The sequence below is a fragment of the Streptomyces erythrochromogenes genome (genome assembly GCF_040684695.1).
GTDB classification, from domain to species: Bacteria; Actinomycetota; Actinomycetes; order Streptomycetales; family Streptomycetaceae; genus Streptomyces; species Streptomyces erythrochromogenes_C.
The window spans coordinates 1-91920 of sequence record NZ_JBFBGM010000033.1 but is presented as its reverse complement, the minus strand read 5'-3'; the positions used below and the strand labels follow the sequence as shown (position 1 = coordinate 91920).

Genomic DNA, 91920 nt, shown 5'->3' with positions numbered 1-91920 from the left:
TGCAGGGGGGACCCTGTGGGAGAGTAGGACGCCGCCGAACAATCATTGTGGGAAAGCCCCGCACCGTCATGGTGCGGGGCTTTTCTGCGTTCAGGGGCTTTTCGCGGAGTGCTTTTGTCGCATGCCGAAGCGGGCCAGATAGTGCCAGACCCGCTTGAGGGCCTGTTCGTCGTGGCGGCCCGTGCGGGCCGCTTCGCCGAGGACGTAGGGGGTCAGCCGGCCTGCGACGGCGATTTCGGCGCCCAGGTCGACGTACTCCTGGCCGCGGTATGCGGGATGGCGGCGGAGTTCTTCGACCGTGAGCTCGAAGCCCGGGTGCCATTCGGTCGGGCAGGGGAGCCGGGCGGCCGCGGCCTCGACCGGCGTGCCGCGGTAGCTGGGGTCCAGTACGAGAGCGGCGACGTCGCGTTCCAGCAGGACCGGGGTGTGGACCTGGGCCTCGATGTAGTCGTCGAGGGCGTCCTGGTCGTCGGCCTCGGCCAGGGCGGTCAGGGACATGCGGTCCGCGACGCCGAAGGATTCCGGTTCGAGGTAGCTGTCCGGGTAGCAGAAGGTCGTCCGCGGCAGGGCTTCCGGTGTGAGGCGGAAGTGGGCCGAGCCGAAGCGGGGAGCGGCGCCGGCCGGGTTGTCGCGGAAGTTCAAGGCGCCGTACACCGGGCGGGCTTCGGGCGGGGCGTCGTCGTACGCCCCGCCGAATATGCGGCTCTCCCACTGCCAGCGGGCGCCGCCCGGGTGGGCGGTGAGGCCGCCGTTGCCCGTGCCCGTGACGAACTGCGAGCGGTACACGCCGTCCTCGGCCAGGGAGACGAGGATCGGGCGGTCGCCGGACCAGCGGTCGGGGTGGAAGTTCAAGGTCACCGCGACGGCCGGGTCCAAGGGGCTGCCGAAGGACCGGGCTGTCACGTGCTCGATGGCTCTGACGTGCGGAATCATGAGTGAAGTCTGGCGGACGGCTGGCTAGGATCTCCGCTCATGAACGAAGTCCAGTACGTGATACGTCCGGTGCGCGCCGAAGAGTGGGAGAAGGTCAAGGAGCTGCGGATCGCCGGTCTCAAGGACCCGGCCGCTCCGGTCGCGTTCCTGGAGACGGTGGAGCAGGCCGAGGGACACTCCGACGAGTTCTGGCAGGGGCGGGCCGAGGGCGCGTCGCACGGGCGGGCCGCCCGGCAGTTCGTCGCGGAAGGCGTCGACGGGCGCTGGGTCGGCACGGTGTCCGTGCTCGTCGAGGAGGGCGGGACCGTCGATTTCTTCGACCAGGACGTCGAGCGCACACAGGGGCATCTGGTCGGGGTGTTCGTACGGCCCGAGCAGCGCGGGACGGGGCTGACCGAGGCCCTGTTCGCTGCCGCGCTGGAGTGGGCCTGGGGACTGGAGCAGCCGGTGCTGGAACGCGTACGGCTCTTCGTGCACGAGGACAACGGGCGCGCCGGCGCCTTCTACCGGAAGTACGGGTTCGAGGCGACGGGCACCGTCGTGCCGGTGCCCGGGAACCCGGCCGCCAAGGAGCTGGAGTACGCGCTCCGGCGGCCCGGCACCGTCTAGAGGGCTCCGGGCCAGCGGGAGCGGGCCTGTTCGCGGCTGCGGCACAGGGTGAGGAGGGGAAGCGTGTCCCCGGTCAGCAGTTCCGGGAGCTGGGGGATCGGGGCCACGGCCGCCACATCGTCCAGGACCAGGGAGAGTGGTGGGTCGAGCCGACCGTGGGATGACCGTGCGGCCATGCGGCGGCCGTGCTCGACCACGTGAGAGGCGAGTGCGGTCAGCAACGGCATCGCACCCGGGTGGGTGCGAGGGTCCTCCAGTGCTTCACCCACCACATACAGGGTGCCCCCTTCGGACAGGAACGAAGCCAGGGTGAGCGAATCCGTTCGGTTCGTGTTGCAGGCCTCACGGATGTGGATCGAGGTCAGGCAGGAGAGGGCACGGGCCGTCAGGTTCTGGGCGAGCTCGCGGCGTTCGGGGTGTGCGGTGAGGGCGCTCTCCAGTTCGCCCGCCGCGCCCGCGGCGGCCCGGGGGTGGGTGCGCAGGATGCGTACCGGGTCCTGGGCGCTGTTGCCCTGGGCCCAGCGGTGGAGCTGCTTGAACGGGCCCTCGTCGAGGGCGGCCGCCTGGAGCCAGCTGCGCAGGAGCGTTTCGGCGGTGTCGGCCATCGCTTCGTCCATCCGGGCCTGCGGGCGTACGGGGGCCAGCAGGGCCGTGGCGCGGGCGGCGGCGGTGTCGCGGTCGGCGCAGCCCTCGGCGGGGTTCCAGTGCATGCGGGCCGGGGTGTCGCACAGGTGGGAGGGGTCGTAGAGGAGGACCGGGCCGAGTTTGGCGCGGGCGTCCTTGGTCTCGGCCCAGAGGACGGGGGAGGAGGTCACGACGAGGGCGGCTCCCTCCGTCTCCGCGATGCGCTGGGCTGCGGCGCGCAGGCGGTCGTCGGGGCCGGCGTACGTGATCCCCTGCGTGTTCCCGTGCGGGGCGGGGGCGGGGGTGACGGTGGTGGCTGCCGGGGCGGGGGCGTAGCCGAAGCCGTAGCGGTAGGCCTCGTCGTTCGGGCCGGTGGGGGTGGCGGGGGCGCTGCCCCCGGGCCCCCGCGTCTCGAACGCCGGCGGGGCCGGATCGGTCGCCGGCAGGACTGGACTCGCGGAGGCCGCCGCCGGGACCGCCGCCGCCGGTAGGACGGCGGGCACCGGTGCTGGTGCCTGGGCCGGAACGGGGGCGGGCTCGTGGGGTGCGGGGTCCGCGGCCGGGTGCTTCGCCAGGGCGCGGCGGGCCTTGGTGCGGGCCACGACGCCGATGACGAAGACCGTCAGGACGAAGAGGATCAGCAGCTGGCTGACGAACAGGCCCCAGAACAGGCCCCAGCCGGAGAGGGCCGCGGGGTCGGTGTCGGGCCAGGCGGCCGGGATGTCGTGCGGTTGCGCTATCAGGGCGCGGACGGCCGTCGGGGTCCGGGTGAAGGTGACGGTGTCGGGCCAGGATCCCTTGGCGAAGAGGGCGGCCAGGCCGGTGGCCGTCCAGACGAGGACGGCCAGGCCGAGGAGGAAGGCCAGCAGGGCGACCAGCAGGCCGTCCGGGATGCCGCCGCCGCGCGCGGGGGGCTCCGTACGTCGTGCGTCGTGCATGGTCAGGCCACCGTGGTCGCGGATCCGGGGCTGCCGCTGCCGCGGCTGCGTTCGATGGACAGGGCGCGTTCCTCCGCTTCCAGTTCGGCGGCGAGGAGGTCCGCGGGGAGGCGGGCCTGGGTGGAGGACTCGGTCATGGCGCGGTCGGTGAAGACCAGGGGGCGTTCGGCTTCGGTGATCAGGTGTTTGACGACCTGGACGTTGCCGTTGACGTCCCAGACGGCGATGCCGGGGGTGAGGGTCGGGATGATCTCGACGGCCCAGCGGGGCAGGCCCAGTACGCGGCCTGTGGCGCGGGCCTCGTCGGCTTTCTGGGCGTAGATGGTGCGGGTGGAGGCCATCTTGAGGATGGCCGCGGCTTCGCGGGCGGCGGCGCCGTCGACGACGTCGGAGAGGTGGTGGACGACGGCGACGAAGGACAGGCCGAGGCGGCGGCCGAACTTCAGGAGGCGCTGGAAGAGCTGGGCGACGAAGGGGCTGTTGATGATGTGCCAGGCCTCTTCGACGAGGAAGATGCGCTTCTTGCGGTCGGGCCGGATCCAGGTGTGCTCCAGCCACACGCCGACGATCGCCATGAGGATGGGCATGGCGATGGAGTTGCGGTCGATGTGGGAGAGGTCGAAGACGATCAGGGGCGCGTCGAGGTCGATGCCGACGGTCGTGGGGCCGTCGAACATGCCGCGCAGGTCGCCGTCGACGAGGCGGTCGAGGACGAGCGCCACGTCGAGGCCCCAGGCCCGGACGTCGTCTATGTCGACGTTCATCGCGAGCGCGGATTCGGCCTCGGGGTGGCGCAGTTGTTCCACGATGTCGGTGAGGACGGGCTGGCGGTCCCGGATGCTGTCGACGACGTAGGCGTGGGCGACCTTGAGGGCGAAGCCGGCGCGCTCGTCGAGGCCGTGGCCCATGGCCACCTCGATGATGGTCCGGAGCAGGGCGAGCTGGCCGGTCGTGGTGATGGCCGGGTCGAGGGGGTTGAGGCGGATCCCGGAGTCGTTGGCGGCGATCGGGTCCAGGCGGATGGGGGTTATCCCCAGCTGCTGGGCGATCAGGTTCCATTCGCCGACGCCGTCCTCGCCCTGGGCGTCGAGGACGACGACCTGGCGGTCCTTGAAGCGGAGCTGGCGCAGGACGTAGGTCTTCTCCAGGGCGGACTTGCCGTTGCCGGATTCGCCGAGGACCAGCCAGTGGGGGGCGGGGAGCTGCTGGCCGTACAGCTGGAAGGGGTCGTAGATGTAGCCCTTGCCGCTGTAGACCTCGCGGCCGATGATGACGCCGGAGTCGCCGAGGCCGGGGGCGGCGGTGGGCAGGTAGACGGCTTGCGCCTGCCCGGTGGAGGTGCGTACGGGCAGGCGCGTGGTTTCGACTTTGCCGAAGAGGAAGCTGGTGAAGGCGTCCGTCAGCGCTGTCATGGGATCTCGCATGGGCGGCTTTCCCTCCAGCTAGCGTCGGATGCCGGTGGCGAACGGCAGGGTGTTGACGAAGGCGCGGTGGTGCTCGCGGTCGCACCACTCCAGCTTCAGGTAGGACTTGCCGGCGGAGGCGCGGATGGTGCGCTTGTCGCGGGCGAGGGCCTCCGGTGAACGCGAGGACACCGTGATGTACCCGACCAGGTTGACTCCGGCAGCGCCGCTGGCGAGATCTTCACCTCTTTGGTCGAGCCGGCCGTGTGCGGCGATGTCGCGGGGGTCGACGGTGCGGTTCATCTTGGCGGCGCGGGAGGCGTCGGCCTCGTCGTTGGTCTTCTCGGTGAGCATGCGCTCGATGGCGACCTCGGTGGGCTCCAGGTCCATGGTGACGGCGACGGTGCGGATGACGTCGGGGGTGTGGACGAGGAGGGGGGCGAGGAAGTTCACGCCGACGGGGGTCATGGGCCATTCCTTGACCCAGGCGGTGGCGTGGCACCAGGGGGCGCGGGTGGAGGACTCGCGGGTCTTGGCCTGGAGGAAGGTCGGTTCGACGGCGTCGAGTTCGGCGGGCCAGGCGTTGCGCTTGGTCATGGCCTGGATGTGGTCGATGGGGTGGTCCGGGTCGTACATGGAGTGCACGAGGGAGGCGAGGCGGCCCTGGCCGAGGGGCTGGCGGACGCGGATGTCGGCTTCGGCGAGGCGGGCGCAGATGTCGGTGAGCTCGCGGGCCATGACGATGGCGAGGCCGGCGTCGCGGTCGAGCTTGCGGCCCTTGTGGGGGGTGGAGGCGCGGGCGATGGTGACGGCTTCGGCGGCCAGGTCGCGGGTGTAGTGCATGCAGGCGACGAGGTAGGCGCGGTGCTGCTCGGAGGAGGTGGACACCATCGACTGGAGCTGGTCGTAGGAGTCGCGCAGCCAGACGGGGGCCTGGGTGTCGCCGCGCTGGGCGACGTCCTTGGCGTGGGCGTCGGGGTCGGCGGGCAGGGTGCGGGCGAGCATCTGCAGGCGGGTGACGAAGCCGTCGCCGTTGGCGACGTGCTTGAGGAGGGTGCCGAAGCGGTCGACGAGGGCTTCCTGGTCCTCGCTGTCGCGCAGGCCGACGCCGGGGCCCTCGATCTCGATGGCGGCGGTGACGGTGCGGCGGTCGGCGTGGAGGAGTACGGCGATCTCGTCGGGGCCGAAGGGGGCGGCGAGCCAGTTGATGCGTCCGATGCCGGGGGGCGGGCCGACTTCGACCTCGCGGCCGTCGGCGGCGCGGATGCCGGCTTCCATGGCGCCGGAGCGGTAGGTGGTGCCGCGGCGCAGGGTGCGCTTGTAGCTGCGGTTGATCTCGAACCAGCGGTAGAAGGTGCGGCCCTTGTACGGGACGTAGACGGCGGCGAGCGCGAGCATGGGGAAGCCGACCAGGCTGACGATGCGCAGGGTGAGGTCGGGGACGAGCAGTCCGCTCATCATGCCGAAGAACGCCCCGGTGATGATGAGGGCGATCTCGCCGGTCTCGCGGTTCTTGCCGACGATCGCGTTCGGCCGGGCGCGGCCGATGAGATACGTGCGGCGGGGCGCGACCGGGTGCAGCTGGTGGGACTGGGTCGTCAACGCCCGTCACCTCCTGTGTTCCTCGTGCTCGAGCTCGTGCGGGGCGGGGGTGCGGCGGAGGGGACAGATCCGCCGCCGCCCCCGCCGCCGGAGGTGGGGCGGCTGCTGTGGGCGGCCACGCCTCCGGAGAGGGGGTTGGCGGGGCGGGGCGCTGCGCTGCCGCCGCCGTCGCCTCCGCGGTGGGCGCCGCGGCTGCTGTGGGTCTTGATGCCCTGGGAGACGAGGGAGGCCGGGGAGCTGATGACGGCGGCTGCCTGGGCTCCGTCGGTGGCCTTGCTGCGGCCGGCGCGGGCGGAGGCGATCTCGTCGCCGAAGCCGGGGACGAAGCGGTAGATCATCGCGGAGGCGAAGATCGCCAGGAGGATGATGGAGAGGCCGGTGACGACGGCGGAGAAGGCGTTGGGGCCTTGTTCGCCGGTGAGGGCGCCGGCGAGGCCGAGGACGATCACGATGACCGGCTTCACGAGGATGACGGCGATCATGATGCCGGCCCAGCGGCGGACGTGGCCCCAGAGGTTGCGGTCGACGAGCCCGGAGTAGACGACGACGCCGAGGAGGGCGCCGACGTAGAGGAGGGCGGCGCGGATGAAGAGTTCGAGGAAGAGGATGCCGGCGGCGAGGACGGTGACGAGGGAGACGACGATCAGCATGATCGGGCCGCCGCCGATGTCGTTGCCCTTCTTGAGGGCCTCTGAGAAGGAGCCGAAGAAGACGTCGGTCTGGCCGCCGGTGGCGGAGGCGATGACCTCGGTGACGCCGTCGGTCGCGGAGACGACGGTGTAGAGGATCAGGGGGGTGAAGGCGGAGGCCAGGACGGTGAGCCAGAGGAAGCCGATGGCTTCGGAGAGGGCGGTGGTGAGGGGGACGCCGCGGACGGCTCGCTTGGCGACGGCGAAGAGCCACAGGACGAGCGTGAGGATGGTGGAGGCGGCGAAGACGACGGCGTACTGCTTGAGGAAGGTGGCGTTGGTGAAGTCGACGTTGGCGCTGCCCTTGACCGCTTCGCTGAGCTTGGTGACGATCCAGGCGGCGGCGTCGGCGCAGCCCTTGGCGAGGGAGGCGAGGGGGTTGAGGGCGTCTCCGCCGTCGCTGGGGGCGAGACCGGTTCCGGGTGTGCCGCCGGATGCGCCCGTGCCGTTCTGGCAGTACTGCTTGGAGGGGCCGTCGAGGAGGGCGCAGGGGTCGTTGGTGGCCTGCGGTGTGGGGGCCGACGGGGAGGGTGTCGGTGTGGGAGCGGCGTGGGCGCGGGTTGCCAGGGCTGCGAGGGCCAGGTGGGCGGAGGCGATCACGCCCAGGCGGGCGGGAAGCCGGAGGCTAGCGGGCATAGGTGAATCCTCCGAATTCCTTGATGGCCTTGCTCATGTCGTCGGACGTCGACACGGGGACATCGCCGGGAACCGGGGCGGGCCCGTCCTGTTGGGTGTCGTCGACGACTTTCCAGTCCTCGCCGATCCAACTCAGCTCGAAGGTCCAGGTCTTCCAGAGGGTCCGGACCGGGTCGGTGGACTTGGTGCCGGACATGCCGATCAGGCCGGTGTACCAGACGGAGACCTTGGCGGCGGTCGGCGTGTAGCTCTCCACGCGGGTGCCGATCGGGACGGTGCGGGTGACGAAGGTGCTGCCCTGGGGGGCGTTTCCGTTCGGGTCGAGGCCGAGCTTGGCGAGGAAGGCCGCCGAGTACGCCTCGTCCTGCGGGCCCTTCATTCTGGACGCCACGTCGGGTGCGTAGATGCCGTCGACGAGGGCGTGGCGGGTGTTCTTGCGGAACATGCCGTCGGAGCCGAGGGCCACCGCGTAGTTGGCGGCCGCCGATTGGGCGCCCTGTTCGTCGTGGGCGAAGCCCTTCGGGATGCCGGCGGACGTGCCGGTGACCGGGTTCGTGCCCGTGGGGGTGGTGGAGGTGGCGGCCGGGGCGTCGTCCGAGGGGCGGTCGTCGGGGGTGTCCGGGGCCTGGTTGGCGAAGGCGATGGCGGCGATCAGGAGGACCACCACGCCGACCACGGTGACCAGGCTGCGGGGGGCGCGGGAGGTGCGGCGGGCGGGGCCGTACGGGTCGGCGGGGGCTTCGGGGAGGCGGGTGCGGGTCTGGCCCGTGCCGCCGACCTCGCCGTAGCCGGCGCCGCCGTACTGGTCGTCGTTGCTCATTCCGTTTCCGCCCCCTCCGCGTCGTACGACGGTAGCGCTGGTTCCCGCGTGGATGCGGTGTGGTGAGTCCTCATCAGGTCGGGGCCACCGGTGGTCGGTCGGGCTAGACGGCCATTCCGTAGACGATCGTGAAGAGCGTGCCGAGGGAGCCGATGATGAAGACGCCCGTGAGGCCGGCCACGATCAGGCCCTTGCCCTGTTCCGCGCTGAACGTGTCGCGCAGGGCGGTCGCGCCGATGCGCTGTTTGGCCGCGCCCCAGATGGCGATGCCGAGGCAGAGGAGGATCGCCACGGCCATGACCACCTCGATCATGACCTTCGCTTCGTTGCCGAGACTGCCGAACGGCCCCCAGTTCGGGGCGATTCCGCCGATGATGGTGGTGATGTCGCCCTTTTCGGCTGCCAGGATCATGTAACTCACCGCCCCTGTATGGGTAGTTCCGGATGCCCGCTGCCCGACGGCAGGGGTCACGCACTATCTTCGCTGATGAAACCGCCGCCGTCGTCGACTTGTCGGCTCTCTTTACCCGATCTCGCGGCCCGCGACCGGCTTCCGCGCTCTGACCTGGGCCGGGCTGCCGTCCGTGCGCAAGAACGTGCGGTCACTCTGTGTATCACGGGGGGTGACGCCGGGCAATGATTGTCCTCTCGGCGTACGGCGGGTGGGGTGAGGGGCCGCCGTTCGGAGCAGCGGGGTCGCGTGTCGTTGGGCCGACTCGCTGACATATGTCCGACATTCCGTCAGTCATCCATCCGTACGCGGGATCGCGGGTGAAGCTCCACGTCGTCAGGTAGGACGACGCAGGGAGTGAAGGATGGATTCCTTGATCAGGGCGGGTCGGCGCCTGTGGCCGGCCGCGGGGCTGGCCGTGCCGTTGGTGCTGGTGCTCGGCGGTGTTTCGGCGCCCGTGGCGGCCGCGGACGTCGCGGACGCCGTGGGTGTGCGGGAGTCGGCGGCGGCCGCCGAGGTGTGCGGGAAGAAGACCGGGGCCGCTGCGGCGAAGGGCAAGCCGAAGGGGGCGGCCGGTGCCCGCGGTACGGCCTGTCCGGCGCAGCGCGGGGGGACGAAGCCGAAGGCGGAGCGGGGTCCGGCGGGGCCTCCCGGGCCGCCGGGGCCGTGCGTGGACATCGACACGGTCGGGGTGCCGGGGTCGATGTCGGGTGCCGAGTACAGCGCGGCACTGACCCGGGGCAGGACGTACGTCGGCTACCGGAGCGCGCCGACCGGTGCGTACGCGTGGAAGGACCTGACCAACTACCGGCAGACGCCGGGGTATCCGCGGAACGCCTGCGGGGTGTCCGTCAAGGTCGCCGACCGGGTCTACGTGAAGGTGCTCACCACGGCCGGGGCGGTCTTCGAGACCTCGTGCACGCTGACGCTGACCTGCACCCTGGGCTGGGCCGCGGTCATCAATCCCTGAGCCTCGTGGCTGCCGCCGCGTTGTCAGTGGGGTGCGGCAGGCTGGAGGGATGACGACTACCTGGACTCTTGCGGATCTCGAGGCGGCCATTCGGGCGGGGTGGTCCGCGGACACCACCGAGCCGGCCGACATCAGCCGGATTCCCTGGACTCCGGAGAATCCGGCCTGGGGGCAATGTGACATCACAGCCCTGGTCGTGCAGGACCTCGTGGGCGGGGACCTGGTGCTGGGAGAGGTGTTCCACGAGGGCCGCCAGGAGGGCTACCACTGGTGGAACCTGATGCCCGGCGGCATCCGCATCGATCTGACGCGGGAGCAGTTCCGGCGGGGCGAGACGGTGACGCCCGGGCGCGTGGTGAAGCGGCCGGGCGGTCGGCTGAACCGGCGCTGGGAGGAGTACCAGCTGCTGCGGCAGCGGGTCATCGACAAGCTGGGGCCGCTGCCGGGGGTGATGGTGGCCGAGGGCGGACGGCGCCTGGCCTACACGGACTTCGGCGGGCCGGGCGCGCCGTTGCTGGCGCTGCACGGGCACTTCGGGTCGGGGGCCGCCTTCGAGCGGCTGGCCCGGGAGGTGGGTCCGGCGTGGCGGGTGATCGCCCTGGACCAGCGCGGGCACGGTGATTCCGACCGGGCGGGGGAGTACACGCGGGAGGGGTACGTCGCGGACGCGGCCGCCCTCCTGGAGCACGTGGGGCTGGGGCCGGCGGTGGTACTGGGGCATTCGCTGGGCGGGGTCACGGCGTACCAGCTGGCGGCCCGGCGGCCGGATCTCGTGCGGGCGGTGGTGGTCGAGGACATCGGGGCGGTGGTCGAGGACGACCTGTCGTTCGCGCGGGCCTGGCCGCGGCGGGCCGGGACCCGGGCCGGGTTCCTGGCGGGGGTGGGCAGCTCGGCGCCGTATCTGGAGGGGTCGGTACGGGAGCATCCGGACGGGTGGGGGGCCGCGTTCGAGGTGGAGGACATGGTGGCGTCCCAGCGGGAGCTCAACGGGGACCACTGGGGGGACTGGCTGCGGGTGCAGCGGCCGACGCTGCTGGTGCGGGGGGACCGGAGCGGGGTGCTGTCGGCGGAGCACGCGCGGGAGATGACGGTACGGAGGGCGGGGGTGCGGCTGGTGGAGCTGCCGGCGGGGCACGTGGTGCGGGAGGGGGACCCGGAGGGGTACTACGCCGCGGTGCGGGGCTTCCTGGCGCGGGCCGGCCGGGGGGACACAGCCTGATCGGCGGCCCGGGCGCTGACGGGCTGGCCCGGGCGGGCCGCCCTGCCTTCGGTGCGGCTGGGGCGCCGCGTGCCGGGGCGGCCGTGCGTCGTGAGCAGGTGATCTGCGGCGTCGGGGGGAGGCTGGGGTATGGGGCGGCTGCGCCGTCGGGACGACCGGGGGCCTGGCTGCCGATCGGCTGTGCGCCGGGCCGGCTGTTCGGCCGGGCGGCGGGGAGCTGAGCCGGCAGGTTTGCCGGGATGCCGGGCTCCTGGGCGTCGCGCTGGGTGTTCGGCCGGGGAGCTCGGGAGCTTGGGGGCTCGGGCTGGGTGGTGGGGTGCGGGCGGGGCCCGGCGGGGTTCGTAGGGTGTTTCCGGGGTGTGCGGTGGGTGTGACGGGGGTCACGGGAACTCCGTGGTGGGTGCCGGACAGCCGACAGGAGTGACCACAGAGATGCGAACTCGGGTGCGGTCCGGGGATCCGGACGCCTATGCGGAGCTGTTCGACAGCTACTCCCGCACCCTCTACAACCATGCCTTCCGGATGACCGGGGACTGGGCCGTCGCGGAGGACGTCATGTCGGCGGCCTTCATGGAGGCGTGGCGGCTGCGCGGCACGGTCGATCCCGAGGGTGGCTCCCTGCGGCCCTGGCTGCTGGGGATCACCACGAACCTGGCCCGCAACCACTGCCGCAGCAACCGCCGCTTCCGGGCGGCCGCGGCCGCCGCAGCGGCTGCGGCGGGGGTGGCGTCCGTGCCGGACCACGCCGAGGAGGTGGCCGGCCGGCTGGACGACCGGCAGCAGATCGCGGCCACGCTGAAGCAGTTGAGCGCGCTGCGCGGACCCGAGCGCGAGGTCCTCCTGCTGTGCCTGTGCGAGGGCCTGGAGTACGCCGAGGCCGCGCGGGTCCTCGGCATCCCCGTCGGAACCGTGCGCTCCCGGCTGTCCCGGGCCCGTACGAAGCTGCGCAAACTCGCCGACGCGGAACTGAGGAAGAACCGGCGGGAACTCGCGGCCCGGCCCCGACAGACATATGACGACCGCGCGAAGACGGTCCGGTCCGCACAGGAGGGAATCTGATGAACGCCGACCTTTCCCGGCGCCACCCGGCCGGCCGGGAGGAGAACCCCCTCCCCCTGCCGTTCGCCGAACGGGAACTGCCCGCGGGCCGCCACCGGTTCCACAAGGAGCGACTGATGGCCCAGATCCACGAAGACCTCCGAGCCGCCGACGCCGAGGCCGGCGCCACCACCGCCTCCCCCGTCAGCGGAGTGAGGCGCAACCCCTTCCTGCGGCGTGCGTTCCTGGTGCCCGCCGCTGCCTTCGCCCTGGCCGGAGTGCTGGCCGCGGGGTTCCTCACCTACGTGGACCGGGGCGCGGCGGACGGGAGCGGCTCCACGATCGCCACGGGTCCGGCGATGACCACCCGCATCGGCGCCGCCGACGCCAGGGGGACGGTGCAGCTCCTGGACCGGATCTCCCTGGCGGCCGCCTCGGTCGGCGCCGGGTCGAAGGTGCGCGCGGACCAGTTCGTCTACATCGGGAGCAAGACCGCCAACACGTACGTGAAGAGTTCCGGGAACAAGAACACCCTGGTCAGCGAAGAGCTGCACATGCGCCACCAGTGGAACTCCCCGGACGGCCTGGACGGCTGGCTGATCGAGCCCGGCAACACCGGGCCGAAGGGCATCACGCTGGCGGGGAAGAACGAGAAGGGCGAGACGCCGACCCCGTACCTCAACGCGCCGTCCTACTACTACCTCGCCGGGCTGCCCACCGATCCCGACGTGCTGCTGAAGAAGATCTACGACGAGACCCGGGGGATGGGCCGCGGGCCCGACCAGGAGGCCTTCACCACGATCGGTGACCTGCTGCGCTCCAGCTATCCGCCGGCCGAGCTCACGGTCGCGCTCTACAAGGCCGCGGCGAAGATCCCCGGTGTGGTGGTCGTGGACGACGCGGTCGACGCGGCGGGGCGCCAGGGGCTCGCGGTCGCGCGGCTCGACGAGGAGAGCGGGCAGCGGGAGGAGTGGATCTTCGACCGGCAGACGCTGACGTACCTCGGTGAGCGGACCGTGCAGGTGCGGGGTGAGGCGGGCGAGGGGGGACTGATCAAGCCGGGCACGGTCGTGTTCACCACTGCGGTGATGACCCGGGCCGTCGTGGACCGGATGAAGGAGATTCCGGCGTCGGCCGGCTGACCCTTCGCCTGCCGCGGGCTCGGCGGGTCCGGGGGCTTGGGGTCCGGGGGCCGTCTGCCGGTTGCCGGGTGCGGCGCCGTGGCGGGGGCGCTGCCCCCGGGCCCCCGCGCCTCAAACGCCGACGGGGCTGACTGACCGGGGCCCCCGCGCCTCAAACGCCGGCGGGGCTGGATGAGCGGGGCTCCGCGCTTTCCGTGCCGGGCGGGGCTGGAGGGGCGGTCGGGTCAGGTCCAGTGGGTGGGGCGGGTGAGGGTGGCGGGGATGTGGGTCTTGGGGTCGCCGTGGGCCGCGTTCAGCTGGGGCTGGGTGAGGAAGACGGCCCCGCGCAGGTCCGCGCCGCGCAGGTTCGCGTCGCGGAGGTCCGCGCCGATCAGGTCGGCCGTACGGAGGTCGGCGCGGGAGAGGTCGGCGGCGATCAGGTAGGCGCCGCGGAGGTTCGCCCCGCGCAGGTTCGCCCCGGAGAGGCGGGCGCCCATCAGGTCGGCGCCGCGGTGGTTCTTCTTGCGGCCCGGCACCTTGGCCCGGACGAGCTCGCTGGTTTTGAGCAGCAGGGTGTTGACCCGGCCGCGCAGGGCCGCGACGTCCAGGGCGGCGAGGGCCCCGGCGTCGGCGCGCGTCCACTCCTGCGTCTCGGCGAGCACACGGCGCAGGCCGGGGTGGGCCGGGGCCGCGTCGGGCAGGCCCAGGGCCTGGTCCACGTAGAAGAGCAGTTCGTGGAGCTGCCGCATCACCGGGAAGACGTCGAACATCTCCGCCCGGGTCTCGGGGTGGGTTCGCCAGTCGCGGCCTTCGAAGGTGACCTGGGAGACCTGCTGGCCCGCGCCGAAGCAGTCGAAGACGGTGCAGCCCTGGAAGCCCTGGTCGCGCAGCCGGGTGTGGATGCCGCAGCGGAAGTCCTGCCGGAGGTTCTTGCAGGGTGTTCCGGCGGGCTTGTTCACGGCGAAGTCGCTGGACTTGGCGAACGGCAGGGCGACGCAGCACAGCGCGAAGCAGTTCGCGCAGTCGGCCTGCAGGAGGGGCAGGGGCAGGGGCTGCGGGAGGGGCTGGGGCGGGAGAGGGCTCTGGGGCACGTCCTCATTGTCGCCGGTCGGAGGCGGTCAGGCGCATCCGGTGGACGCTCCAGGGCACGCCGTCGACCGTCTCGACCGCTTCGAGGGTCTCCGTCGTGCGGAAGCCGAGCTTCTCGTAGACGCGCAGTGCGGCCGTGTTGTGGGTCCAGACGCCCAGCTCGATCTCGGTGAGGGCCAGGTCGTCGAAGCCGAGGGAGACCGCGAGGGAGACGAGCCTGCGGCCCAGACCCCGGCCGCGGGCCCCGGGCGCAATCAGGACGCGGCCCAGGCGGCCGTCGGCGAGGGAGATGCGCCCGAGCGGGGTGCCGTCCGGGGCCACGGCGGTCCAGGTGCGGCGGCCGGGTTCGGCGGCGTACGCGGCGATCTGGGCGTCGTCCAGCGGCCAGGTGAAGCGGGGTCCGGCCCAGGTCATGAGGTCGAGGGGGCCGGGTACCCAGCTGCGCAGGACGGGGGTGTCGTCGGCCGGGCGGAAGGGGCGCAGGGTGAGTGGCTGCGGAAGCTTCATACGCCAAGTGTGCTCCGCAGGACAGGGGTTGATCGAGAGGGGAGGGGCGGCGAGCATCGCCGTATGACAGAAGTGATCGCAGTCGCCGTCATCACCCTGCTCGCCGTGATCAGTCCCGGCGCCGATTTCGCCATGGTGGTCCGCAACAGCTACCTCTACGGGCGGCCCACCGGGCTGTTCGCCGCCGCCGGTGTCGCGGCCGGCGTCCTGGTCCACGTCTCGTACACGATGCTGGGGGTCGGTCTGCTGATCGCTTCCTCCACCGCGCTGTTCACCGTGATCAAGCTGGCGGGCGCGGCCTACCTGGTGTGGATCGGGATACGGACCTTCCGGGCGCGGGCGGAGGTGACCGTGGACCTGGAGTCGAAGCCGCAGCTGACCCGGCTGGGGGCCATGCGGTCGGGGTTCCTGACGAACGTGCTCAACCCGAAGACGACGCTGTTCGTGGTGTCGACCTTCACGCAGGTGGTCGATCCGGGGACGCCGCTGTGGCAGCAGGCGGGCTACGGGCTGTTCATGTCGGCGGCGCACCTGGGCTGGTTCGGTGCGGTGGCGGTGTTCTTCTCCGTCTCCAGCCTGCGCGAGCGGATGCTGAAGGCGCAGAAGGCGCTCAACCGGGCCATCGGGTCGGTGCTGGTGGGGCTGGGGGTGGGCCTCGGGTTCGCCCGCTGAGGGGCGGAACGGGTCTGGTGCCGCTGGTTACCTGTCGGTAGCGTGCGGGGCATGAGCATGGGTACGGGCGAGCGCACGGGCACGGGCACGGGTACCGGCGAGGGGTTCTTCGAGCGGCGCGGGGCCGGGCGGTTCGCCGCCACCGAGTACACGCGCGGGCCGTGGGACGCCGGCTCGCAGCACGCCGGTCCGCCGGCCGCGCTGCTGGGGCGGGCCGTCGAGGAACGGCCGGGTGCGCGCACGGACATGCGGATCGCCCGGATCACGTACGAGATCCTGCGCCCGGTGCCGATCGGCGAGCTGGAGGTCACCACCAGCGTGCTGCGCTCGGGCCGCAGCACCGAGGTGGTCGAGGCCGCGATCGCGCCGGTGGGTGCCGCGCCCGTGATGCTGGCGCGGGCCCTGCGGATCCGGGTCGCCGAGGAGTCCGTACCGGCCGTGGTCAGCGGGCCGCAGCTGCCGGCGCCGGGAGAGGTGGAGGTGACGCCGTTCTTCCCGGTGCCGTGGGAGACCGGCTACCACTCGGCCATGGAGACCCGGTTCACCGAGGGTGCCTTCGTCGAACGGGGGCCCGGCACCTGCTGGATGCGGATGAAGGTGCCGCTGATCGCCGGGGAGGAGACCAGGCCGCTGGACCGGGTGCTGATCGCCGCGGACTCGGGCAACGGGATCAGCGCGGTGATGGACTTCGGGGCCTACGTCTTCATCAACAGCGACCTGACCGTCCACCTGCACCGCCATCCGGTGGGGGAGTGGGCGTGCGTGCAGGCCCGTACGAGCGTGGACGCGGCCGGGATCGGTCTGGCGGACGCGCGGCTCCACGACGAGAAGGGCCCGATCGGGCGGAGCGCGCAGAGTCTGTACGTCGCCCCGCGCTGAACCGGCCCCCGCCGCCCCCGCCGCCGACCACGCCGCCCCCGCCCCCGCCCCCGCCGCCCCCGCCATCGCCCCCGCCGCCAACCCCGCTGCGGCACACCGGAGTCGGTGTGGCAGCCTCGTGCGGATGGAGGCATTGAGGGGGACCGACCCGGCCCGCATCGGGGAGCACGCGCTGCTGGCCAGGCTCGGGGCCGGAGGCATGGGCCAGGTGTACCTCGGGCGCTCGCCCGGCGGGCGGCTGGTCGCGGTCAAGGTGATCCGGGACGAGATCACCGGGCACCCGGAGGCGCTGGCACGGTTCCGGCGGGAGGCCGAGACGGTGCGGGCGGTCAGGTCGGCCTACACGGCGAACCTGATCGACGCCTCGCTCGCGACGGCGCCGTACTGGCTGGCCACGGAGTACGTGGCCGGGCCCACGCTGGCCCGGGCGGTCTCGGCCCGCGGGGCCCTGCCGGCGGGCACCTGCCTGCGGCTGTTCGCGGCCCTGGCCGAGGGGCTGGCGAGCGTCCACGCGCACGGGGTGACGCACCGGGACCTGAAGCCGCAGAACGTCATCCTGGGCGCGCAGGGCCCGCAGCTGATCGACTTCGGCATCGCCAAGGGCGTCGGGGCCACCGCGCTCACCCAGGACGGGCAGGCCCCGGGCACCCCCGGGTTCACCGCGCCGGAGGTGCTCGTCGGCGGCGGGAGCGGGGACGGCGGCGCGGACGTGTTCGCCCTGGGCGCGACGATGGCGTACGCGGCGACCGGGCGCCCGCCGTTCGGGACGGGCGACGCGGCGACGGTGAGCTACCGGGCCGTGCACGAGCCGGTCGACCTGGCCGGGGTGGAGCCGGGCCTGGCGGCGCTGATCGGGGCCTGCGTGGCCAAGGACCCGGCGCGGCGCCCGGACCCGGCGGAGGTCGTGCGCCGCTGCGGGGTGCGGGACGCGCTGGTGGACGACCCGGTGTACCTCGGGTTCGGCACGCTGGGCGAGGCGGTACCGGTGCACGAGATGCGGACGCAGGGGCCGGGTCTTGCGTACGGCCACCCGCCGACCGACCACGACGCCTCCGCTTCCGCTCCGGCCTCCGCGGCCGCTGCCCGGCGCGGGCGGGCGGGCGTGTGGGTCGCGGCCGTGGCGGTGGCCGCGGCCCTGTCGCTGGCCGCCTGGAAACTGGTCCCGTTCGGCGGGGAGGGCGGCGGGGAGGACGGCGGGGCGGGCCGGGGCAAGGACGCCTCGGCGGGAGCCGCGGGAACGCCCGCCCGGACCCCGGGTGCGGGGGATGCCGGGGCCGAGCCGCCCGCGTCCGGGGGCGCCCCCGCCAAGCCGCCGGCCGAGTACATCGAGGGCAACCGGATCTCGCGCTACTTCTGGCTGCCTTCCACCGACCCGGAGCGTGCGGCGCACGGCACCGGCGCGTGCAACCTGGCGCCGGAGCAGAAGCCGCCGGGTGCGGATTTCCAGACGGGCGCCGAGGTCTCGGGCAAGTCCGTGAAGATCAGCATGCGCGTCAAGTACGCCGAGACCAGTCCGACCCGACCCGATCCGTACTACGTGTCGGTCGCGGTCAGGGCCCCGCACGACCTCGACCCGCAGACCGGGAAGCCGTTCCCGATGGACAACCGGGCCGTGGGCTTCACCAGCAAGCCCGTCGACGTCTACGGCAAGTGGCAGACGGGCGAGTTCCTGACGCTCACGTACCCGGACGACTTCGCGGAGCACGTGAACGGCAAGACGTACCCCGCCGTGCCCCTGTCCGCCGACCCCGGGGACTGGACGGTGGTCTTCTACCACGTCGAGGATGACCCTGCGGAGTACGCGAGCATCGCCTGCTCCGGCTTCCAAGTGGGGTAGTAGGACATGCGACACGGCGGAATCGCACGTTGAAGTGACCGCGATGGGGGAGGGTTGACGGGTGCGCAGATTCTGGATGGCCGGCGGGATCGGGATCGGGCTGTGTCTGACCTTCGTGGTGCTCCTCGTGGTGGGGACGTACTCGGCGGCGGCGGGGCTCGTGGGTTCGGTTGCCGGCGGCCGTGCCGTGGGCCTGACGAAGGGGGCCGTGCCCGCGAAGTACCAGGCGCTGGTGGAGAAGTGGGGCAACCTCTGCCCGGCCATCAGCCCGCCGCTGCTCGCCGCGCAGCTGTACTCCGAGAGCGGCTGGAACCCGAGCGCCGTCAGCCCGGCGGACGCGCGGGGCATCGCGCAGTTCATCCCGGGGACCTGGGCGGGGCACGGCATCGACGGGGACGGGGACGGGGACCGGGACATCTGGGACCCGAACGACGCGATCCCCTCGGCGGCTTCGTACGACTGCGAGCTGGCCAAGGACGTGCGGAGCGTGCCGGGTGACGCGACGTCGAACATGCTGGCCGCCTACAACGCCGGCGCCTACGCGGTCATCAAGTACGGGGGAGTGCCTCCGTACAAGGAGACCCAGGGGTACGTGAAGGCCATCACCACCCTGGCCAAGAGCTTCGCGCGGCCCGTGGGCCGGGTCGCGCCCTCGCAACAGGCCGCCGGGGCGATCTACTTCGCGCAGAAGCAGCTGGGCACGCCGTACCTGTGGGGCGGCAACGGTACGCCGGACCAGGACGGGCGGTTCGACTGCTCGGGGCTGACCAAGGCCGCGTACGAGACGGTGGGGATCCAGCTGCCGCGTGTGGCCAACGACCAGTACAACGCAGGGCCGCACCCCTCGCGGGACGAACTACTGCCCGGAGACCTGGTGTTCTTCTCCGATGATCTGACGAACTCTCGGGAGATTCGGCACGTCGGGCTCTACGTGGGCGGTGGATACATGATCAACGCCCCGTTCACCGGGGCGGTCATCCGCTTCGACAAGATCGACACGCCCGACTACTTCGGGGCGACCCGCGTGACGAAGGACGGGGCGGAGTCCCTCCCGGTGCGGGCCGGTACGGGCTGACCGTTTCGGCAACTCTCCGTGATGCAAAGGCCCTGAGCTGCGACGACCAGTCACTCTTCGATAACGTTGCCGTGATCATTCGGTGGAGAGTGGAACCCGGTCGCCAGAACGGGCGTTCCATGAACGCGGGGGTTGATCAAGTGGGTGTCGAAGGGGCGCACACCGGGGTGCGCCCGCAGGGGAACCACGGCAAGAGCAAGGGGCCGCGTCACCATGGCTGGACTCACAACAGGTGGGCCGAACGTGGACGTCGGCCTGCTGTACGAGGTCAACGGAGCGGCCCGGCGGGCCCCCGCGTGGCTGGACACCGCGGTGAGCCTGGCCGGTGAGTACGGGATCCTGCTGGCCCTGGTGCTGCTGGTCCTGTGGTGCTGGCGCGGCGCCCGCCGACAGGACGAGCCCGCCGCCACCGAATCCTTCACCGCGCTGGTGTGGGCCCCCCTCGCCGCCGGCCTGGCCCTGCTCGTGAACGTGCCGCTGCGCGAACTCGTCGGCCGGCAGCGTCCGTTCCGCCAGCACGAGGGGCTGCAGGTCCTCGACCCCGGCTGGGGCGCGGGACTGGGGAACACCGAGTTCTCGTTCGTCAGCGGCCACACCACCGTCGCGATGGCCCTGGGCGTCGGCCTGTTCGTGGCCCACCGCAAGCTCGGCGTCCTGGGCATCGGGCTGGCCCTCGCCGAGGGCCTCTGCCGCGTCTACATGGGGGTCAACTACCCGACCGACGTGATCGGCGGGCTCGCGCTCGGCACGGCCGTGGTCCTCGTGCTCGCGCCGCTGGCGCTGGCCCTGCTGAACCCGGTGGTCCGTTCGGCGGCCGGCTCCCGGCGCTTCGTGCGGCTCGTACGGGCCGGCGGCCGGGCGCGGCCCCTGCCGGTCGACCTCGCGCCGCCCCGGACCCCGCCCGCGGGCCGACGCCCGCAGGACAAGGACCTCGCCGCCTGACGAAGGCCCGGCCGGGCCGCGTCCACCGCCGGGCCGCGGCTGCGCAGCCCGGCTGGGTAGCCCCGTAGCCCCGTAGCCCCGTAGCCCCGTCAGCCCGTCCCGTACGAGTCCCATACGGCGAGCAGCGCGGCCGTCAGCAGGCACAGCGCGGCCACCCCGAAGCACACCAGGACCGCCCGCGGCCTGGGCCGGGGCATCACTGGTCACCCGCGTCGGTGTCGCCCTCGCGGCGGTAGCGGGAGCGCAGCCACAGGCCGGTGGCCAGGGCGGCCGCGGAGGTGAGGCCGATGGCCAGGGCCACGTCGGCCGGGCTGTCCGCCGAGCCCACGGGTCTGGCCCAGGCCGCTGCGGCCGGGGCGAACGCGAGGAGCAGGGCCCAGAGAAGGGCCGCGAGGCGGGCTGCGGAACCTGGCATGAGTCAAGGGCATCCGCTGCGGCGCCCCCCGGCCAGCCGGGCCGTCCGAACGGGCGAGGGCCGTCAGGCGGTGTCCGCGGCCTCGTGGCCGGCGGCGTCCTTGCGGGCCAGGTCCCGGGAGCGGCGGGCGGGGCCCTTCCAGCCGCAGGAGCAGACGGCCAGGCAGAACGATCCCCGGTCGGCGGTGGATGTGGTGTGGGCGGTCGGAGTATGCGGCTGCGACCGCGGCCGCGGGGGCGGTACGGAGTCGAGCGGAGGGACACCGGTCGCGTCGATGTGCGGTTCCACTTCTCCACGGTACCCGGGGCGGACGGGGGCGGGGAGGGTGCCCCCGTGACGGGAGCCCCGGGGCCTCGTTAAGCGGAGCGGGTGGGGACCTCGGGCAAGCAGCGGTCATGCGTTGGGGGTTGGCAGGCGATGGTGGTTCACCGGCACAAGAGGCTGCGCGGGCGCGCGGCCGAGGTGGTGCTCGCCGCCGGAGTCACCCTGGCGGTCACGGCGACGAGCGGGTGCGCCGCGGGCGGCGGAAGCGACGACCGGTCCCCGGCGGAAGCGGCCTCCGCGGTCCGCGGGGCCGCCGACGCCCTGGCGCGCACGGGCAGCGCCCGGGCCCGTACGGCGATGGAGATGGCCACGGGCGGGACCCGGGTCACCATCCGCGGCGAGGGCGGCGTCGACTTCAAGAAGCGGATGGGGCAGCTCCTGGTGCTGCTCCCGGCCGATGTGAAGGGCGAGGACGAGCACCGGCCGATCACCGAGCTCCTCGTGCCGGGCGCGCTCTACATGAAGAACCGCGGCGCGGGCGTCCCCGCCGACAAGTGGGTGCGCGTCGACACGACGACCCTCGCCGACGGGAACCTGGTCACCGGCGGGGCCACCGACCCGCTGATCGCTGCCGAGCTGCTGCGGGCCGCGCAGGAGGTGACGTACGTCGGGGAGACCGAGGTGGCGGGCGCCAAGGTGCGGCACTACCGCGGTACCACCGACATCGGGCGGGCCGCGGCGGGCGCGCCGGCGGAGATGCGCGGAGCCCTGGCGGCCGCGGCGAAAGGGTTCAGCAAGGACACGGTGCCCTTCGACGCGTACCTGGACGAGGAGGGGCGGCTGCGGAAGGTCAGGCACCGCTTCACCTATGTCAACAATGGCGTGATCGATGTGTCATCGACCACGCTGCTGTACGGATTCGGGACGCCGGTGACCGTCGTATTGCCCGCGAGCAGGGACATTTACGCCGGAAAGATCGCCGACTAGTGGGGCGGGCGGTCCGGGGGCGGCGCGATCGGGCCATGGCCGGGTATCCGGAAATGGTCCATCCGTGTCATGCGGGGGGACGGGCGTCCTCCCTACGCTGAGAAGCCGGGCGCCGGCAAGGGTGCGGCACGACCGACGACGGCCCGTGGCCGGTGGCAGATTGAGGTGACAGGCGTGACTCCCGCAGGCGGTACGACGGTGCAGGACCACGTGGCGCTCGCCGAGATCGAACTGTGCGGTGAGCTGATCATCGCCGCGTCCGCGGCCGCCGAGGACCGGCTGAGCCTGGACCGCATCGACGAGGTCCTCCTCGGCCGCTAGCCGGTCTCCTTCGGATCCCGACGCTCACGGTGCCGTTCCGGGCCCCGCACCGTGACGTCCGGCGGCGGGGCCGGGCGGCTCGGGTGTCAGGTGCGCAGGAGCCGCGCGATGGCCTTGGTGGCCTCCTCGACCTTGGCGTCGATCTCCGCCCCGCCCTTGACCGCGGCGTCGGCGACGCAGTGGCGCAGGTGCTCCTCCAGCAGCTGGAGCGCGAAGGACTGCAGCGCCTTCGTGCTCGCCGAGACCTGGGTGAGTATGTCGATGCAGTAGACGTCCTCGTCGACGAGCCGCTGCAGGCCGCGGATCTGGCCCTCGATCCGGCGCAGCCGCTTGAGGTGCTCGTCCTTCTGGTGGTGGTAGCCGTGCACGGCCCCCGCCCCGGCGTCGGTCCCGGCCTCGTGGGAGGTGCCCGGGGTGGCCGCCGTACCGGACGCGGCTCCGGGGCCCTCCGCCTCGATGGTCGTCATAGGTCCTCCCGTGGTCCGGAACGAGGGGGATGGATACCCCTCATGGGTATAGGATACCGGGCTCGCGCCCGACGGGCAGGGGCCCGTGGTCCTCACTCTGCCTGATGGAGGACACTGGGGAACGGCCGGTTAGCCGTGGCCGGGGGATGCGCCTAGCATCAGCCTGACCGAATCCGATGCACCCCGAGGACCTCACGTGCGATTTCGTCTGACCCCCAGGGAGACGAGCTTCTACGACATGTTTGCCGCATCCGCGGACAACATCGTCACGGGCTCCAAGCTCCTGATGGAACTGCTCGGAGCGGACACCTCCGCCCGGGCCGAGATCGCGGAACGGATGCGGGCGGCGGAGCACGCGGGGGACGACGCGACCCACGCGATCTTCCACCAGCTGAACTCCTCCTTCATCACGCCGTTCGACCGCGAGGACATCTACTCCCTGGCGTCGTCGCTCGACGACATCATGGACTTCATGGAGGAGGCCGTCGACCTCGTCGTCCTCTACAACGTGGAAGAGCTCCCCAAGGGCGTCGAGCAGCAGATCGAGGTCCTGGCGCGGGCGGCCGAGCTGACCGCCGAGGCCATGCCGCACCTGCGGACGATGGACAACCTCACCGAGTACTGGATCGAGGTCAACCGTCTGGAGAACCAGGCCGACCAGATCCACCGCAAGCTGCTCGCGCACCTCTTCAACGGCAAGTACGACGCCATCGAGGTGCTGAAGCTCAAGCAGATCGTCGACGTGCTCGAAGAGGCGGCCGACGCGTTCGAGCACGTCGCGAACACGGTGGAGACCATCGCGGTCAAGGAGTCCTGAACCTCGTGGACACCTTCGCTCTGGTCGTGACCATCGCTGTCGCGCTCGGTTTCACGTATACGAACGGTTTCCACGACTCGGCGAACGCGATCGCGACCTCGGTCTCGACGCGTGCGCTGACCCCGCGCGCCGCCCTCGCGATGGCCGCGGTGATGAACCTCGCCGGTGCCTTCCTGGGCAGCGGTGTGGCCAAGACGGTCAGCCAGGGGCTGATCGAGACGCCGCACGGTTCCACGGGCATGTGGATCCTCTTCGCGGCGCTGGTCGGCGCCATCGTCTGGAACCTGATCACCTGGTACTTCGGCCTGCCCTCGTCCTCCTCGCACGCCCTCTTCGGCGGCATGGTGGGCGCGGCCCTGGCCGGCGGCACGGAGGTGATCTGGTCGGGCGTGGTCGACAAGGTCGTCATCCCGATGTTCGCCTCGCCGGTCGTCGGCCTGGTCGCCGGTTACCTGGTGATGGTGGTCATCCTGTGGATGTTCCGCCGGGCCAACCCGCACAAGGCCAAGCACGGCTTCCGCATCGCGCAGACGGTGTCGGCGGCCGCGATGGCGCTCGGCCACGGCCTGCAGGACGCGCAGAAGACGATGGGCATCGTCGTGATGGCCCTGGTCATCGCCGACGTCCAGACCTCCGACGCGCCGATCCCGGTGTGGGTCAAGGTCGCGTGTGCCGTGATGCTGTCGCTGGGTACGTACGCGGGTGGCTGGCGCATCATGCGCACGCTCGGCCGCAAGATCATCGAGCTGGACCCGCCGCAGGGCTTCGCGGCGGAGACCACCGGTGCCTCGATCATGTTCGGCTCGGCCTACCTCTTCCACGCGCCGATCTCCACCACCCACGTGATCACCTCGGCGATCATGGGCGTGGGCGCGACCAAGCGCGTCAACGCGGTGCGCTGGGGCGTCGCGAAGAACATCATCCTGGGCTGGTTCATCACGATGCCGGCCGCCGCCCTGGTCGCGGCGGTCAGCTTCTGGATCGTGAACCTGGCCTTCGGCTGACGGGTCTGCCGCCCCCCTGCTGGGGGTCCGGGGGTCATCCCCCGGGGGATGCAGTATCACGATGCCGGCCGCCGCCCTGGTCGCGGCGGTCAGCTTCTGGATCGTGAACCTGGCCTTCGGCTGACCAAGCCCGCGGCGCGGGTGTACGAAAGCGGGCCGGCTCCCCCCACCCAGGGGGAGCCGGCCCTCTTTCTTTCTTCCGTCCCGCGGTGGCACCGCCATGCAGCACCGGGGACGTCTCGCACATCTCTTTAGCCGAAGCGGCCGGAGATGTAGTCCTCGGTCGCCTGCACGGACGGGTTGGAGAAGATCCGGTCCGTGTCGTCGATCTCGATGAGCTTGCCGGGCTGGCCGACCGCCGCGAGGTTGAAGAAGGCGGTGCGGTCGGAGACGCGGGCGGCCTGCTGCATGTTGTGCGTCACGATGACGATCGTGAAGCGCTCCTTGAGCTCGCCGATCAGGTCCTCGATCGCCAGGGTGGAGATCGGGTCGAGGGCCGAGCAGGGCTCGTCCATCAGCAGGACCTGCGGCTCGACCGCGATGGCGCGGGCGATGCACAGACGCTGCTGCTGGCCGCCGGAGAGGCCCGAGCCGGGCTTGTTCAGGCGGTCCTTGACCTCGTTCCAGAGGTTCGCGCCCTTGAGGGAGCGCTCCACGATGTCGTTCAGCTCGGACTTCTTGAAGCTGCCGTTGAGCCGCAGGCCCGCCGCCACGTTGTCGAAGATCGACATGGTGGGGAAGGGGTTCGGGCGCTGGAAGACCATGCCGACCGTGCGGCGGACCGCGACGGGGTCCACGCCGGCGCCGTACAGGTTCTCGTCGTCCAGCATCACCTTGCCCTCGACGCGGCCGCCGGGGGTGACCTCGTGCATGCGGTTCAGGGTGCGCAGGAAGGTGGACTTGCCGCAGCCGGAGGGGCCGATGAAGGCCGTCACCGAGCGGGGCTCGACGGTCATCGAGATGTCGTCGATGGCCTTGTGGGTGCCGTAGAAGGCGGACAGTCCGCTGACGTCGATTCGCTTCGCCATGGGGGTCACTTCGCTTTCATACAAGTCGCGTCAGCGACCGGTCTTCGGGGCCTTCCAGCGGGCGATGCCGCGGGCCACCAGATTGAGGATCATGACGAAGGCGATCAGGACGAGCGCTGCGGCCCATGCCCGGTCGTAGGAGGCGTCACTGCCGACCTTGTACTGCTCCCAAATGTAGAGGGGGAGCGAGGACTGGGCGCCTTCGAAGGGGTTGCCGTTGATCAGCTGGGTGCCGAAGACCAGCAGCATGATCGGGGCGGTCTCGCCGGCGATGCGGGCGACGGCCAGCATCAGGCCGGTGGCGATGCCGCCGATGGCCGTGGGGAGGACGACCTTGAGGATCACGCGCCACTTCGGCACACCGAGGGCCAGGGCGGCCTCGCGCAGCTCGTTCGGGACGAGCTTGAGCATCTCCTCGGTGGAGCGGACCACGACGGGCATCATCAGGATCGACAGGGCCATCGCGCCGGCGAAGCCGGAGGGGCCGAAGCCGAGTGCCAGGTTCCAGGTCGTCAGGATGAACAGGCCCGCGACGATGGAGGGGATGCCGGTCATGACGTCGACGAAGAAGGTCACGGCCTTGGCGAGCGTGCCCTTGCCGTACTCGACGAGGTAGACGGCGGTCAGCAGGCCGATCGGCGCCGCGATCAGGGTGGCGAGGGCGATCTGCTCGATGGTGCCGAGCAGCGCGTGGTAGACGCCGCCGCCCTCCTCGAAGCTGGTCACGCCGTTCATCGAGTGGGTCAGGAAGTCGCCGCTGAAGACCTCGATGCCGCGGCTGACGGTGGTCCAGATCAGCGAGAGCAGCGGGATGACGGCGAGGACGAAGGAGACCCACACGACGGAGGTCGCGATGCGGTCCTTGGCCTGGCGGCGGTTCTCGATCACCGCGCTGGCGGTGTACGTGATCACGAGGAACAGGAGGGCCGCGATCAGGCCCCACTGGATCTTGCTGTCGAGGCCGAAGACGAGGCCGATGCCGCTGCCGAGGGCGATCGAGAGGGCCGCGATGCCGGCCGGGGCCCAGCGGGGCAGGCCGCCCCGGGTGAGGCCGGAGGGTGCGGCGGACTGGGGGGCCCGGGAGGGCCGCTGGTCCTGGAGTGCGTGGCTCATCAGGCGTTCGCCCCCGAGAAGTCCTTGCGGCGAGCGATGATCAGGCGAGCTGCACCGTTGACCAGCAGGGTGAGCAGGAAGAGGACCAGGCCGGAGGCGATCAGTGCGTCACGGCCGAACTCGTTGGCCTCGTCGAACTTCGCGGCGATGTTCTGTGCGAACGTGCCGCCGCCGGGGTCGAGGATGTGGCCGGAGATCAGGAAGCTGGGCGAGAGGACGGTGGCCACGGCCATGGTCTCGCCGAGTGCGCGGCCCAGGCCGAGCATCGAGGCGGAGATGACGCCGGAGCGGCCGAAGGGCAGCACCGACATCCGGATGACCTCCCAGCGGGTCGCGCCGAGGGCCAGGGCGGCCTCCTCGTTCATGCGCGGGACCTGGAGGAAGACCTCGCGGCTGACGCTGGTCACGATCGGCAGGATCATGATCGCGAGCAGGATGCCGACGGTGAAGAGGGAGCGCGCGACGCCGACCTGGGTCTTGTCGAAGACATAGGTCCAGCCCATGTACTCGTCGAGCCAGAGGTTCAGGCCGGCCAGCTGCGGGACGAGGAAGAGGGCGCCCCAGATGCCGTAGATGATCGACGGCACGGCGGCCAGCAGGTCGACCACGTAGGCGATCGGCGCGGCCAGCTTGCGCGGCGCGTAGTGCGAGATGAAGAGGGCGATGCCGACAGCGATCGGAACCGCGATGACCATCGCGATGATCGAGCTGACGATCGTGCCGAAGAGGAGGACGGCGATGCCGAAGACGGGCGGGTTGGCCGACGCGTTCCAGTCGAAGGTGGTGAGGAAGTTCCCCTCGTTCTTCGACAGTGCGATCGAGGCGCGGTAGGTGAGGAAGACGGCGATCGACGCCATGATCACCAGGAGCAGGATGCCGGAGCCCTTGGAGAGCCCGGCGAAGATCTTGTCACCGGCGCGGCCGGTGGATCCCTTGCTCGTGGAGACAGGCGGAGCCGTGTCTATCTGGGTGGGTGTGGTGGAAGCCATGGTCTTTCCGGTCTGTGTGGGGGGCAGGCCCCCTGGCGGCGGTGCACCGGATTCCCCCGGGTGGAGGGGAAGGGGCTCGGGGGCCGGCCCGCCCGTCCCCGGACGGGGGGAGGGGCGGACCGGGCCTCGGAGCCGAGGACTAGCTCAGCGAGTTGATGACCTCGCGGACCTTGGCGTTGATCTCGGCCGGGATCGGCGCGTAGCCGTTCTCCAGGAGGATCTTCTGGCCCGCGTCGGACGCGGTGTAGTTCAGGAAGGACTTGACGGTCGGCAGGGTCTCCGCCTTGTTGCCCTTGTCGCAGACGACCTCGTAGGTGACCAGGACGATCGGGTACGCGCCCTCGGCCTTGGTGGTGTAGTCGAGCTTGAGGGCCAGGTCCGAGCCGGTGCCGGCGACCTTGGCGGCGGCGATGGCCTTGGAGGCGTTCTCGCCGGTGGCCTTGACCGGGGCGGCGGCGCCCGTGTTCAGGTCGACCGTCTTGATGCCCTGGGCGCTGGCGTAGGAGAGCTCGAAGTAGCCGATGGCACCGTCGACCTGCTTGACCTGGGTCGCGACACCGGAGGAGCCGGAGGCGCCGAGGCCGCCCGGGGCCGGCCACTTCTTCGCGGCCTCGTACGGCCACGCGTCACCGGCGGTGGCCTTGAGGTACTTGCCGAGGTTCTCGGTGGTGCCCGAGTCCTCGGAGCGGTGGAAGTGCTGGATCGCGGTGGAGGGGAGCGTGACGCCGGGGTTCAGCTTCTTGATCGCCTCGTCGTCCCACTTCTTGATCTTGTCGTTGAAGATGTTGGCGATCGTGGCGGCGTCGAGGTTCAGCTTGTCGACACCCGCGACGTTGAAGCCGAGGGCGATCGGGCCGCCGACCATCGGCAGGTCGATGCCCTGGCCGCCGGTGCAGATCTTCTTCGACTCCTCGACCTGCTCCGGCTTCAGCGCCGAGTCGGAGCCGGCGAAACCGACGGTGCCCTGGTTGAAGGCGACGATGCCCTCGCCGGAGGAGGAGGACTTGTAGTTCACCTCGACGCCGGAGCAGGCGGCCATGTAGTTCTTCACCCACAGGTCGACCGCGTTCTTCTGCGCGGAGGAGCCGGAGGCGAGCAGCTTGCCCTTGGCGCCCTCGCACTTGATGTCGCCGGCGGCCGGGGCGGCGGCCTTGGAGGCGCCGTCGCCGGTCTTGGTGTTGTCGTCCGAGCCGCACGCCGTGAGGACCAGGGCGCCGGACACGACAAGCGCACCGAGGGCGGAGGCACGAAGCATGTTCTTGCGCTGAAGCTTCACTTTCGGGTGTTCCTTCCAGAAGCCGCCGGCCGCTTTCCGTTCGTACCGGGCGGCGTGCGAAGAGGACTACTACGTCGGGTGCGCGGGCCGGCCGCTCCGTCTGCGGGCCGCCGTCTCCGTGCACGACCGAAATTAGGCAGAACAGGTGAAGCAGCCGACCGGCCCGAGTGAACGGACGGTGAACCGTGGCGGACGACCCGGTGCGTTCCGGTGCGTCCGCACACAAGCGCAATCATCCGTTATCCCGCCGTTATCGCGGTGTGACCGCGGGCTCCCTCAGCCACAGGTGCCGGAAGTCGGCCCGGGCCGCCTCGACCTCGTGGCGCTGGTCGGCGTGCAGGACGCCCAGCGCGTAGGCCGTCGCCGGGGCGATGCGCGGGGTGCGGGCGGCCGTGGCGGAGGCCGCGGCGGCCTCGGCGGCGTCGCGGTGGCGGTCCAGGGCCCCGCCCGCGGCGGCCGGCCGGGTCACGTCCTCGCCGAGGACCTCCTGCGCGTAGCGGTGGACCCGCAGGAGGCGGCGCACCTCGTGCCAGAGGCCGTCGTGGTCCGCGTCGTACGGGCTCGGCGCCGCCTCGCCGCCGCCCATCGGCGGGAGGGCCGAGACCGCGGCCGACAGGCGGGTTTCGGCCACGGCCGCGAGCGGTACGAGGACCTCCGCGACCTCTCCGCGGGCCGCGACGGGGTCGAGCGGGACCTCGGAGGCCAGTACGGCCACCGCGTCCGCCACGGCGTGGAAGCGGGACGAGCCGAGGGCCTGGAGGGTGGCCGAGTGGGCGCGCGTACGGGCCAGGGTCAGCTGGCGGTCCAGCAGGGCGCCCGCGCGGGCGGAGCCCACCGTCAGCGCGCCGGCCGAGCCGCGCGGGGCGGGCAGCTCGGGGGCTCCGGACAGCCGGTGCAGTGCGTCCATGAGCCGGGCCAGCCGGGCGGCGTAGGCGTGCTCGTCGGCGAGGGTCGAGGACAGCCACACCAGCTCGGCGCGCAGTCCGTCGGCCCAGGACGACTCGGTCACCACCCGGAACGTGGCCAGTGATCCGCTGATGCGGCGCGCGGCCCCCCGCAGGCTGCGCGCCGCGTCGCTGCTCTCCGCGGCGTCGGCCCCGCTCTCCTCGTGCAGGCGAAGTCCCCGCAGGAAGGCCGTGGCCTGGGAGCGCAGGTACGTGCCGAGCACGTCACCTGCGCATGGCCCCCACGTCGACGGGTTACGGTTTTGCTGAGCCACGCCGGCGCCTCCGGGCGTCTATGAGCGTCTCCTGTACGTGCCGCAGCGGCTGGCCGTCCGCGTCCGTGCTGTGCCGTGTCCATTCGCCGTCCGGGCCCAGGTGCCAGGAGGACGTGGTGTCGGACATGCCGGTTTCCAGCATCCGGTCCAGTGCCGCGCGGTGGGCCGGGTCGGCGACCCTGACCAGTGCCTCGATACGGCGGTCGAGGTTGCGGTGCATCATGTCGGCGCTGCCGATCCACACCTCGGGCTCGCCGCCGTTGCCGAAGGCGAAGACCCGGGAGTGTTCGAGGAAGCGGCCGAGGATCGAGCGGACCCGGATGTTGTCCGAGAGTCCGGGGACGCCGGGGCGCACGGCGCAGATGCCGCGCACCCAGATGTCGACGGGCACTCCTGCCTGGGAGGCCCGGTAGAGCGAGTCGATGAGGGCCTCGTCGACGATCGAGTTCATCTTCAGGCGCACGTACGCGGGGCGGCCGGCCTTGTGGTGGGCCGCCTCCTTGTCGATCCGTGCGATCAGCCCGTCGCGCAGCGAGCGGGGCGCGACCATCAGCCGGCGGTAGGTCTCGCGGCGCGAGTAGCCGGACAGCCGGTTGAACAGGTCGGAGAGGTCCGCGCCGACCTGCGGGTCGGCGGTGAGCAGGCCGAGGTCCTCGTAGAGCCGGGCGGTCTTGGGGTGGTAGTTGCCGGTGCCGACGTGGGCGTAGCGGCGCAGCTGGTCGCCCTCCTGGCGGACGACGAGCGAGAGCTTGCAGTGGGTCTTGAGGCCGACGAGCCCGTAGACGACGTGGCAGCCGGCCTCTTCCAGCTTGCGCGCCCACTTGATGTTGGCCTGCTCGTCGAAGCGGGCCTTGATCTCGACGAGGACGAGGACCTGCTTGCCGGATTCGGCGGCGTCGATCAGGGCGTCCACGATCGGGGAGTCGCCGGAGGTCCGGTAGAGCGTCTGCTTGATGGCGAGGACGTCCGGGTCGGCGGCGGCCTGCTCCAGGAACCTCTGCACGGAGGTGGAGAAGGAGTCGTACGGGTGGTGCAGCAGGACGTCCCGCTCGCGCAGGGCGGCGAAGATGTCGGGCGCGTGCGCGGACTCGACCTCGGCGAGGTCGCGGTGGGTGCCGGCGACGAACTTCGGGTACTTGAGCTCGGGCCGGTCCAGGGAGGCGATCCCGAAGAGGGCGGTCAGGTCGAGGGGCCCGGGCAGCGGGTACACCTCGGAGGCGTTGACGTTGAGCTCCTGCACGAGGAGGTCCAGGACGCCGGGGTCGATGGACTCCTCGACCTCCAGGCGCACCGGCGGGCCGAAGCGGCGCCGCATGAGCTCCTTCTCCAGGGCCTGGAGCAGGTTCTCGGCGTCGTCCTCCTCGACCTCCAGGTCCTCGTTGCGGGTCACGCGGAACATGTGGTGGGCGAGCACCTCCATGCCCGGGAACAGCTCCTCCAGGTGCGCGGCGATGACGTCCTCCAGCGGGACGTAGCGCTGCGGGGAGGCCTCCAGGAAGCGGGAGAGGATCGGGGGGACCTTGACGCGGGCGAAGTGGCGGTGGCCGCTGACGGGGTTGCGTACGACCACGGCCAGGTTCAGGGAGAGGCCGGAGATGTACGGGAAGGGGTGCGCGGGGTCCACGGCCAGCGGGGTGAGCACCGGGAAGATCTGGTTCCGGAACAGCGTGAAGAGGCGGGCCTGCTCCTTCTCGGTGAGGTCGGGCCAGCGGATGAGGTGGATGCCCTCCTCGGCGAGCGCCGGGGAGATGTCCTGCTGGAAGCAGGCGGCGTGGCGGGCCATGAGCTCGCGCGAGCGCGTCCAGATGAGGTCCAGCACCTCGCGGGGCTGCAGGCCTGAGGCCGATCGGGTGGCGACACCCGTCGCGATGCGCCGTTTGAGGCCGGCCACGCGGACCATGAAGAACTCGTCGAGGTTGCTCGCGAAGATCGCCAGGAAGTTGGCGCGCTCCAGGAGCGGGGTCGTCGGGTCCTCGGCGAGCTCCAGCACCCGCTCGTTGAAGGCGAGCCAGCTGCGCTCCCGGTCGAGGAAGCGGTCCGGGGGGAGCTCGCCGCCGTCCTTGTCGTCGTAGGCGTCCAGGTCGGCGTCGAGATCGGGGTCGAGGCCGATGTGCGGGCGGTGCGCGGCGATGGAGCCTATGCGGGCGTGGGCCGCGGCGCCGGTGGCCGGGGCGCCGGCGGCCGGCGCGGCGGCCTTCCCGGTGTCCTTGCCTGCAGCTTTGCCTGCCGTTGTGCCGGTCGCCTTGTCAGCGGCGGAGGCGGACGTGTGAGACGGGTGCTGGGCGGGGACCTCGGTGGGACCGGCGCTGGGCTTGTGACTCATGACTCCATTCTTCCGCGCAAGCGGCAGGACAGGCGCGTCGGACGGGTCGGCCGTCAGTCGGAGTCGGGGCTGCATTGGGGGAGAGTCGCAAGCGCTTCTGAATGCCCGGTTAATGGCGCATGGCTTCCCGGCTCCGGATGGCGCACGAGTCCTTCCCGGGGGCGCGGGTGTCGTGCCGGTCGAGGTGGGGGCGCGGGTGCGCCGCCGTAGCCGGGGCGCTGCCCCGGACCCCGCGCCTCGAGCGCCGGCGGGCCTGGATGAGGCGGCGGGGCCGGGTGGGGTTCGCCCGGGTCAGCTCTCCGTGCGGTACATCAGGTCGACCTCGTGGGTGGTGAAGCCGAGGCCCTCGTATACGGCCAGGGCCGCCGGGTTGTCGGCGTCGACGTAGAGCATGGCCGTCGGCAGGCCCTGGGCCGCCAGGTGCTGGAGGCCGATCGCGGTGAGGGCCTTGCCGAGGCCGCCGCCCTGGGCGCCGGGCAGGACGCCGACCACGTAGACCTCGCCGAGCTGCTGCTCCGCGTGGACCTTCGTCCAGTGGAAGCCAGCGAGCTCGCCGTCGCGCTCGGCGAGGAAGAAGCCCTTGGCGTCGAACCAGGGCTGTGCGATCCGGTCGTCGAGGTCGCGCTGGGTGAGCGAGCCCTGCTCGGGGTGGTGGGCGAAGGCGGCCGCGTTCGCCGCGAGCCAGGCCGCGTCGTCGGTGCCGGGCTGGAAGGTCCGTACGGTCACTCCCGGCGGGAGCACCGGGTCCGGCAGCGGGGCTCCCTCGGCCAGGGGCCGGCGCAGCTGGCGCAGCTCGCGGAAGAGGGTCAGGCCGAGCACCTGGGCGAGGTGCCGGGCGGCGGACTTGCCGCCGTGGGCCCATACCCGCAGCCGCTTGCCGGAGGCGGCCAGCAGGGCCATGCCCATCGCCCGGCCGTGGCCGCGGCCGCGCAGGGCCGGGTGCACCACGAGTTCGGCGGCCGGGGCCTCGACCGGGTCGGTGTCCTCCAGCTGCCCGTACGCGGCGAGCCGGCCGCCGTCGGTGAGCAGGAAGTGCCGGATCCCCGGGCGCGGTCCTCCGCGCAGCTGGAGCCTGCCCTGTTCGGAGACGGCGGTGGTGCCGTCCGTACGCGCCGCGTCCTCGATCAGGTCGAGGACCGCGTCGGCCTGTTCCCCCGTCAGCTCGTCGAGGGTCTCCATCTGCCGTCCCGGCTCCTGGGCCGCGCTTGCGTCAGTCATGGAACGAGCCTACGGCCGTCCGGGCCGCCGGGCGGAGCACGGGCGCGAGGTCGGTGCTTCTTCTGCGTGTAACCAACGCGATACCCGTTACCCCCTGGTAGAGCTACGCGCGTTGACCATAGGCTGCGGCGGACCTCCCGCAGTATCGCTGTCCGCAAAGGGGACTAAATGTCAGCGACGCCACAACGGCACCGCCGAACCCGCCGGTTGACCTTCACCGCCCTGGCCGTCACCGCCGGGGCCGGGGCGATGGTCGCGGCCGCACTGCCGGCCGGAGCCGCGAGTGGTGGCGGTGCGGCCAAGAGCCGGACCGTCGACGTGCAGATGCTGTCGTTCAACGACTTCCACGGCACCCTGGAGCCCCCGCAGGGCTCCTCCGGCACCGTGACCGAGCGTCAGGCCGACGGCACCACCAAGGCCATACCCGCGGGCGGGGTCGAGTACCTCGCGACCGCCCTGCGCGAGGCCCGCAAGGGCCACGAGTACTCCGTCACCGCAGCGGCCGGCGACATGATCGGCGGCAGCCCGATGCTGTCCGGGCTCTTCCACGACGAGCCGAGCATCGAGGCGCTGAACAAGCTGGGGCTGAACGTCTCCAGCGTCGGCAACCACGAGTTCGACGAGGGCAAGACCGAGCTGCGCCGCATGGCGTACGGCGGCTGCCACCCGGTCGAGGGCTGCTACGAGTTCGGCAAGGAGTTCACTGGCTCCACCTTCCAGTACCTCGCCGCGAACGTCACGGACGAGAAGACCAAGCGCCCCCTGATGTCGCCCACCTACGTGTGGAAGAAGGGCGACGTGAAGATCGGCTTCATCGGCGTCACCCTGGAGGGCACTCCGGACGTCGTGACCGCCGAGGGCGTCAAGGGCCTGAAGTTCGGCGACGAGATCGAGACGATCAACAAGTACGCCGCCGAGCTGAACAAGCAGGGCGTGAAGTCGATCGTCGCGCTGATCCACGAGGGCGGTCTGCCCGCGAACGGCGCGTACAACTACGACTGCGACGTCCCCGGGGCCGGCGCCGGCATCTCGGGCGCGATCGTGGACATCGCCAAGAACGTGGACGCCAAGGTCGACGCGCTGGTCACCGGCCACACGCACCAGGCGTACGCCTGCAACATCCCCGACCCGGCGGGCAACCCGCGCGCGGTGACCTCGGCGGCCTCCATCGGCCGTCTGTTCACGGACACCACGCTCACCTACGACCGGCAGACCAAGGACATCGTCCGTACGCCGATCAGCTCGCCCAAGCCGGTCAACAAGGTCGTCCACCGCGACCAGCCGAAGGCCGCGGACATGACCGAGCTGATCGGTCGCTGGAACGCCCTGGCGGCCCCGATCGCCAACCGTCCGCAGGGCTTCATCTCGGCGGACATCCCGGGCCGCGGCTCGGCGGAGCCCGAGAAGCCGCTCGGCGACCTGATCGCCGACGCCCAGCTGGAGGCGCTCGCCCCGGCGGACAAGGGCGGCGCGCAGCTGGCCCTGATGAACCCGGGCGGTATCCGCTCGGACCTGGCCTACAAGGCCTCGGGGGCCGAGGGCGACGGTGTGGTGACCTACGGCGAGTCCTTCACGGTCCAGCCGTTCAACAACATGATGAACGTGGTGGACCTGACCGGCGCGCAGCTGATCACCGCGCTCCAGCAGCAGGTCAGCGGCCCGGTCAACGGTGCCAGCCCGAAGATCCTGCAGGTGTCGAAGGGCTTCACCTACACCCTCGACATGACCAAGGCCGGTGCCGACCGCATCGTCGTGGACTCGGTCAAGCTCAACGGTGCCGCGATCGACCCCGCCAAGACCTACCGGGTCGCGATGAACGAGTTCCTCGCGGGCGGCGGTGACGGCTTCACCGTCCTGAAGGAGCACAAGAACAAGCTCGTGGGCGCGTCCGACCTGGACTGCTTCAACGCCTACCTGACGAACAACTCCTCGGCGTCCGCGCCGATCGCCCCGCCGGCGGCGAACCGGATCACCGTCATCAAGTAACACCCGCGCACAGCGCGCCCGGAGGGGCGGCGGGCCGACACCGGCCCGCCGCCCCTTCCGTGTTTTCTCGGAGCCGTTCAGAGGGTCGCCAGGAAGGTGCCGACGGCCCGGTGGAAGCCGTCCGGGTCCGTGAACGGTACGAAGTGGTCGCCGTCGAGGGGCGCGTACGAGGTCTTCGGGCGCCGGGCCACCATCGCGTCGGCGACGGGCTGCGTGAGCGCCCGGCTGCCGGTGCCGTGGATCAGCAGGGCCGGGCAGGTGCTCGCGAGCCAGGTGTCCCAGTGGTCGCCGGCGCAGGCGCGGATGGAGTCGAGCATGTCCTGCGGGTGGTAGGCCAGCCGCCAGCCGCTGCCGTCCGGGAGGCAGCGCAGCCCGTCGGCGACGAAGGGCGCGGCGCCTGCGGCGGCGGCGAGGAGTTCCTCGCGGGTGGGGGCGGTGTGGGGCAGGCCCTCCAGGAAGTCGAACCAGTTCGGCCCGTCGGGGATGCGGATCTCGACGGTGGCGTCGACGCCGATGAGGGCGGAGATCCGGTCCGGGCGGGCGGCGGCCAGGTGGTAGGCGTTGAGGCCGCCGAGGGAGTAGCCGAGGAGTGGCACGGGGGTGTCGAGCCCGAGGTGGTCGAGGAGGGCGACGGCGTCGGCGACGTAGCCCTCGCGGCGGTAGTGGGGCGCCCGGTCGGAGTCGCCGTGGCCGCGCTGGTCGGGGGCGATGACCCGCCAGGTGTCGCCGAGGGCGGCGGCGAGTCCGGTGAAGGCGAGGGCTTCGGACATGCCGCCGTGCAGGGCGAGGAGCGGCCGGCCGGTGCCGCCGAAGTCCAGGTAGGAGAGGGTCCGGTCGTCGGTCTTCAGCTCGTGGCGCATGGTCCTGCCTCCCGTGGGCCCGCAGATCGTGTCGGTGGCTCCACCCTGACAGGATCTGGGCAAGCGCGCAATACGCTTGTATTGCGCGCTTGCCCAATTCCGGTCGCGGGGTCGCGGATACGATCCCGGCATGGGAAATCGCGAGGACCTGCTGGCCGGAGCCCGGCGCTGCCTGGAGGAGAAGGGCTACCTGCGCACGACCGTGCGCGACATCGCCACGGCCTCGGGGGTGAGCATGGCCGCGATCGGCTACCACTTCGGGTCCCGGGAGGCCCTCCTCAACCAGGCGCTGTTCGCCGCCATGGAGGAGTGGGCCGCGGGATCCGGCCGCCTCGCCGGCGAGGGCGCGACCGCGGGGGAGCGCTACGCCGACACCTGGGACCGCAAGATCCGCGACTTCGGCGAGATGCGCTGGCTCTGGCTGGCCTCCGTCGAGGCCTTCGTCCACGCGCAGTCCTCGCCGGAACTGCTCGCGATCCTCGCCGAGGGGCAGCGCCGCAACCGGCGGACGGTGGCGGCGGCCCTGCGCGGAGTGCCGCCGCAGGAGGTCTCCGAGGAGGACGTCCGGGCTCTGGGGTCGATGCACATCGCGCTGCTCAGCGGGGTGATGGTGCAGACCCTGACCGACCCGGAGCAGGCGCCGGACGGCCGTGAGCTGCTCCAGGGGCTCCGCTCCATGGTCGAGCTGCTCGGAAGCTGACCACTACCGACGGGTAGTAAATCCTGACGTGTGCACGCCATAATCCGGCCATCACCGGGTCGGCGAAGGGGCGGGCATGGGCATCGGCATGGGCACGGGAACGGTCGGGGACAGGGGCACGGGCACGGTCGGGCGCACGGGAACGGGCGCCGGAGCGGGCGGGGCCGCCACCCCCGCGATGGGCCGGCGGGCGTTCCTGGCCGGGGCACTGGCCCTGGGAGCGGCCGTCGGCCTGGGAGCCGCACCCGCCTCGGCGGCCGCACTCGGCACCCAGGACTGGATGGCCGGCCTCGGCGACTCCACCGCCCTGCAGCGGATGACGATCCCCGGCACCCACGACTCCGGCGCCACCAAGGGCGGGCTCTACGTCGCCTGCCAGAACACCTCGATCGCCCAGCAGCTCGACTCCGGCATCCGCTTCCTCGACGTGCGCTGCCGGGTCACCGGCGGCTCCTTCGCCATCCACCACGCGGCCTTCTTCCAGGACCTGATGTTCGGGGACGTCCTCGTCGCCTGCGCGAACTTCCTCGCCGCACACCCTTCCGAGACGGTCCTGATGCGGGTCAAGCAGGAGTACTCCGGGGAGAGCGACGCCACCTTCCGCGCCGTCTTCGACGACTACCTGAACAACCGCGGCTGGCGTTCGCTCTTCCGCATCGCCGACACCCTGCCCACGCTCGGACAGGCCCGCGGCAAGGTGGTCCTGCTCGCCGACAACGGCGGCCTGCCGGGCCTGCGCTACGGCGACGCGGGCGTCTTCGACATCCAGGACGACTACAACACCGAGCCCTTCGCCAAGCGCGGCCGCATCGAGAACCACTTCCGCAAGGCGGTCCAGCAGCCCGGCAAGCTCTTCGTCAACTACGTCAGCACCGCGGCGTACATGCCGCCGCGCTGGAACTCCGACCGCCTCAACCCGCAGGTGCACGGCTTCGTCGACGGCGGGGAGATGGCCGGCCGGACCGGGCTCGGGATCGTCCCGATGGACTTCCCCAACACCCGCTCCGGCCTGGTCGCCTCACTGATCCGGCACAACTGACGGCTCGGAGGGCGGCGGGGTCGGCGCCCCGGGGATGCGGAGCACCGCCTCCGTGCCCGCGCCGCCGTCCGCCGCCGCCCGCAGCTCGGCGCTGCCGCCCGCGCGGGCCGCCGTACGGGCCACGATCGACAGGCCCAGCCCGCTGCCGGGCAGGGCGCGGGCCGACTCCGACCGCCAGAACCGCTCGAAGACGTGCGGCAGGTCCGCCGCCGGGATGCCCGGCCCGTGGTCCCGTACGGTCAGCTCGCCCGCCCGCAGCGTCACCTCGACCGAGCCGCCGGGCGGGCTGAACTTCACCGCGTTGTCCAGGACGTTGACCACCGCCCGCTCCAGCGCCGCCGCCTCGCCCCGTACGTACCAGGGCTCCAGGTCCGAGGCGAAGGCCAGCTCCGGACCGCGCAGCCGGGCCCGGGACAGCGCCGCCGAGGCGATCTCGTGCAGGGCGACCACCCCGAGCGGGCCGGGCGAGGCCGCGTCCGGCCGGGACAGCTCCTGGAGGTCCCCGATCAGCGAGGCCAGTTCCGTCATCTGCGCCTTGACCGAGGCCAGCAGCTCCCGCCGGTCGTCGGGCGGGATGGCCCGGCCGGTCTCCTCGCTGCGCGCGAGGAGCTCGATGTTGGTGCGCAGCGAGGTCAGCGGGGTGCGCAGCTCGTGCCCGGCGTCCGCGATCAGCTGGGACTGCCGCTCCTGGGAGGAGGCCAGGGCCGCGGTCATCGAGTTGAAGGACCGCGACAGGCGGGCGATCTCGTCGTCGCCCTCGTCGGGGATCCGTACCGTCAGGTCCTCGGTGCGGGCGATGTGCTCGACGGCGTCGGTCAGCTCGTCGACGGGCCGCAGCCCCGTCCGTGCCACCCACAGCCCGGCCGCGCCGGCGCCCGCGATGCCCAGGGCGGAGACGAGCAGCAGGACCCAGGCCAGGGTGGACAGGGGCTTGTCGATGTCGGAGAGCGGCCGTGCCACCGACACCGCGAAGATCGGCGAGCCGGGCGTGGTCCGCGCGGCGAAGGTGTAGACGCGCATCCGCACGCCGTTGTCCGTGGTCGCATCGTGCAGGGCCTTGTTCTTCAGGCCGGTCGCGACCTCCCGGTCCAGGGCGATGACCGGCAGGTCGGTCTGGCCGCTCACCCAGCAGTGGTCGCCGTCCGCCGTGACGATCTGGACGGTCGCGTTCAGCTTCTCGGCGATGTCCTGCTGGGGCTGGGTCGGCGGGCGGGCCGGGCAGCCGTTGCGCAGCCGGTCCAGTACCTGGCTGGTCGGATTGGTGGCCATCAGGGACTGGTTGAGCTGGTTGTCGAGCTGGGCCCGCACCACGACCCAGGAGACCCCGGCCACGGTGGCCACGGCCACGGCCACGGCGGTGGTGACCAGCAGGGCCAGCCGGGAGCGCAGCGGCAGCGCGCGGAAGCGGGCGGCCGGGCTCACTCGGGCCCGCCCTCGCCGGCGCGCAGTACGTAGCCCACCCCGCGCACGGTGTGGACCAGGCGGGGCTCGCCGCCCGCCTCGGTCTTGCGGCGCAGGTACATCACGTACACGTCCAGGGAGTTGGAGCTGGGCTCGAAGTCGAAGCCCCAGACGGTCTTGAGGATCTGCTCCCGGGTCAGGACCTGGCGCGGGTGCGCGAGGAACATCTCCAGCAGCGTGAACTCGGTACGGGTCAGCTCCACCGGGCGTCCGGCCCGGGTGACCTCGCGGGTCGCGAGGTCCATGCGCAGGTCGCCGAAGGTCAGGGCGTCCTCGTGGGGGCCGGCGTCGGCCTGCGCCGCGGCGTAGGAGCTGCGGCGCAGCAGCGCGCGCACGCGGGCGAAGAGCTCGTCGAGCTCGAAGGGCTTGACGAGGTAGTCGTCGGCGCCCGCGTCGAGGCCGGTGACGCGGTCGCCGACGGTGTCGCGGGCGGTGAGCATCAGGATCGGGGTGACGCTGCCGGAGGCGCGCAGCCGGCGGGCGGCCGTGAGCCCGTCCATCCGCGGCATCTGGATGTCCAGCACGATCAGGCCGGGGGCGTAGGAGGCCGCCTTGTCGAGGGCGTCGAGCCCGTCGACGGCGGTCTCCACGGCGTAGCCCTCGAAGGCGAGGCTGCGGCGCAGGGCCTCGCGTACGGCCGGCTCGTCGTCGACGACGAGGATCCGCGCTTCGCCTTCGGCGGGGTTCATGGATGGGTCTCCCAGAGGTGGTGGCCGGCTGCGGGGGCCGCCGGGTGACGGCGCCTCCAGCCTCGCACGGCGAGCTAGAAGGACGTGCCGAAGCCGTCCGCGAAGGAGCCGCCGCCGGGGGTGTCGGAGCTGCCGGAGGACCCCTTGCCGCCGGGGCCGCCCTTGCGGAGGGAGTCCAGGTCGGCCTTGATCGTGTCGACGGGGATGGCGAAGCCGAGGCCGACGCTGCCGGCGGTGGAGTTGCCGGTCGAGGGGGAGTAGATCGCGGAGGGCATGCCCACGATCTCGCCGTTCATGTTGACCAGGGCGCCGCCGGAGTTGCCCGGGTTGAGGGAGGCGTCCGTCTGGAGGGCCTTGTACGAGGTGGTGTTCGAGCCGGTGTCCCCGTTGAACTGGCGGCCGCCGAAGGAGAAGGGCCAGCTGTCCTCGCCCTGCTGCCGGCCCTGCGGGGCGTTCTGCTCCGACTTGGGCACCTTCACCTCGCGGTTCAGGGCCGAGACGATGCCGCTGGTGACGGTGCCGGTGAGGCCGTCGGGGGAGCCGATGGCGACGACCTGGTCGCCGACCTTGACGCTGCCGGAGTCGCCGAGCCTGGCGGGCTTGAGGCCGCTCGCGCCGTCGAGCTTGATCAGGGCCAGGTCCTTGTCGGGGTCGGTGCCGACGATCTTGGCGGTGTACTTCTTGCCGTCGCTCGTCGTCACCTGGATCTGGGTGGCGCCGTCCACGACGTGGTTGTTGGTGGCGATCTCGCCGTCGGCGGTGAGCACGAAGCCGGAGCCGGTGCCCTGGCCGGAGCCGGTGCGGGTGTCGATGCGGACGACGGAGGGGCTGACCTGCTCGGCGATGCCGGCGACGGTGCCGCTGCTGGACTGCGAGACGTTCGTGCCGCTGAACCCGCCGGTGGTGCCGCTCTGCCGGTCCATCAGCTGCTGGACGGCGGCCGCGGTGCCGCCGCCGACCACGGCCGCGGCGAGCGCGACGGCGGCCAGCAGGGCGACGGGCTTCTTGGCGCGCCGGGCGGGGGCGGCGTGGGCGGGCCCCTGCGGGATGCCGGCGCCGCTGTCGCCGCCGCCGTCGCCGCCGTCGGCCGCGGGCGGGACCGTCTCGCCGCGGATGACCGGCGGCCGGTGGGCCTCGTGCCAGCCGGGCGCGGCCGGCGGGTAGGCGGGCGGCGGCGGGTACGCCCCGGTCCCGGGGCCGGTTCCGGTTCCGGCTCCGGCCTCGTGCGCCAGCCGGTCGCGTCCGCGCTGCCAGTCCTCGCCGAACGGCGCGTGCTGGGGGCGGTGTTCCTGCGGGTACTCGCCTTCGCGGCGGAAGCTCTCGGTCATGACACGACTGTCCCCGCCGTTGATGAGAGCTTCCTGAGTCCGGCCTGAGAAGCCCGACAGAACCGCGTATGCCCGATGTAAGGACGCTTCCCGACGTCGCCCCGATCCGCTATCTTGAACGCGTTCAACTGAACGTGTTCACATGATGGTCGGGGGAGATCGTGGACGAAGTCGTGCGCCGGAGGGTGCCCCGCGTGCCGTGGAGGCTGGCCGTGGCGGCGGCCGCGGTGACGGCCGTCCCGGCGGCGTGCGCCGCGACCGTGGGGATGGGGGACGTGCCGGCCGCCGTCCACCTGGCGGTGCTGGCCGTCGCCGCCCTGCCGCTCCTCATGCGCGCCGCGCCGACGGCCTTCCGCCGGGCCTGCCTGCTCATCGGGATGGTGCTGCTGTGGGCCTCGCTGATCGGGGCCGCGTTCGGTCTCGGACCCGTCGTCCCGGCGTCGCTCCTGCTGCTGGTCGCCGCCGTCGCCGATCCCGACAACGCGCCCGGCTGCGCCTCGGTGGTGTTGGCCGTGATGCTGCCTCTGCTGTTCCTGCTGTTCCTCCTCTGCGCCTGGTGAGGCAGAGGCAGCGGACGGCCTAGCGGCAGCCGCAGGAGCGCCGGACCACCAGCGCCGACGGGAACTGCTTGAGGCGCTCGCGGCGCGAGCCGGCCACGCGCAGGCCGTCGTCGAGGACCAGGTCCACCGCCGCGCGGGCCATCGCCGGGCGGTCCGAGGCGATCGTGGTCAGCGGCGGGTCCGTGAGGGCCGCCTCCTTCACGTCGTCGAAGCCGGCCACGGCCAGTTCCCCGGGCACGTCGATGCGCAGCTCGCGCGCGGCGCGCAGCACGCCGATCGCCTGGTCGTCCGTGGCGCAGAAGATGGCCGTCGGCCGGTCCGGACGCGCCAGGACCTCCAGGGCGACCGTGTACGCGTCGTAGCGGTTGTACGGGGCCTCGATCAGCCGGCCCTCGATGGAGCGGCCGGCCTCCAGCATGGCCCGCCGCCAGCCCTCGACGTGGTCGGCGACCGGGTCGCCGACGGACGGGGTGTTCTCGATGCCGCCGATGCAGGCGACGTACTCGTGCCCGTGCTCCAGCAGGTGCCGGGTGGCGAGCTGGGCGCCGCCGATGTCGTCCGTGACGACCGCGACGTCGTCGATGGCCTCGGGCCGCTCGTGCAGCAGCACCACGCGGGCGTCCCAGGCCTCGATCTCGCTGGCCGCCTGCTCGCTCATGCCCTGGCTGACCAGGATCAGGCCCGAGACCCGCATCCCGAGGAAGGCCCGCAGGTAGTGGACCTCGCGCTCGGTGCGGTAGTCGGAGTTGCCGACCAGGACCATCTTTCCGCGCTCGGCGGCGGCCTGCTCGACCGCGTGCGCCATCTCCGCGAAGAACGGCTGGCGGGCGTCGGGGACGATCATGCCTATGAGGTCGGTGCGCCGCGACGCCATCGCCTGGGCGACCCGGTCCGGGCGGTAGCCCAGGTCCTTGATCGCGGCGAGGACACGCTCGCGCGTGGCCGGGGCGACCGGCCGGGGTCCGTTGTTGATGACGTAGCTCACGACGGCGGTAGAAGTACCCGCAAGTCGCGCTACGTCATCCCGCGTCACCTTGGCCACGCGCGGCAGTCTACGCGGGGTGACCTACCTCTGGGCAGGGCGTCCTGAAGACCGGACGATCATCTGCCCCCTAGGCCGATCGGGTGGCCGCCCCGGAGGCCCGGGCGGAACCCTCCGCGGCCGCCTCCGCGGCGACCTGGGCCGCCGCCTGGGCCGCGGCCTCCGCCGCCGCCCGCTCGACCTTCTCCGGCGTGACGAAGCGGTAGCCGACGTTGCGCACCGTGCCGATCAGCGACTCGTGCTCGGGGCCGAGTTTCGCCCGCAGCCGCCGTACGTGCACGTCGACCGTCCGGGTGCCTCCGAAGTAGTCGTAGCCCCAGACCTCCTGCAGCAGCTGGGCGCGGGTGAAGACTCGGCCCGGGTGCTGCGCGAGGTACTTGAGGAGCTCGAACTCCTTGAAGGTGAGGTCCAGCACACGCCCCTTGAGCTTGGCGGAGTACGTGGCCTCGTCCACCGACAGGTCGCCGTTGCGGATCTCCATGGGGGAGTCGTCCGAGCCGATCTGCTGGCGGCCGGTGGCCAGCCGCAGCCGCGCCTCGACCTCGGCGGGACCGGCGGTGTCCAGCAGGACGTCGTCGATGCCCCAGTCGGCGGTGACGGCCGCCAGGCCGCCCTCGGTGACGACGAGGATCAGGGGACAGCCGGGGCCGGTGGAGCGCAGCAGCTGGCACAGCGACCGGACCTGCGGCAGGTCGCGGCGGCCGTCGACGAGGATGACGTCGGCGCCCGGGGTGTCCACGAGGGCCGGGCCCTCGGCCGGCGCCACCCGGACGTTGTGCAGCAGCAGGCCGAGTGCGGGCAGCACTTCGGTGGACGGCTGCAGTGCGTTCGTGAGCAGCAGGAGCGAGCTCATGACCGACCACCTGCCCGGGCCGGACGGTGGTGCACGGTTCGCTGGTCCATCACGTCGGTTCCTCCTCGGTCCCGTCGAGGACATGCGCGGTACTGCTTCGTACGTGTCGCCTGGTGCCCCGGCGGCCCCGCGCCCTGGGGATCCGCCCGGTCACCACTGTTCTCGGTTCGTTCAACGTGCTGAAAGCACAAAAGGACCCGGGGGCCACATTGCCCGGATCCTCTCGCCAGCAGAATAGCCCACCCGCTGTTTCCCGTCCGGGGCTCTCCCGCTTCCTCTTCTGTGGTTCATGACACCCTCCTGCCACGTTCCCGCCCTGTGTATGCACCGTTTTTCACCGGAACGGAGGTATGCGGGACGGCGGGGCCGGCCCTCCCCGGCGCACGCACGGCGCGTCGGGGCACGCCGGGGGCGGCGCCCGGAGGGGCCATCATGGAGGCCGACGGTAGAGAGCCGACGGACGATAGGAGCTGCGGTGGCAACCGGAACCATCCGCTACTGGGCGGCGGCCAAGGCCGCGGCCGGGACGGCGGAGGAGCCGTACTCGGCGGGGACCCTGGCCGAGGCGCTGGAGGGTGTGCGGGAACGCCACCCCGGGGAGCTGACCCGGGTCCTGCTGCGCTGCTCCTTCCTCGTGAACGAAGAACCTGTGGGCAAGCGCCCGCACGATTCCGTACCGCTGACCGAGGGGGGCACCGTCGAGGTGCTCCCGCCGTTCGCGGGCGGGTGAGCGGGAGCCGATGAGCACGCCTGAGGAACAGCAGCAACAGCAGCAGTCGCAGCAGCAGCAGTCACAGCAGCAGCCGCCGCAGGACCCGTACGGGACCCAGACCTGGCAGGCCGACACCTGGGACACCGGATACCAGCCGGTGCATCCGCCGCTGGGCGCGGTGCCCGGGCAGCCGGTCGCGCCCGAGGGCTGGTTCCGCGACGAGGCCGCCGCCGCGCCTGCGGCCGGGGGTACGGGAGTGCCGTGGCCGGACGGCTCCGCCGCCGGCCCGGCCGAGGCCTACCCGTCCTACGGGGCGCAGGGCCACCTCCAGGGCCACCACACCCCGGCTCCGGGCGAGGGGCAGGCGGCCTGGGGCGCGCCGGCCGGCGGTCCGCAGCCGCAGGCCGTGGCTCCGGAGGGCTGGTTCCGCGACGAGGCCCCGGCCGCGCCGGCTCCGCCCGCGCAGGACTGGTCCCAGGGCGGCCACGGCGTGCCGGCGCCGGCTCCGGCGTCCGCCGCCGAGACGGCCTACCTGCCGCCCTACCCGGGCCCCGGGCAGGACCAGTCGCAGGCCGTGGCTCCGGAGGGCTGGTTCCGGGACGAGGCTCCGGCCGCGCCGGTTCCGCCCGCGCAGGACTGGTCCCAGGGCGGCCACGGCGTGCCGGCGCCGGCTCCGGCGTCCGCCGCCGAGACGGCCTACCTGCCGCCCTACCCGGGCCCCGGGCAGGAGCAGGGCGCCGCCGCGGAGCAGACGGCCTACCTGCCGCCCTACCCCGGCCCGGGGCAGCATGGGCAGCAGCAGGAGCACCAGGTGTCCGCCGCCGAGCAGACGGCGTATATGCCGCCCCAGGCGGCCGCCGACCCGGCTCCGGCCATGACGGCTGCGGCTGCGGCTGCGGCCGAGCCCGGGAACGCCGCCGGGGCGCCGGAGGCCACCGACTGGTCCCCGCCCACCCTCGCCGGGAACACCGTGCGCGCCGTGGACCCGGCCCAGGCCCGCGCCGAAGGCCGGTCGCCGATCATCGACCCCGGCCCGCAGTCGGCCATACTGACCGCCGCCCTCGGTCTGCTGCTCGCCGCGGCCGCCGCCCTCGGCCAGTTCGCCCTGCTCGTGCCGCTGATCGCCCTCCAGGGCCTCACCGCGGCCGGCTGGTTCCGCCTCAACGGCATGTGGCCGGCCCGCCAGGGCATCGCCCTCGCCTTCGCCGGGGCGCTGGCCGCCGACGCGGCCGTGCTCGCGGTGGAGGAGGCGTACGGCGCCGGAGCGATCGTGGGCACGCTGGGCGCCTGGGTGCTGCTCACCCTCGTGCTCCAGCTGCGCAGCCAGGCCGATCCGGACGAGCGGATGTACGGGCTGATGGCCTCGGTGGCCTCGGCCGCCCTCGCCATCATCTGCGCCGGCTACCTGGCCGCGGACACCGCCGCCGTCACGGTCGGCGCGGCCGCCGTGGCCGTCGCCGTCTTCGTCCGCGCGCTGCCGCTGCCCACCCCCACGTCCGTGGGCCTCTCGCTGGCCTCGGCCGCCGGCGCGGGCGTCGCGGTCGGCGGGATCACCTCCGTCGGTGTCGGCGGGGCGCTGCTCGGCCTGGCCGCCGGGGTGTGCGCGCTGGTCGGGCTGCGCGTGGCGGCGTACGACTACCCGTCGAAGTTCGTGCACATGACGGCCGGCGTCGCGCTGCCGCTCGCGGCCGCCGCCCCCGCCGTGTACCTGATCGGGCGGGTGGTGGGCTGACCTGCGCCGTCACACGCCGTCACCTCACCGCTGACGGTCCCCCGACGGGCCGACATGGTCAACTAGACCGCACGTACCGATAAGTAGGGGGAGGGCACGTGCGTATCCTGCGCGTCGTTGTGATCATCTCAGTGGTGCTCGGAGCCTTGTTCGTGGGCGCGGACCGATGGGCGGTCGGCTACGCGGAGAACCAGCTGGCCGTCCGAATACAGGCCCGGCAGGGCCTGGCCGGGACCACCGAGGTGGACATCCACGGGTTCCCGTTCCTGACCCAGGCGCTCAGCCGCGACCTGGAGCGGGTCGACCTGAGGCTCACGGGCGTCGAGGTGGCCGCCGAGGGCCGCAAGACGCGGCTCTCGGAACTCGACGCGAGCTTCCGCGGCGTGCGGCTCAACGGCGACTACACCGGCGGCACGGCCGAGCGCGCCGAGGGCACCGCGCTCATCACGTACGCCGACCTGACGGCGGCCTCCCAGACCGGCGCGACCCTGTCCTACGGCGGGGCCCCCGGCAAGGTGAAGGTCACCGCGTCGGTGGACGTCGCCGGCCGGAAGCTGTCGCGCAGCGTGATCTCGACGGTCACGCTCGTCGACGCACCGGACGCCCAGGGCGGCAAGGGCGGCAAGATCGTCCGGGTGCGCGCCGAAGAGGTGCCGGGCGAGGGGATCCCGGGCCTGGAGCGGCTGGTCCGGCGCCAGACCGACTTCGACCGCAACCTGGAGGGGCTCCCGGCGGGCCTCCAGCTCTCGGCCCTGACCTCGGACGAGGCCGGTGTGCACCTCACCCTGGGCGGCTCGAACGTGGTGATGGCCGGATCGTGAGACGGCGTGGTCCGATCTGCAGAAGGACGGGCCGCGCGGCGGGTTCCCGGGGCGCCGCGGCGGCCGGGAAGGGCGATCGCATCCCAATATTCGGACGATCCCGTCTCGGAATATGACACACCGGTGACAGGGCGGCCGATTCGTCCCTACGATCCATGGCTATGAAGCATCAGCAGGCGGACCTCACGAAGCGACGGGCAGTAGACCTGTGTCGCGTCGCCGCCATGCTCTGTCGATCCATGTGACGTGTGAGCGCATCCGCTCCATCAGCCGGACGACGGGCCCGACAGGCCCTTTCCGCGTGACCGCACCTGCCTCCTGACCCCTGACGCCTCCCCGCGCAGGAAATCGAGCGCACCCGCAGGCACGCAGCACAGCGCACCCCGCACCGCCCCGCCGCACACTGCCCCGGAGGAGATCACCATGAGCCGCAGCGACGTCCTCGTAGACGCCGACTGGGTCGAGGCCCACCTGAACGACGCCGACGTCGTCATCGTCGAGGTGGACGAGGACACGTCCGCCTACGACAAGAACCACATCACCAACGCCGTCCGGATCGACTGGAAGACCGACCTCCAGGACCCGGTCCGCCGCGACTTCGTGGACCAGGAGGGCTTCGAGAAGCTCCTCTCCGCCAAGGGCATCTCCAACGACGACACCGTCGTCCTCTACGGCGGCAACAACAACTGGTTCGCCTCCTACGCCTACTGGTACTTCAAGCTCTACGGGCACCAGGACGTCAAGCTCCTCGACGGCGGCCGCAAGAAGTGGGAGCTCGACTCCCGCGACCTGGTCGACGGCAAGGACGTCCCGAACCGCCCGGCCACCGCGTACAAGGCCAAGGCCCAGGACACCTCCATCCGCGCCTTCCGCGACGACGTCGTGGCCGCGATCGGCTCCCTGAACCTGGTCGACGTCCGCTCCCCCGACGAGTTCTCGGGCAAGCTGCTCGCCCCGGCGCACCTCCCGCAGGAGCAGTCGCAGCGCCCCGGCCACGTGCCGAGCGCCCGCAACATCCCGTGGTCGAAGAACGCCAACGACGACGGCACCTTCAAGTCGGACGACGAGCTGACCGCCCTCTACCAGGCCGAGCAGGTCGACCTGGCGAAGGACACCATCGCCTACTGCCGCATCGGTGAGCGCTCCGCGCTCACGTGGTTCGTGCTGCACGAGCTCCTGGGCCAGGAGAACGTCAAGAACTACGACGGCTCGTGGACCGAGTACGGCTCGCTGGTCGGCGTGCCGATCGAGCTCGGCCCCAACAAGTAATCCCGGGCACGCGACGCCCTCGTAGTACGACCCCTCCAGGACAGGACAGAGAACATGTGTGGAGCACAGATCGGCGGGCCCGACCTCGCGACGCTGAAGCCCGGTGAGACCGCCATCCAGGGGCAGATCACCAAGGACGGCGAGCCGGTGTCCGGCTACGTCCGCCTGCTGGACTCGACCGGCGAGTTCACCGCCGAAGTCCCGACCTCGGCGACCGGCCAGTTCCGCTTCTACGCCGCCACCGGCTCCTGGACGCTGCGGGCGCTCGTCCCGGGTGCCCAGGCGGACCGTGCCGTCGTCGTCGCCGAGGCCGGCGGCGTGACGGACGTGGCGATCGCGGTCTGAGCACCGCACATGTGATCGCCTGAACGACCGGCCGAAGGGCCGCACCCCCGGGGGTTGGACGCCACTGGAACGGGGTGCGGCCCTTCGCGCCGTTCGCGCGCGGTTCTACGCTGGAAGCATGTACGCCCGGCGCCGACGCGCCTACTTCCTGCTGATGGGCGGATGCCTGGTCCTCTTCGTCTCCGCCTGGGCCTTCGTACGCCTGTGGTCGGTCGAGGCGGCCGTGGCCATGTGCGTCGTCGCCATGGTGATCCCGCCGGTCGCCGCGATGATCGCGAACCGGCGCGGGCCGGACGACCGCTGGTGGGACGACCCCTCGGGCGATCCGAAGTCCGACGAATGGTGGGACGAACTGGACGGAAAACGGCGCCGCGAGGACTGAAACCTCCACGAGACAAGAACGTGATCAGACGGCGTACAACTGCTCCGCGGGGCCGTGGGTCATGGGGTACGCGCGGGTAACCAGCCCGCGCTTCCGGTTTTGTGGGGGACCCCGTTGGAACACGAACAGACCATCCCTGAGCAGCGGAAAGAGGAGGAGAGCACACCGGAGCCGGACACTTCGGCCACTTCGGCCGCCCCGGCCACTGCGGCCGTTCCTGCCGCTCCGGCTCCGCGTCGGCGCCGCGCGGGACGCACGACGCTCCTGATCGCGGGCGCCGCCGTGCTCGGTGTCCTCGCCGGCACCGTCACCGGCTACGCGGTCCAGTACGACCGCGAGCCCACCCCGCTGCCCCCGCTGGCCCAGCAGAAGATGGACGGGCCGAAGCCGGCCGCCATGAACGAGGCGACGAGCCGGCGCTCGATCAACGCCGCCCGCTGGCACAAGGCGGACGAGGACCTGGCCAAGAAGCTGCTGGACCTCCCCGGCGGCGCCCAGGACAGCTTCTCGGGCCCCGTCTCCACGGACGCGTTCTCGGCGGACTACTTCCTGGAGCCGTCCCACGCGGTCGGCTCGCTCATCAGGGATGCCAAGCGCCTCGCCACCGCCCGGTGGTCCGAGAACGACCGGAACTTCATCGAGATCAACCTGCTCCAGTTCCGCGACCGCGCCGGCGCCGACGACTTCTACACGGAAATCGTCCGGTACATGCCCGAGAAGGAGCACGCGGGCAACACGGGCAAGGACCTCCCGGGCGCTCCGGCGGACTTCGGGCACATGTGGATCGACTCCAAGGCGCACGAGGAGCCCGGTTACCACCCGCTGCGGCAGGCCCGTGCCGTGGTCCGGCGCGGCGACATCGTCATGAGCATCGAGTACACGAACAACCGCGGCGAAGTCGACGAGAAGGCCCTGGTCGAGCTGGCCAAGCGACAGATGGAGCGGCTGTGAGCGAGCAGCAGAACGCGAACGCGACCGGGCCCGAGCCGGCCACCGCACCCGCAGCGCCGACCGAGCCCGCTGCCGCGCCCGTACCCAAGAGGAACCGCAGGACCCTCGCCCTGGTCTCGGCGGCCGTGGCCGTCGTCGTCCTCGCGGGCGGCGGTGTCGCCGCCGCGGCCGTGCTCGCGGACGCCGACCGGACCGCGGCGACCCGGTACTGGGTGGCCGAGGACCACACCACCGGCGGCAAGCCGGTTCCGGTCCCGTCCGTGCCGCCCAACGAGCTGACGGGCAAGCTGATGCCGCTGCCCGCGAACTACTGGCAAGGTCCCGACCTCGACCCCGAGGGCAACTTCTACTACCTCGCGAGCGACAAGGCGCTGCAGAGCTTCAAGGGCGCCCGTACGGGCCTGTCCAGCGGCGAGCGGGCCGAACGGGACAAGGCGCTGGCGGACCTGAAGCTCAAGGGCATGGCCGGGCGCAGCTACGCCCGCGGCGAGGGCCGCGGCGCGGCGGTCGCCGAGATCCGGCTCGTCCAGGCCGATCCGGGGCAGCTCGCCACGTTCGGCGAGTTCACCAAGAAGCTCATCGAGCTCACCGCCGCCGGCGGCCAGGCACCCCAGGTGGAGGGCTACCCGCAGGCCAAGTGCGGGCTGGACGACTCGCTCAAGGGCGGGAAGGACGGCAAGGAGAAGATCGACGCCCTCGACTGCGTGGCCGTCGAAGGCGACGTCCTGGTCACCTTCCGCATGTACGGGAGCGAGGGATTCGCGGTGAAGGACGCCGCGAGCCTCTTCAAGCAGCAACTCGACCACCTCAAGTCCCCCGGAGAGTCCGCGTGAGCAGCGAGCAGACCACCACCGGCCCCGAGGCCGAGCCCGCGCCCGTGCCCGCGCCGGCGCCGGCTGCCGAGGCCGCGCGCCCGACCGATCCGGCCGCCGCGCCCGAGGCCGTGACCGAGGCCGAGCCGGAGCCGCAGCCCGAGCCCGCACCGGAGCCGCAGCCCGAGCCCGAGCCCGCACCGGAGCCCGCGCCCGAGGCCGTGACTGAGTCCGCGCCGGAGCCCGCGCCCCGGACCGAGCCCGCGGCCCAGGCCGAGCCGGCCGCCGAGGCCGCACCGGCCGCCGCGCCCGTGCCCGGGGCCTCCCCCTGGGCGGCCCCGCCCGCCCCGCCGAAGGACCGGCGGGCGCTGCGCGCCGCCCTGCGCCGGACCGCCGCCGTCGCCGTCTTCGCCGCGGTCGGCGCCGGGGTCGCGTACGGGATCACCGTGCCGGAGCGCACCGACCTCCCCGGCCTGTCCACCGAGGGCGACGGCCGCTGGACGTTCCCGCAGCTCGCCGCGCCCGCACTGCCCGCCGGCGCCCCCCTGCCCCAGGGCCCGGACAACAAGGACGGCACGCACTACGCGCAGCTCACCGGCCTCCTCCTGCCCGCGCCCCAGGGCGCCAAGGCCGACGACGCGGTCAAGGCGGACAAGGACGGTGCGGTGCCGGTCGACTCCTTCCTGGAGGAGTACGCGCCCGAGGCCCGCGAGAAGCTCAAGACGTCCCTCGAATGGGACGGGCTGCGGCAGATCGTCGGCCGGGGCTGGACGACCCCGGACGGCACGCGCACGCACGTCTACCTGCTGCGCTTCCACTCGTCGGGCTTCGTGGACGCCTTCAAGGGCTGCGACACCAACGCACAGCTGAACGGCGTCTCGGCCCTGGACATGGACGACGTCTGGAGCAAGGCCAAGAACACGCAGATGAACAGCACCGCGCTGGACTTCCCCGGCGCCGCCAACTTCGACGGCACCGAGCTCAGCGTGTACCAGGAGATGAAGCCCGTCACCGGCGAGGAGCAGACCAAGGTCGGCTGCCTCCGGACGGGTGACGTCCTGGGCATGGTCATCCAGTCCCGCAAGGGAGAGGTGGCCCCCGTCCCCTTCCACCAGACGGTGATCCTGCAGAGCCAGCTGCTGAGCTGACCACGGGCGGGAGCCGTACGGCCCACCTCGCACCGTGCGCCGGTCCCCGGGCCAGTAGGCTTGGGGACCGGCCCCGTACAGCCCCGAAACGATTCCGAGGAGCACCCCGTGCTTGAGGCAGTCTTCACCTCCCTGCTGGTCCTGGTCTGCGTCGGCGTCATGGCCTTCACCGGCCTGGCCGTCAAGAAGCTGTACCAGGGTCAGCGCTGAGCCCCGGCTCGGCTGACCGCCCCGGAACCCCTCCCACAGATCGCCTGAGCAGCCACACATGATCCAGATCCCGTCCGACCTGAACCCGGGCCTCGTCCCCCTCGCCTTCCTCCTCGGCAACTGGGAGGGCGCGGGAGTCTTCGACTTCCCCGGTGAGGAGAAGTGCAACTTCGGCCAGGAGGTCGTCTTCAGCCACGACGGCCGGGACTTCCTGGAGTACACCTCCCACACCTGGGTCCTCGACGCCGAGGGCAACAAGGTGCGGCCGCTGGAGTCCGAGTCGGGCTACTGGCGCATCGACAAGGACCGCAAGGTCGAGATCGTCATGGTCCGCGACCAGGGCGTCGTCGAGGTCTGGTACGGCGAGCTCGCCGACCAGAAGCCCCAGATCGACCTGGTCACGGACGCGGTCGCCCGTACCGCGGCCTCCGGCCCGTACAGCGGCGGCAAGCGGCTCTACGGCTACGTGAAGAGCGACCTCATGTGGGTCGGCGAGAAGGCCACCCCGGACGTCGAACTGCGCCCGTACATGTCGGCCCAGCTCAAGAAGGTCGTCACGCCCGAGGAGGTCGCCGAGATGGCGCGCAACCTCCCGGACATGCCGGACGACGGCATCGCCTTCTTCCGCTGAGCCTTACGCCGAGCTTCCGCTGAGCGGAAGCTCCACAGGCCGTGCACGAAAGGGGACCGCGGGCTCGACCGCGGTCCCCTTCGCACACATACACTGACGGGGTGGTGAGCACCGAGAGCACCGAGAACGCCGCCGACACCGGCGCGACCCCGGATGCGGACTGGAAGACCGACCTGCGGCGGCGCGGCTACCGGCTGACCCCGCAGCGCCAGCTCGTGCTGGAAGCCGTGGACGCGCTGGAGCACGCCACCCCCGACGAGATCCTGGCGGAAGTGCGCAGGACGGCCTCCGGGGTCAACATCTCCACCGTCTACCGGACGCTGGAGCTCCTGGAGGAGCTCGGCCTGGTCTCGCACGCCCACCTCGGGCACGGGGCCCCCACCTACCACCTGGCCGACCGGCACCACCACATCCACCTGGTCTGCCGCGACTGCGCCGACGTCATCGAGGCGGACCTCGACATCGCCGCCGAGTTCACCGCGAAGCTCCGTACGACCTTCGGTTTCGAGACGGACATGAAGCACTTCGCGATCTTCGGTCTGTGCAAGAAGTGCGCCGCCAAGCAGCGTGCCGCCCACCCGTAGCAGGGTCGTAGGCTTGGGCGCATGACCAGCAGCCCCTTGCTCCATCTTCCCGGCGCCGTCCAGGCCGAAGGCCGCGACGAGGGCGTCGCCGCCCACTACGGCGAGCTGTACGGCGAACAGCGCGCCCTCGCCGGCGGCCGCGGCTTCGTCGACCTCTCGCACCGCGGGGTCGTCGCCGTCACCGGGCCGGAGCGGCTGAGCTGGCTGCACCTGCTGATCACCCAGCACGTCACCGATCTCCCGGCCGGGCAGGCCACCGAGGCGCTGATCCTCTCCGCCAACGGCCACATCGAGCACGCGCTCTACCTCGTCGACGACGGCGAGACGACGTGGGCGCACGTGGAGCCCGGCACCCAGGGCGAGCTGATCGCCTACCTGGAGTCGATGAAGTTCTTCTACCGCGTCGAGGTGGCCGACCGCACCGAGGAGTTCGCGGTCGTGCACCTGCCGGCCGGCTCCATCGCCGAGGTCCCCAAGGAGCTCGCCGTCCGCGAGACCGCGTACGGGCGCGACGTCTTCCTGCCCCGCGCCGAGCTGGAGTCCTTCGCCGCCGCGCACGGTCCGGCCGCAGGCCTCCTCGCCTACGAGGCCCTGCGCGTCGAGGGGCACCGGCCGCGGGTCGGCCTGGAGACCGACCACCGCACCATCCCGCACGAGCTGGGCTGGATCGGCACCGCCGTGCACCTGCAGAAGGGCTGCTACCGGGGCCAGGAGACGGTCGCCCGCGTCCACAACCTGGGCAAGCCCCCGCGCCGCCTGGTCTTCCTGCACCTGGACGGCTCCGAGGTGGTCCTCCCGGTCCACGGTGCTCCGGTCCGGCTCGCCGCCGACGGCGAGGAGGGCCGCCAGCTGGGCTTCGTGACCACCGCCGTCCGTCACCACGAGCTGGGCCCGATCGCCCTCGCCCTGGTCAAGCGGAACGTCCCGGTCGACGCCCCGCTGCTGGTGGGCGGCACGGCCGCCGCCCAAGAGGTCGTCGTAGCCCCCTGACGACGCAGGCCTGAACGCCGGCCTACACGTCGACGACGATGGTGAACGGGCCGTGGTTGGTCAGCGACACCCGCATGTCCGCCCCGAACCGGCCCGTCGCCACCGTCGCGCCCAGCGCGCGCAGCTGCGCCACGACCTCGTCGACCAGCGGCTCGGCGACCGGCCCGGGCGCGGCCGCGTTCCACGTGGGGCGCCGCCCCTTGCGGGCGTCGCCGTAGAGCGTGAACTGGGAGATCACCAGCAGCGGCGCCCCGTTGTCGCTGCAGGACTTCTCGCCCTCCAGGATCCGCACGGACCACAGCTTGCGCGCCAGCAGCGCCGCCTTCTCCGGCGTGTCGTCGTGGGTCACCCCCACCAGCACGCACAGCCCCTCGCCGACGATCTCGCCCGCGGTCTCGCCGCCCACGACGACGCTCGCGCCGTCCACCCTCTGCACCACAGCTCGCATACCACCTGTGTACCAGCCGTGCACCCGTCCGGGGCCGATCGGGTGGAGTGGGACTGCACCGGGGCCACGGAGAGTGGCACGATGCACGCAGGCGGTGCGGGTGCGCCGCACCGGTCGAGGGGACGGACCCGATTCGTATGAATACTTCTGGTACCTCCGTACCTGCATCACCCGCTTCCGTCGCAGCTGCCGCGGTACGACCGCCCGCGCAGCGCACGGCCGAGACGCAGCAGCAGGAACAGGGCCCCGCGGCCCCGGCCACCGCGCTCGGGCTGCCCGAGCTGCGCGCGCTGCGCCGTGACGCGCAGCGCGACGAAGCCGACCTGAGCTACGTGCGCAGACTGCTCCAGGGCCGTATCGACATCCTGCGCGCCGAGCTCGCCCGGCGGACCGATCCCGAGGCGCCGGTGGTGGACCGGCTCTCCGTGATCCTCGCCGACGCCCCCTCCAGCCGCAGCGCCTCCGCCCGGCACGTCACGCTCGGCACCCCGCACAGCGAGGAGTACCGGGTGCTGGCGGCGGAGATGCTCGCCGACGTGGAGCTGTCGGACCTGGAGGCCCGTACCGACGGCGAACTGCACGACGGGATGGGGCGGCTGGTGCGCTACGAGCAGCAGGTCTCGCGGCGCCGGCAGCAGCTTCAGCGCACGGTGGACGAGTGCAGTGCGGAGATCACCCGCCGCTACCGCGAGGGAGAAGCGCAGGTGGACGACCTGCTGGCGTAGGAAATTCGGGCGACCCGCGCCGGTCGGGCGATTAGCGTGGGCCGCTATGAGTGCTGACGTCCGGCCGATCGCCGAATCCGAACTCCACGACTGGGTGAGCGCCGTTCACACCGGTTTCCTGACCGCGACCCGGGTGACCGCATCCGATCTCGCCCAGCGCGCCAAGTACAACGATCTCGCCCGCACCCAGGGCGCGTTCGACCCCGACACCGGCCGCTGCGTGGGCGCCTTCCGGTCCTTCGCGCAGGAGTTGACGGTGCCCGGCGGGGCCGCCGTGCCCGTCTCCGCGGTCTCCAACGTCGGCGTGCTGCCGACCCACCGGCGCCAGGGTCTGCTGACCCGGATGATGGCCGCCGAGTTCGCCGCGGCCGGTGAGCGCGGTGACGCCCTGGCGACGCTGATCGCCGCGGAGTACCCGATCTACGGGCGGTACGGGTTCGGGCCCGCCACCAGCCTCACGGAATGGGAGATCGACGTACCGCGCACCGGGCTGGACCGGCGGTGGTCGGCGCCCGGCGACGGCGGGCGGATCGACCTGGTGGACGCCGCCGAGTTCCGGCGGTTCGGCCCCGCGCTGCACGACCGGGTACGGGCGGCCGTGCCGGGGGCGGTGAACCGGGACGAGCGCTGGTGGAACCTGGCGACCGGGCTGGAGGAGATGTCGCACCGGCCCTACAAGGAGAAGTTCCACGCCGTGTACCGGACGGCGGAGGGCGAGGTGGCCGGTGTGGCCGTCTACACCGCCGACGACCACTGGACGGACGCGAAGGTCCCGCAGAACACCGTGCAGGTGCAGGACCTGCTGGCGCTCACCCCGCAGGCGGAGCGGGCGCTGTGGCACTTCCTGTGCTCCATCGACTGGGTGCTGAAGGTCCGCACCGGCTACCGGGCCCCTGACGACCTCCTCCCGCACCTGCTGCCCGACCCGCGTGCGGCCCGCGTCGTGACGACCGCCGACTTCCTGTGGGTGCGGGTCCTGGACGTCGTACGGGCGCTGGGCGCGCGGACGTACGAGGTGCCGGGGGTGCTCGTGCTGGAGGTCGCGGACGAGGTGGGCCCGGCGGCCGGCCGCTACCGGCTGGACGCGGGGGCGGGCGTGTGCGAGCGCACGCAGGAGGCGGCCGACCTGCGGCTGGACGTGTCCGTGCTGGGATCCTTGTACCTGGGCGAGGCGTCCGCGGTACGGCTCGCCGCGCTCGGGCAGGTGGCGGAGGTGCGGCCGGGCGCGGTGGCGCTGGCGGACGCGGTGTTCCGCACCGCGCGGCGTCCGTGGTGTCCGGATGTCTTCTGACATCGCGGGCGGGAGGTCGGCGGATCGAAGGGCTGAGGTTGTGACGTCACTTGTGGGATCCCTGCGCGCGGCCGGCTGCGTCTTCGCGGAGGAGGAGGCGGAGTTGCTGAGCGGCGCCGCCCGGGACGACGCGCACCTGGCGGAGCTGCTGGGCCGCCGGGTGGGCGGTGAGCCGCTCGAACACGTCGTGGGCTGGGCGGAGTTCTGCGGGCTGCGCGTGCAGGTGGGCGCGGGGGCGTTCGTGCCGCGCAGGCGCACCGAGTTCCTGGTGGAGGAGGCGGTGGCGCTGACCCGGCCGGGTGCGGTGGTGCTGGACCTGTGCTGCGGGGTCGGCGCGCTGGGCGCGGCGGTGGCGGCGCAGTCGCCGGGCGGGGTGGAGCTGCACGTTGCCGACATCGACCCGGCGGCGCTGGCGTACGCGCGGCGCAACGTGGCCCCGTACGGCGGCCGGGTGTGGGAGGGCGACCTGTACGCCGCGCTCCCGCCGGAGCTGCGCGGCCGGGTGGACGTGCTGGTGGTCAACGCCCCGTACGTGCCCACGGAGGAGATCGGGCTGATGCCGTCGGAGGCGCGCGACCACGAGCCGCTGGTCTCGCTGGACGGCGGGGCCGACGGGCTGGACGTCCACCGCCGGGTCGCGGCGGGGGCTCCCGAGTGGCTGGCCCCGGGAGGGCACCTGCTGATCGAGACGAGTGCGCGGCAGGCCCCGTCGACGGCGTCGGCGCTGACCTCGGCCGGTCTGCGGGTCCGCGCGGCCAGCTCCGAGGAGCTGTACGCGACGGTGGTGATCGGCACGTCCTGAGCGGGGGCCACGGGGTGGCGAGTGCGCGGGAGGCCGGTACGCCGGTGCGCCGGGCGTACGTGAGCCGCTCGCGCACCTCGCGCAGGCTCCGCGGCCGGTAGCCGGGCCCGCACCCGCAGCAGGCCTGCCGGAAGTCGAGCCCGGCGGCACCCGGGGCAGCGGTACTCGCGGTGCGCGGTGTGTTTGAAGGACACCCGGCAGTGGAGGCAGACGTGGGCGGAGCGGTGCGGCATGCGGTCGGTCTCCGTTGCCGGACCGCCGTCCCACCAGGGAATTTCGGGCGGAGAGAACGCATGCGGATCCGCGTGTCACACAGGGGGCGCGGGGCGGGTCAGGGGAGTGAGGCAGGCGGGAGTCCCGACCGGCGCGGTCCGCGCCGGCGTCCGCCTGAGGGGAGTGTCCTGATGTCCACGACGGCTGTTGTCTTCGCTCTGGTCGGTGCGTTCATGGTGGGGTTCTCGGCGGCTTCGGTGTTCCTGAAGGCGAAGTGGGTGGTCGAGCCGCTGGCGGAGTACGGGGTCCCGCGGGCCTGGTGGGTGTGGCTGGGAGCCGCGAAGGCGGCGGGTGCGGTGGGCCTGGCGGTGGGGGTGTTCGTACCGGCCGTCGGGGTCGCGGCCGCGGTCGGGGTCGCGGCGTACTTCGCGGGGGCGGTGGTCACCGTGGTCCGGGCCCGGGCGTACGCGCACGTGGCGTTCCCGGTGATCTACGCGGCACCGGCGGTGGTCGCGCTGGCCCTCGGCTTCGGCGGATGACGATTTAGAACAGTGGGGCGTGGGGCGAGAGGCGATGACGCGATGAACACGGCGGCTACGAATCCGACGGCCACGAACACGGCGGCTGCGGACCCGGCGGCTGCGGACGTGGCGGGGCCGGTCCGGCCGGTGGAGCAGGAGGACCGGTGGATCCTGAACCTCCGGGGCCTGGCCGTCACCCGGATCGGCGTCGACGTCCGGCTGACACTGTTCCTCGACGGCGGCTGGGAGGTCGTCCTGGAGGCGCCGGCCCGGCTCTCGGACGGGGCGATCGGTCCCGTCCGGCCGCTGCTGCCGCAGACCCAGGACGTGGCCGCGGCCCTGCCGTTGTTCGGGGCGACGGTGCGGTCCGCGGTCGCGTTCAAGACCGGCAGCCTGCGGATCGTGTTCGACAGCGGCCTGCACCTGGTCTGCCGGCCCGACGCGTCGTGCGAGGCCTGGCAGGTCACGGGACCGCAGGACCGGCGCTTCGTCTCCCGCCCGGGCGGAGGCCTCGCCACCTGGGGACCGAGTTGATCACGAACCACCAGCAGCGGCTGCGCGAGCGCTACCTCGCCGCCACCGTCATGCCGGCGCCGGAACCGTGGCGGCCGGTACCGGACCGCCGGATCCCGGTCGGGGGGCTGCTCGGCATCGGCTTCGCCGTCCATCCCGACAGCGGGCACGACCTCGTCATGGTCGTGTCCGGCGCCGGCCACGGCCTCTTCGACGCGGTCACCGGTGAGAGGATCGCCCGCGACCGGGATCCGGATCCCGACACCGGCACTCCGGACGCGTCGCCGGATCTCACCTGTCCGGGGCTCGGCCCGGTCGAGGGCGCGCCGGTGCGCATCGCCGGCCTGTTCGGCGGCGGCCTGCACAGCACCACCCCGGACGGTTGGACCCTGGACGTCGTCAGCCCCGAGTGGCCCCGCGACCGCGTCCTCCTCTCCGCCGACGGCGGTGCCCACAGGGGACCGGCGGGAGGGACGTGGTGGCACGTCTTCCACTCCGACCACTCGGAACTGCGTGCGGCCGGTTTCTCTCCATCCGGCCTGACCCTGGCGGTCGCCACCAGCAGCGACCTCAGCCTCTGGACCCGGCCCGGGCCGGCCTTCGACGCCTGAGCGGGCGGGAGATGTTGCAAGCATCTGCTTGCAAAAGTTAGCGGGGTCGGGCAGGATCTGCAGCATGGCATCGCTCAACGTCGGAAACCTCGGCGAATACCTCCGTGAGCAACGGCGGCAGGCGCAGCTCTCGCTGCGGCAGCTGGCCGATGCGGCGGGGGTGTCGAATCCGTACCTGAGCCAGATCGAGCGCGGGCTGCGCAAGCCGAGCGCGGACATCCTCCAGCAGCTGGCCAAGGCGCTGCGGATCTCCGCGGAGACGCTGTACGTGCAGGCCGGGATCCTGGACGAGCGGGACCGCGACGAGGTGGAGACGCGAGCCGTCATACTCGCCGACCCGTCGATCAACGAGCGGCAGAAGCAGGTGCTGCTCCAGATCTACGAGTCGTTCCGCAAGGAGAACGCACTCGACGCGCCCGCCGTTCCCGCCGACGCGGACGAGCCCGGGACGCCCGACGCGCCCGCCGACGAGATGCCGTCGAAGACCGACTGAAGTTGATCCGGGAGGACCAGCACATGGCCATCGCCGATGACCTGAAGAAGACCCTCACCGACCCCACTCCCCTCTACTTCGCCGCCGGCACCGCCGACCTCGCCGTCCAGCAGGCGAAGAAGGTGCCGGAGCTCATCGAGCAGCTGCGCGCCGAGGCCCCCGCGCGCATCGAGGCCGTGAAGAACACGGACCCGAAGGCCGTGCAGGACGCGGTCACCGCCAAGGTCGCCGAGGTGTTCGGCGCGATCGACCCGAAGAAGATCGGGGAGACCGCCCAGGACCTGGCGCTGCGCGGTGTCGGCGTGGCCGCCGAGTACGCGGTGCGCGCCAAGGAGACCTACGACAAGGTCGCCGAGCACGGTGAGCAGGCCGTACGCGCCTGGCGGGGCGAGGTCTCCGAGGAGATCGTCGACATCGCCGTCGTCGTCGAGCCGCGCCCCGAGCCGACCCCCGAGGCGAAGGCCGAGCCGGAGTCCGAGGCCGCTGCCGAGGAGCGTCCGGCCGCCAAGAAGCCGGCCGCGCGCAAGACCGCGGCCAAGAAGGCCGCCGTCACGGCGGACGACGCGAGCTGAACCCCGCCCGCATGGGCGACCACGGGCCGGGCACCCTTCCAGGGTCCGGCCCGTTGTGGTTGATGGAGGGGCGTGTGCCGGTAGCGTGGAGTGAGGCGGCATCGGAAGTGCGAAGCGCGAGCATGAGAAGGCGGTCGAAGCGATGTTGATGGACGGGTTCGATCGAGGGGTGGTCCCGCTGCTCGGGCTCGCCATGCTGGTGCTCGCGGTGGTGGCCTTCGGGTTCGCGCTGCTGGCCCGCGACGACGCGTACCGGGCTGCCGACAAGCAGAGCAAGACCTTCTGGCTGGTTATCCTCGGCATCACCGTGCTCGTGGACGCCTTCCTTGGGATGCTCTTCCTCCAGATCGCGGGTCTGGTGGCGACCATCGTGTTCTTCGTGGACGTACGGCCCGCCCTCAAGCAGGTCTCGGGCGGTGGCCGCCGCAGCGGTGGCAGCAGCAGCGACGGCCCGTACGGCCCCTACAACGGCGGTCGGTGACCCCTCGGGCTTGAGCCTGCGACCGTCTGCCCGCGGTCGTCTGCCCTCCGGCCGTCAGCCCTCGGCGCGGGAGAGCAGGACCACGGCCACGTCGTCGGTGAGTTCGCCGCCGTTGAGGCGGCGGGCCTCGGTGACGGAGGCCTCCAGCAGCCCTTCGCCGCTCAGTCCGCGGTCCAGGTGGCGGTTGATCATCTCGACCATGCCGTCCTGGCCCAGGCGTTCCTTGCCCTCGCCGATCCGCCCCTCGATGAGGCCGTCGGTGTAGAGCATCAGGCTCCAGGTGCCGCCCAGCTCCACCTGCCGGCGCGGCCAGCGGGCCCGGGGCAGCAGACCGAGGGCCGGGCCGCTGTTCTCGTACGGGAGGAGCCGCGCGCGGCGGCCCGGGCGGGAGATCAGCGGGGCCGGATGGCCGGCCAGGCACAGGCCCGCGCGGCGGCCGTCCGGGGCGATGTCGACGGTGCACAGCGTCGCGAATATCTCTTCGCAGGGACGCTCCACCTCCAGCACCTCCTGGAGGGTGGCCAGCAGGTCGTCGCCGCACAGCCCCGCCAGGGTCAGGGCGCGCCACGCGATGCGGAGCTCGACGCCGAGGGCTGCCTCGTCCGGGCCGTGGCCGCAGACGTCGCCGATCATGGCGTGGACGGTTCCGTCGGGGGTGCGGACGGTGTCGTAGAAGTCGCCGCCGAGGAGGGCCCGGCTGCGGCCGGGGCGGTAGCGGGCGGCAAAGCGCAGGTCGGAGCCCTCCAGGAGGGGGGTGGGGAGCAGTCCGCGCTCCAGTCGGGCGTTCTCCTGGGCGCGCAGTTTCGATTCTGCAAGCTTGTACTGGGCGATGTCCGCCCGCTTTCTCTCCACGGCGTAGCGGATGGCGCGGCTCAGCAGGCGGCCGTCCAGCTCGTCCCGGAAGAGGAAGTCCTGGGCGCCGACGCGGACGGCCTCGGCGGCGCGCTCGGCGTCGTCCTCGTCGGTGAGGACGAGGACGGCGTGGCGGGGCGCGAGGCGCAGCACCTGGTGGAGGACGGCGAGCTGCTGGTCCAGGGTGGCGGAGGTGGGGGCCGTGGCGGTGGTGGCGGCTGCGCCGGTGACGCGGATGCCGCTGCCGTTGCCGGCCCCGCTGCCGGCTCCGGTTCCGGCTCCTGCGCCGCTTCCGGTGAGGGACAGGTCGAGCAGGATGCAGTGCACGTCGGGGGTGAGCAGCCGCTCGGCCTCGGTGAGGTTGCGGGCGGTGCGGAGCCGGATGCGGTGGCCGTCGGCGTCGAGGATCTCGGGGACGGTGAGCCCGCCTGCGGGGTCGTCCTCGATGACCAGGAGGGTCAGGGCGGTGGTCTGAGGGGTCGCCTGCGCGACACCGGCACCGATCGAGACGGGCGGTGCGGCGGTGTGCAGAACGGCCTGACCGCTCTCCGTGGCGGGGGTGTCCCTCTGCCGCGGTACGGGTACGGGCATCGTTTCCGGTTCCTTCCCTCCCCCCGAGGGTGCGCTCCGGCAGACCCTAGCGGTCCCGGCCCCGCGAACGGAATGCCGTTCTTGGCGGGGGCCTCCGTCATATGCCGTCATCACGGGGGAAAATCGGCTCACTGGATGACAAAGGTCACGGCGGGGCCGCGTTCCGTCCCGCTTACCGAGACGTCCCGCACCCCCGCCGGGTTGCCTCGCCCGCACCCCTTACTTCGCCGGCTCCGGCCCGGGACCACCGTCCGGCCGCGTGCCGACCCCGGGACAGGGCCGCCCCGCGGCGTCCTACGGCGCCCCGGCCTGGCCGGGGCGCGCAGCCTGCGCGGCCGGTACGGCGGGCAGCGGTCCGGGGACGACCGGCAGGGCCGGACCCTCGACGCGCTGAGGCGGCCCGTGGCGCCGGCCGGCGGCAGGGCCGAGCCCGGCCACCGAGGCCTTGACCCGTCGGGGCGCGCCGGCCACCCGTGGCGGCGGGTGGGGTGCGGCCCGGTGAGCGGCCGCCGATCTGCGTGCTTCCGGGCAACCGGGGGCCCGGTACGGCCCGGGGTCGGGTCGCGCCGTGCGGGGCTGCGCAAGGCCGGGCTGCCGTACGGCCGACCCGCGCGGCCCGCGGCGCCGGGCGGGGGCCGGTCCGTGGTCCGGCGAACGGCTTCCGGCATGCCGGCACGCGCACCGGCCGGCGCACGGCCTGCGGCTTCGGGCGGGCCGGGTGGCCACGGGGCAGGCCCGGGCATCGCCGGGCCCGGTGGTCAGGTGTGCGGCGCGCTCGGCCACCCGCCCCGGAGGGGTCAGGCGTCCGGGCGGACGACCGCCTTGATCGGCATGGAGCCCGCGCCCGCCAGCGTCACGTTGCGGCCGGGGCGCGGGGCGTGGACCATCGCGCCGTCGCCCACGTACATGCCGACGTGGCTCGCGTCGTCGAAGTAGATGATCAGGTCGCCCGGGCGCATGTCCTTGATGGCGATCTTCGGCAGCAGCCGCAGCTGCTCCTGCGAGGTGCGCGGGATGCCCCGGCCCGCCGCGCGCCAGGCCTGGGAGGTCAGTCCGGAGCAGTCGAAGGAGTCGGGACCCACGGCCCCCCACTTGTACGGCTTCCCTATCTGGGCCGTGGCGAACGCCACGGCCTGCTTGCCGGCGTCCGTCGCCTTGCCGTTGACGTCCTTCATCGCGCCCGTGGACAGCCAGGCCGTCTGCGCGCGGTACTGGGCCTCCTGCTCCAGCTGGATCAGCCGGGCCTTCTGCTCGGCCTCCAGCTTGCTCTCCAGCTCCTCCGCGGCCTTGATCTTCTCCTCGATCTGCTTCTTGGACTCCTCCTGCTTGACCCGGTTCGCCTCCAGCTTCTGCCAGCGCTCGCTCGCCTCCTCCGCGTAGCGCTGCAAGTCCGTCTGGGTGCGGTCCAGTTCGGTCAGGAGGTCCGAGGCGGCCTTCTCGCCCTGCCGCAAGCGGTCCGCCCCGTCGAGGAACTGGTTCGGGTCGTCGCTCAGCGCCAGCCGTGCGCCCGGCGGCAGGCCGCCCGCGCGGTACTGGGCGCGGGCCGCGGCGCCCGCGCGGCTCTTGAGCGTGGCGATGCGCTCCTTGCCGGCGACGATCAGGTTGGCGATCTCGACGATCTTGTCCGACTGGGCCTTGGTCTCGGCCTCGGCCAGGTTGAAGGCGTCCGTCGCGGTGCCCGCCTGCCGGTAGAGCTCCTCGATGTCCTTGCGGACCTGCTCCAGGGACTTGCCGTCCGGCCCGGGCGGGGGAGTGGCCGGAGCGGCCGGCGTGGCCGGAGCCCCCGGCACCGCGGGAGCGGCCGGCGCGCCCGGCGCCGCCGGCGCCGCGTACGCCGTGCCCGTCGCGAGGCCCGGCGCCGTCAGCGCCACCGCCATCGCGCACAGCAGTACGAGCGAACTCGCGCCTCGTCGTCGCCCTACCGACCCCATGGTCCCCCCAGGCACCCGAGCCAGACCTGACATCAGATCTGACTATTCATCAGTAACTTCGCACTGCCATCGGGATGGTGCCACGAGTCGATGAATTCCGACACCCTTGTGGATGCCGTTTCGATCTTGTCTGCCCCAACGGACCCCGAGCCCTGCCCCTCACGGATCAAACGGGGCACACGCGCCCCCGGTTCCCCGCCGCACCGCATTCGTCCCGCTCACCCCACCGGGCGCAACGCCTCCCAGCGCAGCGTCAGTTCCCCCTGCCGCCACCGCACCGGACCGTCCGCCAGGGGCCAGTCGGCGGACAGCGCCCGCGCCGTCCGGATCCAGCGCTGCCGCGCCCCGTAGGAGGCGTACGGGGCCGCCGCCGCCCAGGCCCGGTCGAAGTCGCGCAGGAACGCGTGCACCGGCTCACCCGGCACGTTGCGGTGGATCAGCGCCTTCGGCAGCCGCTCCGCCAGGTCGGAGGGGCGTTCCAGCGAGCCCAGCCGCGTCGCGAAGGTCACCGTGCGCGGCCCCTCCGGCCCCAGCGCCACCCACACGTGCCGCCGCCCGACCTCGTCGCAGGTCCCCTCCACCAGCAGCCCGCCCGGGGCCAGCCGTGCGCACAGCCGCGCCCACACCTCGGCGACCTGCTCCTCGTCGTACTGGCGCAGCACGTTCGCGGCGCGGATCAGCATCGCCCGCTCCCCGCCCTCCAGCGGCACCTCGAAGCCGCCGTGCCGGAAGCCGAGCCCCTCCCGCTCGTACGGCTTCGCCCCCGCCACCCGCGCCGGCTCGATCTCGATGCCGACGACCCGTACGCGCGGCGCCGCCTCCCGCAGCCGTGCCAGCAGCTCGACCGCGGTCCAGGGCGCGGCCCCGTACCCGAGGTCCACCGCGACCGGAGCCTCCGCGCGCCGCAGTGCGGCCCCGTGCGTGGCCGCGATCCAGCGGTCCATCCGGCGCAACCGGTTCGGGTTGGTCGTCCCGCGCGTCACCGAGCCCACGGGCCGGCCGGAGGCGCGGCCGGGCAGGGGGGAAGAGGTACCGCGGGAGGTCATGAGCCGAGGGTAAGCGGAGGGCGTGCGCACCATGAAAACCGCCGGGCGGCCCGAAGAAAAACGAGGAACCCGCAGGAAATTGCGGATCCCCCGGAATGCGGGGGACGGCCATCCGGGTTGCACTCCTTGCAGGGCGCCCTACGCGCCCCCGCAGTCATGCCGTCCGTCTGTCCGTCCGTCTGTCCGTCCGAGCGTCGTCGCGCGCGCACCGTCCGAGCCGAGAGGAAGCGCTTCCTTGAGCCAGTACGTGTCCCGCCTCGGCGGCAGTCTCAGCGGGCGCCTCGCCGCCGCCCGCGCCGCCACCCGCCACGAGCCGCCCCGGCTGCGCCTGCCGGCCGTCGGCCACCACCGCAAACCGCGCCGCGTGGCCATGCTCAGCGTGCACACCTCACCGCTGCACCAGCCCGGGACCGGCGACGCCGGCGGGATGAACGTCTACATAGTGGAGCTGGCACGGCGGCTCGCCGCGATCAACATCGAGGTCGAGGTCTTCACCCGGGCCACCACGGGCGGGCTGCCGCCCGTGGTCGAGCTGGCACCCGGCGTCCTCGTGCGGCACGTGGACGCGGGCCCCTACGAGGGCCTCGCCAAGGAGGAGCTCCCGGCCCAGCTGTGCGCCTTCACCCACGGCGTCATGCAGGCCTGGGCCGGCCACCGCCCCGGCTACTACGACCTCGTCCACTCCCACTACTGGCTCTCCGGGCACGTGGGCTGGCTCGCCGCCCAGCGCTGGGGCGTACCCCTCGTGCACGCCATGCACACCATGGCGAAGGTCAAGAACGCGGCGCTGGCCGAGGGCGACACCCCCGAGCCCGCCGCCCGCGTCATAGGCGAGACGCAGATCGTCTCCGCCGCCGACCGGCTCATCGCCAACACCGCCGAAGAGGCCGACGAGCTCGTGCGCCACTACGAGGCCGACCCGGCCAAGGTGGCGGTCGTCCACCCCGGCGTGAACCTCGAACGCTTCACCGTCGGCGACGGCCGGGCCGCCGCCCGCGCCCGCCTCGGCCTCCCGCAGGACGCCGTCATCCCCCTCTTCGCCGGGCGGATCCAGCCGCTGAAGGCGCCCGACATCCTGCTGCGCGCCGTCGCCGTCCTCGTCGACCGGGACCCCTCGCTGCGCCGCCGCCTCTTCGTCCCCGTCGTCGGCGGTCCCAGCGGCAGCGGCCTCGCCAAGCCCGAGGGCCTGCAGAAGCTCGCCGCGAAGCTGGGCATCGCCGACCTCGTGCACTTCCACCCGCCGGTCGCCCAGGACGGGCTCGCGGACTGGTTCCGCGCCGCCTCCGTGCTGGTCATGCCCTCCTACAGCGAGTCCTTCGGGCTCGTCGCGATAGAGGCCCAGGCCGCCGGCACCCCGGTGCTGGCCGCCGAGGTCGGCGGTCTGCCCGTCGCCGTCAACGACGGCGTCACGGGGATCCTCGTACCCGGGCACGACCCGGCGGACTACGCGCGCGAGCTGCGCCGCTTCGTCGACGAACCCGGGCTCGCGGACCGGATGGGCGCCGAGGCGGCGCGGCACGCGCAGTTCTTCGGCTGGGACACCGCGGCGAGCGGCACGGCCGACGTCTACACCGCGGCCATGCATGATCATCGCCGTCGCGTACGCTCCCACCATGGCTGACACCGCCGAGATCATCGAGAGTGCGCTCACCGCCGCGGAGCTGGGCTGGGAGAGCCCGCAGCCGGGGACGTACGTCGTCCAGCTCCCCGGCTCCCGCAAGCTGAGCACCACCTGCTCGCTCAAGATCGGCCGCCACTCGCTGTCGGTCAACGCCTTCGTGATCCGCCACCCCGACGAGAACGAGGCGGGCGTCCACCGCTGGCTGCTGGAGCGCAACCTCAAGCTGTACGGGATGGCGTACGCGGTCGACCGGCTCGGCGACGTCTACCTGACGGCCCGCCTGCCGCTGTCGGTCGTCACCCCGGAGGAGCTGGACCGGCTGCTCGGCACGGTGCTGGAGGCCGCCGACGGCTCGTTCAACACACTGCTGGAACTGGGCTTCGCGAGCGCGATCCGGCGCGAGTACGAGTGGCGGGTCTCGCGCGGCGAGCCGACCTACAACCTCGACGCCTTCAAGCACCTGACGCGGCCGCAGGGCGGGGCGGGGGGCGAGGCGGGCGAGGTCGCCGGGGCGGGCGAGGCGGCCGGTCCCGGCACTCCGATCGGCTGACGCACCGCACCGAACGGCGCGGGAGTGCGTGTCGGCCCGCCCGGCCGGGGCCGGCCGCCCGCACCGTGGCGGGATGAGCGGGACCACAGCCGAAGCACTCATGTACGCCTGGTTCGCCCTGGCGCTCCTGTCCACCGGCTACGTCGCCCACGACGCCTTCACCAAGAACCCCGAGCTCACGGTGATGAAGTGGGGCTGGGTGCTGGTGACCCTCTACATCGGCCCGGTGGGCGCCGCGCTCTACGTGCTGTCCTGCAAGGAGCCGCGGCCGGGGACCCACGAGCGGTTCGTGGCGCCGCTGTGGAAGCAGGCGCTCGGCTCGACCATCCACTGCGTGGCCGGCGACGCGACCGGCATCATGGTCGCCGCCGTCGTCGCCTCGCTGCTCGGCCTCCCGCCGTGGGCCGACGCCCTGCTGGAGTACGCGGTGGGCTTCGGTTTCGGGCTGCTGGTCTTCCAGGCCCTGTTCATGCGCGACATGCTCGGCGGCAGCTACGTGCGGGCCGTCCGGTCGACGGTGTACGCGGAGTGGCTCTCGATGAACTGCGTGATGGGAGCCATGGTCGCGGTGAACGTGATCGTGCGCAGCCAGGTGCCGGGCGCGCGGGACGTCGGCGACGTGCGCTTCTGGGCGACCTTCTCGCTGGCGGTACTGGCCGGCCTGGCCTTCGCGTACCCGGTCAACGTGTGGCTGGTCGCCAACCACCTCAAGCACGGGATGGGGACGGTACGGGCGCTGGGCGAGGGCGGCGAGCCGCTGCCGGCGCCGGCGCCGGCAGCGGACCACGCGGGCACGGCCACGGCCACGGCCACGACCATGGCCATGGAGATGCCGGAGGGCGGGGTGACGGCGGAGCAGAAGACCGCCATGGCGGTGCTGACGGTCCTCTTCCTCGCGGCGGGCGTTCTCCTCGCCGCGATCTTCGGCCACCTCGCCTGACTCCGGGGCCCCGTTCCCGCTCGGTGGATCAGCCGGCTGCGACGGGGCCCGAGGCGGGGAGGGGGTCGGCAGGAGCAGGAGCAGGAGCAGGAGCAGGAGCCGGATCCTGAGCCGCAGCCCCAGCCGGCTTCGGCTCGGCGCCGCCGGCCGCCGCCGGGGCCGTTTCCCGCCCGCCCTCGGAGAGCCCCCGCATGAGCAGCCAGTAGCCGACCGCCGCCACCGTGCCGAGTACGCCCGTGGTCGTCCACAGCCAGTCCGCACCCCACCGGTCGATCATGAAGCCGGCCATCAGCGGCGCCACCAGGGCGGCCACCGCCCAGGACATCGTGTAGACGCCCTGGTAGCGCCCGCGCCCGTGCACCGGCGAGAGCCGTACGACCAGGCCCATCTGGGTCGGCGAGTTGACGATCTCGGCGAGCGTCCACACGCACACCGTCAGCGCGTACGCCCACACCGGTCCGGCGAAGGCCGTCAGCGCGAAGCCGTAGCCGGCCAGCAGCGCCGAGACCACCAGCAGCTTCTGCGGGTCGCGGTGCTCGATGAGGCGGGTGACGGGGATCTGCAGGACGACGATCAGGAAGCCGTTCACGGCGATCACGAGCCCGTAGTCCCCGGGCGAGAACCCGGCCGAGCCCATCGCGACCGGCAGGCCGACCGACCCCTGCGTGAAGATCAGCGAGATCAGGAACGACAGGCCGACCACGCCCATGAACCGCCCGTCCCGCAGCACGGTCCCGAGCCCGATCTCCGGTTCCGGCCCGTTCCTGCCCGCGGACGCACCGGCTCCGCCGGACCCGGCGCGCTCCGGCCGGGACTCGGGCAGCTTGACGTACACCAGCACTGCGCAGGCCAGCGTCAGGGCGGCCTCGCCCAGGAAGCCGGCCAGATAGCTGTACTCGGCGATCAGTCCCGCCGCGGTCGCGCTGACGGCGAAGCCGAGGTTGATGGCCCAGTAGTTGAGCGCGAAGGCCCGTACCCGGTCCTCGGGGCGGACGATGTCCGCCATCATCGCCGCGACCGCCGGGCGGGAGGCGTTGGAGGTCATGCCGACCAGCAGGGCCACCGCAGCGATCGCCGCCGGGTGTTCCATGAAGCCCAGCAGCGCCACCGAGAAGGCGGTCGAGGCCTGGGCCGCCAGCAGCGTGGGGCGCCGCCCCAGCCGGTCGGTCATCACGCCCGCGACCAGCGAGGAGATCACGCCGCCCAGGCCGTGGAGGGCGACCACCAGTCCCGCGAACGACGCCGAGTAGCCCCGGTCCAGGGTCAGGTACAAGGTCATGAAGGTGGCGACGAAGGCCCCGAGCCGGTTCACCAGGGTGCTCGTCCACAGCCACCAGAACGCCGGGGGCAGACCCGAGACGCTCTCCCGGGCGGCCCGTCTCAGACTGGCAGCGGACATGCGGAATCCCCCCGAGGGTGTAAGCGTCGCTCTGGCGAGGTGCACATTACGAGGGGGTGGGCTCGGGGCGCCAGTCAATTGACCGGGACCGTCAATCGGCACCCGCCGCACACCGCGCGCGAGCGCGCCCGCGCGTCCACTAGGCTCGTACGCATGGCCGACGCACCGTACAAGCTGATCCTCCTCCGCCACGGCGAGAGCGAATGGAACGCGAAGAACCTGTTCACCGGCTGGGTGGACGTCAACCTCACCGAGAAGGGCGAGAAGGAGGCGGTCCGCGGCGGTGAGCTGCTCAAGGACGCCGGCCTGCTGCCCGACGTTCTGCACACCTCCCTCCAGAAGCGCGCCATCCGCACCGCGCAGCTCGCGCTCGAGTCCGCGGACCGCCACTGGATCCCGGTGCACCGCTCCTGGCGCCTGAACGAGCGCCACTACGGCGCGCTGCAGGGCAAGGACAAGGCGCAGACCCTCGCGGAGTTCGGCGAGGAGCAGTTCATGCTGTGGCGCCGCTCCTACGACACCCCGCCGCCGGTGCTGGCGGACGGTACGGAGTTCTCGCAGTCCGAGGACCCGCGCTACGCGTCGATCCCGAACGAGCTGCGTCCGCGCACCGAGTGCCTCAAGGACGTCGTCGAGCGCATGCTGCCGTACTGGTACGACGGCATCGTCCCGGACCTGCTGGCGGGCCGCACGGTCCTGGTGGCCGCGCACGGCAACTCCCTGCGCGGTCTGGTCAAGCACCTCGACAGCATCTCGGACGAGGACATCACGGGCCTGAACATCCCGACCGGCATCCCGCTCGTCTACGAGCTGGACGCGAACTTCAAGCCCCTCAACCCGGGCGGCACCTACCTGGACCCGGCCGCGGCCGCGGCTGCCATCGAGGCCGTCAAGAACCAGGGCAAGAAGTAACCCTGACGCACGAAACAGCCCCTCACCCGCTGGTGTGCAGCGGGTGAGGGGCTGTCTGTTGTTTCCGGGCTACGAGGGGCGGGGGTCCGGGCTGAGGATGGGTGGATCCTCGGATCGCAGCCGGAAGTCCGCATGGACGCCCAGGCTGTTGCGTGCGGCGAGGTAGAACTCGTCACGCTTCTCCTGGAACTCCCGGAGCGCCCTCATCCAGTCGTCCGGCGTACCCGGGCGCATGTCTCGAACGAGCCGTTCCAGTGCCCAGGCGTGCCGCTGCAGCGCTCTGGCCGCCGAGATGGATTCCGCGTCTCCCATGAGGAGCACGGCTTCGAACGCGTAGCCGCGCTCGAGCTCGGCTTCGGCCAGCAGCTCCAGGCCGGCCTCCTCGGCGAGCGGCTGGGGAAGGTCGAAGAGTCCCTTGCTCGCAGCCAGACGACCTGCCAGCGAGGTGAACTTCTTGATCGCGTCGGCATACCGGAGATAGCACTCCAGGCGACGTTCGTCCCACCGTGTGGAGAGTTGGCGCCGCCACCGAGACCTCTCCATCAGGGCTCCACCTATGGACGACGCAACCGCGCCGACGAGCACACCGATCAAGGTGAATAGTTGTCCTGACATGCCCCCGCCCATCACGTATCTGTCAGGAGGGAACATACGGCCCGAGGCTCTGACGGGTAAGGGCCCCGGGCCGGTACGAGAGCTGAACGGCCTCCTCCGGGCCTCCTTGCCGACGGCAGGCAGTCCGGCCGTCCCACAGGTGCCGAAAGCAGCACGTGACGCACCTGATCGCCGTGCCTACCGTGGTCGCAGGGGGACGCGGGGCATGCGCGCATGGGGAGGGGCGTCCTCTGGGGGCAGGACAGAGGGGGGCGGAACGATGGACACCACATCGAGTGCGGGCACGGCCGACGTGCGCCGGCCGGACTCCACCGACCGACGCGGTCGACCGCGTGCGGGCGGGCCGGCGGCACTGGCGCTCGCACTGCTGCTGGGCGTGCTGGCGGCGCTGGCGGTGGTTCCGGCCCAGCACCTGCGTTCCTTCCGGGACGGCGTGCGCGCCGAGGCGACGCGCCTGACGGGCGGTCCGTGCATGGCGGGGGGATGCGCGGTCGCGTTCGAGGTCGATGGACGCACCGTCGAGGCGCGTCTTCCGGCGGGCAGCGGAAGCGGCAGGCTCAGTCCGGCCGGCACCCGTGTGCCCATCAGGTACCGGGCCGACGATCCGCAGCAGATCGCTCGTGAAGAGGACCTCGACGGCGGCGGCCCGGCCGTCTTTGCCGCGGCATCCGGCGCCGGCGCCCTGTTCTTCGCGGTGGTCTCGGCCTGCCTGCTGGTCGGCCGGGTGCGACGTCGGCGCACGGAACCGCTTCCCGGCCGCCGGACGTAGCAGGAGCGACCGGGCCCGGTGGTCAGTTCGGGACGGGGGGCGTGGGCTTCTGCCACTCCGTGCCGATCGAGCGGATGAGGGCCGGGTAGACGCCGAGGTGGCGGAAGGGCTTGATGGCCAGCATGTAGGCCGCGCCCAGGAGGCCGTTGGGTTTCACCAGGACCGCCATCCGGCCGTGGTGGACGCCGTTGCCGTCCTGGACCCAGCCGATGTGCAGCACCCCGTGCATCGTCTTGTTCGCCGTCTCCGCCGCCCACTCGTCGTGCGTCTGGTAGACGGACGTGAAGGGCAGCGACGGGAGGTCGGGCCCGCGGTCGCCCTCGCGGAGGTCCGCCGGCAGCCGGTCGCGGAGCGTCGGCACCCGGGAGCGGAGGCCGTCGGCCGGCGTGTCCCAGCCGAGCAGCGCGCCCAGCTTCCACCGGATCGCGAAGAGCGCGCGCCCCACGCGGGAGGGGACGGGGTGCCCGGTGCCCCTCGCGAACTGGCGTACCAGTCGTGCGAGGTCGTCCGGACCGCCCGGGGTCGGGAGCGCCCACACGTCCTCGACCCGGAAGTCGTGGGCGATCTCGTGGATCCGCCAGGGACGGGAGGTGTGCGCGGTTCTGGGGAGTCTCATGAGCGTGCCCCTTCTATACGATGCCGTATAGATCGAGGCTAGCACTCGCCTATACGGCACCGTATAGAAAGGGTGCGTGAGGAGGCACACGCCATGGGCGCGACCCGCACACCGCGCGGCAGGTGGATCGAGGAGGGGCTGCGGGCGCTGGCCGCCGGCGGCCCGGAGGCCGTCCGCGTCGAGGTGCTCGCGCAGGCGCTCGGCGTCAGCAAGGGCGGCTTCTACGGGTACTTCGGCAGCCGGGGCGCACTGCTCACCGAGATGCTCGACACCTGGGAGCGCGAGGTCTCCGAGGCGGTGATCGAGCTGGTCGAGAGCGGCGGGGGAGACGCCAGGGCCAGACTGGAGCGGCTGTTCACGATCGTCGCCTCCTACGAGGAGGGGCCGGTGGTCGGCGTCGACGCCGACCTGGCGGTCCGCGACTGGGCCCGGCGCGACGAGGCCGTCGCCGAGCGGCTGCGCCGCGCGGACAGCCGGCGCATGGAGTACCTGCGCTCGCTGTTCCGCGCCTTCTGCGCCGACGAGGACGACGTCGAGGTCCGCTCCCTGATCACCTTCTCCCTGCGGATCGGCTCCCACTTCATCGCCGCCGACCACGGCGGCCGCAGCCGCGCGGAGGTCATGGAGCTGACCCGGAAGTGGCTCCTGAGGTGAGCCGCCCGGCCCCGGCCTCCCCGGCCCCGGTCTCCCCGGCCTTCCGGGCGGCGCGGGCTACCTCGCCGTCTTCCGGTAGGCGAACCCTCCGTACGGAGAAAGGTACGGAGAAAGGCCCCCCACCTGCGGGATCTCCGCGGGCAGGGGGCTTCTCCTCGCACCGGGTGCGGTGACGTGCGGCGGGGTGGCGAACCGGTGGGGCCCGGTCAGCCGCCGCACTGGCAGGGGGCACCGGACTGGCAGCCGCAGCCGCAGCCGGAGCCGCAGCCACAGGCCGCGAGCAACGGGAGCCGCAGCGGCTCGGGCCTCGGCGGCTGCTCCTGCTCCGGGGTGATGGGTACGGGGGAATCGGGCATGGTTCCTCCTCGGCGAGGCGGTGCCCCGCGGCATACGGGACTTCGTACGACTGACCGCCCTCGCCCTCATTCATGCCCAGCCGCACCGGCGCGTCAACGGCGCACGGGAGCTCGAAGTGGCTCGCCGCCGTCGCACGCCTGTGCGCGGGGGGTCAGCGGGAGGTCAGCGGGAGGTAAGCGGGGGGTCAGACGCCCTCGACCTGCGTCGGCTGCTGGAGGTCGTCCGCGTGCTCACCGGTCACCAGGTAGACCACGCGCTTGGCCACGGACACGGCGTGGTCGGCGAAGCGCTCGTAGTAGCGGCCGAGCAGCGTCACGTCCACCGCCGTCTCGATGCCGTGCTTCCAGCGGTCGTCCATCAGGTGCTGGAACAGCGTGCGGTGCAGCTGGTCCATCTCGTCGTCGTCCTGCTCCAGCTGGAGCGCCAGGTCGACGTCCTTCGTGATGATGACCTCGGCCGCCTTCGCCATCAGGCGCTGCGCGAGCTGCCCCATCTCCAGGATCGTGGCGTGCAGGTCCCGCGGGACGGCGCGGTCCGGGAAGCGCAGCCGGGCGAGCTTCGCGACGTGCTGGGCCAGGTCGCCGCTGCGCTCCAGGTCGGCGCTCATCCGCAGCGAGGTCACGACGATCCGCAGGTCGGTGGCGACGGGCTGCTGGCGGGCCAGCAGCGCGATGGCGCGGGCCTCCAGGTCGTGCTGGAGGTCGTCGACCTTCTGGTCGGCGGCGATGACGCTCTCGGCGAGCTTGAGGTCGGCATCGAGCATGGACGTCGTGGCCCGCCCGATCGCGGAACCGACGAGCCGGGCCATCTCGACCAGGCCTTCTCCGATCGAGTCCAGTTCCTCGTGGTACGCGTCGCGCATTTCTCGTGTCCCTCTCTCGACCTACTGCTACTGCTACTGCGGCAATGCCCGGGGCGGGCCGGGGCGGCCTGCTGCCCCACGTTGACACGGTGAGCCGCAAACGCGTCCGACTCCGGCACCACAAGTGAATCAACCCCGTCGCCAGGGTGAACTCTGGGCGACGACTGTTCGAGGTGCCACCCGAACGGCTGTGGAAGTGTCGTCGCGCCTGCTTAACCTGGATCCATGGACGTGAACGCGGCGGTCGCCGCAGCTGCAGCGATCGCCGGTCTTTGCACCGGTGTCATCGCGATGCTGGCGTTCCGCTGGAGCGAGCGCGACCAGGCCCGCCCCACCCGGAGCTCCATGCGCCCCGACATCAATGCGGTGCTGCCGCCCGGCGTGGACACCGTCCTCTCCGTGCTCCGCTCCTCCGCCGTGGTCCTCGACGAGGGCGACGCCGTCGTCAAGGCCTCGTCCGCCGCCTACGCCCTCGGGCTCGTACGCGGCGGCAAGCTGGCCGTGGAGCCCATGCTCCACATGGCCCGCGACACCCGCCGGGACGGGGAGATACGCCAGGTCGAGCTGGACCTGCCCCGCCGCGGTACGGGCCGGGGCGAGGCCCTGGCGGTCTCGGCGCGCGTCGCCCCGCTCGGCTCCCGCCTGGTGCTCCTCCTGGTCGAGGACCTCACCGAGGCTCGCCGCATCGAGGCCGTCCGCCGCGACTTCGTGGCCAACGTGTCCCACGAGCTGAAGACCCCGGTCGGGGCGATCTCCCTGCTGTCCGAGGCCGTCATGGACGCCGCGGACGACCCCGAGGCGGTCAGCCGCTTCGCCGGCCGCATGCAGATCGAGTCCACCCGGCTGATCAACCTCGTGCAGGAGCTCATCGACCTCTCCCGGGTGCAGAACGACGACCCGCTGGAGGACGCCGAGCCCGTCCGCGTGGACACGCTGGTCGCCGAGGCCATCGACCGCTGCCGGCACACGGCCTCCTCCAAGCAGATCACCATGGCCGCGGGCGGCACCGCCGACCTGCGGGTCTGGGGCAACCGCGGGCAGCTCGCAGCAGCCCTCGGAAACCTGGTCGAGAACGCCGTCAACTACAGCCCCGCCCGTACCCGCGTCGGCATAGCCGGGCGCCGGGTCACCGCACCCGGGGGAGACCTGATCGAGATCGCCGTGACCGACCAGGGCATCGGCATCCCGGAGAAGGACCGCGAGCGCATCTTCGAGCGCTTCTACCGCGTGGACCCGGCCCGCTCCCGCGCCACGGGAGGCACCGGCCTCGGCCTTGCGATCGTGAAGCACGTGGCGGCCTCGCACGGCGGGGAGGTGTCGGTCTGGAGCTCGGAAGGCCAGGGCTCCACGTTCACCCTGCGACTCCCCGAAGCGGCCGCGTCGTCCCCGGCGGCCGCCCCCCGCACCCACCCGACCCCAGCCTGAACCAGAACCGCTCCAGCCATTCCTGCCCCGGAGGTCCTTCCGTGACCCGAGTGCTCGTCGTCGAGGATGAGGAATCCTTCAGCGACGCCCTGTCCTACATGCTCCGCAAGGAGGGCTTCGAGGTCGCCATCGCGGCGACCGGCCCCGACGGGCTCGACGAGTTCGAGCGCAACGGCGCCGACCTCGTCCTCCTCGACCTGATGCTCCCCGGCCTGCCCGGCACCGAGGTCTGCCGGCAGCTGCGCGGCCGCTCCAACGTGCCCGTGATCATGGTGACCGCCAAGGACAGCGAGATCGACAAGGTCGTCGGGCTGGAGATAGGAGCGGACGACTACGTCACCAAGCCCTTCTCCTCGCGGGAGCTGGTCGCCCGCATCCGCGCGGTCCTGCGCCGCCGCGGCGAGCCGGAGGAGGTCACCCCGGCGGCCCTGGAGGCCGGCCCCGTACGGATGGACGTCGACCGCCACGTGGTCACCGTCGCCGGCGGCAAGGTGGACCTCCCGCTGAAGGAGTTCGACCTGCTGGAGATGCTGCTGCGCAACGCGGGGCGCGTGCTGACCCGCATGCAGCTGATCGACCGGGTCTGGGGCGCCGACTACGTCGGCGACACCAAGACCCTCGACGTCCACGTCAAGCGGCTGCGCGCCAAGATCGAGCCGGACCCGGGCGCGCCGCGCTACCTGGTCACGGTCCGCGGCCTGGGCTACAAGTTCGAGCCGTAGGCCTGCCGGACCCGCACGGGAAAGGGCCCCCGTCCGCTGGTGCGGACGGGGGCCCTTTCCGTATGCGTACGCGTACGGCGTGCGTCAGTGGCCCGCGGCGTGCGAGGCGGAGCCCGACGGGGACGCGCCCGCGGCGCCCGAGGGGGACCCGGAGGGGCTGCCGGAGGCCGCACCCGACGGAGAGCCGGACGGGGAGCCGGACGGCGTGCCCGAGGGGCTGCCGGACGGGCTGCCGACCGGGGCCGGGGCCGCGGTCGGGCCGAAGCCCGCGTACATGCCGACGGCCGGGACCACGAAGGCCTGCAGCTCGACGCCGCCCGTGCTGCTGAGCTGGAAGACGACCTTCTGCACGTCGCCGTTCTTGGCGGCCTCGGAGCCGTTCTCGATCACGGCGGAGGCGTTGTCCTTGCCGCCGAGCACCACGGAGCCACCCGCCGGCACGGTGATCTTGCCGGCGCCGCCGGCCGGCTTCAGCACGACCTTGCCCTTGCCATCCGCAAGGGTGATGCCGTCAAGCGTCTGTGCCTTGGTGCCGTTGTTGAAGACGGTCGCCGAGACGACGGCCGGGCCCTTCTTGTCCTTCTCGCCCTGGGTGATCACCAGAGCGTTCTGGATCTCGATGTCGCCCTTGGTGGCGGCGGCGTTGTCCGGCTTGATCTGGAGAGTCTGCGCGTCGTTGCCCGCACCGCATGCGGCCAGCGAGGCGATCGAGAACACGACGGCGGTGGCGGCGAGGGCGCCGCGTCGAAGGCTGCGGCTCACGGCGGCGGCAACTCCTTGGACGAACGGAACGGAAGGGTGGGATCTCCCGGCAACCGCTGGGAGGTACCCCCGGAGCGGCCGAGGTAAAGCCGCTCTAAGGGTGTGTCAGCGCGCTTAGGTTACCGAGCCGCCGCCCCGCCCCCGCACCCGACCCTCCGCAGGGGGGCCGCCGCCCTGGGGGCGGTCCTCGATCTTGCATTCCGCCCGGGGTTCACCCTGGCGTTCCCCTCGCCGATCATGTGCCGCTCGCATATCGTGCGACCGCCGTCCGTTGATCAATTCCGGGATTCCCCGAACGCCACTCGGTGATCAATTCCGGATTGGGCCGGAACCGGCTCCCGTACGGGTGCTCGCCAGCCGAACGGAGCAGTTGGGTTTCGCGACTCTCAACCCGGCAAAACGGGACGTACGTCACACTGGTGGGGGTGTGGAGCGGGTGTAGCGTGGCCCTTTCGCCCGGTCCGCGCAGCGCCCCCGACCTGCGAATACCCCCTTCCGGAAGCCTTCCGCAGCACGTTCCTGTCGCTGTTGTCAAGCCCCGAGATGTGCCCTGACCTGCGAAAACGCCATTCATAACAGTCAGTTCTCGTGTTACCCTGGATAGCCACGGAAGGGGTACCTGTCACATGACGTTCAAGGTTGGCGACACCGTGGTCTATCCCCATCACGGGGCCGCGCTGATCGAGGCCATTGAGACTCGCCAGATCAAAGGCGTGGACAAGACCTACTTGGTGCTCAAGGTCGCCCAGGGCGACCTGACGGTTCGTGTGCCTGCGGACAATGCGGAGTTCGTCGGCGTTCGCGACGTAGTCGGCCAGGACGGGCTGGACCGGGTCTTCGAGGTGCTTCGTGCACCGTATGCAGAAGAGCCGACGAACTGGTCCCGGCGCTACAAGGCAAATCTGGAGAAGCTCGCTTCTGGCGATGTCATCAAGGTCGCCGAAGTGGTGCGTGACCTGTGGCGTCGTGAGCGCGAGCGCGGGCTCTCCGCGGGCGAGAAGCGCATGCTCGCGAAGGCGCGCCAGATCCTGGTCAGCGAGCTCGCGCTCGCTGAGAACACGAACGAGGACAAGGCCGAGGCCCTCCTCGACGAGGTTCTCGCGTCCTGACGCGAGGCCCCGTGCACGGTGTGCACAGCTTGCCGCGGTGCCCGATGACAAGGTCCCTCCTCCACGAGAGACCTGTTGCCGGGCGCTGCGGCATGTCTGTATCCGTACCTCTCGCGCACTCGTACCCGGATTCGTGATCCGTACGCGTACTTCTCACTGGCGTGCCGGGTCCGGGCAGCCTGCTCGACCGGTCGTCACGGAAGGGGCGAGGGGCGTCGCACCCGGCACCCTTCAGGCCATACCCATGTCGGCCGAAGTCACAAACCTGGCTCGGAAACCTGGCTCGGAGCTACTGATGTCTGACGTAACGCGGCCCCGCCGCACCGCCGCGGTGATCCCGGCCGCCGGCCGCGGGGTACGCCTCGGTCCCGGCGCCCCCAAGGCCCTGCGGGCCCTCGGCGGCACCCCGATGCTCGTGCACGCCGTCCGCGCGATGGCCCGCTCCCGTGCGGTGTCCGTCGTCGTGGTCGTCGCCCCGGCCGCCGAGGCCGCCGAGGTGCGCCTCCTGCTGGGCGAGCACGCGCTGCCCGAGCGGACCGAGGTCCTCGTCGTCCCCGGCGGGGAGACCCGCCAGGAGTCCGTACGGGCCGGCCTGGACGCGCTGCCGCAGGACGTCACCGCCGTCCTCATCCACGACGCGGCCCGCCCGCTCGTCCCCGTGGACACCGTGGACGCCGTCGTCGAGGCCGTGCGCGACGGCGCCCGCGCCGTGGTGCCCGCGCTTCCGCTGGCCGACACCGTCAAGGAGGTCGAGCCCGGCGGGCCGGGCGAGCCCGAGCCCGTCGTCGCCACGCCCGAACGGGCCCGGCTGCGCGCCGTGCAGACCCCGCAGGGCTTCGACCTCGCCACGCTCCTGCGGGCTCACGCCGAGATCGCCGTCGCCGGCGAGGGCGCCACCGACGACGCCGGCATGGTGGAACGCCTCGGCGTGCCCGTCGTGGTGATCCCGGGACACGAAGAGGCCTTCAAGGTCACCCGACCGCTCGACCTGGTCCTCGCAGAGGCCGTACTCGCCCGCAGGAGGGCCAACGATGGGTTCTAGCTCCGACGCGGCCGCAGCCGCAGCCGCCGCCCCGGCGATCCCGCTCGTCGGGATCGGCACCGACGTGCACGCCTTCGAGACCGGCCGCGAACTGTGGTGCGCCGGCCTGCTCTGGGAGGGGGAGGACGGCCTCGCCGGGCACTCCGACGGCGACGTCGCCGCGCACGCCGCCTGCGACGCCCTCTTCTCGGCCGCCGGAGTCGGCGACCTCGGCGCGCACTTCGGCACGTCCCGCCCCGAGTGGTCCGGCGCCGCCGGCGTCACCCTGCTGGCGGAGGCCGCCCGGATCGTGCGCGCGGAGGGCTTCGAGATCGGCAACATCGCCATCCAGGTGATCGGGGTCCGTCCGAAGATCGGCAAGCGGCGCGAAGAGGCGCAGAAGGCGCTCGCGGCCGCCGCGGGCGCCCCCGTCTCCGTATCGGGCACCACCACCGACGGACTGGGCCTGACCGGCCGGGCCGAAGGGCTCGCCGCCATCGCCACCGCCCTCGTGTACCGGACGAACCGGGCCTGAACGCCCGCGGTGACGGCACATCTTCGGCAACAAAGCGGCCCCGCGGCCCCAAAGGTCGCGGGGCACTGCTACAGGCGCACTACCCTGGATGCCGTGACTATTCGCCTGTACGACACCAACGCCCGGCAGATCCGCGACTTCACCCCGCTCGTTCCGGGCTGCGTCTCGATCTACCTCTGTGGTGCCACCGTGCAGGCGGCCCCGCACATCGGGCACATCCGGTCGGGCCTCAACTTCGACATGATGCGCCGCTGGTTCGAGTACCGCGGCTACGACGTCACCTTCATCCGCAACGTCACCGACATCGACGACAAGATCATCGCGAAGTCGGCCGAGCAGGGCCGCCCCTGGTGGTCCATCGGCTACGACAACGAGCAGGCCTTCAACAACGGGTACGACGCCCTCGGCTGCCTGCGGCCCACCTACGAGCCGCGCGCCACGGGCCACGTCCCCGAGATGATCGAGATGATGCGCGGCCTGATCGAGCGCGGCCACGCCTACGAGTCCGACGGCAACGTCTACTTCGACGTGCGCTCCTTCCCCGGCTACCTGAGCCTGTCCAACCAGGAGCTCGACAACCTGCTCCAGCCCTCCGGCGAGGGCGAGACGGGCAAGCGCGACCCCCGCGACTTCGCCATGTGGAAGTCCGTCAAGCCGGGCGAGCCCTCCTGGGAGACCCCGTGGGGCCGCGGCCGTCCCGGCTGGCACCTCGAATGCTCCGCCATGGCGCACAAGTACCTCGGCGAGGCCTTCGACATCCACGGCGGCGGGCTCGACCTGATCTTCCCGCACCACGAGAACGAGATCGCCCAGGCCCAGGCCTTCGGTGACGCGTTCGCGAACTACTGGGTCCACAACGCCTGGGTCACCATGGCCGGCGAGAAGATGTCCAAGTCCCTCGGGAACTCGGTCCTCGTCTCCGAGATGGTCAAGCAGTGGCGCCCGATCGTGCTGCGCTACTACCTCGGCACCCCGCACTACCGGTCGATGATCGAGTACAGCGAGGAGGCGCTGCGCGAGGCCGAGTCGGCCTTCGCCCGCATCGAGGGCTTCATCCAGCGCGTCGTGGAGAAGGCCGGCGGCCCCGTGGAGGCCGCGAAGGAGGTCCCGCCCGCCTTCGCCGAGGCCATGGACGACGACCTCGGCGTCCCGCAGGCGCTCGCCATCGTCCACACCACCGTCCGCCAGGGCAACAGCGCGCTCGCCGCCGACGACAAGGACGCGGCCATCGCGCGCCTGTCGGAGGTGCGGGCCATGCTGGGCGTCCTCGGTCTGGACCCGCTCGACCCGCACTGGGCCGGCGAGGCCGACCGCGGCGAGGACCTCCACGGCGCCGTCGACACCCTCGTGCGCCTCGTCCTGGAGCAGCGCGAGTCCGCCCGCGCCCGCAAGGACTGGGCGACCGCCGACGCCATCCGCGACCAGCTCCAGCAGTCCGGTCTGGTCATCGAGGACAGCCCGACGGGGCCGCGCTGGACGCTCGGCCCCCGCTGAGCCCCCGGCACCCGGAGCAGTCCGACTGTGCCGCCCGGCCCCCCGGGCGGCACACTCTTCATACGTACATATCGCAGCACCAACGAAAACAGGTAGAGGTCATGGCCGGGAACAGCCAGCGCAGGAACCGCCGCACGTCCAACAAGAAGGGCGCCACGGTCGGCAGCGGTGGCCAGCGGCGCAAGGGCCTGGAAGGCAAGGGCCCCACGCCCAAGGCCGAGGACCGCAAGAAGCACAAGGCGAACCGCATCGCCAACGCCATGGCCCGCCAGGCCGCCAAGCGCCGCCCGGCCCCCCGCCGCGGCGGCCCCAAGGGCACCAGCGAGATGGTCGTCGGCCGCAACCCGGTCTTCGAGGCCCTGCGCGACGGCGTCCCCGCCACCACCCTCTACGTGCAGCAGTTCATCGACAACGACGAGCGCGTCCGCGAGGCGCTCCAGCTCGCCGGCGAGCGCGGCAACATCAACCTGATGGAGGCCCCGCGCCCCGAGCTCGACCGCATGACCAACGGGCTCAACCACCAGGGCCTGGTCCTCCAGGTCCCGCCGTACGAGTACGCGCACCCCGAGGACCTCACCGACGCCGCCTACGACAACGGCGAGGACCCGCTCATCGTCGCCCTCGACGGTGTCACCGACCCGCGCAACCTCGGCGCGATCGTCCGCTCCGTCTCCGCCTTCGGCGGCCACGGCGTGGTCATCCCCGAGCGCCGCGCCGCCGGCATGACCGCCGGTGCCTGGAAGACCTCGGCCGGCACCGCCGCCCGTACGCCGGTCTCCCGCGTCACCAACCTCACCCGCGCCCTGCAGGAGTACAAGAAGGCCGGCATCACCGTCGTCGGCCTCGCCGCCGAGGGCACGCACGAGGTGCAGGACCTGGAGGTGCTCGGCGGCCCGGTCGTCATCGTCGTCGGCTCCGAGGGCAAGGGCCTCGGCCGCCTCGTCGGCGAGAACTGCGACTACCTCGTGCGCATCCCGATGCCGGGCGGCGCCGAGTCCCTCAACGCCGGCGTCGCCGCGGGCGTCGTGCTGTACGAGGCGGCCCGCCGCCGCGCCACGCAGCCGCGCACCTGATCGCCTTGATCCACTTGGCCCACGGAACATGACCCGTGAGCGTGTCACCCCGCCCGTTCCGGGCGGGGTGGCTTGATCTTGACGGGTCTCGGACAGATCCCTGATGTCAAGGCAGTGTCCTAAACACTGATCACTCGGTTAGATGAGTGTGGACACCAGAACGTCAGGGTTCGACGACCAGCCCGCGCTGAGCATGGTCAAGGTGCCGTGCGACCCCGCACAGGTCATCGTCAACCACGCCAGCTTCCGCGTGCGGCTCGCACCGAGCCCGAGCGCGCGTTCCAAGCCCGCGAAGGCCCCCGGCCGCGCACCCGTCCTGGGCGGCGCCGCGGTGGCCGCCGCCGGGGCCACCCGCCGCCGGGCCCCCGTGGTCTGGAGCGGCAAGTCCGACACCGGCGACGCCGCCGCGGCCATGGGCGGACTGCTCCAGGCCGTACGCGGCCACGACGAGTACGACGGCGGCGCCGCCACCCAGGTCATCCCGCGCATCGACCTGGACCACGACCTCGCCGAGGACACCCTGGCCACGCCGACCGTCATCGGCCAGCGCAGCTACGGGGACCCTTCCGAGACCCGCCCCCTGGCCGCCGTACGGGACCTCCCGTACGAGCAGCCGCACGGTCCCGGGGCCGGCCCGGGGCCGGACGCCCGCCGCCCGGCCGGCGACAACCGCGGCCAGGCCTCCTACTACCCCGGCCGCCGGATGAACCTCGGCGTCGTGCTGCTCCCGCTGCGCGTCTTCCTCGGCTTCATCTCCATCTACGCCGGCATGGGCAAGCTGTGCGACCCCGTCTACTTCGACGGCGGCGAGCGCGGCTCCATGGTCACCTGGCTGCACACCCTGACCCCGTGGGCGCTGGCCGAGCCGCTGCGCGACTTCGCGCTCGCGCACCCGGTGGGTGCGGGCCTGAGCGTGGCGTTCCTCCAGGTCATCGTCGGTGTGCTGACGGTCTTCGGCCTGTGGCAGCGGTTCGCCGCCTGCTTCGGGGCGCTGCTGTCCGCCGCGCTGCTGATGACCGTGAGCTGGAAGACCGTCCCGGCCTACGACGCGCCCGACATCATCTACCTCGCCGCCTGGAGCCCGCTGATCATCGCGGGTGCGCCGGTCTACTCCCTGGACGGGCGCCTCGCCGGCGAGGCGTGGCGCACCCTCGGCCCGCGCTCCGAGGTCTGGCGGCTGCGCCGGCGCGTGCTGCGGCGCGGCGCCGTCATGGCGACCGTGGTGTGCGGGCTGACCCTGCTCGTCGGCTCGCTCCTGGGCGGCGCCGTCCGTTCCACCACCGTCGTCACCGTCCCGGGTCCCGGCGAGGCCCCCAGCAACTACCTGCCGGGCCGCCCGCTGCCGCAGACGCCGCCCAGGCAGCAGCCCGCGCAGCAGCAGCCCACCCGGCAGTCCTCGCCGACGCCGTCGCCGTCCGAGCCGTCCGCCAAGGCCGGGAAGACCGCTTCGGGGGCTCCCTCCCGGGAGACGGCCGGTACGGGTTCCGAGTCGCCCACCGCGACCCGGGGCAGCGGCAGCACGACCGGCAAGCAGCAGACCCCGCGCAGCACCCCCCGGCAGTCGACGGCGCCGAAGTCGTCGTCCTCCTCGTCGGGCAGCAGCACCCGCGGGGGCGGCACTTCTCCGACCAAGCAGCCCGGCCTGATCGGCGGGCTCATCGGCTGAGCCCTCCGCCAGGGGCCGGCACACGGGGGCCCGGTACGCGCGAGCGTGCCGGGCCCCCGTGGCGTGTCCGTGGCGTGTCGGGGAGGGTGCGGAACGCCGCGGCAGGCCGTGGAAAGGGGGACGGTCGAGGAGCAGGGCCGCGGCGAGGTCCGTGCGGGGCCTCAGGGGCCCTTCTGCGCCGCCAACTCCCGTGCGGCCTCGGTGAGGTCCTTCGCCGTGTCGATCGCCCGCCAGTAGGCGCCCTGGGGCAGCGGGAAGCCCGCCAGCCGCCGCTCCCGCGCCAGCCGCGGGAAGGTGGTGCGCTCGTGGTCGCCCAAGTCCGGCAGCAGGGCGGCGAATTCGGGCCCGAAGACGTACACGCCGGCGTTCACCGGGTAGGGCGACAACGGGGCCTCGATGAAGTCCAGTACGTGCCCGAACTCGTTGGTCTCCACCACCCCCCACGGGATCCGCGGCCGGGCCAGCGCGAGCGTCGCGACCGCCCCGCGCTCGTCGTGGAAGGCGGCCATCTCGCGGAGCGAGAACCGGGTCCAGACGTCGCCGTTCGTGGCGTACCAGGCCCCGCCGGGGTCCGGGAGGTGGCGGGCGGCGTACTTCAGCCCGCCGCCGCGCCCCAGCGGCTCCTCCTCGACCACCGTGGTCACGCGCAGCGGCAACGGGGCCTCGGCCAGCCACTCCTGGAGCACCCCGGCGAGGTGCCCGCACGAGACGACGGCGTCGGTGACCCCCTCGGCCGCCAGCCAGGCCAACTGGTGCCCGATGATCGGCAGCCCGGTACCCGGGATCTCGACCATCGGCTTGGGACGGTCGTCGGTGTACGGGCGCAGCCGCGAACCCTGGCCGCCCGCCAGGACGACTGCCTGGGTGGGGGCGGCGGGGAACGCGGCTGCGGAGGAGGCGGATCGGGGGTCTTCGGTCATGGCGGCCAGCGTAGGGACGGGGCGCGCGTCAGCCCATGGAGGCGACGCCCGTGGCGTACGAGGTGTCGCAGACGGGGCGGGCGAACGACTGGGCCTTCGTCGGTCCGTACGCCTCGACGGCGGCGCGTCCGAGCGCCCGGGCGATCCCCACGCAGTGCTCGGCGAGCGACGGCCGGCGGTTCACCTCCTGCTGGAGGTGGGTCAGGACGTCGCCCGGCTCCTTGCCCTGCTGCAGCTCGCCGACGAGCTGCGTGCGCAGCACCTCGTGGGCGGCGCGCGGCTTCGCGGGCGTGGAGACGCCTTCGGCGGAAGCGGTCACGAGCTGGGAGGAGGAAGTGTCCGCCCAGGGGACCATCGTGACCGCGAGCGTCCCGGACAGGACCAGGACGACGGGCAGGACCAGGGCGAGGGAACGGCCGATTCGGCGGGCAGTGTGGGTCACGAGGGCGAGAGTAGCGCTCGGTGAGGATTTGGCGACATTTAGTCACCCTGTCGGGGGATGGTTCGACGTGGCTTTTCGAATTACCGGTTGACGGATCCGCCCGAATGGCCCGGTCTGCCGGGGTTCCTGAGGGGAGCCCTGTGGCAACGAACGGCGGAGGGGCGCCCCTTGGCGGGACGCCCCTCCAACCTCCGTGCCGGTACGACTAGTCGGACAGTCGCTGCCCGGAAGAGGTCGAGAAGACGTGGATCTCGTCGGCCCGCGGCACGATGTGCAGGCTGGAGCCCTTCTCCGGGACCTGGCGGCCGCCCACGCGGACGACGAGGTCCTGCGAGCCCTCGGCGGACGAGGTGGAGCCGTAGACGTAGCCGTCGGCGCCGAGCTCCTCGACGACGTTCACGGTGATGGTCAGACCGCCGCTCTCGGCGACGTCGAAGTGCTCCGGGCGGACGCCGACCGTGACGGTGCGGTCGCCCGCGTCGGCCGCGGCGGACAGCGCGGCGCGCGACACCGGGACGACGCTGTCGCCGAACTTCACGCCGCCGTCGGTGATCGGGACCTCGACCAGGTTCATGGCCGGGGAGCCGATGAAGCCGGCGACGAAGAGGTTCGCGGGACGGTCGTACATGTTGCGCGGGGTGTCGACCTGCTGCAGCAGACCGTCCTTGAGCACGGCCACCCGGTCGCCCATGGTCATGGCCTCGACCTGGTCGTGGGTGACGTAGACGGTGGTGATGCCGAGGTCGCGCTGGAGGGCGGCGATCTGCGTACGCGTCGAGACGCGGAGCTTGGCGTCGAGGTTCGACAGCGGCTCGTCCATCAGGAACACCTGCGGCTTGCGCACGATCGCGCGGCCCATGGCGACGCGCTGGCGCTGGCCGCCGGAGAGCGCCTTCGGCTTGCGGTCCAGGTACTGGGTGAGGTCGAGCATCTTCGCCGCGTCCTCCACCTTCTTGCGGATGGTGGCCTTGTCCTCGCCGGCGATCTTGAGCGCGAAGCCCATGTTGTCGGCGACGGTCATGTGCGGGTAGAGCGCGTAGTTCTGGAACACCATCGCGATGTCCCGGTCCTTGGGCGGCAGGTGCGTGACGTCGCGGTCACCGATGCGGATGGCGCCGCCGTTGACGTCCTCCAGGCCGGCGAGCATGCGCAGCGAGGTGGACTTGCCGCAGCCGGAGGGGCCGACGAGGACGAGGAACTCGCCGTCCTCGATCTCCAGCTCCAGCTGGTCGACTGCGGGCTTGTCGCCGCCCGGGTACAGACGGGTCGCCTTGTCGAAAGTGACAGAAGCCATGGTGATGAATCCCTTCTACCGGCAGGAACGTGCCGGACGATCCGAGTGGAAGGTCTAGTCCAGAAACCGGACTCCGCCCGACGCTACCTCCCGCGACGGCGTCTGTCAGCACCGCCGGCGTGTGGGATTGTCGGCGCGACCTGCTTCGATGCGCCCATGAGCGTGTACGAGATCCTCCCGGTCCTCCCCGACGTCCCGGCCCTGCGGGAACGCTGCCGCGCCCTGGCCGTGCTGGAGACGGTGATGGACCTGCACGAGCAGTTCTTCGCGTACGCCGCCGACTGGTCCGAGACGGAGGAGGCGGCCCTGATGGACGACGGCTCCGGCGACGACTACGCCGTCGTCTTCTCGGCGGCGGGCGCGTACGCGCGGGGCTTCGCCCACGAATCCCGGATGAGCCCGTGGGCGGGCGAGGACGTCGCGGTCTGGCCGGGGCTGGTCGACGCGGTGCCCGAGGCGTTCCGCCCGTACGTGACGGAACCGGCGTTCTGCGACGACGACGGCGACGGCGCCGGACCCGTCCCGCGCGTCACGGTGGTGTTCTGGCGGGAGGCGGCGGACGAGGGCTGGCGCACGGGCCCGGTGGAGGTCCCCGGCGGCTACGGCGACGGCGCCCGGGACCTCTTCGGGGTGCTCGCGGCCGGCACGCCGGAGGCCTACCGCGACTTCGCGGAGGAGTACCACGAGCGGCCCGTGGACCTGGAAGCGATCCGACACGTGTTCGCCCGGCGCCCCCTCACGGGCGATGTGGTCAAGGCCCTGAACCCGGAGGCGGACCCCACCGCGGTGGCCGCGGCGGTGGAGGCGACGGGGTACCCCGTGGAGGGGCGATGAATCTGATGGCCGGGGGATTCGCGCGCTGTGTAGAGTGATGGCGGCTTCGCTCGCTGTGTGCGCGCGGGTCGTGCCTCCTTAGCTCAGTCCGGCCAGAGCAACGCACTTGTAATGCGTAGGTCGTCGGTTCGAATCCGACAGGGGGCTCCGCGAACCCCGGGTCACCTCTTTGGTGACCTGGGGTTTTTCGTTTCCGAGGGGTGGCTCCGGTGGGCTGCCCGGGGGCGGCGCCTGGTTCGGGCCGGGGTCGGGACGGTGGAGTGGTGCGCCAGCCTGTTCGAGTGGTGGTGATGGGCCGGAAGGGGGGCTACCGCCGCCTCTGCCGGTCCCGGGGATCCGCCGGGGGAACTCTGCGTCGACCGGTTCTGCCGGACCGGCGCCCCCTCGGGCCCGCCGGCCGGCTGTGTGCGCGATCCGTCTTCCGAGGAAGGCGGGAGAAGTGAGGAGCCTTCATGGCGTGTTACGGGCAGAGCAGCATGCGGCGAGTGCTCACGGGAGCGGCGATCGGCCTCGTCCTGGCCGTCACCAGCACCGCGGGACTCGCGCAGGCGTACACGGGCACGGCTCCGGCCGGAGCCGCCGCGTCGAAGGCGCGTGCGGTGTGCCCGCCGGCGCCGCTCTGGGCGAACACCGGCGGGAACGACCAGCGGCTCATCCAGTACGACACGACGGGCAACACGCTCAGCAACGTCCCGCTGGCCCGCGACTACGGCGACATCGCGTTCAGCCCGAACGGCTCGACGCTGTACGGGGTGGACTTCCCCGGATCCGCCGGCTCCGCCACGCTCTACACCATCAACCCCGTCACCGGTGCGGAGACGGCCGGGCAGCCGATCTCCGGACCGCTCGCGGCGGTCACGTCGACGCCCGCCGTCAACGGCCTGACCGCCCGCGCGGACGGGATGCTGATCGCCGGCTCGTTCAATTCGAGCCAGATCTTCCTGATCGACCCCGCCACGGGCGTCTCCACGCCGTTCCCCGTCTCCTTCCCTGCCGGCGTCGTCTCGGCGGGCGACTTCATCACCTTGGACGACGGCGACGTCCTGGCCTTCGGCACCGCTGACGTGTCCGGCCCGTCCCCGGTCTTCCGGATCCGGCCCGACAACACGATCGTCCAGATCGGCACGGTCCCCCAGACCTTCGGTGCCGCCAAGTCCGCGGGGAGCGTCTACGCCTTCGCCTCCAACGGCGACATCAACCTGCTGACCAGCCTGCCCACCACGACGTCGACCGCGCCGCTGCCGGTGACGACCGTCGAGGCGACGGGCCGCGGCTTCTACGGGGCCACCTCCGCGCAGGACAGCGGCAACTGCGTCGTGCCCGCCTACACGGTGGCGAAGTCGGCGTCGCCGACGGGACCGGTGAACGAGGGCAACACCATCAGCTACCGGCTCACCGTCACCAACACCGGCACCGTCGCCGCGAACGGCGACTTCACCGACGACCTGAGCGACGTCCTGGACGACGCCACCTTCGTGCCCGGCTCGCTCACCTCCACCAGCGGCTCCGCGGACCTCGCCGGGAACACGCTGACCTGGACGGGCACCCTGGCACCCGGCGGCACCGCGACCATCACCTACCAGGTGCGGGTGAACACACCGGACCGCGGCGACCACACCCTGGTCAACTACGTGGCGCCCATCGCGCCGGGCGGCTCCTGCGCATCGGCGCGAACCTGCTCCGTGACGATCCACGTCAAGAAGAAGCACGACCACAAGGACTGCGACAAGCCCGGCCACGGCCACAAGCCCGGGCACGACGGCAAGCCCGGCCACGACCACGGCCGCGGTGACGCGCACGAAGAGGGAGCGGGAGAGGACAAGACCGTCTAGCGGGACGGACATCTCCCAGGAGTGAACCGGCGGGCCCGGCACGCGCCACACGTGCCGGGCCCGCTGCCGTCGGAGCGGTCGGCCGGCGCGGTCGGCCGGCGCGGTCGGCCGGCGTGATCAGTGGCGGCCCGAGATGCGGTCGGCGAGGCGGGCCAGGGGGGCCGTCCTCGGGGTGTGGGAGGCCGCCTCCCGGCGGTCCGCCTCGCGGTAGGCGGCGTAGAGGGCCTGCACGCCGAGCCAGCGCAGCGGCTCCGGTTCCCAGCGGCGGACGCGGTGGTTCACCCACGGCAGGGCCGTCAGCTCCGTGGACTCGCCGAGGACCAGGTCGCGCAGGGTGCGGCCGGCGAGGTTGGCGGTGGCGACGCCCGAGCCGACGTACCCGCCCGCCCAGCCCACGCCCGTGGTGCGGTCCAGGGTGACGGTGGCGCACCAGTCGCGCGGCACGCCCAGGACACCCGACCAGGCGTGGGTGATCTCCGTACCGGTGAGGGCCGGGAAGAAGGAGAAGAGCAGGTCGCGGAGGGAGTCGACGGTGGCCGGCTGGGTGCGGCCGTCGTTGTCGGTGCGCGAGCCGAAGCGGTACGGGACCCCGCGCCCGCCGATCGCGATCCGGTCGTCGGCGGTCCGCTGCGCGTACATGTACGCGTGGGCCATGTCGCCCAGGACCTCCCGGCCCGACCAGCCGAGCTGTGCCCAGGTCTCGGCGGACAGCGGGGCGGTCGCGATCATCGAGGAGTTCATCGGGAGCCACGACCGCTTCTGGCCCTTGAGGGCGGCGGTGAAGCCCTCGGTGCAGCGCAGGACGTGCGGGGCGCGGACCGTGCCGTAGGGGGTGACCGCCTTCCCCGCGGAGATCTCCGTGACCGGGGTGGATTCGTGGATCACCACGCCGAGGCGTTCGCAGGCCTCGGCCAGGCCCCTGACCAGCTTCAGGGGGTGGATGCGGGCGCCGTGCGGGCTCCAGCTGGAGCCGACGGCGTCGGCGATGCCGATGCGCGTGCGGGTGGCGGCGGCGTCGTGGAGCACGCGGTCGGTCTCGCCGAAGGCGAGCTCGGCGGCGTGGAAGGCCTTGAGGCGGCCGAGCTGGGCGGGGGTCCGGGCGACTTCGAGGACGCCGCCGCGGTGGATGTCGGCGTCGATGCCCTCCTTGGCGGCGACGTCGATGACCTCGGTGACGGTCTCGTTCATGGCCTGCTGGAGGCTCCGGGCGGCCTGCCGGCCGTGGAGGGCGGCGTAGCGGTCGCGGCCGGCGATGCCGTTGTAGAGCCAGCCGCCGTTGCGGCCGGAGGCGCCGTAGCCGCAGAACTTCTGCTCCAGGACGGTGACGCGCAGGTCGGGGGCGGCCTGCTTCAGGTAGTAGGCGGTCCACAGGCCGGTGTAGCCGCCGCCGACGATGACGACGTCGGCGGTGGTGTGGGCGGTGAGGGGCGTGCGGGGCGCTTGGGGCGTACGGGATGGGGTGGCCGGGGGGCCGGGGTGGGTCGCGTACCAGAAGGAGATGCCGCCGTTGATCGTCATGGGGCAGTTGCTACACCCTTTCCCTCCCGGGGGGCCAGGTACGGAATGTCGCGCGGCGGGGCGTGAGGGTGTGCCGTATGCCGGTTGCCCTGCGGGCGGCTCGGCGGTGTGCGGTGCCCCTGCGGGTTCGCTGCGCGGGCTGGGCGGTGTCGGGGGGTGGGGCGGTGCCCCGCACGAGGGTCTCCTCGGCTCTGCGCGTGCGGGGTGTCGCGGCCAGGCGGCTCCGGTTGCGCGCTCGTCCTGCGGGGACCCTCCTGCGTGTCCCCGCCCCACGCCAACGCTCCGGAA

Annotated in this window: 94 protein-coding genes, 1 tRNA gene and 1 pseudogene; 57 read left to right on the top strand and 39 right to left on the bottom strand. The window is 72.3% G+C overall.

What is annotated here, in order from left to right:
• Window positions 1–90: 90 nt before the first annotated feature.
• A complete protein-coding gene (locus AB0O53_RS33920) occupies window positions 91–933 on the bottom strand; it encodes a DUF3626 domain-containing protein (RefSeq protein WP_365200822.1) in 843 nt (280 codons plus the stop codon).
• A gap of 39 nt (window positions 934–972) precedes the next feature.
• Here AB0O53_RS33920 and AB0O53_RS33915 point away from each other — a divergent pair, with 39 nt between their 5' ends.
• Window positions 973–1542, top strand: a complete 570-nt coding sequence (locus tag AB0O53_RS33915) for a GNAT family N-acetyltransferase (protein WP_365200820.1) — start codon at window positions 973–975, stop codon at window positions 1540–1542.
• Here the strand turns inward: AB0O53_RS33915 and AB0O53_RS33910 are convergent.
• The 6 genes from AB0O53_RS33910 to AB0O53_RS33885 form a co-directional block, all read right to left on the bottom strand.
• Window positions 1539–3104 carry a P-loop NTPase family protein gene (locus tag AB0O53_RS33910; RefSeq protein ID WP_365200817.1) on the bottom strand — a complete coding sequence of 522 codons (1566 nt, stop codon included), beginning with the start codon at window positions 3102–3104 and terminating at the stop codon, window positions 1539–1541. The genes AB0O53_RS33915 and AB0O53_RS33910 overlap by 4 nt on opposite strands.
• A 2-nt stretch (window positions 3105–3106) precedes the next feature.
• Window positions 3107–4528: an ATP-binding protein gene (locus tag AB0O53_RS33905; RefSeq protein ID WP_350998486.1), complete on the bottom strand. Its 1422-nt coding sequence runs from the start codon at window positions 4526–4528 to the stop codon at window positions 3107–3109.
• A gap of 18 nt (window positions 4529–4546) precedes the next feature.
• Entirely contained in the window at window positions 4547–6109 is a 1563-nt protein-coding gene (locus tag AB0O53_RS33900) for an SCO6880 family protein (RefSeq protein WP_350998489.1), read from the bottom strand.
• Window positions 6106–7434: a hypothetical protein gene (locus AB0O53_RS33895; protein WP_365200814.1), complete on the bottom strand. Its 1329-nt coding sequence runs from the start codon at window positions 7432–7434 to the stop codon at window positions 6106–6108. Before AB0O53_RS33895 ends, AB0O53_RS33900 begins: the two co-directional genes overlap by 4 nt.
• Window positions 7424–8254: a DUF8175 domain-containg protein gene (locus AB0O53_RS33890; RefSeq protein WP_365200811.1), complete on the bottom strand. Its 831-nt coding sequence runs from the start codon at window positions 8252–8254 to the stop codon at window positions 7424–7426. Before AB0O53_RS33890 ends, AB0O53_RS33895 begins: the two co-directional genes overlap by 11 nt.
• A 103-nt stretch (window positions 8255–8357) precedes the next feature.
• Window positions 8358–8666, bottom strand: a complete 309-nt coding sequence (locus AB0O53_RS33885; protein WP_008742356.1) for a DUF8827 family protein — start codon at window positions 8664–8666, stop codon at window positions 8358–8360.
• A gap of 403 nt (window positions 8667–9069) precedes the next feature.
• Between AB0O53_RS33885 and AB0O53_RS33880 the strand changes: the two genes are divergently transcribed.
• From AB0O53_RS33880 to AB0O53_RS33865, 4 genes are all read left to right on the top strand, one after another.
• Window positions 9070–9675, top strand: a complete 606-nt coding sequence (locus AB0O53_RS33880) for a hypothetical protein (RefSeq protein ID WP_350998495.1) — start codon at window positions 9070–9072, stop codon at window positions 9673–9675.
• Window positions 9676–9724: 49 nt separating this feature from the next.
• Window positions 9725–10894 carry an alpha/beta fold hydrolase gene (locus tag AB0O53_RS33875; RefSeq protein WP_434094456.1) on the top strand — a complete coding sequence of 390 codons (1170 nt, stop codon included), beginning with the start codon at window positions 9725–9727 and terminating at the stop codon, window positions 10892–10894.
• A gap of 432 nt (window positions 10895–11326) precedes the next feature.
• Window positions 11327–11953, top strand: coding sequence for an RNA polymerase sigma factor (locus AB0O53_RS33870; RefSeq protein ID WP_365200807.1), 627 nt, complete (start codon window positions 11327–11329; stop codon window positions 11951–11953).
• Window positions 11953–13074, top strand: a complete 1122-nt coding sequence (locus AB0O53_RS33865; RefSeq protein WP_365200804.1) for a CU044_5270 family protein — start codon at window positions 11953–11955, stop codon at window positions 13072–13074. The genes AB0O53_RS33870 and AB0O53_RS33865 overlap by 1 nt, the downstream gene beginning before the upstream one ends.
• 224 nt (window positions 13075–13298) lie before the next feature.
• Here the strand turns inward: AB0O53_RS33865 and AB0O53_RS33860 are convergent, their stop codons facing one another.
• Complete coding sequence (locus AB0O53_RS33860) at window positions 13299–14144, bottom strand: pentapeptide repeat-containing protein (protein ID WP_365200801.1); 846 nt, start codon at window positions 14142–14144, stop codon at window positions 13299–13301.
• A 4-nt stretch (window positions 14145–14148) separates the two neighbouring features.
• Window positions 14149–14649: a GNAT family N-acetyltransferase gene (locus AB0O53_RS33855; protein ID WP_365200798.1), complete on the bottom strand. Its 501-nt coding sequence runs from the start codon at window positions 14647–14649 to the stop codon at window positions 14149–14151.
• A gap of 63 nt (window positions 14650–14712) precedes the next feature.
• Here AB0O53_RS33855 and AB0O53_RS33850 point away from each other — a divergent pair, with 63 nt between their 5' ends.
• The 5 genes from AB0O53_RS33850 (at window position 14713) to AB0O53_RS33830 (ending at window position 20054) form a co-directional block, all read left to right on the top strand.
• A complete protein-coding gene (locus tag AB0O53_RS33850; RefSeq protein ID WP_350998511.1) occupies window positions 14713–15321 on the top strand; it encodes a LysE family translocator in 609 nt (202 codons plus the stop codon).
• Between the two features lie 51 nt (window positions 15322–15372).
• The gene (locus AB0O53_RS33845) at window positions 15373–16200 is read left to right on the top strand and encodes a thioesterase family protein (RefSeq protein WP_365200795.1); all 828 of its coding nucleotides are present in this window, start codon (window positions 15373–15375) and stop codon (window positions 16198–16200) included.
• Between the two features lie 124 nt (window positions 16201–16324).
• Window positions 16325–18037, top strand: a complete 1713-nt coding sequence (locus AB0O53_RS33840) for a serine/threonine-protein kinase (RefSeq protein ID WP_365200792.1) — start codon at window positions 16325–16327, stop codon at window positions 18035–18037.
• A 76-nt stretch (window positions 18038–18113) separates the two neighbouring features.
• Window positions 18114–19112, top strand: coding sequence for a C40 family peptidase (locus AB0O53_RS33835; RefSeq protein ID WP_365200828.1), 999 nt, complete (start codon window positions 18114–18116; stop codon window positions 19110–19112).
• A gap of 213 nt (window positions 19113–19325) precedes the next feature.
• A complete protein-coding gene (locus AB0O53_RS33830; RefSeq protein WP_350998520.1) occupies window positions 19326–20054 on the top strand; it encodes a phosphatase PAP2 family protein in 729 nt (242 codons plus the stop codon).
• Between the two features lie 196 nt (window positions 20055–20250).
• On the opposite strand, the gene AB0O53_RS33825 is transcribed toward AB0O53_RS33830, so the two are convergent.
• Both AB0O53_RS33825 and AB0O53_RS33820 read right to left on the bottom strand, forming a co-directional pair.
• The gene (locus AB0O53_RS33825) at window positions 20251–20469 is read right to left on the bottom strand and encodes a hypothetical protein (protein ID WP_350998522.1); all 219 of its coding nucleotides are present in this window, start codon (window positions 20467–20469) and stop codon (window positions 20251–20253) included.
• Window positions 20470–20532: 63 nt separating this feature from the next.
• On the bottom strand, window positions 20533–20757 hold the full coding sequence (locus AB0O53_RS33820) for a hypothetical protein (protein ID WP_350998524.1): 225 nt from the start codon (window positions 20755–20757) through the stop codon (window positions 20533–20535).
• Window positions 20758–20886: 129 nt separating this feature from the next.
• Between AB0O53_RS33820 and AB0O53_RS33815 the strand changes: the two genes are divergently transcribed.
• Window positions 20887–21720, top strand: coding sequence for an SCO4651 family lipoprotein (locus tag AB0O53_RS33815; protein ID WP_350998526.1), 834 nt, complete (start codon window positions 20887–20889; stop codon window positions 21718–21720).
• A gap of 174 nt (window positions 21721–21894) precedes the next feature.
• Entirely contained in the window at window positions 21895–22041 is a 147-nt protein-coding gene (locus AB0O53_RS33810) for a hypothetical protein (RefSeq protein WP_167350610.1), read from the top strand.
• A gap of 86 nt (window positions 22042–22127) precedes the next feature.
• Here AB0O53_RS33810 and AB0O53_RS33805 read toward each other — a convergent pair whose 3' ends face one another.
• A complete protein-coding gene (locus tag AB0O53_RS33805; RefSeq protein WP_350998529.1) occupies window positions 22128–22508 on the bottom strand; it encodes a metal-sensitive transcriptional regulator in 381 nt (126 codons plus the stop codon).
• 196 nt (window positions 22509–22704) lie between these two features.
• On the opposite strand from AB0O53_RS33805, the gene AB0O53_RS33800 reads away from it, so the two are divergent.
• Together AB0O53_RS33800 and AB0O53_RS33795 are read left to right on the top strand one after the other, a co-directional pair.
• Complete coding sequence (locus AB0O53_RS33800; RefSeq protein WP_031154207.1) at window positions 22705–23325, top strand: DUF47 domain-containing protein; 621 nt, start codon at window positions 22705–22707, stop codon at window positions 23323–23325.
• Between the two features lie 5 nt (window positions 23326–23330).
• Window positions 23331–24329 carry an inorganic phosphate transporter gene (locus tag AB0O53_RS33795; RefSeq protein ID WP_350998533.1) on the top strand — a complete coding sequence of 333 codons (999 nt, stop codon included), beginning with the start codon at window positions 23331–23333 and terminating at the stop codon, window positions 24327–24329.
• A 251-nt stretch (window positions 24330–24580) separates the two neighbouring features.
• Here AB0O53_RS33795 and pstB read toward each other — a convergent pair whose 3' ends face one another.
• From pstB to mshD, 7 genes are all read right to left on the bottom strand, one after another.
• Entirely contained in the window at window positions 24581–25357 is a 777-nt protein-coding gene (gene pstB, locus AB0O53_RS33790) for a phosphate ABC transporter ATP-binding protein PstB (RefSeq protein WP_350998536.1), read from the bottom strand.
• Between the two features lie 30 nt (window positions 25358–25387).
• A complete protein-coding gene (pstA, locus tag AB0O53_RS33785; RefSeq protein WP_365200787.1) occupies window positions 25388–26470 on the bottom strand; it encodes a phosphate ABC transporter permease PstA in 1083 nt (360 codons plus the stop codon).
• Window positions 26470–27459 carry a phosphate ABC transporter permease subunit PstC gene (gene pstC, locus AB0O53_RS33780; protein WP_350998541.1) on the bottom strand — a complete coding sequence of 330 codons (990 nt, stop codon included), beginning with the start codon at window positions 27457–27459 and terminating at the stop codon, window positions 26470–26472. The genes pstA and pstC overlap by 1 nt, the downstream gene beginning before the upstream one ends.
• A 139-nt stretch (window positions 27460–27598) precedes the next feature.
• Window positions 27599–28735: a phosphate ABC transporter substrate-binding protein PstS gene (gene pstS / locus AB0O53_RS33775; RefSeq protein WP_350998544.1), complete on the bottom strand. Its 1137-nt coding sequence runs from the start codon at window positions 28733–28735 to the stop codon at window positions 27599–27601.
• 250 nt (window positions 28736–28985) lie between these two features.
• Window positions 28986–29954: a CHAD domain-containing protein gene (locus AB0O53_RS33770; protein WP_350998547.1), complete on the bottom strand. Its 969-nt coding sequence runs from the start codon at window positions 29952–29954 to the stop codon at window positions 28986–28988.
• Window positions 29935–32277 carry an RNA degradosome polyphosphate kinase gene (locus tag AB0O53_RS33765; RefSeq protein ID WP_350998549.1) on the bottom strand — a complete coding sequence of 781 codons (2343 nt, stop codon included), beginning with the start codon at window positions 32275–32277 and terminating at the stop codon, window positions 29935–29937. Before AB0O53_RS33765 ends, AB0O53_RS33770 begins: the two co-directional genes overlap by 20 nt.
• Before the next feature lie 291 nt (window positions 32278–32568).
• Entirely contained in the window at window positions 32569–33495 is a 927-nt protein-coding gene (mshD, locus tag AB0O53_RS33760) for a mycothiol synthase (protein WP_350998552.1), read from the bottom strand.
• A 168-nt stretch (window positions 33496–33663) separates the two neighbouring features.
• Between mshD and AB0O53_RS33755 the strand changes: the two genes are divergently transcribed.
• Window positions 33664–35481, top strand: coding sequence for a bifunctional metallophosphatase/5'-nucleotidase (locus AB0O53_RS33755; protein ID WP_350998555.1), 1818 nt, complete (start codon window positions 33664–33666; stop codon window positions 35479–35481).
• Between the two features lie 77 nt (window positions 35482–35558).
• Here AB0O53_RS33755 and AB0O53_RS33750 read toward each other — a convergent pair whose 3' ends face one another.
• Entirely contained in the window at window positions 35559–36341 is a 783-nt protein-coding gene (locus AB0O53_RS33750; RefSeq protein WP_350998558.1) for an alpha/beta fold hydrolase, read from the bottom strand.
• A gap of 130 nt (window positions 36342–36471) precedes the next feature.
• Between AB0O53_RS33750 and AB0O53_RS33745 the strand changes: the two genes are divergently transcribed.
• Together AB0O53_RS33745 and AB0O53_RS33740 are read left to right on the top strand one after the other, a co-directional pair.
• Window positions 36472–37041 carry a TetR/AcrR family transcriptional regulator gene (locus AB0O53_RS33745; protein WP_350998560.1) on the top strand — a complete coding sequence of 190 codons (570 nt, stop codon included), beginning with the start codon at window positions 36472–36474 and terminating at the stop codon, window positions 37039–37041.
• Window positions 37042–37219: 178 nt separating this feature from the next.
• A complete protein-coding gene (locus AB0O53_RS33740; RefSeq protein ID WP_350998895.1) occupies window positions 37220–38080 on the top strand; it encodes a phosphatidylinositol-specific phospholipase C in 861 nt (286 codons plus the stop codon).
• Here the strand turns inward: AB0O53_RS33740 and AB0O53_RS33735 are convergent.
• The 3 genes from AB0O53_RS33735 to AB0O53_RS33725 form a co-directional block, all read right to left on the bottom strand.
• Window positions 38060–39502 (bottom strand): sensor histidine kinase, encoded by a 1443-nt coding sequence (locus AB0O53_RS33735; protein WP_365200779.1) that lies wholly within the window; start codon window positions 39500–39502, stop codon window positions 38060–38062. The genes AB0O53_RS33740 and AB0O53_RS33735 overlap by 21 nt on opposite strands.
• The gene (locus AB0O53_RS33730; protein WP_350998566.1) at window positions 39499–40230 is read right to left on the bottom strand and encodes a response regulator transcription factor; all 732 of its coding nucleotides are present in this window, start codon (window positions 40228–40230) and stop codon (window positions 39499–39501) included. The genes AB0O53_RS33735 and AB0O53_RS33730 overlap by 4 nt, the downstream gene beginning before the upstream one ends.
• A gap of 74 nt (window positions 40231–40304) precedes the next feature.
• On the bottom strand, window positions 40305–41558 hold the full coding sequence (locus AB0O53_RS33725; RefSeq protein ID WP_365200776.1) for a S1C family serine protease: 1254 nt from the start codon (window positions 41556–41558) through the stop codon (window positions 40305–40307).
• A 194-nt stretch (window positions 41559–41752) separates the two neighbouring features.
• Between AB0O53_RS33725 and AB0O53_RS33720 the strand changes: the two genes are divergently transcribed.
• Window positions 41753–42118: a hypothetical protein gene (locus AB0O53_RS33720; protein ID WP_350998572.1), complete on the top strand. Its 366-nt coding sequence runs from the start codon at window positions 41753–41755 to the stop codon at window positions 42116–42118.
• Window positions 42119–42137: 19 nt separating this feature from the next.
• Here AB0O53_RS33720 and AB0O53_RS33715 read toward each other — a convergent pair whose 3' ends face one another.
• Together AB0O53_RS33715 and AB0O53_RS33710 are read right to left on the bottom strand one after the other, a co-directional pair.
• Window positions 42138–43160, bottom strand: a complete 1023-nt coding sequence (locus tag AB0O53_RS33715; protein WP_030855197.1) for a LacI family DNA-binding transcriptional regulator — start codon at window positions 43158–43160, stop codon at window positions 42138–42140.
• Window positions 43161–43230: 70 nt separating this feature from the next.
• Complete coding sequence (locus tag AB0O53_RS33710) at window positions 43231–44013, bottom strand: response regulator transcription factor (protein ID WP_350998575.1); 783 nt, start codon at window positions 44011–44013, stop codon at window positions 43231–43233.
• 475 nt (window positions 44014–44488) lie between these two features.
• On the opposite strand from AB0O53_RS33710, the gene AB0O53_RS33705 reads away from it, so the two are divergent.
• From AB0O53_RS33705 to ygfZ, 13 genes are all read left to right on the top strand, one after another.
• Window positions 44489–44743 carry a MoaD/ThiS family protein gene (locus AB0O53_RS33705; protein WP_350998578.1) on the top strand — a complete coding sequence of 85 codons (255 nt, stop codon included), beginning with the start codon at window positions 44489–44491 and terminating at the stop codon, window positions 44741–44743.
• Window positions 44744–45215: 472 nt separating this feature from the next.
• On the top strand, window positions 45216–46457 hold the full coding sequence (locus AB0O53_RS33700; RefSeq protein WP_435886710.1) for a hypothetical protein: 1242 nt from the start codon (window positions 45216–45218) through the stop codon (window positions 46455–46457).
• Between the two features lie 98 nt (window positions 46458–46555).
• Complete coding sequence (locus tag AB0O53_RS33695; protein ID WP_350998584.1) at window positions 46556–47278, top strand: LmeA family phospholipid-binding protein; 723 nt, start codon at window positions 46556–46558, stop codon at window positions 47276–47278.
• Window positions 47279–47433: 155 nt separating this feature from the next.
• The gene (locus AB0O53_RS33690) at window positions 47434–47523 is read left to right on the top strand and encodes an Ms5788A family Cys-rich leader peptide (RefSeq protein ID WP_350875872.1); all 90 of its coding nucleotides are present in this window, start codon (window positions 47434–47436) and stop codon (window positions 47521–47523) included.
• 178 nt (window positions 47524–47701) lie between these two features.
• Window positions 47702–48547 (top strand): sulfurtransferase, encoded by an 846-nt coding sequence (locus AB0O53_RS33685; RefSeq protein WP_328962716.1) that lies wholly within the window; start codon window positions 47702–47704, stop codon window positions 48545–48547.
• A 54-nt stretch (window positions 48548–48601) separates the two neighbouring features.
• The gene (locus AB0O53_RS33680; protein ID WP_030011783.1) at window positions 48602–48892 is read left to right on the top strand and encodes a DUF1416 domain-containing protein; all 291 of its coding nucleotides are present in this window, start codon (window positions 48602–48604) and stop codon (window positions 48890–48892) included.
• 118 nt (window positions 48893–49010) lie between these two features.
• The gene (locus tag AB0O53_RS33675; protein WP_350998588.1) at window positions 49011–49274 is read left to right on the top strand and encodes a DUF3099 domain-containing protein; all 264 of its coding nucleotides are present in this window, start codon (window positions 49011–49013) and stop codon (window positions 49272–49274) included.
• Window positions 49275–49388: 114 nt separating this feature from the next.
• The gene (locus AB0O53_RS33670) at window positions 49389–50225 is read left to right on the top strand and encodes a hypothetical protein (RefSeq protein ID WP_350998591.1); all 837 of its coding nucleotides are present in this window, start codon (window positions 49389–49391) and stop codon (window positions 50223–50225) included.
• Window positions 50222–51058: a hypothetical protein gene (locus AB0O53_RS33665; RefSeq protein WP_365200766.1), complete on the top strand. Its 837-nt coding sequence runs from the start codon at window positions 50222–50224 to the stop codon at window positions 51056–51058. The genes AB0O53_RS33670 and AB0O53_RS33665 overlap by 4 nt, the downstream gene beginning before the upstream one ends.
• Window positions 51055–52185 carry a hypothetical protein gene (locus tag AB0O53_RS33660; protein ID WP_350998597.1) on the top strand — a complete coding sequence of 377 codons (1131 nt, stop codon included), beginning with the start codon at window positions 51055–51057 and terminating at the stop codon, window positions 52183–52185. Before AB0O53_RS33665 ends, AB0O53_RS33660 begins: the two co-directional genes overlap by 4 nt.
• A gap of 268 nt (window positions 52186–52453) precedes the next feature.
• Window positions 52454–53026: a heme-binding beta-barrel domain-containing protein gene (locus AB0O53_RS33655; RefSeq protein ID WP_030659031.1), complete on the top strand. Its 573-nt coding sequence runs from the start codon at window positions 52454–52456 to the stop codon at window positions 53024–53026.
• A 101-nt stretch (window positions 53027–53127) separates the two neighbouring features.
• Window positions 53128–53610 carry a Fur family transcriptional regulator gene (locus AB0O53_RS33650; protein WP_350998601.1) on the top strand — a complete coding sequence of 161 codons (483 nt, stop codon included), beginning with the start codon at window positions 53128–53130 and terminating at the stop codon, window positions 53608–53610.
• A gap of 21 nt (window positions 53611–53631) precedes the next feature.
• Entirely contained in the window at window positions 53632–54600 is a 969-nt protein-coding gene (gene ygfZ, locus AB0O53_RS33645) for a CAF17-like 4Fe-4S cluster assembly/insertion protein YgfZ (RefSeq protein ID WP_350998604.1), read from the top strand.
• Between the two features lie 22 nt (window positions 54601–54622).
• Here ygfZ and dtd read toward each other — a convergent pair whose 3' ends face one another.
• Window positions 54623–55048: a D-aminoacyl-tRNA deacylase gene (gene dtd, locus AB0O53_RS33640; protein WP_030964656.1), complete on the bottom strand. Its 426-nt coding sequence runs from the start codon at window positions 55046–55048 to the stop codon at window positions 54623–54625.
• A gap of 137 nt (window positions 55049–55185) precedes the next feature.
• On the opposite strand from dtd, the gene AB0O53_RS33635 reads away from it, so the two are divergent.
• The 9 genes from AB0O53_RS33635 to AB0O53_RS33595 all read left to right on the top strand — a co-directional run bounded on the left by AB0O53_RS33635 (window position 55186) and on the right by AB0O53_RS33595 (window position 61270).
• Complete coding sequence (locus tag AB0O53_RS33635; RefSeq protein WP_350998607.1) at window positions 55186–55773, top strand: RsiG family protein; 588 nt, start codon at window positions 55186–55188, stop codon at window positions 55771–55773.
• A 46-nt stretch (window positions 55774–55819) separates the two neighbouring features.
• Window positions 55820–57064: a GNAT family N-acetyltransferase gene (locus tag AB0O53_RS33630; protein WP_350998610.1), complete on the top strand. Its 1245-nt coding sequence runs from the start codon at window positions 55820–55822 to the stop codon at window positions 57062–57064.
• Complete coding sequence (locus AB0O53_RS33625) at window positions 57054–57866, top strand: putative protein N(5)-glutamine methyltransferase (RefSeq protein WP_365200760.1); 813 nt, start codon at window positions 57054–57056, stop codon at window positions 57864–57866. Before AB0O53_RS33630 ends, AB0O53_RS33625 begins: the two co-directional genes overlap by 11 nt.
• Window positions 57867–58270: 404 nt before the next feature.
• Entirely contained in the window at window positions 58271–58618 is a 348-nt protein-coding gene (locus AB0O53_RS33620) for a DoxX family protein (protein WP_365200757.1), read from the top strand.
• 42 nt (window positions 58619–58660) lie between these two features.
• Entirely contained in the window at window positions 58661–59134 is a 474-nt protein-coding gene (locus AB0O53_RS33615; RefSeq protein WP_350998619.1) for a DUF6188 family protein, read from the top strand.
• The gene (locus AB0O53_RS33610; RefSeq protein ID WP_350998622.1) at window positions 59131–59724 is read left to right on the top strand and encodes a hypothetical protein; all 594 of its coding nucleotides are present in this window, start codon (window positions 59131–59133) and stop codon (window positions 59722–59724) included. Before AB0O53_RS33615 ends, AB0O53_RS33610 begins: the two co-directional genes overlap by 4 nt.
• A 64-nt stretch (window positions 59725–59788) precedes the next feature.
• The gene (locus AB0O53_RS33605; RefSeq protein ID WP_350998624.1) at window positions 59789–60217 is read left to right on the top strand and encodes a helix-turn-helix domain-containing protein; all 429 of its coding nucleotides are present in this window, start codon (window positions 59789–59791) and stop codon (window positions 60215–60217) included.
• A gap of 23 nt (window positions 60218–60240) precedes the next feature.
• A complete protein-coding gene (locus AB0O53_RS33600; protein ID WP_365200752.1) occupies window positions 60241–60789 on the top strand; it encodes a hypothetical protein in 549 nt (182 codons plus the stop codon).
• A 142-nt stretch (window positions 60790–60931) separates the two neighbouring features.
• Entirely contained in the window at window positions 60932–61270 is a 339-nt protein-coding gene (locus AB0O53_RS33595) for a DUF2516 family protein (protein ID WP_031154287.1), read from the top strand.
• A 54-nt stretch (window positions 61271–61324) separates the two neighbouring features.
• Here the strand turns inward: AB0O53_RS33595 and AB0O53_RS33590 are convergent, their stop codons facing one another.
• The 3 genes from AB0O53_RS33590 to AB0O53_RS33580 all read right to left on the bottom strand — a co-directional run bounded on the left by AB0O53_RS33590 (window position 61325) and on the right by AB0O53_RS33580 (window position 65690).
• The gene (locus AB0O53_RS33590; protein ID WP_350998634.1) at window positions 61325–62713 is read right to left on the bottom strand and encodes a PP2C family protein-serine/threonine phosphatase; all 1389 of its coding nucleotides are present in this window, start codon (window positions 62711–62713) and stop codon (window positions 61325–61327) included.
• Between the two features lie 797 nt (window positions 62714–63510).
• Window positions 63511–64644 (bottom strand): C40 family peptidase, encoded by a 1134-nt coding sequence (locus AB0O53_RS33585; RefSeq protein WP_365200748.1) that lies wholly within the window; start codon window positions 64642–64644, stop codon window positions 63511–63513.
• Window positions 64645–64862: 218 nt separating this feature from the next.
• Window positions 64863–65690 (bottom strand): class I SAM-dependent methyltransferase, encoded by an 828-nt coding sequence (locus tag AB0O53_RS33580; protein ID WP_365200745.1) that lies wholly within the window; start codon window positions 65688–65690, stop codon window positions 64863–64865.
• 235 nt (window positions 65691–65925) lie between these two features.
• Here AB0O53_RS33580 and mshA point away from each other — a divergent pair, with 235 nt between their 5' ends.
• From mshA to AB0O53_RS33565, 3 genes are all read left to right on the top strand, one after another.
• Window positions 65926–67311, top strand: coding sequence for a D-inositol-3-phosphate glycosyltransferase (gene mshA / locus AB0O53_RS33575; RefSeq protein WP_435886709.1), 1386 nt, complete (start codon window positions 65926–65928; stop codon window positions 67309–67311).
• Window positions 67304–67861 (top strand): type III secretion system chaperone family protein, encoded by a 558-nt coding sequence (locus AB0O53_RS33570; protein WP_350998644.1) that lies wholly within the window; start codon window positions 67304–67306, stop codon window positions 67859–67861. The genes mshA and AB0O53_RS33570 overlap by 8 nt, the downstream gene beginning before the upstream one ends.
• Before the next feature lie 73 nt (window positions 67862–67934).
• Window positions 67935–68801, top strand: coding sequence for a DUF4396 domain-containing protein (locus AB0O53_RS33565; RefSeq protein WP_365200742.1), 867 nt, complete (start codon window positions 67935–67937; stop codon window positions 68799–68801).
• 28 nt (window positions 68802–68829) lie between these two features.
• Here AB0O53_RS33565 and AB0O53_RS33560 read toward each other — a convergent pair whose 3' ends face one another.
• Window positions 68830–70200, bottom strand: a complete 1371-nt coding sequence (locus AB0O53_RS33560; RefSeq protein WP_365200739.1) for an MDR family MFS transporter — start codon at window positions 70198–70200, stop codon at window positions 68830–68832.
• A gap of 153 nt (window positions 70201–70353) precedes the next feature.
• Here AB0O53_RS33560 and AB0O53_RS33555 point away from each other — a divergent pair, with 153 nt between their 5' ends.
• Window positions 70354–71112: a phosphoglyceromutase gene (locus AB0O53_RS33555; RefSeq protein WP_350998651.1), complete on the top strand. Its 759-nt coding sequence runs from the start codon at window positions 70354–70356 to the stop codon at window positions 71110–71112.
• 69 nt (window positions 71113–71181) lie between these two features.
• On the opposite strand, the gene AB0O53_RS33550 is transcribed toward AB0O53_RS33555, so the two are convergent.
• Window positions 71182–71706, bottom strand: a complete 525-nt coding sequence (locus tag AB0O53_RS33550; RefSeq protein ID WP_365200736.1) for a hypothetical protein — start codon at window positions 71704–71706, stop codon at window positions 71182–71184.
• Between the two features lie 280 nt (window positions 71707–71986).
• Here AB0O53_RS33550 and AB0O53_RS33545 point away from each other — a divergent pair, with 280 nt between their 5' ends.
• Window positions 71987–72496, top strand: coding sequence for a hypothetical protein (locus tag AB0O53_RS33545; RefSeq protein ID WP_350998670.1), 510 nt, complete (start codon window positions 71987–71989; stop codon window positions 72494–72496).
• Between the two features lie 22 nt (window positions 72497–72518).
• Here AB0O53_RS33545 and AB0O53_RS33540 read toward each other — a convergent pair whose 3' ends face one another.
• Complete coding sequence (locus AB0O53_RS33540) at window positions 72519–73112, bottom strand: DUF2867 domain-containing protein (protein WP_350998673.1); 594 nt, start codon at window positions 73110–73112, stop codon at window positions 72519–72521.
• 93 nt (window positions 73113–73205) lie between these two features.
• On the opposite strand from AB0O53_RS33540, the gene AB0O53_RS33535 reads away from it, so the two are divergent.
• Window positions 73206–73766: a TetR/AcrR family transcriptional regulator gene (locus tag AB0O53_RS33535; RefSeq protein ID WP_365200732.1), complete on the top strand. Its 561-nt coding sequence runs from the start codon at window positions 73206–73208 to the stop codon at window positions 73764–73766.
• Between the two features lie 206 nt (window positions 73767–73972).
• On the opposite strand, the gene AB0O53_RS33530 is transcribed toward AB0O53_RS33535, so the two are convergent.
• Both AB0O53_RS33530 and phoU read right to left on the bottom strand, forming a co-directional pair.
• Entirely contained in the window at window positions 73973–74122 is a 150-nt protein-coding gene (locus tag AB0O53_RS33530; RefSeq protein WP_167344738.1) for a hypothetical protein, read from the bottom strand.
• Between the two features lie 185 nt (window positions 74123–74307).
• A complete protein-coding gene (gene phoU, locus AB0O53_RS33525; RefSeq protein WP_030009600.1) occupies window positions 74308–74985 on the bottom strand; it encodes a phosphate signaling complex protein PhoU in 678 nt (225 codons plus the stop codon).
• A gap of 225 nt (window positions 74986–75210) precedes the next feature.
• Between phoU and phoR the strand changes: the two are divergent.
• Both phoR and phoP read left to right on the top strand, forming a co-directional pair.
• Window positions 75211–76356, top strand: a pseudogene (gene phoR / locus AB0O53_RS33520) (two-component system sensor histidine kinase PhoR); the annotation flags it as partial.
• A gap of 104 nt (window positions 76357–76460) precedes the next feature.
• On the top strand, window positions 76461–77132 hold the full coding sequence (phoP, locus tag AB0O53_RS33515; RefSeq protein ID WP_465270294.1) for a two-component system response regulator PhoP: 672 nt from the start codon (window positions 76461–76463) through the stop codon (window positions 77130–77132).
• A gap of 84 nt (window positions 77133–77216) precedes the next feature.
• On the opposite strand, the gene AB0O53_RS33510 is transcribed toward phoP, so the two are convergent.
• On the bottom strand, window positions 77217–77894 hold the full coding sequence (locus tag AB0O53_RS33510; protein ID WP_350998682.1) for a DUF461 domain-containing protein: 678 nt from the start codon (window positions 77892–77894) through the stop codon (window positions 77217–77219).
• Window positions 77895–78520: 626 nt separating this feature from the next.
• On the opposite strand from AB0O53_RS33510, the gene AB0O53_RS33505 reads away from it, so the two are divergent.
• From AB0O53_RS33505 to AB0O53_RS33480, 6 genes are all read left to right on the top strand, one after another.
• Entirely contained in the window at window positions 78521–79003 is a 483-nt protein-coding gene (locus AB0O53_RS33505; RefSeq protein WP_003953493.1) for a CarD family transcriptional regulator, read from the top strand.
• Window positions 79004–79298: 295 nt separating this feature from the next.
• Window positions 79299–80045, top strand: a complete 747-nt coding sequence (gene ispD, locus AB0O53_RS33500; RefSeq protein ID WP_350998685.1) for a 2-C-methyl-D-erythritol 4-phosphate cytidylyltransferase — start codon at window positions 79299–79301, stop codon at window positions 80043–80045.
• Complete coding sequence (gene ispF / locus AB0O53_RS33495) at window positions 80035–80559, top strand: 2-C-methyl-D-erythritol 2,4-cyclodiphosphate synthase (RefSeq protein WP_365200728.1); 525 nt, start codon at window positions 80035–80037, stop codon at window positions 80557–80559. The genes ispD and ispF overlap by 11 nt, the downstream gene beginning before the upstream one ends.
• 93 nt (window positions 80560–80652) lie before the next feature.
• Window positions 80653–82053 (top strand): cysteine--tRNA ligase, encoded by a 1401-nt coding sequence (cysS, locus tag AB0O53_RS33490; protein WP_350998691.1) that lies wholly within the window; start codon window positions 80653–80655, stop codon window positions 82051–82053.
• A 101-nt stretch (window positions 82054–82154) separates the two neighbouring features.
• Window positions 82155–83126 carry a 23S rRNA (guanosine(2251)-2'-O)-methyltransferase RlmB gene (rlmB, locus tag AB0O53_RS33485; RefSeq protein ID WP_350998692.1) on the top strand — a complete coding sequence of 324 codons (972 nt, stop codon included), beginning with the start codon at window positions 82155–82157 and terminating at the stop codon, window positions 83124–83126.
• 142 nt (window positions 83127–83268) lie between these two features.
• The gene (locus AB0O53_RS33480) at window positions 83269–84792 is read left to right on the top strand and encodes a DoxX family protein (protein WP_365200726.1); all 1524 of its coding nucleotides are present in this window, start codon (window positions 83269–83271) and stop codon (window positions 84790–84792) included.
• A gap of 161 nt (window positions 84793–84953) precedes the next feature.
• Here AB0O53_RS33480 and AB0O53_RS33475 read toward each other — a convergent pair whose 3' ends face one another.
• The 3 genes from AB0O53_RS33475 to AB0O53_RS33465 form a co-directional block, all read right to left on the bottom strand.
• Window positions 84954–85712 carry a nucleotidyltransferase family protein gene (locus AB0O53_RS33475; protein ID WP_350998696.1) on the bottom strand — a complete coding sequence of 253 codons (759 nt, stop codon included), beginning with the start codon at window positions 85710–85712 and terminating at the stop codon, window positions 84954–84956.
• A gap of 28 nt (window positions 85713–85740) precedes the next feature.
• Window positions 85741–86154 (bottom strand): hypothetical protein, encoded by a 414-nt coding sequence (locus AB0O53_RS33470; RefSeq protein ID WP_350998698.1) that lies wholly within the window; start codon window positions 86152–86154, stop codon window positions 85741–85743.
• A gap of 205 nt (window positions 86155–86359) precedes the next feature.
• Entirely contained in the window at window positions 86360–87448 is a 1089-nt protein-coding gene (locus AB0O53_RS33465) for an ABC transporter ATP-binding protein (protein WP_350998701.1), read from the bottom strand.
• Window positions 87449–87604: 156 nt separating this feature from the next.
• On the opposite strand from AB0O53_RS33465, the gene AB0O53_RS33460 reads away from it, so the two are divergent.
• The 3 genes from AB0O53_RS33460 (at window position 87605) to AB0O53_RS33450 (ending at window position 90114) form a co-directional block, all read left to right on the top strand.
• Entirely contained in the window at window positions 87605–88282 is a 678-nt protein-coding gene (locus AB0O53_RS33460; RefSeq protein ID WP_365200722.1) for a hypothetical protein, read from the top strand.
• A 72-nt stretch (window positions 88283–88354) separates the two neighbouring features.
• Window positions 88355–88429 (top strand) — tRNA-Thr (locus tag AB0O53_RS33455).
• A gap of 338 nt (window positions 88430–88767) precedes the next feature.
• The gene (locus tag AB0O53_RS33450; RefSeq protein WP_365200719.1) at window positions 88768–90114 is read left to right on the top strand and encodes a DUF7927 domain-containing protein; all 1347 of its coding nucleotides are present in this window, start codon (window positions 88768–88770) and stop codon (window positions 90112–90114) included.
• 117 nt (window positions 90115–90231) lie between these two features.
• Here AB0O53_RS33450 and AB0O53_RS33445 read toward each other — a convergent pair whose 3' ends face one another.
• Complete coding sequence (locus AB0O53_RS33445; protein ID WP_365200716.1) at window positions 90232–91632, bottom strand: NAD(P)/FAD-dependent oxidoreductase; 1401 nt, start codon at window positions 91630–91632, stop codon at window positions 90232–90234.
• Window positions 91633–91920: the final 288 nt, after the last annotated feature.

Coding starts and splice junctions, on each gene's coding strand:
- AB0O53_RS33545 (WP_350998670.1), top strand. CDS start 71,987: ATGGACACCACATCGAGTGCGGGCACGGCCGACGTGCGCCGGCCGGAC.
- AB0O53_RS33750 (WP_350998558.1), bottom strand. CDS start 36,341: ATGCGCCACGAGCTGAAGACCGACGACCGGACCCTCTCCTACCTGGAC.
- AB0O53_RS33680 (WP_030011783.1), top strand. CDS start 48,602: ATGTGTGGAGCACAGATCGGCGGGCCCGACCTCGCGACGCTGAAGCCC.
- AB0O53_RS33505 (WP_003953493.1), top strand. CDS start 78,521: ATGACGTTCAAGGTTGGCGACACCGTGGTCTATCCCCATCACGGGGCC.
- AB0O53_RS33725 (WP_365200776.1), bottom strand. CDS start 41,558: ATGACCGAGAGCTTCCGCCGCGAAGGCGAGTACCCGCAGGAACACCGC.
- AB0O53_RS33570 (WP_350998644.1), top strand. CDS start 67,304: ATGGCTGACACCGCCGAGATCATCGAGAGTGCGCTCACCGCCGCGGAG.
- AB0O53_RS33870 (WP_365200807.1), top strand. CDS start 11,327: ATGCGAACTCGGGTGCGGTCCGGGGATCCGGACGCCTATGCGGAGCTG.
- dtd (WP_030964656.1), bottom strand. CDS start 55,048: ATGCGAGCTGTGGTGCAGAGGGTGGACGGCGCGAGCGTCGTCGTGGGC.
- AB0O53_RS33675 (WP_350998588.1), top strand. CDS start 49,011: ATGTACGCCCGGCGCCGACGCGCCTACTTCCTGCTGATGGGCGGATGC.
- AB0O53_RS33825 (WP_350998522.1), bottom strand. CDS start 20,469: ATGCCAGGTTCCGCAGCCCGCCTCGCGGCCCTTCTCTGGGCCCTGCTC.
- AB0O53_RS33890 (WP_365200811.1), bottom strand. CDS start 8,254: ATGAGCAACGACGACCAGTACGGCGGCGCCGGCTACGGCGAGGTCGGC.
- AB0O53_RS33615 (WP_350998619.1), top strand. CDS start 58,661: ATGAACACGGCGGCTACGAATCCGACGGCCACGAACACGGCGGCTGCG.
- AB0O53_RS33530 (WP_167344738.1), bottom strand. CDS start 74,122: ATGCCCGATTCCCCCGTACCCATCACCCCGGAGCAGGAGCAGCCGCCG.
- AB0O53_RS33560 (WP_365200739.1), bottom strand. CDS start 70,200: ATGTCCGCTGCCAGTCTGAGACGGGCCGCCCGGGAGAGCGTCTCGGGT.
- AB0O53_RS33885 (WP_008742356.1), bottom strand. CDS start 8,666: ATGATCCTGGCAGCCGAAAAGGGCGACATCACCACCATCATCGGCGGA.
- ispD (WP_350998685.1), top strand. CDS start 79,299: ATGTCTGACGTAACGCGGCCCCGCCGCACCGCCGCGGTGATCCCGGCC.
- AB0O53_RS33600 (WP_365200752.1), top strand. CDS start 60,241: ATGGCCATCGCCGATGACCTGAAGAAGACCCTCACCGACCCCACTCCC.
- AB0O53_RS33620 (WP_365200757.1), top strand. CDS start 58,271: ATGTCCACGACGGCTGTTGTCTTCGCTCTGGTCGGTGCGTTCATGGTG.
- AB0O53_RS33905 (WP_350998486.1), bottom strand. CDS start 4,528: ATGCGAGATCCCATGACAGCGCTGACGGACGCCTTCACCAGCTTCCTC.
- AB0O53_RS33845 (WP_365200795.1), top strand. CDS start 15,373: ATGAGCATGGGTACGGGCGAGCGCACGGGCACGGGCACGGGTACCGGC.
- AB0O53_RS33835 (WP_365200828.1), top strand. CDS start 18,114: ATGGCCGGCGGGATCGGGATCGGGCTGTGTCTGACCTTCGTGGTGCTC.
- AB0O53_RS33710 (WP_350998575.1), bottom strand. CDS start 44,013: ATGAGCTCGCTCCTGCTGCTCACGAACGCACTGCAGCCGTCCACCGAA.
- AB0O53_RS33555 (WP_350998651.1), top strand. CDS start 70,354: ATGGCCGACGCACCGTACAAGCTGATCCTCCTCCGCCACGGCGAGAGC.
- AB0O53_RS33765 (WP_350998549.1), bottom strand. CDS start 32,277: ATGAGTCACAAGCCCAGCGCCGGTCCCACCGAGGTCCCCGCCCAGCAC.
- AB0O53_RS33855 (WP_365200798.1), bottom strand. CDS start 14,649: ATGAAGCTTCCGCAGCCACTCACCCTGCGCCCCTTCCGCCCGGCCGAC.
- AB0O53_RS33540 (WP_350998673.1), bottom strand. CDS start 73,112: ATGAGACTCCCCAGAACCGCGCACACCTCCCGTCCCTGGCGGATCCAC.
- AB0O53_RS33740 (WP_350998895.1), top strand. CDS start 37,220: ATGGGCCGGCGGGCGTTCCTGGCCGGGGCACTGGCCCTGGGAGCGGCC.
- AB0O53_RS33920 (WP_365200822.1), bottom strand. CDS start 933: ATGATTCCGCACGTCAGAGCCATCGAGCACGTGACAGCCCGGTCCTTC.
- AB0O53_RS33730 (WP_350998566.1), bottom strand. CDS start 40,230: ATGAACCCCGCCGAAGGCGAAGCGCGGATCCTCGTCGTCGACGACGAG.
- mshD (WP_350998552.1), bottom strand. CDS start 33,495: ATGACTGACGCAAGCGCGGCCCAGGAGCCGGGACGGCAGATGGAGACC.
- AB0O53_RS33910 (WP_365200817.1), bottom strand. CDS start 3,104: ATGCACGACGCACGACGTACGGAGCCCCCCGCGCGCGGCGGCGGCATC.
- AB0O53_RS33815 (WP_350998526.1), top strand. CDS start 20,887: ATGGTGGTTCACCGGCACAAGAGGCTGCGCGGGCGCGCGGCCGAGGTG.
- phoU (WP_030009600.1), bottom strand. CDS start 74,985: ATGCGCGACGCGTACCACGAGGAACTGGACTCGATCGGAGAAGGCCTG.
- AB0O53_RS33655 (WP_030659031.1), top strand. CDS start 52,454: ATGATCCAGATCCCGTCCGACCTGAACCCGGGCCTCGTCCCCCTCGCC.
- AB0O53_RS33805 (WP_350998529.1), bottom strand. CDS start 22,508: ATGACGACCATCGAGGCGGAGGGCCCCGGAGCCGCGTCCGGTACGGCG.
- rlmB (WP_350998692.1), top strand. CDS start 82,155: ATGGCCGGGAACAGCCAGCGCAGGAACCGCCGCACGTCCAACAAGAAG.
- AB0O53_RS33480 (WP_365200726.1), top strand. CDS start 83,269: ATGAGTGTGGACACCAGAACGTCAGGGTTCGACGACCAGCCCGCGCTG.
- AB0O53_RS33840 (WP_365200792.1), top strand. CDS start 16,325: ATGGAGGCATTGAGGGGGACCGACCCGGCCCGCATCGGGGAGCACGCG.
- AB0O53_RS33880 (WP_350998495.1), top strand. CDS start 9,070: ATGGATTCCTTGATCAGGGCGGGTCGGCGCCTGTGGCCGGCCGCGGGG.
- AB0O53_RS33865 (WP_365200804.1), top strand. CDS start 11,953: ATGAACGCCGACCTTTCCCGGCGCCACCCGGCCGGCCGGGAGGAGAAC.
- AB0O53_RS33605 (WP_350998624.1), top strand. CDS start 59,789: ATGGCATCGCTCAACGTCGGAAACCTCGGCGAATACCTCCGTGAGCAA.
- ispF (WP_365200728.1), top strand. CDS start 80,035: ATGGGTTCTAGCTCCGACGCGGCCGCAGCCGCAGCCGCCGCCCCGGCG.
- AB0O53_RS33630 (WP_350998610.1), top strand. CDS start 55,820: ATGAGTGCTGACGTCCGGCCGATCGCCGAATCCGAACTCCACGACTGG.
- AB0O53_RS33850 (WP_350998511.1), top strand. CDS start 14,713: ATGACAGAAGTGATCGCAGTCGCCGTCATCACCCTGCTCGCCGTGATC.
- AB0O53_RS33535 (WP_365200732.1), top strand. CDS start 73,206: ATGGGCGCGACCCGCACACCGCGCGGCAGGTGGATCGAGGAGGGGCTG.
- AB0O53_RS33475 (WP_350998696.1), bottom strand. CDS start 85,712: ATGACCGAAGACCCCCGATCCGCCTCCTCCGCAGCCGCGTTCCCCGCC.
- AB0O53_RS33595 (WP_031154287.1), top strand. CDS start 60,932: ATGTTGATGGACGGGTTCGATCGAGGGGTGGTCCCGCTGCTCGGGCTC.
- AB0O53_RS33460 (WP_365200722.1), top strand. CDS start 87,605: ATGAGCGTGTACGAGATCCTCCCGGTCCTCCCCGACGTCCCGGCCCTG.
- pstC (WP_350998541.1), bottom strand. CDS start 27,459: ATGGCTTCCACCACACCCACCCAGATAGACACGGCTCCGCCTGTCTCC.
- AB0O53_RS33635 (WP_350998607.1), top strand. CDS start 55,186: ATGAATACTTCTGGTACCTCCGTACCTGCATCACCCGCTTCCGTCGCA.
- AB0O53_RS33445 (WP_365200716.1), bottom strand. CDS start 91,632: ATGACGATCAACGGCGGCATCTCCTTCTGGTACGCGACCCACCCCGGC.
- AB0O53_RS33915 (WP_365200820.1), top strand. CDS start 973: ATGAACGAAGTCCAGTACGTGATACGTCCGGTGCGCGCCGAAGAGTGG.
- AB0O53_RS33565 (WP_365200742.1), top strand. CDS start 67,935: ATGAGCGGGACCACAGCCGAAGCACTCATGTACGCCTGGTTCGCCCTG.
- AB0O53_RS33685 (WP_328962716.1), top strand. CDS start 47,702: ATGAGCCGCAGCGACGTCCTCGTAGACGCCGACTGGGTCGAGGCCCAC.
- AB0O53_RS33465 (WP_350998701.1), bottom strand. CDS start 87,448: ATGGCTTCTGTCACTTTCGACAAGGCGACCCGTCTGTACCCGGGCGGC.
- AB0O53_RS33745 (WP_350998560.1), top strand. CDS start 36,472: ATGGGAAATCGCGAGGACCTGCTGGCCGGAGCCCGGCGCTGCCTGGAG.
- AB0O53_RS33580 (WP_365200745.1), bottom strand. CDS start 65,690: ATGACCTCCCGCGGTACCTCTTCCCCCCTGCCCGGCCGCGCCTCCGGC.
- ygfZ (WP_350998604.1), top strand. CDS start 53,632: ATGACCAGCAGCCCCTTGCTCCATCTTCCCGGCGCCGTCCAGGCCGAA.
- AB0O53_RS33690 (WP_350875872.1), top strand. CDS start 47,434: ATGGCTATGAAGCATCAGCAGGCGGACCTCACGAAGCGACGGGCAGTA.
- AB0O53_RS33625 (WP_365200760.1), top strand. CDS start 57,054: ATGTCTTCTGACATCGCGGGCGGGAGGTCGGCGGATCGAAGGGCTGAG.
- AB0O53_RS33585 (WP_365200748.1), bottom strand. CDS start 64,644: ATGGGGTCGGTAGGGCGACGACGAGGCGCGAGTTCGCTCGTACTGCTG.
- AB0O53_RS33875 (WP_434094456.1), top strand. CDS start 9,725: ATGACGACTACCTGGACTCTTGCGGATCTCGAGGCGGCCATTCGGGCG.
- AB0O53_RS33895 (WP_365200814.1), bottom strand. CDS start 7,434: ATGCCCGCTAGCCTCCGGCTTCCCGCCCGCCTGGGCGTGATCGCCTCC.
- AB0O53_RS33755 (WP_350998555.1), top strand. CDS start 33,664: ATGTCAGCGACGCCACAACGGCACCGCCGAACCCGCCGGTTGACCTTC.
- AB0O53_RS33830 (WP_350998520.1), top strand. CDS start 19,326: ATGGCTGGACTCACAACAGGTGGGCCGAACGTGGACGTCGGCCTGCTG.
- pstA (WP_365200787.1), bottom strand. CDS start 26,470: ATGAGCCACGCACTCCAGGACCAGCGGCCCTCCCGGGCCCCCCAGTCC.
- AB0O53_RS33590 (WP_350998634.1), bottom strand. CDS start 62,713: ATGCCCGTACCCGTACCGCGGCAGAGGGACACCCCCGCCACGGAGAGC.
- pstB (WP_350998536.1), bottom strand. CDS start 25,357: ATGGCGAAGCGAATCGACGTCAGCGGACTGTCCGCCTTCTACGGCACC.